We start from the raw sequence: 112,885 nt of genomic DNA on the forward strand, positions 1-112,885 counted from the left end.
GCGCTACGTCGCGGTGTGTGTGGGCGGGCCTCCTGTTCCTGATGGCGCTCGCGGCTGGAGAGCCGTTGGAGGATGCACGCCAGTCCTTCGCCGCGGGCCGCTACGCGGAGGCGGAACAACAGGCACTCCAGGCCGCGGAAGCATCGCCCTCCGGCGCCGCGCTGTACCTCATCGGGCTGTCCCGCTTCCGCACGGGCCGGCCCGAGGAGGCACTGGAGGCCTTGGACGCCGCCGGGCGCGCGCCATATGCCCCCGAACCCGATGCCTGGAACTTCAACCGGGGGGCCTGTCTCTACGCCCTCGGCCACTTCGAGGAAGCGGAGCAGGCCTTCGCCAGCGTTCACCCGGAGGCCCCGCTCGCCCGCGTCGCGTGGATCAACGCGGGCTTCGCGGCCTTCGACGCGGGCGCCCCTGAACGCGCCGCGCGGTGGGCGGAGCGCGCCACGCCCGGGGCCTCCGCGCAGGAGGCCGTGCAGTTGGAGGAACTGCGCGCACTCCTCGTCCCCGTGGGAGCGCTCGGGGATGAGGAGTACCGGCAGGGGCTCGCGGCGTTCGACGCCGGCCGCTTCGACGAGGCCCGTGCGCACTTCCTGCGCGCCGCCGCATTGATGCCCGACGCCGGAAGGGCCCGGCTCATGGCGGGCGCATCGGCATACCGGCTGGGGGCCCTCACGGAGGCCCGCGAGGACCTCGCGTCGTCGCTCGCGCTGACGTTGAGTCCGCTGGACCGGAGCACCGCGCACCAGTACCTCGACCTGCTCTCTCACGGCCTGCGCTCCAGCGGCCCGGGCCTCTGGGTCTCCGCGAGCCTGGGGCCCGGCTTCGACAGCAATGTGCTCCAGGTGGGCGTCGCGGCGCGCGACGTGTCCGGGGCGAGCGCGGACGTCGTGACCGCGAGCGCCTTCGCGGAGGCCAGCGTGGGCATCACCGCGCGCTTCCGGGTGGCGGACAGCGTCCTCGCGGCCCTGTCCTACGGCGGCAGCCAGCGGGCCTACTCCGAATCCTCCGTGCGGGACTACTCGCTCCAGCTCCACCGGGCGACGGCGGCGGTGGAATGGGAGGCCGCGCGCGACGTGCGCGTGGGGCTGCTCGCGGGCGGAGACTTGTTCTTCACGGGCCTGGCGGACTTCCGCGGCCTCCAGGCCTCGGTCGGCGCCAACGCATGGCTGGCGTGGGATGAGAGCGACCGCACCAGCACGCGGTTGGACCTGGGCCTCGTCGGCAAGGACGGACTCGGCGAGGAGTTCGCCTACCTCTCCGGCACGCGCCTGGACGCGACGCTGTCCCAGGAGTGGCGTCTGGGCGGCGCCAACCTCACCGCGTGGTACCGCTACCGGCAGGACCGCATTGGCACGCTGGAGCAGAGCGTCACCAGCGCGGATGAGACCGTCGCATCACAGACGTATGTCATTCCCTTCGCCTTCGCGAGCCACGGCGCAGGCGCCTCCGGCCGGTGGCAACCCCTGCCCTGGCTCACCGCCAGCCTGGAGGCGGAGGTGGAATGGCGCCGCTATCTGGAGGACAGCTCGCTGCGCGTGCGGACGACCGCTGGCGACACCGAGACGTGGAACGCGCGCCGCCGCCACGACACGCGCTTCGTGCTGGCCCCGACGCTGGGCTTCCGGCTGTCGCGACACCTCCGGCTCACCGCGCGCTACGAGCTGCTGGTGAACCGCTCCAACGTCGACATGCGGCTGACGGACGACGACCCCGCCGCGTGCGAGGGCGCGGAGCACCTCTGCCACGCGTATGACTCCACGAATGGCAACTACGAGAAGCACGGGGTGATGCTCCAGCTCGAAGCCGCGTGGTGAGCCGTCAGCCGTCCACGCCTTCCAGGTGAGCAGCACGCCGTTACGGCTCCACGGCGAAAGGTTCGCGGGCCTCCGGGTGTCGGCTTCTCGAAGGAGGCCTCTCCCCGGCGGGTGGGGCCGCCAGGCGCGGCCCTGGCCCCGCGGGTTGCGCGCCCGGTGGCGCCTCGCCACCTTGCCGCACGACCTATCCACGACAGAGGAGGCATGCATGCCCATGTCCAGACTTTCGCTGACCCTGGCCGCGTCCGTCGCGCTGTGCTTCACCGCGGGCTGCTCCAAGAAGGGGATGTACAAATCCGACTCAGGCCAATCGGCCCCCCCATCCGGCCAGTCCACCGCGATGACGTCTCAGGGGAATCCTCGCTGCCCCATGTCAGTGCCGGGGACCCAGGTCAGCACGCAGACGACGTCGGACGGCGTGGCGCTGATCTTCAGCACGACGGATCCCTCCCAGGTGTCGGACCTCCAGTCACGCACCCGGCGGATGCTGGACGCGCAGTCCAAGAGCACGAACGCGGAGACGCCCATGGACCTGGCGAAGGAAGAGGACCTGGGAGACAGCGCGGTGGAGGAACAGGCCGGCCGCGATGAAAGCGGCACGGGCGGCGCTGGCTACAAGGCCAAGGCCGGTGCCCCCACCGTTCCGTCCAAGGCAGAGGCGCAGGACACGCCGGAAGGCATCACCATCATCTACTCCGCCCAGGATCAGATGCAGAAGCGCCAGCTCGTCGACGAGGTCAACGCGACCGCCCACCAGATGAAGAACGGCCACTGCCCGGGCATGTAGCCCCGCGCCCACCGCCGGGACGGCATGAAGGACTCCGTCCCGGTGGGAGTCCTAACGGGTGAACACGACGGTGAGGTTGTTGCTCGGCATCTCCACCACGCGCTCCCGCTGGAGGCCATTGCGCGCGGCCTCGGCGGCCACCGCGCCCAGCTCGCGCACACCCCAGGAGGGGGCGCGGGCCCGGAGCGACTCGTCGAAGGCGATGTTGCTCGGCGCCGTCTGCTGGCCCTCCACGAAATAGGGCCCGTACAGCACCAGCCGTCCGCCCGGGCGCAGCACCCGCGCCGCGCCGCGCATCAGCCCCTGGCAGGCCGTCCACGGCGCGATGTGGATCATGTTCACGCAGAGCATGGCGTCCGCGTGCGCCACGGGCCACGTGTCAGCGCTGGCGTCCAGCACCCGGGCCGGCAGGACATTGGCCAGCCCCTCCCCGGCGCACCACGCATCGATGCTCTCGAGCGCCTCCGGCTCCGCGTCCGTCGGCTGCCAGGTGAGCCCCGGGAAGGCGCGCGCGAAGAAGGCCGCGTGCTGGCCGGTGCCGCTCGCCACCTCCAGCAACGTGCCGGACGCGGGCAGCACTTCCCGGAGGACAGCGAGGAGCGGTTCACGGTTGCGCTCGGTGGCGGGGGCATGGCGCTTCATGCCCCACCGTCTTCCACACCCTCGCCAGCAAGGGAAGGCCGTCCCTCTCCCATGACCACCGCTGAACGCCCCGGCGTCCGCCGCTCCGCTCCCTGGGTTGCGCAGGCGAGGTGAACCGGAACTCGAACGACCGCGACGATGCTCCCAAGGTGTTCCGTGCGCGGACACCGTGATGCGTCTTGGGCTTCAGCGCATTGACCTGCACAGCGGTGCGGGTGCAACCTCTCCACAAGACACAGCGACGCTCTGCCCCCGCGGAGAGCAACCCACGTGATCACGGTGGATGATGCGATTCAACGCGACGCTCCTCTTTGGGTTGCTCCTGGCGTGCGCTGGAGGCGATTGGTACACGAGGCAAGGCGAGAACAGCTTGTTTGGGCGCAGAGGCAACTCGGTCTGGGCGCGTGGGCCATGGCCCGCGATCCAACCCTCGCGCAACCTGGACGACGTCATCGACCAACTGTGCCCCGCACTCATGCTGCTTCCCAGGGCCAACGCTGGCGACTACGGGCAGGAATACTGCGGAGCGCTCTACTCGCTTGGAGATGGCACCTACTACGCGACCTACGGCTCCCCCCTGGGACCCACCGTCCTGGTCGGCCCGAGGAAACGAAAACAATGTCAACCGCCTCGCCATGTGGTGGATGAGCGCGGCCGTCCATCCCCGATCGCCGACTACCACAGCCACCCCTGGACGCCGTCTGAAATGTCCCCCGAGGACACGCAAGCGGACCTCCAACTCTTCATGATCCGCATCCAGCTCGACACGGGCTGCAACATCATGAAGCTGGTGCCGAACATCGACAGTCCCATCCCAGGCGAGGTCTATGTCCGGCGCGACAAGAAGTGGTTCCTCGTTGGCAGCATCCGGAACGAAGACAAGAAGTCCGGGCGAGTCACCGCCGTCAACGACGACTCCTAGCCCCTGGAGCGGAGCTATGTATCGACTGCCCCTGATTCTCTGCCTCCTGCTTCAGGGCTGTGCGCTGTTCCAACGCACCGCACGCCCCGCCCATGCGTCGCCAGAGGAGGCGAGCCAGGTCCAGTTTCCACGGGAACTGCCAGCAGCAGGCCTTCAAGAACTGTCGGGGCCGATGGCCGCGGCCATCGCACTGGCCATGGATGACTTCCGCCCCCTGGGGACCCATCCGCATCGCGACGCGACGCCACTTGAACAATGCCTCTACCGACGCGAGGCCTTCAACGTCGCGGCGGCTCCGGGGCCGAACGGGTGGGTCTTCGTCCGATTCTCGTTCAGCCCCGCCAACTGCGCCGAGCATGAGCGGGAGATCGTCCTCGATATGGGGGCGACCTATGCCGTGGATGTCGCTGGGGCGCGCATCCTCGCCATTCAACCGTGACACCCGCCCCCGGGCCTGTCCCACAAACCCATGGCCCCAGGCAGCGGCCCCGCGCAGACTGCCTTCCGACATGCGCGCTCCGCTCCTCGCCACCGTCCTTTTCGCCGTCCTCGCCTCCATGTCCGCGCGGGCCCAGGCGCCCGTCCGTTCGTATGTGCTGCGCCCTGCGCGGGTCTTCGACGGGACCTCGGCCAAGACGCATACCGGCTGGGCGGTGGTCGTCACCGGCGAGCGCATCGTCGCGGCGGGGCCCGCCCAGGGCTTGAAGACGCCAGAGGGCGCGGAGGTCATCGACCTGCCGGGTACGACGCTGCTTCCCGGCCTCATCGAGGGCCACTCGCACCTCTTCCTGCACCCGTACAACGAGGCCCCCTGGAACGACCAGGTGCTCAAGGAGTCCCTGGCCCTGCGCGTCGCGCGCGCCACCCAACACGCGAAGGCGGCGCTGCTCGCGGGCTTCACCACCACGCGCGACCTGGGCACCGAGGGCGCGGGGGACGCGGACGTGGGCCTCAAGCAGGCCATCGACCAGGGCATCATCCCCGGCCCCCGCATGGTCGTCACCACCCGCGCCCTGGTCGCCACCGGCAGCTACGGCCCCAAGGGCTTCGCCTCGGAGTGGACCGTGCCCCAGGGCGCCGAGGAGGCCGACGGCGTGGACGGCCTCACGCGCGCGGTGCGCGGACAGATGGGGCGCGGCGCGGACTGGATCAAGGTCTACGGTGACTACCGCTGGGGCCCGCACGGCGAGGCGCTCCCCACCTTCTCCCAGGAGGAGATGCGCCTCATCGTGGAGACCGCGCGCAGCGGCGGACGCCCGGTGGCCGTGCACGCCAGCACGCCGGAAAGCATGAAGCGGGCCGTGCTGGCCGGCGCGGAGACCCTCGAACATGGAGACGCCGGCACACCCGAGGTCTGGAAGCTGATGGCCCAGCGGGGCGTGTTCCTGTGCCCCACGCTCGCCGCGGGCGACGCCATGCTCCAGTACCGGGGCTGGAAGCGCGGCGTGGACCCGGAGCCCGAGTCCCTCCAGAAGAAGCGCGCCGGACTCAAGGCCGCGCTGGCGGCTGGCGTGCCCCTGTGCGTGGGCGGGGACTCGGGCGTCTTCCCGCACGGAGAGAACGCACGCGAACTGGAGCTGCTGGTGGCCAGCGGCGTGACGCCCACGCAGGCGCTCCAGGCCGCCACCTCCGGCAACGCCCGCATGCTTCACTGGGAGGACCGCATCGGGCAGGTGAAGGCCGGGATGCTCGCGGACCTCGTCGCCGTGGAAGGCGACCCCACGCAGGACATCTCCGCCATCCGGCAGGTGCGGTGGGTGATGAAGGGCGGCACCCTGTACCCGCGCTGAAAGGAGCCCTGGCCCCTCGGGCTTCAGAGCGGCGTGCTCACGATGCGCACGGAGCGCTCCTCCCGGAAGTGCCGGCGGACAAAGTCCTTGAGCACCCCAGGCGTGAGCCGGGGCGGCGGCTGGAGGAAGCCCAGGTCGGTGCCTCCGTCCTGCCGCGGCTCCGAGGCCTCGGCCGCCAATGCATCCGCCAGCTCCGGCCCCGCGCTCGCCAGCGACGCCAGCCCGCGCCCTCCCCGCGAGGCCAGCAGCTTCTGCTCGGCGTCACCCGGGGGCTGCTTCGCCAGCCCATCGAACGTCTCCTGCATCAGCGAAGGCAGGCGGGAACCGTCGAGGGACCGCGTGTACGCGAACGCCAGGAGCAGGTCGTTGCCGCGCAGGCTCAGGCAGCGCACCACCACGTCGGAGACGATGGGCTCCTTCACGTGCACCGCGAGCATCAACCGCAACTGGAGCAACGCCGCCACCGCCCGGCACGTCCCCCGGGCTTCGCGAGGGAGCGCGTAGCCCAGCGTCACGAACGTGGCGGCGGCCCGCGTCTCCTGCTCCACCGGGAAGAGCGCCGCCTCCAGCGCGGGCGCCACCCGCTCCTCGGGCAACGCCGGAGCCAGGCGGTAGCCCTCGTCGACCAGCCGGCGCGCGTCCTCCACCCCGACCGCCCCCGTGAAGACCAGCGAGATGTTGGAGGTGAGGTACTCCGACGCGTAGAACTTCAGCACGTCCTCGCGCGTGATGCGGCCGCGTGAGTTCTCCGAGCCGATGAGCGCATACGCGGCGGACACGCTGGAGAAGAGCGCCCCTTCAATCTGACTGCCCAGCGCGGAGCCGCGGAAGTGATACGTGCTCTCCGTCCGGATGATGCCCAGCTCGCGCTCCAGCCGCTTGCCGCCCGGGAGCAGGGGACTGGTCACCATGCGCAGGAAGTCCCGGGCCAGCGGCGCGAAGGCCCCCGCCGGCGCGTCCAGCATGTACACGGTGGCCTGCGAGACGGTGTGCGCATTCAGCGTGCCCCCCGCGGCCGCCACGCGCGCTCTCAGCTCTGGACCGGGCAGGTCCTGGCTCCCGTGGAACACCAGGTGCTCGACCAGGTGCGCCAGGCCCTCCTTGCCCGGCGGATCATGCGAGGCCCCGGAGCGGACCACCACGCGCAGCGACGCGGTGTCCGCGCCCGGCCGTGAGGCCATCAGCAGCTCCGTCCCGTCCGCCAGCATCTCGGCCGTGACGTCCGGCGTCCGGGCCGCGTCCGAAGAGGCCAGGGAGGCCACGGCCCGCGGGCGCGGAGCGGCGAGTCCCAGGGAAGGAGCCCCCAGCAGCAGGAGCCCGAGCAGCGCGGGCCTCCAGAAGGATGGGCGACGCATGGCTATCTCCGCCTCATCCGTGCGCCCGCCGTGGAGCGCAGGGGAAGGACGCTGGGGGTGAACAGCAGGTGGATGCGCCGGTCCTCACCCAACCAGCCCCCCACGGTCTGGGCCAGGCTCTCCGGGGTGAGCGCGGCCAGCGCGGCCTCCACTTCCGGCGAATACCAGGCCGGCGCATGCACGCTCGCCGCGAGCGCCTGCGCCACCTCCGCCGGGCTCCGGTCGTCCGCCCGCAGCCGGGCAAGCACCTCCGCCCGGGCGAGCGCGAGCTCCTCCGCGCCCACCCGCCCCTCGCGCACCGCCCGCACCTCCTCCAGCATGAAGGGGCCCAGGTCGAGCGCGGACGGGTCCCTCGCGGGCAGCGTCAGCACCAGTTGATCCAACCAGGGCGTCAGCAGCACCGACGCGTCCTGGGCATAGCCCACGCCCAGGCGGCGGAAGCGCTGCTCCATGCGCTGTCCGAGCAGGACGCCCACCACCCGCGCGGAAGCGGCCTGCCGGGCGTCGTTCAGCTCGATGGGGTAGGCCAGCAGGTTGATGTCGCTCATCGCCGGGAGCTTGAGGGTCACCGGGAGCTGGGGCTGCAAGCGCGTCACCGCCGACGGGCTCCCCCCCTTGAAGCGGGCCACGGTGCGCCGCAGCGCCTCCGGGTCGAAGTCCCCCGCGGCGATGACCACCGCGTTGCGCGGACTCAGCGGGCCCGCCATGTACGCCTGCACGTCGTGGTCCGAGAAGGACTGCACCGCCTGCGCGTTCGAAGGCACGGGCGCCTTGAAGCGCGGCTCCGGGGAGAGCACCTGCGCCAGCACCGACTCCAGGAAGTCATCCGCGACGGTCAGCGAGGGGTCCTGCCCGGTGCGCTCCAGGGCATCCTCCAGCCGGGCCGCGTCCAGCTGGGGTGCCAGCACCAGCGTCAACACGCGCTCGGCGAGCCGACCGAAGTCCTCGCGGGGAGCGCTCAGCGTGAAGCCGCTCTGCCGGAGGCCGGTCGACAACGTCAGCGTCGCGTTCGCGCCGAACAGCTCGCGCACCAGCGCGTCGTAGCGTCCCCGGCGGTTGGCCTCCAGCATCACGTGCTGGCACGCCAGGGTCAGCCCCGGCATGCCGCCCTCATCGAAGCGGCCCACGGAGAAGAGCACCTGGAGCGTGGCGCGCCCCGTCCCCGCGCGCGGCGCGAGCACCAGGCGCGCGTGCTCGGGCGACTCCCGCGAGCGCCGCACCTCGAACGGCGCGGCCGAGGCCACGGTCGCGCTCCACAGGGCCAACAGCATCCCTCCCCATCCCCACGCCTTCACGGTGCCTCCTTGCTCGCCTGCGCGTCGGCCCCCGGCGCCGGCGGTGACGCCGTGCGCTCCAGGCTCACGCGAGGTCCCGCCACCGTCTCCTCCACCCTCAGGCCGTGCAGCCCCGCCCGCTTGACGGTGAGCGCGTAGCGCGCGGCGCCCTCCTGCGTGTCGCGGCGGGGCCAGACGAGCCGCAGCCGCTGCGCCCACCACTCCTGCGGATGGCCTCCGTACAGCGCCTCCTCCACCGGCGTCGCGGAGACGCCCTTCGCCGCCAGGGCCCGCTTCACCATCGCCATGTCCGCCGCGGACTCCCAGCGAGCCTCCCGCTCCTCCGCGGACGTCGCTCCGTCCTCCAGTCTGGTATCTCCCTGGCCGACGGGACGCGAGCCCTCCCCCATCAACGTAGGGCGTCCCGCCATCCACCAGGACAGGTCCAGCCGCTTGCCCTGGGCGTCATGGGTGCTCCACTGCCCGTCCCGCAGGCCGTGCGCGTAGGCGCCCTCCACATGCGCGGTGCCGTTCGCGAAGAAGTGCTTGTAGGGGCCGTGAAGCTGTCCGGCCGCGTACGTCCGCTGTTCCAGCACCCGCCCGTCCGGGGTGAGGTCCTCCGCCACGCCTTCCAGGCGCCCCTTGAGGAAGTGGGCGCGAAACACCACCGCGCCCGTCTCATCGAGGGTGCGCCACTCGCCCTCCGGCACGCCGGCCGCGTATGCGCCCTCCGCGTGCAGCCGTCCCTCCCGGTCCCAGCGCGACCAGGCGCCGTCGCGCCGCCCCTGCGTGAACGCCTCCGCTTGGAGCAGCCGCCCCCGGTCGGTCCGCAGCCAGGAGGTTCCCTCCCGGGTCGCCGCGCCCACCACGCACTGGGACAGGACGTGGCCGCCCGGCATGGGCTCGCGCCGCACGGCCGCCCCCGGAGGACAGGTCTCCAGACCACTCCGCGCCAGCACCAACCCTCCCGCGGCGAGCCCCAACGCCGCGATCCACCCCGGCGCCCCCCAGGAGACGGGGAGGGCCGGCGGACGGGGCGCTCCGACCCGCGACGGAGTCCTCGGCCGGCCATGCCGCCCCCGGCTCAGCACATGGAGGACGCCCTCGCGCATCCACAGCGTCCCGCAGGCCGAGCACGGCACCACCGCGACGCCCTGGAACACCACGGTCGCGCACGCGCCTCCACACGAGGCGCACTTCGCGGGCCGGCCCCCGGGCTCCTCCAACGTCCTGCGCAGCGAGTCCGCGCCCAGCCCGCGCTCGGTGAGGACCTGGGCCTGATCCCTGGCGGAGAGCAGATCACCGCCGCACAGGTCGCAGTGGGCCCCCATCCGGCCCTCCGTCCAGAAGAGGGGCGTCACGACCAGGCACTCCGGGCAGTCGTAGCCCGCTTCCTGCCGCGCCACCTCCACGGCCGGAGCGCTGATGGGCTCCGCCTCCGCCGCGGCCCCCACGCCCTCCCCGCCGGCATCGTGAAGCGTCCACAGCGCGGCCCGCAGGAAGCCCCCCTGCACGCACAGGAGCACCGCGTCCGCGCAGAGCACGGCCAGGCCCCACCGTGGCGCGAGCGTCTGGAACTCCGCGACCAGCAGGAGCGCCACCACGCCCTGGAGCAGCACGACGCCCACCGCCCCTACCTTCAGCGCGCGCACCCGGGCGCCCGGCACCGAGGCCAGGACCCCCGCGAGCCGAGGCAGCCCCACCGGCAGCAGGCCCGCGATCAGCCCTGCCCCCAACGCCTCGCGCCTCGGGGCCGGAACGGCGCCACGCCCCCGGAGCGCGTGCACCAGGACCGCCAGGAACAGGCCCCATGCCCCCCACGGCACCAGCGAGAGCACCAGCCCCCCTGCCCGCGGCGGCGCGCCCCACGACCCAGGCCCCAACACCCATGCCTCCAGGAGCCGTGGCATCCACGCCGGAGAGGCAAGCTGCCCGAGCCGCGCGACCCCGAACACACCCGCCAGCAGCCCCAGGACTCCCGGCCACCAGCGCCCCCACCACGGCCCTGTTCCTCCGTCCACCGGCGGCCCCGTCCAGGCATCACACGCGGCGCACGAGCCCCCTGGCGGGCACGCCGCACCGCAGCGCCCGCAGGCGCCCCCCTCATTGGCTTGTAAAGACATTTCCCCTCTGGATGAGACGGCGCGCACTCTAGTCACACCGCCTTGTCGCAGGAAAAGTCACCTCCATTTCGCAAGCATCTCCGGGGAGGGATTGACCCGCCCGAAGCGCCTTGCCTATAGGTCCGCGCCCAGAGGGGGGACGGGTCCTGGGAACCCGAGCCCTGAAGATTCACTGGACTGTCTTTATTTCAGGGAAAACCCATGTCATTGCTCAGCAGAGGGTGGCCGTGGCTCGTTGGGGGCGCATGTCTTTTGAGCGCGCCCGGGGTCCTCGCCCAGGGGTGGAATGCGCCCCGCCCGTCGCATTGGAAGGCATTGCCCAACACCAGCGTGAAGGTGGGGGACTCCACGAATGAGGCCTCCGCGAGCACCCTCCCGGACAAGAAGGCCTTCTGCCAGGAGGTGAAGGCGGTGGTCCGCACCGCGGGCAAGGGCTTCAGCCCGTTGCGGGGGACCGCCCGGAAAGACAACACAGAGGATGTCTCCATCTGGGAAGCCACGAAGAGCGTCCAGGACTTCCGCTGCGCCGTCTACCACACGCGGGTGCTGGGGGATTACGTGTACTGCGTGCAGGCGCACCAGGACTGCAAGGCCGCGCAGGATGGCTTCTACCTCTTCTCCAGCTACTTGATGTCCACGTGCTACCCGGGGTGGAGCTGGCAGGACTCGCGGCTGAGCACGTGGGACAGCTATGCCCAGCGCCGGATGGTGATGGCCACCAATGACGAGGGATTGCGCATCTCCCTGGAGACGGGCCGCGCGAAGGACTCCTACTCCCGCTGCGAGCTGACGCTCACCTTCGAGTTGCTCTGAAGCCAGGCGTCCGCGAGCCCCGCGAGCAGGAGCACGGGCGCCGCCAGCACCGCGCCGAACCAGGCCAGCGCATAGCCCAGCCCGAAGCCCATGCTCCAGGGGCCGCCCACGACGGTCCCGGACAGCACGCCCACGTACTGGCGCCCTCCGCCCAGGTGCAGCGACAGGAAGACCGCGGCGATGCCCAGCGCGGTGAGGACGAACGGATGACGCATCATCGGCGTGACTCCAGGTGCGGCGCCCCCACGAGGCGCCAGAGGGGCCCTTCGACGAGCGAGTACAGCAGCACCGCGTCCGCGAGCGGATTGCCCGCGGCGAAGCGCAGCCCGGTGTCGTCGCGCACCGGGAAGGCCGCGAAGTGGAGGCTGGTGAGCAGCCCGTCCAGCGCCTGCTGATCCTCGAACGCCGCCGCGCCCACGAGCGCGAGCCCGCTGGACCCCGCGTTCGCGTTCACCCACGGAATCGTGGGCCCGGAGTCGATGTCCTGCACCGCCTCCGCGGACGCGGGCCACTCCGCCGCCCACGCGAACCCCAGCGCCTGTCCCAGGAGCGCGGCGCGCGCACGCTGGTACTGCTCGCGCGCGAAGTCCGCGTCCACCACCTGGAGCATGTGCGCGGCGAGCCAGAGCGTGGAGCCCTCCGGCCCATCCTTCACCTTCCCGTCGAAGGTGAAGCTCGACACGAGCAACCCGCTCCCCGCGTCCGTCAGGTGCTCCCGCGCGGACACCACCCACCGGCGCAGCAGCGCGCCATGGTCCCGCCCGTCCACCCGGTCCGACAGACGCACCGCCGCGAGCGCCACCGTGTTGCAGAACGTCCAGCCCTCGTCGGGATAGCTCTCCCCGGCGAGCACCGGGGCCCGCTCCAGTTGTCCGGTGATGAGGTCCACGCGCTCACGCAGCAAGGGGGCGTAGTCCGCTCGCGGCTCCACCGCCTGACGCGCGGCCAGCATCAACGCCAGCTCCCCATCCACGAAGAGGCTGCGCCCCGCGGCGTCCCGGAAAGGCGCTGCCTTCACGTAGGGCAGGAAGAAGGCCTCGGTCGCCTGGCGCTCGTCCCGCAGCGTCCGGGCGATGAGCACGTCCACGACGGACAGGTGCTCCTCCTTCCGCGCGGGCTCCGACAGCGCGAGGTTCACGAACGAGAGCACGGAGAAGGTGCGCACCATCAGGTCCCACTCCGGGTTGGTGCGGTGGAGCACGTCCCGCTCGGCGCTCGCCTCCTGGAGGGAGAACGCCCGCTGACGTGAAGCCAGCGCCCCGGCGAGGGCCGCCACATCCCGGGGACGGAACAGCCCGTGGAGCGTTGGGAGCCAGACCGCCACGGCCAGCGCCAGCAGCATGAGTTTGCGTCGCATGCCCGGGAGTATCGGCCTCCTGTCGCGCGGGCCCCGGGCCATGAGACTGGACGGTCGCCGCCACGGGATGAACGGTCGCGGCTCCCTGCGACGCGACGCGGGCAGCGAGCGGCGGCACGGAATGCGACAACCGATGTCCCGGACACCGGGGTCCAGGTGTCTCAAGCGCCATGCGGACATCTGTTTGGAAAAGCCTGGGAGTGGGGGCGTGTTTGCTGGGAGGGGGAATCGCCCGGCCCCCTTCCGCGGAGGCATGCTCTGGCCCCACCTGCGTCACGAGCACCATCCGCGCTCCGCTGCCCGCGGGAGCCGCGGTCCCCGCGAACGTGCCAGCCCTGGTGGTGCTACCACCGGTCCTGCAAGCCATCGACCCCATGGGCCTGCGCCTGAGGACGGCGGACGGCGCCAGCGTGGAGGCGAGCCTCCTCGCGGGGCCTCACAGGAGTGGGGTCCTCATCCCCGCCGCCCCGCTCGTTCCCGGGACCGGATACCTGCTGGAGAGCAACACCCCCTGCCGGGACATGCAGCCCTCTCCGGCCATCTCGGTGGCCTTCACCGCCGGACCGGCGGTCGCGCTCCCCACGGCCTCGGGCAGCCTGAGCGCGGGCGCGGAACAGCAGACGTCCTTCGAGGTCTGGGGCGGCGCGCTGTGCTCCGTGGGCGTGGAGGGCAGCGTGCTGCCCCTGCGCTTCACGCCAGCCCCGGAGCTCGTGCCCTTCCTGCCGTGGGTGCACTGGACGCTGGAGGTGGATGGCCAGACGTGGGCCACGGCTCCACATGGCGCGGTGGACGCGGCCGGTGGCGTCATGTCCCCGAACCGGTTCGGGTACCCGCATGACCTGCTGAGTGTCTACGCGGTCTGCCACCTCCAGCCTTCCAATGATCGACCCCAGGACAAAGGCATCCCACCCGGACAGCATGTGGCCACGCTGCGTCCGGTGCTCGAACAGTCCGCCACGCCGCTCCCAGCCCTGGAGATTCCCTTCACGCTGACGTGTCCGAAAGAAACCCCCGACCCCGTCCCCGGCGACAGGGGCTGCTCACAGGTGGGCGGGGGCCTCACCGCGCTCGGGGTCCTCGCCACGCTCGGGCTCTGGCGGCGCTCGCGCCAAAGCCGTCCCTGAGGGATGTCCCAACCCACCGGCCTCCGGTGTCCAATGGGGCATGCACGGACACGCTTGGACCTGGAGCGCGGTGGGGATGTTCCTCCTGGGGATGAGCACGCTCATCCCCACTTCGGCGCACGCCTGTGTCGCCCCCAACTGCATGGTGGGCGTCCGCTTCCCCCTCCCCGAGGACGGCGGCGCGGTGCCCGCGAACGTCCCCGGACTGGTGACGGCGCCACCGCTGCTGGAGAACGTGGATCCCGCCACCGTCCGGCTGCTCCTCCCGGATGGAACACCCGTGCCCGCGACCGTCACGACAGGGGCCTACCAGGCGCAGGTCCTGATCCCAGACGCGCCGCTGGAGCCGGGCACCACGTACCGCCTCGAGGCGAAGGGCGTCTGTCAGTTCCAGCAGACCGAGCTCGAGTCCACGACCTTCACCGCCGGTCCCGCCCTCCCCCTGCCCACCACCCTCGGCACCCTGACGGTGGACGAGCCGAGCCAGGGGATCTTCACCATGTATGGGGACTCGAACTGCGGCAACACGCGGGTGAGTGGCGACTCCACCCTGCTGCGCTTCCAACCATCGCGGGAGCTGGCGCCGTTCCTTCCGTGGATGCATTGGACGGTGGAGGTGGACGGCCAGCCCTGGGCATCCGTGAAGCACAGCGGCGTGACGTCCCTGGGTGAGAACAACGTCGAGTCCTATCTCTACCAATACAACCGGCGGCTGTTCTTCCTCTACACGGTCTGCGGCTACACGAGCTGCGCGGATTCCTACCACCAGCCGCCGACCAATGGCCTCGCGCCCGGACGACACCGGGCCACGCTCCAGGGAACCCTGGAGCACGCGGACCTCACGCTGCCGCCGCTGAGCGTGGACTTCGAGCTGACCTGTCCGCAGAAGATCGCCGGCGCCGGAGTCAGCCTGGGGGGATGCTCGGATGGGGGATACGAGTGGGGTGGGTTGGACGGGGGCGTCGATGGGGGGAGCACCGCGCCCAACGACCCGCCTCCCGAGCCGGAGACTTCCAAGAAGGGCTGCTCCCAGACCGGAGGCGGCCTGACGCTGCTCGGCCTCCTCGCGACGCTCCGGCTCTTGCGCCGCTCGCGCCAAGACCGTCCCTGAGGGATGTCCCAACCCACCGGGCTCCCGTGTCCTAGAGAGCATGCACGGACACGCTTGGACATGGAGCGCGGTGGGGATGTTCCTCTTCGGGATGGGCGCGCTCATCCCTCCTTCGGCGCAGGCTTGTGTCGCCCCCAACTGCAGGGTGGACGTCCGCTTCCCCCTCCCCGAGAAAGGCAAGACGGTGCCCGCGAACATCCCGGGCCTGGTGACCGTGCCTCCGCTGCTGGAGAGCGTGGATCCCACCACCGTCCGGCTGCGCCTCCTGGATGGGCCGGCCGTGCCCTCGACCGTCACGACGGGGGCCCACCAGACGCAGGTCCTGGTCCCGAACGCACCACTGGTTCCGGGCACCTGGTACCGCATCGAGGCGAAGGGCGTCTGCCAGTTCCAGGAGACCCGGACCCAGTCCGCGACCTTCTTCACCGGACCCGCCCTCCCCCTGCCCACGACCGCCGGCACCCTGACGGCCGACCCGCCGACGAATGGGGCCTTCCCCCTGTATGAGGATTCAAGCTGCGGCAGCAGGTGGGTGAGGGGCGATTCCACCACGCTGCGCTTCACACCATCGCCGGAGCTGGTGCCGTTCATGCCGTGGGTGCATTGGACGGTGGAGGTGGACGGCCAGCCGTGGTCCTACGCGAAGCACGGCGGGCTGACCTCCACGGGTGAGGACGACTCCGAGTCGTATCCCTACGAATACAACCGGCGGCTGCTCTTGCTCTACACGGTCTGCGGCTATGCGGGCTGTGGGGCTTCCCACGAACAGCCACCCAACAGTGGCCTCGCGCCCGGATGGCACCGGGCTACGCTCACGGCGACGCTGGAGCAGGCGAGCCTCGCGCTTCCGCCGGTGAGCGTGGACTTCGAGCTGCCCCCCTGTGAGGCGCGGTTCGCGAACATGGGAGCTGGCGTGAGGGGCTGCGCGGATGGTGGGCCCGTGGACCCGCTCCCGCTCCCGCCCCCGCTCCCCGAGTCTGGGGACTCCAAGAAGGGCTGCTCCCAGACCGGGGGTGGCCTGACGGTGCTCGGCCTCCTCGCCACGGTCCGGCTCTGGCGCGGCCGGAGCTCGCGCCGCGCGAACGCCTGAGCGGGAGGAGGAAGCGCTCCAGGGGCAGGGCTCGAACCTGCGTCCAGCCGGACTAGAGCCGACCGCTCTACCACTGAGCTACCCTGGAGCCCCGCCAGCATGGAAGGGCCGGGCCCCGGGCGTCAATCGCGGGCCTTGTCGTCCGCGTGGACGACCCGCACCGAACCCGCCGCGTCGCGCTCGACGCGCACGGCCGGCGCATCTTCAGGCAGGGGCTCCACGTCCTTGCCGGAGAACCACCCCGCCTTGCGCAGCATCGAGGCCAGCTCCGGGTGCGAGACGACGACGCCGTGCACCAGCTCCGGCGTCGGCTTGAAGGGCACGGCGCGGCGGCCGTGCCTCGGAAACGTCCAGTGCTTCGCCTCGGGGTCCACGCCATGCGCGCGGCACACCGCCACCACCTGGGCGCGGGTGCAGGACACCTTGCCGGAGAACACCTCCCACGGCGCCGGGAGCGCGGCCCACACGAGGGTGTCGGGCTCCAGTCCTCCGCCATCCGCGCGGTGCCATGCCGCCACGTCCGCGGCCATGAGGCGCATCACCTTGCCGAAGCACAGCTGCTCGGCGACGTCCGCCATGCCCAGCGCATGCACCAGCGCCAGCCACCCCTGCCGCGACGCGTTCCAGGCGCCCGCGAGCGCGTTCCAGGTGCTGGAGTCATCTCCGCGCGACACCACCATCGTGGCGCGGTTGAACTGGCTGCGCGCCCAGGTCCGCTCCAGCAGCCGCGCCAGCTCCCCGAGCACCGCCGTCCACGTCCCGAAGAGCGCCAGCCGGTCCGCGCCATCCAAATGCCGCACGATGTCCAGGTCCGGCATGACGTGGGCGATGGCGAGCCAGCCCTCCCGGCAGGGCGCGCGGAGGAAGCGCGTGAGCAGCATGCGAGCCACGTCGTCGAACGGCGCGTCCTGCGATTGCGAGGTGAAGACGCTGCGGCGGTTGCAGCGGGCGGAGAAGTAGGCCACGAAGCACGCGGCCTCCCGCGAGGCGGCGAAGTCCGTCCAGCGGATGCGCGTGGCCAGGCTCGACTTCGCGATGCGCATCGCCTCGTACTTGCGCTGCTCCATCGCCAGCCGCTCCACCTTGCGCTCGAAGCGGCAGACGAAGCGGAACAGCTTGTTGTAGCGCCGCCGCGACACCTCCATGCCGGAGGCCTTGCGCTCCTTGCGCGACAGCCGGTCCTCCGAGAAGTCGCTCCGGCCGGGCGTCTTGTGGATCTCCTCCGCCAGCTGGCGCACCAACACGCGCACCTTCTCCACGTCCGCGCACTCCGCCGGACTCAGCGCCCGGGCGGTCTGGAAGAGCTCCACCGCCTTGCGCGCCTGCCGCTCCGGGGCGACGGGGCGGTCGAAGTCCTCGGCCATGGAGGTGAGCTCCTGGAGTCCCCGCCGCAGCGCGCCGCGTGCCGCGCGCTCCAGCACCGCGTGCTCCGCGAGGGAGAGGTCCTTCGCCAGTTGCAACACCAGGTCCGCCACGTCCTCCGGTCGGGGGCGCGCCTGGAGCGAGTCGAACAGGGCCTGGAGCACGGGCGTCGAATCCATGAGACCCACGATGATGCCAGCGGACGCCCTCCCTCGCGAAGGCTATGCCCGCCGCCAGAGGACGTCCCCGTCCGGACTCGCGACGGCATGACCGGCGCTCCCCACGGGCTCCTCCTTCCCGTCGCACAGGAAGTCGATGCTCGCGGCGTCCCGCGCGGGGACCTTCGCGAGGAAGCGCTCCCCCGACGCACCGCGTCCGACGATGACCCCGAACGTCGGCGTGCCCTCCCGCGCGTGGAACACCGTGTAGGTCTCCACGGTGCCAGGCCCGGTGTAGTCCTCCACGAAGGGGGGAATGGGCCCGCGCGCGGCGTCCGCCTCCGCCTGACAGTCGGATGAACAGGGGCGCGCCCCGGCGGGAAGCGGCTCCCGCGTGAGCACCAGGGCGTGGTTGTACGTCGCGAAGCCGCCGTTGCCGAAGAGCAGGCCGTGGCGGCCCTGTTCGCGCAGCCGTTGCACCATGAGGACCACCGCGTGGCTCATGGGGTTGGCGATGGGGGCGCCTCCGAACGTCAAGCCGCCGAACACGGTGGCGGGCTTCTCCAACGGCCAGCCCAGCACGCGGCGCGCCATCTTCGGCACGCAGGGGAAGCAGCTGTAGAGCTCCACGTGGTCCAGCGCCTCGGGGGTCAGCCCGTTCAGCGTCAGCGCGCGGCGCAGGGTGACAGCCATGCTCGGTGAGCGCGCGTAGCCATCTCGCGCGAGGAAGTCCTCGGGCTCATGCGCGGCGGCCCCCCGCCCCACGTACACGAGGCGGCCTTCCGGCACGCCCCGCGCGAGCGCGTTCTCCAGGCTGGTGACGAGGAACCCCGCGCCCTGATTGACCGAGCTGTTCGCCACCATCCGCTTGAGGTACGGAAACGCGATGGGGCGGTTGGCCGCCGAGGGCGTGAGGATGTCCTCGACCGACGCGGGCTCGCGGAGCCACGCGCCTGGGTTGCCAGCCGCGACCTGGGAGAACCGCGCCCAGAGCTCCCCGCTCTCCCGCTGCGCCTCCGCCAGCGACAGCCCGTCCGCGGCGCGGCCGGCGTTCTCATAGAGGGGATAGACGTCGATCGGCGTCAGGAGTCCATAGCGCCGCCGGTAGGCCTCGCGAGCGTGGACGCCAATGGTGCTCGCGGCGTTGTGCGCGGAGGGCGCGTCGCCCGCGGACAGGGCCGCGCGCCGGGCCGCCGTGCGCAGCGCCTCGCCGCCCACGACCGCCGCGACCTGGATGTCTCCGGCGGCGATCCGGTTGGCGGCCTCGTCGAGCAGCCGCACCGGGCTGTCGCCGCTGGCCTCCGCCGTCTGCTCACGCAGGCGCGGACGGGCCCCCAGCCGCTCCGCCAGCGAGAGCGACAGCTCCCCCACCTGCCGGAACGAGAGCTGATCAACGACGGCCAGCGAGTCGACCCGCGTCAGCCAGCCGCCGCCCGCGTCCGCGTCCGCTGCCCGGAGCGCGGCCTCCATCAGGCCTTGCGAGTCCAGCCCCCGCAGCGGGTCCTCGGAACGGTCGTTGACCTGCCCCACGCCCACGATGACGGGAATCCTGCTCGCGTCCTTCATGTCTCGGCTCCTTGTCCGCCCTGCCCTGCTCCCACGGCGGGGCCGCCCGGTCAATGCCGGCGCGGCATGTCAGCGAGGCGGGACGCGGGAGTCCTCTCCACCCAGGGCGCGAATGACAGACGCCCTGGGTGGGGCCAGGGTCAGATCCTGGACCAGGTGGAGGAGGTCCCGCTGAAGTACTCCGTCATCGAGGAGCCATCCGAGGTGACGACGATGCTGACCGGCACCCAGACGACGGAGCCGCCAGAGCAGATGCCACACTCGCCCGAGAAGGTATTGGCGCCCGTCTTGACGAGCCCTCGGAAGCTCTGTGACCCCACGGACCAGCAAGGGAAGCCCGAGGCGACGACCGACATATAGCCGTTGCCGCTCGCATCGATGGTCTGCACCCAGCCCCCATTCCACCAACTCCCAATGACCGAGTCTCCCGGCGTCAACACCGCCTGCTGGGTGCTCGCGATGTCTGGATTTTCAGACTCGACCCCAGGCCCGCCGCAGGCCAGGGCAAGGAAAGAGACCAGGGCAACGACAACGCTCGACGGCTTCATTCTTGAACTCCCCCAATGGGCGACAGCCATTCAGCCCATACCCAAACACATACGCCACCCACCAAGACATCCCAAGCACAACCTTCCTCCGCACCCCAGAGCCACCAAACTCCCCTTCAAGACGCAACTATTGACCCGCCAGACACAGAGGCTTGCCTTGACCGACCTGCCCCCCGCCCGGGCCCCACCGGCCCGTATTACCCGGGTACAATTGACACCCAATTTGATCCGGGTAATATTCCGGACACACTCCTCTCCGGATGCCACCATGCCTTCCCCTTCCGCCACCTGGACCGCCTTCGCCGGACAGCGCCTGATTGCCTCCGGGTCGCCCGCGGAGGTCGTCGCCGCCGCCCGGCGTGCGCTCGATGCGGGCACCACTGAAGCCCTGCTGCTGTTCGACGACGCGACCGGGCGGACGGTGGACTTCCACCTGCGTGGCTCGCTGGAGGACGTGCTCGCGCGTCTGCGCCCCACCCCGGACCCGGCGGCGGATGCCACCGAACCCCGGGGACCCGGACGCCCGAAGCTGGGCGTGGTGGCGCGTGAGGTGACGCTGCTGCCCCGGCACTGGGAGTGGCTGTCCCAACAGCCCGGCGGCGCCTCCGTGGCGCTGCGCAAGCTGGTGGAGGCCGCCCGCGCCAACAGCGGTGACGCCGACCGCGTCCGGCAGGCCCAGGCCGCCACCGACCGCTTCATGACCACGATGGCCGGCAACGCCCCGGGCTACGAAGAGGCCGCCCGCGCGCTCTACGCGAGCGACCGCACCCGCTTCAACAAGTGGACCCGAGCGTGGTCGGATGACATCCGCGACTGCGCCCGCCGGCTCGCGGCCCCTGTCTTCGCGAAGGAGGCCCCTTGAGTACGCCCCTCAACCGCCAGTGGGTGCTGAAGGCCCGTCCCCTCGACGAGGTGTCCGACGCCTGCTTCGAATGGCGCCACGCGCCCGTGCCCACTCCGGGTCCCGGAGAGGCGCTCGTGCGCGTCGTCTGGCTCTCCATCGAGCCCACGCAGCGCACCTGGCTCAATCCGCGCGCGACGTACATCCCACCCGTCGCGCTCGGCGAGGTGATGCGCGGGGTGGGCGTCGGGCAGGTCATCGCCTCTCGTTCGGAGCGGCTGTGCGTGGGCGACTGGGTGACGGGCATGACGGGCTGGCAGGACTACGCCCTGGCGAAGGACGCGGGCCTCTTCGGCTTCAACCCCGTGCCGGACGGCATCGACCCGAAGGCGATGCTGAACCTCTACGGCGCCAGTGGGCTGACGGCGTACTTCGGCATGACGGACGTGGGCCGCGCCGCGCCGGGCGAGACCGTCCTCGTGTCCGGCGCCGCGGGCAGCGTGGGCTCCCTCGCCGGGCAGGTCGCACGGCTCCGCGGCTGCCGCGTCATCGGCATCGCGGGCGGGGCGCACAAGGCCGACTGGGTCACTCGGACCGCCGGGTTCGACGCCTGCATCGACTACAAGTCCGAGGACGTCCGGGCGCGCCTCCAGACGCTGGCCCCCAGGGGCGTGGACGTCTTCTTCGACAACGTGGGCGGGCCGGTGCTGGAGGCGGCGCTGGACCACCTCGCCCGGGGCGCGAGGGTGGTGCTCTGCGGCGCGGTCTCCTCCGGCTACAAGGACCACGACTACGGCGCCACGCCGCGCAACTACATGCAGCTGGGCTTCAAGCGGGCGCGGATGGAGGGCTTCATCTTCCTCGACTACGTGTCTCGCTTTCCGGAGGCCTTCCGCGAGCTGTCCGCCTGGGCCGCCGGGGGAAGGCTCGTCCACGCGGAGTCCATCGCGGAGGGGTTGGAACACGCGCCGTCCGCCCTGCGCGGCCTGTTCGAGGGCAGGAACCTGGGCAAGCAGCTGGTCCGCGTCACCGGCGCCCCCTGAGTTCCTCCACGACCGGCGCCCCTCGAATCACGCCGCTGTGGCTTCGTCTTCCGCAATGGGGGTGTCCACGCCCTCCAGGCCCTCGCGGCGCTGGTCCATTCGCGCCTGCAGGGCCTTGACGATCTGCACGCAGGCGAGCGCGGTGCCCGCGGAACAGAGCGACATGAAGATGGCGAACACCAGGCTGGCGGATGAAGGCACACCCTCGACGGTGCCCATCTTGCGGACCACCCGCTGGTCCACCTGCTCCAGGACCCGGGCCAGGAGGTTCGCCCCCCACCACAGGGAGAGCGGGAGCGACGCGGCGAAGTGGGCGCCCCCCGCCTTCTCCGCGATGTCCTTCATGAGCTGGTAGGGCTTCACCCAGTTGAGCAGGGGAATCAGCCACATCCAGACCGCCATGGCGGGGGTCGTCTCCAGGTCCGCCCCCTGGGCCTTGAGCTGACGGACGACCCGGTGGACCCACATCAAGAAACCGACCTGGGCGGCGAGGGCGAAGAGCAGCGACAGGTACGTCACGCCATCCACGAGGGGCCCCGGGACCCGACCTGACTCCTCCAACGCGATGAAGACCCAGAAGAAGAGGGGGACCTTCAGCAAGGAGACCCCGGCGGCGACCTCCAGCAGGCGGAGGGTCCACCGCGCGCGGGCGCGGGAGTCCGGCACCGCCAGCACCGACAGCCGCACGCAGTCACGGCATTGGCCTCCGTCGTGCTCGCACCAAGAACAGACATACCTTCCGCAGCGCTCACAGGTGCGCACCGCCTCCCGGGCGGGATGGTGTGGGCATCTGGGCTGGGACTCAACTTCCCCCTCGACAGCACTGAGCATGATGAAAGTGATTACGACGCTTCTTCAACCCTGAGTCAACCCAGGCCCGAGCCGCTGCGCTTCTTCCGGGTAGGCAGTGGCTGGATGTACCTCTTCCGCCTGGAACCCGGCACCGCCACACCGGCGAGGTAACTGGCCCGGGCACGTATGTGTATGAGCCGCCCGGCAGCGAGGACAGCTGGCAGGCCGTGGGCGACGAGCCCGTGGTCCTGCTCGTCACCGTGAAGGGCGCCATCGAATCCCTGGACGACCGCGGGCAGGTGCTCCGCGGCGTGACGACCGCGAACCGGCTGGAGACGGACCGCCGCTGGTGCCAGGAGCACGGCTCGGAGCTCCTCGCCACCCTCGAATAGCCCGACGGAAACGAGGTTGTCGTGGCCCTGGGCCCCTGGCACAAGGTACGGATCCGCCCATCGCTCCCAACGAAGGAAGGCTCACCCATGCCCCCCAGGCCCACCCCACCCGCCCAGATCCAGGAGGCCCCCGCGCCCCTGCGTGAGTTCATCGAGGTGCTGCTCACGCTCGACGTGGAGGAACCGTGGGCCGAGCCCACGGAGGTGAAGCAGTCCGGCGCTGCGCCGTGGAGACCGGCCCAGCCCTACACCCTCGTGAAGGGGCCCCTGGAGGTCGAAGGCAACGTCCTCGTGGAGGCGGCCGGACACGACCAGGGCGTCCTCGTCGTCTTCGGCGATGTCACGTGCCGCAACCTCTACGTGGGCGTCGGCTTCTCGTTTGTGTGCACCGGGACGCTGCGCGTGAAGGAGGCGATTGTCGCGACCGCCGCGGACAGCGTCACGTACGTGGCGGGAGCGGTGGAGGCGCGACTGCTCGACTCCGGCTCGGGCGCGTGGCTCACGCTCTTTGGCGATCCGTCCCTGCTGCGCGTGGAGCACCTCACGTACTACGTGATGCACGGGAAAAAGCCCATCAAGTCCCCTCCTCCTCCGGACCTGCGCACGCTCGTCGTCCCGGAGGTGCTGGACCTGGAGGAGTGGGAATCGCTCTCGCCGGAGGAGCAGGCGGATGAGCAGCCCGAGGACCTCATCAAGCTCGACAACCGCGCCGCCAGGAAGCGCCTCGGGAGCGGCGCCAGCCTCTTCCAAGACCCCTGAAACGGCGGAGCCGGCGACGCGGGGCCGGCGGCAGGCGGGCCTGCCGCCCGCCTGCATCATGGGACGACGAGGCCGGGGAGCCGCGATGGATGAACCGGCCCTCCACATCGCGCTGGGTGACTGCTTCGACGGCCATCTTGATTGAAGTCGGAGCCATGGGGCGGCAGGAGCGGGACGCCCGCGTTGGCTGCTCGAATCGCCTCCTTGCCGCCTGTCTCGCGCTTCAGCCGGAGGACCCGTTTCACCGTGGCCCGGCCTCCGCGAAATGGCTCCGCCAATTCCTCGCACGTCTTGCCGCGCACCTCGAGAATGCGTCGACGTAAGCCATCGGAGATCGGTCGGGTCATCCCCCGAGCGGACAGCGAACGGACCTCCAGCAGGAGGAACGGCGGGGGGCTTGCTAGCGAGATGCCCCACTGGGATAACCGACCCGTCCGACTTTGAACGGGAAAAAAATGGAAGCCTCTCCCCGGAAACCCCTCGCCAGTACCTACATCGGCGCTCTTTTTCATCTCTGGGTCTTCCTGGGCTCGTTTCTCCTCTTCCAAGTCGAACTCATCCTCGCAAGGCGGCTGCTTCCCTCGTACGGCAGCAGCGCGGCCATCTGGACGACCTGTCTTGTTTTCTATCAAGCCATCCTGGTGCTCGGATACTTCTACTCGAGCCGGGTGACGCTGGCGGTTCAGCAGGGAAGCTATCGCTGGGCACATCTGCTCTTCGTGTTGATCGCGGTGGTCGTCTTCCCATTCCGACTGCATCACTTCGACCTGCCTCCTGTCGCAGCCATTCTCCTGACGTTGACGCTCTCCCTGGGATGGCCGTTCCTCGCCCTGTCGACAACCAGCGTCGTCGCACAAGGGTGGTTTACAAGAACGGAGCACCCTTCGAGGGCCGACCCGTTCTTTCTCTATGGGACCTCCAACGCAGGGGCACTCCTGGCGTTGCTTTCCTTCCCATTCCTGGTGGAACCCGCACTCGACCTCGAAGAGCAACTCCTGGCCTGGTATGTCGGGTACGGGTGTTTCGTTCTCCTGTCGTGCCTCTGCATCTTGTGTGTTCGCGCTGGAGCGCCCGCCGACAGGACGAAGGAAGCCATCCCCATCGCGGAGCCCGCCCCCCAGGTGCCGCGTGCATCACGAGTCACCTGGATGCTGCTCTCCGCGAGCGCCAACGCCCTGCTGCTTGCGGTCACGAACGTCCTCACCCTGGACGCATCCATCCCGCTGCTGTGGATCCTCCCCCTCTCACTCTACCTGCTGACCCTCATCATCTGCTTTTCCAAGCGCCCTCCCACCCCAACGGGGCTGAACCGTCTGGCGATAGGGAGCCTCGCCATCGCCTTCATCGCGGCCCTCTTCGCGTTGGCACGAGCACAGACATCCCTCCCCTCACTGGTCCTTCACAGCACCGTGCTGTGGGTGGGCTGTCTGCTGATGCATGGAAATCTCGTGTGGTGCCGCCCAAGCGACCCACGCCTCCTGGGCTCATTCTACCTCCACGTTTCGCTCGGCGGACTGGCCGGGACGCTCTTGCTTGCGCTGGTGGTCCCGCTGACGCTGGGCTCCCTGGCGCTTCCCTATCTGGATCACAGCCTGGCCGGCCTTCTTCTCCTGGGAGGGCTGGCTGCGCGCGATGTGATGCGTCAGGCCCAAGGGGTGCCACGCCCGAAGCTCGCACCCTATGTTTCGGGAGGGGCAGCGCTCTTCATCATCGCCATCCTCGTGCTCTCCGGATGGCTGCTCTCCCGCGGGCGAGTCGAGGGTTCCCGAACCTTCTATGGTCACTACACCGTCAAGGACACAGGAACCCTGAGGCTGTTTCAACACGGCAGCACCGTTCATGGCGTGGAGGACCTTCGCCCAGGTGAACGCGGAGAGCCGCTCTCGTACTACCACCGGGGCTCCGCCGTGGGTCGCGTGCTAGCCGTCGGGGGCGTTGGACGCAGTCAGGTCGCCGTGGTGGGGCTTGGCATTGGGAGCCTCGCGGCCTACGGCCGGCGCGGCGAATCCTGGGACTTCTACGAACTCGACCCCGAAGTCGAACGACTCGCCCGCCAGCACTTCAGCTTGCTCAACACCAGTCAGGCACACATCCGCGTGCTCACAGGCGATGCGCGCTTGCGAATCCAGGAAGCCGAAGCGCATCGCTACGACATCATCGTCCTCGATGCCTTCTCCAGCGACTTCGTTCCAACGCATCTGCTGACCCGTGAAGCCCTGGACCTCTATCTCCAGAAGCTGAAGCCGGGTGGACTCCTGCTCTTCCACGTCTCGAGCCGGCTGTTCAACCTCATCCCTGTCCTCACCCGCCTGAGCGCCGAGCTGAGAATCCAGGGGCTCGTCAGTCAAAACGAGACCCTTACCGCCGACGAGCTCGCGACCGGTCGTTCTCCCAGTGTCTGGTTCGCGATGAGCCCTGACAGCACGACCATCGGCATCCTCGAACAAGAGCTTCAATTCCAGGCGGTCAAGGCGTCTCCCGCCATGATGGGTCGGCGGGCCTGGACCGACAACTACGTCAATCTCCTGCACGCACTCGCCCGATAACGTCGAAGGGCAGCCAGACCGACCTCACCAGGTCCCATGGCGGCGGGACCAGGGCCTCAGGGCACGCGGATGCCGTGGCGCAGGAGCGGCGCCCGCACCTGCGTCTCCGCCGTCTCGCGGCTCACCGCGATGTAGTCCTGGGACTCCATCCAGCCCAGGTCCGTCACGTGCTCCAGCAGGAACCCCTCGCGGGTGACGCCGTCCTTCGTGGTGCTGCGAAGCCGCTCCCAGAGCGGCGCCTGGGCGTCCAGCGCCTCGCGCGCCACGCGCCCCAGCCGCTCCTTCTCCGCGGCCCCCAGCTCCGGGGCAATCCACTCCAGGTACAGGAACCCGAGGCGGCCATGCAGGGCCTCTTCCTGGACGAGCGTCGTGAGCACGGCGCGCGTCAGCGGATGCGACGTCGCGCGCAGGCACCCCGACAAGAGCGCGAAGGAGAGCGTCTCCCCCACGCAGCACACCCGCACGAGGAGCTCGCTGGCGCGCTGGAGGAAGGTGAGCGAAGGGTCGAACGCCACGGCGAAGCTCGCCGGGTCATAGGCAAGTCGGGCGCCGCCCCCCAGGGCCATGGCCATCCGCGCGCACAGCTCCACGTGGTGGACCTCCTCCGCGGGGAAGCGCGCCGCCAGGCTCCAGAGGTCCAGCGGGACACGCGCCTCGCCCATCACCTGCACCAGCTGCCCCATCACCGTGGCGCTCCCGAACTCGTTGAGCGCGCGCAGCGTCCACGAGTGCCGGGCCCGCTCCACCAGCAGCGGCGGATAGCGGGAGGGCTCCAGCGACGCCCAGGGATAGCGCTCGGCGACGTTCCCCGAGGCCCGCTCGTGCAGCGCCAGCGCGGGGCCGTCCGTCAAGTCGATTTCAAAGAGTTCGGGAGCCATGGCTCGCGGCCTCTAGGGAATCAGGATGGATCCGCCGTCCGCCCCGGCGTCGGGACCCGCGTCGACGCCCGCATCCAGGTGGTTGCTCCGGTCGCAGCCATCCTGAAAGCCGTCGTCGTAGTTGCAGGGGGCCGGATTCGTGGTCATCAGGGAACCGCACCCGGCGGCCGCGAGGGTCATGCCCACGGCGGAGGCCGTGAGCAGCGCCCGGCCGGCGCGGCGGCGACCCGCCATGGCGGGTTCGGACGGGATGGGAGGAGACGCAGGGTCCGGCTTCCGGGGGAAATCGCTCATGGTGCTCTCGCGGTTCGCCGGCCCGACTGCCCGCCGCGAACCCTATCCCGGATGGCCTGGAGCCACCAGCTGAGCCGCTCCCGCCGTGCGGCCTCCCCGCACCCAAAATGTCAGACACGGATGTTAGGTTTCTCCTCATCCGACGGCCTCGCGATGACAGACATTCGCGGCCGCGGGTGCAACACCTTCTCAACAACCAAGGAGCAAACCTTGAAGCGTCTGGCATGGAAGGCCTTCGCCGCTGCATGGCTGACATGGGCCCTGGCGGGATGTGGCGAGGAGCTGGAGTCGTCCGCGGACCTGGCTGTCGAAGCGCCGGTGGAAGGGGCCGCCGAAGCGGCCCCCGTGAAGGAGAAGGGCCCGCCTCCAGAGGAGCGGCTCCAGGCCCTGGCCGCCGGCTGCACGGGGCTGATCCCGCTCACCAGCAACGTGGCGGTGACCAACATCAGCGCGAACACCGGCGAGTGGTCCTGCACGTACACCCTGAGCGTCAACTCCGCGGCCAGCACGCTCAGCTTCGTCACCACCTCCGGCTCGGGGGACGCGGACCTCTATGTGCGGTACGGCGCGGAGCCGACGACGGGGACGTATGACTGCAAGTCCGACAAGAGCAGCAACGCGGAGAGCTGCGCCATCACCAACGCGCAGGTGGGCACGTACTACGTGAAGCTCTACGGCTACGCGGCCTTCACCGGCCTGAGCCTGACGGCGACCTATACGCCGAGCGGCAGCTCCGGCTGCACCAGCACGACGACGCTGACCAACGGCGTCCCGGCGTCCGGCCTGGGCACGGCGGCGGCGAGCTGGTCCTGCATCTACCTGCTCTATGTCCCCACGGGGGCGACCCGCGTGGACTTCGTCACCAGCGGGGGCACGGGCGACGGCGACCTGTACGTGCGCCGGGGCTCCTCCCCCAACGAGACGACGTATGACTGCAAGTCCTCCGGCTCCACCAACTCGGAGACGTGCACGCTCAACGTGACGGAGTCCGGCGTCTACTACGCGCGGATGTATGGCTATGGCGCGTTCTCCGGCGCGAGCCTCACGGGCACGTACACCCTGTCCGGCGGCTACCCGGGCTGCACCACGACCAGCCCGCTCACCAACAACTCCCCCACGTCCGGCGTGAGCGCGCCGCCCGGCACCTTCTCCTGTGACTACACGCTCAACGTGCCGGCGGGGGCCACCCGCCTCACCGTCGACACCTACGGCGGCTCCGGAGGCACCGCGCACCTCTACGTGAAGCGCGGCAGCGCGCCCACGATGACGGCCTATGACTGCGCCGGCACGCTGGGCGGCACCCACAACAGCCAGACATGCACCCTCAACGCGCCCGCGGCGGGCACCTGGCACGTGAAGCTCTACAACGCGGCCCCCTCCCTGACGCTCTCCGGAGCGTTCCTGCGCGCGACCTATGTGAGCAGTGGGGGTGGCACCGGCGTGCTGGTGAACAACCAGACGGTGTCCGGCCTGTCGGGCCTGAAGGACTCCTACCGCTACTGGACCCTCACCGTCCCGGCCGGGCAGACCGCCCTGGACGTGACGACCCTGGGCGGCACCGGCGACGCGGACCTCTACATCCGCCGGGACGCCGCGCCGGAGGACTTTGTCTACGACTGCCGCTCCATGGCCGCTGGGAACACGGAGTCGTGCCACCTGGGGTACCTGGCGGCCGGCGTCTACCACGTGATGCTCAAGGGCTACACGGACTACAGCGGCGTGCAGTTGAAGGCCTCGTACGCGCCGTGATGTGTGAAGCAGTGCCCGGCCCCGGGGTGATTTCTTCCCTCGGGGCCGGGGTTGGGGGAACACTCCGGCCCCATGAGTGCTCGGCGGTTCGACGTGGTGGTCCTCGGCTCGGGTCCGGGGGGTGAAGGGGCTTCGATGAAGGCGGTGAAGTCCGGCCGCCGGGTGTGCTCCGTGGAACAGAGCCCCCTCGTGGGCGGCGCCTGCACGCACACCGCCACCATCCCCTCCAAGGCGCTGCGCCACGCCATCCAGCGGCTGATGGACGTGCAGCAGGACCACCCGGAGCTGAGGGCGGACCTGGCCCGCCACACCACGCTCAAGGACATGATGCGGGCCGCGACCACGGTGGTGTCCAAGCAGGTGCAGCTGCGCAGCACCTTCTACGAGCGCAACCGCGTGGAGCTGGTGGTGGGCCGGGCGCGCTTCCGGGACGCCCACACCGTGGAGGTCACGGAGCCGCGCGGCTCCGTGGAGCTGCTCTCCGCGGACGCGTTCGTGGTGGCCACCGGCTCACGGCCCTACCACCCGGCGAGCGTGGACTTCCGCCACCCGCGCATCTTCGACTCGGACACCATCCTGCGGCTGCGCGAGTCCCCGCTGTCGATGATCATCTACGGCGCGGGCGTCATCGGCTGCGAGTACGCCTCCATGTTCCGGATGCTCGGCGTGAAGGTGGACCTGGTGAACACGCGGGACCGGCTGCTGTCCTTCCTGGACGACGAAATCTCCGACGCGCTCTCCTACCACCTGCGCGAGCAGGGCGTGCTCATCCGCCACCAGGAGGAGATGACCCAGGTGGAGGCGCACGACGACAGCGTGGTGCTCCACCTGAAGAGCGGCAAGCGGCTGAAGGCGGACGTCTTCCTCTGGGCCAACGGCCGCTCCGGCAACAGCCAGGACCTGGGCCTGGAGGCGCTGGGCATCGCGGTGGACTCGCGCGGGTGCATCCAGGTCAACGACGGCTACCAGACGTCCGTCCCGCACATCTACGCGGTGGGGGACGTGGTGGGCGCGCCCTCCCTGGCCAGCGCCTCCTATGACCAGGGCCGCTTCGCCGCCACGCACATCGTGGAGGGGCGGCTGGAGCACAAGCTGGTCAAGGACATCCCCACGGGCATCTACACCAGCCCGGAGATCAGCAGCCTGGGCCGCACCGAGCGCGAGCTCACCCTGGCGGGCGTCCCCTATGAAGTCGGCCACGCCTTCTTCAAGAGCCTGGCGCGCGCGCAGATCACCGGCCGCACCGTGGGCATGCTGAAGCTGCTCTTCCACCGGGAGACGCGGGAGATCCTCGGCATCCACTGCTTCGGGGACAACGCCTCGGAGATCATCCACATCGGGCAGGCCATCATGGCGCAGGACTGGCCGGGCAACAGCATCGACTACTTCATCAACACCACGTTCAACTACCCCACCATGGCGGAGGCGTACCGCGTGGCGGCGCTCAACGGCCTCAACCGGCTGTTCTGACGGGGCGTGGAGACACGAAGGGCACCGCGGGCCTGCTGGCCCACGGTGCCCCGGGTGTCACTTCAGGCGGCGGCTAGTAGCGGTAGGTGTCCTGCTTGTACGGGCCGCTCTTCTGCACGCCGATGTAGCTGGCCTGCTCCGGGGTGAGCTCCGTGAGCTGCGCGTTGAGCTTCTTCAGCTGGAGCCGGGCGACCTTCTCGTCCAGGTGCTTGGGCAGCACGTACACCTTGCCCACCTGGTACTTGTCGCTGTGCGAGTACAGCTCGATCTGCGCGATGGTCTGGTTCGCGAACGAGCTGGACATCACGTAGCTGGGGTGGCCGGTGCCGCAGCCCAGGTTCACCAGGCGGCCCTTCGCCAGCAGGATGATGCGCTTGTTGTCCGGGAAGATGACGTGGTCGACCTGGGGCTTGATCTCCTCCCACTGGTACTTCTCCAGGGAGGCGACCTCGATCTCATTGTCGAAGTGGCCGATGTTGCAGACGATGGCCTGGTCCTTCATCTTGGCCATGTGCTCGTGGGTGATGACACTCTTGTTACCCGTGGCGGTGACGAAGATGTCCGCCTTGTCCGCCGCGTAGTCCATGGTCACGACGCGGTAGCCCTCCATCGCGGCCTGGAGCGCGCAGATGGGGTCGATCTCCGTCACCCACACCTGGGCGGACAGCGCGCGCAGGGCCTGCGCGGAGCCCTTGCCCACGTCGCCATAGCCCGCAACGACGGCGATCTTCCCGGCCACCATCACGTCCGTGGCGCGCTTGATGCCGTCCACCAGGGACTCGCGGCAGCCGTACAGGTTGTCGAACTTGCTCTTCGTCACGCTGTCGTTGACGTTGATGGCGCGGAACAGGAGCGTGCCCTTGACGGACATCTCCTGGAGGCGGTGCACGCCCGTGGTGGTCTCCTCGGTGACGCCGAGGATCTTCGCGCTCTTGCGCGAGTACCAGGTCGCGTCCTCGGCGAGCTTCGCCTTGATGGAGGCGTACAGCTCACGCTCCTCCTCGCTCTGGGGGTTGGCGATGACGGACAGGTCCTTCTCCGCGCGCTTGCCCAGGTGCATGAGCAGCGTGGCGTCACCACCGTCGTCGAGGATCATGTTCGGACCCTCGTGGTCGCTGCCGGCAGGGCCGAACTCGAAGATGCGGTGGGTGAAGTCCCAGTACTCCTTCAGGGACTCGCCCTTGTGGGCGAACACCGGCGTGCCGGCCTCCACCAGCGCGGCGGCCGCGTGGTCCTGGGTGGAGAAGATGTTGCAGGACGCCCAGCGCACCTGGGCGCCCAGCGCCTGGAGCGTCTCCACCAGCACCGCGGTCTGGATGGTCATGTGCAACGAACCCGTGACGCGAGCGCCCTTGAGCGGCTGCTGCTTCGCGTACTCGTCGCGGATGGCCATGAGCGCCGGCATCTCGCTCTCGGCGATGCGGATCTCCTTGCGGCCCCAGCTGGCGAGCTTGAGGTCGGCGATGGCGTAGTCGTGATTCTGCTTCTGGGTAACCGCGGTCATGGTGTGGCTCCGGATCCAGGGGGCGCGCCGTGCTGGCGAGGAAGAGGACAGGCCCTTCACAGGCAGGCTCACCCTCGCAGGCAACGCGTACAGGTGAGCGCCGTTGGGTCATTCGGCTTCGAGCCTGGGGCCGGGAGGGCCTCGCAACGCTCCTCGAAGTCGCGGGGGAAACTACGGGAAGGCGTCCCGGATTTCAAAGGGAGAGTGGCCCCCCGGGGGGTGGCCAGAGGTCGCACGCGCAGGTGGCCTGGAGGACACCCAGGCGGGCGTGCCCCACGGGGTGGGAGGACCGGCCCCCTCGGCCGCCTGGGCACGCCCCCGGGCCATCGTGACCATCTGGTCTTCCTTCTTTCCCTGGAGTCACGATGTCCCTCCTGTACCGGTCGCTGTGGGCCCTGGCCGCGCTCGCCCTTTTTCCCTCGTCCTGCGTGAAGCGGGCCCCCGCGCCCGTGGAATCCCTCTCAACTACAAACATCCAGGCCGGGCGAAACCCTGTCAGCCCTGACGAATAAACAATCTCCCGCGCGTAAGAGAGACAGTCCGCCCACGCGCGGGGCGGCATTTCCAATGGAGCTGGCATGATGAAGAAGCATGCAACGCTGATGATGTGGGGCCTGGCGGCGCTGGCGGCGGGCTGTGGGGAGGCCCCCCGGGAGGAGGCGCCCCAGGCCGCGGCCTCCGAGCTCCAGGCCGCACCGGCCCAGGGCCTGCCGTCCGTGGAGCAGCTGGCGGCCACGCGGACCGACTCGGCGGTGACGGCGGTGCCGGTGAAGTACGTGGTCGACCCCGGCGCCGCGCCCCAGCTGCGCGCCTCCCCTGGCACGGAGGCCGCGCGGCAGGCGGAGTCCTCCGGCCTCACCACTCCTGGCGGCGCTCGCCGCGAGGCCCGGTAGTCCCACCCGTCATCGCGTCACGACCCGAGGAGGCTCACATGTCGATTCAAAAGTTCGCGGCGGCACTGGCGTTGGCGTTGGGACTGGGGACGGCGGGACCGGCCCATGCCTGGATGCAGTACTGCAATGGAACCAGCGTCACGATCTACACCACGTATGAGTGGTACTCGCCCTCCTGCGCCTCGGAGGATGGCAGCCTCTGGCAGAAGAAGGGCTGGTGGAGCCTGAACCCAGGCGAATGCAAGATTGTCTATGGCTCCTCCCTGCCGAACCGCTACTCGTATTACTACGCGGAGGGCGGCGGGAAGGTCTGGGCCGGCGCGTACTCCACGTGCACGCCGTCCACCGCCTTCGAGTGGTGCGACAACACCTGCAGCACCGCCTCGCGCTCCCTGGGCTACCGGCAGCTCGATACGGGCTCCTCGTCCAACTACACGCTGACGTTCAACCCCTGACGTCGGGCGCGTGAGGGCGGCCGGGCACTCCGGCCGGTGGACGGCAGGCTCCCTTCCGGGGCCTTTCGTCTCCAGGCATGGCCAGCTTCCCCCAGGGAGACACGCCATGCGGGAGACGCCACGCTCCAGGAAGCAGGCCGGCCTCCGGGCCCCCGGGGACCGCTCCGTCTCCTGGCACGCCCTGCCCCCCGAGGCGGTGCTGGCACAGCTGACCAGCACCGCCTCGGGACTGACGGAGGCGGCGGCCCGGGAGCGGCTCGCGCGTCACGGGCCCAACGTGCTGGAGCGCGAGCGCCCCGAGAGCGCGTGGAGGCTCCTGTGGCGGCAGGTGAACAGCCCCCTCATCTGGGTGCTCATCGCCTCCGCGGGGCTGGCCATCCTCCTGGGCAAGGTGACGGACGGGCTGGTGGTGGCCGCCGTGGTGGTGCTCAACACCGTCATCGGCTTCGTGCAGGAGTACCGGGCGGGCCGGGCCATCGCGGCGCTGAACCACATGGTGCCGGAGAGCACCCTGGTGCTGCGCGACGGCCACCCGGTGACCCGGCCCGCGGCGGAGCTGGTCCCCGGGGACGTCGTGCAGCTCGCGTCCGGGGACCGCGTCCCCGCGGACCTGCGCCTGCTGCACTCCCGCAACCTCCAGGTGGAGGAGGCCGCGCTCACCGGCGAGTCCGTCCCCTCCAGCAAGCACGTCGCGGCCGTCGCCGGGGACGCGGAGCTGGGGGACCGGGCGAGCCTGGCCTTCGGGGGCACGCTGGTGACCTCCGGCACGACGACCGCGGTGGTGGTGGCCACGGGGCGCGACACCGAGCTGGGCCGCATCTCCCACCTGATGGAGCAGGCCGCCGACCTGAGCACGCCGCTGACGCGGGAGCTCTCACGGCTGGGCCGCGTCATCACGGCGGGCATCGTCCTCATGTCCGGGGTGCTGCTGGGGGTGGGGATGCTGCGCGGGTATCCGTTCAGCGACGCCGTGCTGGTGGCCATCACCCTGGCGGTGGCCGCGATTCCGGAGGGCCTGCCCGCCATCGTCACCATCGCCCTGGCCATTGGCGTGCAGCGCATGGCGGCCCGGCGCGCCGTCATCCGGAAGCTGCCCGCGGTGGAGACGCTGGGCAGCACCACCGTCATCTGCACGGACAAGACGGGCACCCTCACGCGCAATGAGATGACCGTGCAGGCGCTGTGGACCTGGAAGGGGCACTACGCGCTCACCGGCGTGGGCCACACTCCCCGAGGGCAGGTCCTGCGCCACGGGCGCCCGCTGTCGCCGGTGCCGGAGGACGTGTACGCCCTGCTGCTCGCGGGCGTGCTCTGCAACGAAGCCGACCTCCAGCCCCGGGAGGGGCGCTGGGGGATGACCGGCGACCCCACGGAGGGCGCGCTGCTGTTCGCCGCGAAGAAGGGAGGGCTGGGCGTGACGGACCTGCGCGAGCGCCATCCCCGCCTGGACGCCATCCCCTTCGAGTCCGAACACCAGTTCATGGCCACGCTGAACGCGGGCGGCCCGGAGCACCGCGAGCTGTTCCTCAAGGGCGCCCCGGAGGCCGTGCTCCGCCGCTGCGGTCCCCAGACGGACCGGGACGCCGTGCTGGAGCAGGTCGACCGCATGGCCCGGCAGGGGCTGCGCGTGCTCGCGTTCGCGCGCAAGGACGCGCCCCACAGCGAGGCCCTGGTGCCGCACGACGCGGAGGAGGGCTTCACGCTGCTGGGGCTCCAGGGGATGATCGACCCGCCCCGCGAGGAGGCCGTGGCGTCCGTGGAGGCCTGCCACGCCGCCGGCATCCACGTGAAGATGATGACCGGCGACCACCTGGGCACGGCGGAGGCCATCGGGCTCCAGCTGGGCATCCACTCGCCGGAGCACCCGGGGCTCACGGGCGCGCGCCTGGCCGCCCTGAGCGACGCGGAGCTGGGCCGGGCGGTGCGGGACACGAACGTGTTCGCGCGCCTGGCCCCCGAACACAAGCTGCGGCTGGTGCGCGCGCTCCAGGCCCAGGGAGACGTGGTGGCGATGACGGGCGACGGCGTCAACGACGCGCCCGCGCTCAAGCAGGCCAACATCGGCGTGGCCATGGGCATCACCGGCACGGCGGTGTCCCGCGAGGCGGCGGACCTGGTGCTGACGGACGACAACTTCGCGACCATCGTCGCCGCCGTCGAGGAGGGCCGCCGCGTCTACGACAACCTGGTCAAGTCGCTGGCCTTCGTGCTGCCCACCAACCTGGGGCTCGCCCTCATCCTCATGCTGGGCGTGACCTTCTTCCCCCTCCAGGGAGCGGGCGGCGTGCACGAGCCGCTGCTGGCGATGCGCCCCACGCAGCTGCTGTGGATCAACCTGGTGGCCACCGTCACCCTGGCGCTGCCGCTGGCCTTCGAGGCCCGCGAGCGCCACGTCATGCGCCGCCCGCCGCGCGCGCCCGACACGCCGGTGCTCAGCCACTTCGTGGTGATGCGCACCGGCCTCGTCGCGCTGTTGATGGCGGCGGGCGCCATCGGCCTGTTCCTCTGGGAGCTCCAGCGCCAGGGGGGACGCGCCGCCGCCGCCAACGCGCTCGCGCTGGCCGAGGCCCGCACGATGGCGGTCAACACCGTCGTCAGCTTCCAGATCTTCTACCTGTGGCTGTGCCGCACGCTGACCGGCTCCACCCGGGAGGTGGGCTTCTCCAGCAACCGCGCCGTCTTCGTGGGCATCGCGCTGCTGGTGCTGTTGCAGGCGGCCTTCATGTACGTGCCCTTCCTCCAGCGCATCTTCGGCTCCGCGCCGTTGTCGTGGGGGGCCATCGGCCGGTCGGTGCTGGTGGGCGCCGCGGTCCTGCCCATCGTGGGGCTGGAGAAGTGGCTGCGCTCGCGGCGCCGCCCGGCACCCGCCCCGCGTTCGAGCCGGAGCACCGCGTGAGCAGGGCGCCGCTCGCGTGCCTTTGGCCCCTGCTCCCGCCCGGCGCGTGTCAGGCGAGGTCGGTGGCGGGGGTGACCGGCCCCGCTGGGAGCGTGAAGCCGAACGTGCTCCCTCCGCCGGCACGGCTCTCCGCGTGGACCTGTCCGCCGTGGGCCTCCACCAGCCCCTTCACGATGGCGAGCCCCAGACCCGCGCCCTCCCTCCGCTTCACTCCGGCCTGCCAGAAGCGCTCGAAGAGGTGCGGCAGGTCCGCCGCCGCGATGCCGGGGCCCGTGTCGCTCACCAGGAAGCGGACCTGTCCCGCCTCCGGCTGGACGCGCAGGGTGATGCGCCCACCCTCGGGCGTGAACTTGAGCGCGTTGCCCATCAGGTTGGAGAGGATCTGCAGCACCCGCTCACGGTCCGCGAGCACGGGGGGCAGGCCCCGCGGAACACGGGCCACCAGCTGAAGGGACTTCGCCTCCATCAGCGCGCGGTGCTGCTCCACCGCTTCCTGGATGAGCGGCGCCACCTCCAGCGACTCGCGGTCCACCGTCAGGTTGCCCCCCTCCATCCGCGCCACGTCCAGCAGGTCCTGGATGAGCCGGTTCGCGCGATGGACCGACTTCTCGATGGACTCCAGGGACTTGTGACCGCCAGGGGCGGGCAGGGCCCTGGCGAGCATCCCGGTGCTCAGCGAGATGACGTTGAGGGGCGCGCGCAGGTCGTGGGCCACGATGCGCAGGACCTCGTCGCGCACGCGGGTGGCCTGTTCGGACCGCTGATGCAGGTAGGCATTCTCCAGCGCGAGCGAGCCCCTGCGCGCCAGCTCCTCCGCCAGGGCGAGGTCGCGCGCCCCGTAGCGGCGCCCGGACTCGGAGGTGGCGAGGATGAGGGCCCCCAGGTTCTGCCCCCGGAACCGCAGGGCCACGATGAGCGCGGACGCCGGCGCGAGCCCGCGCAGGAACTCCAGGTGCGCGGCATCCTCCGCGGTCCGCTGGAGCACCTCCCACGAGACCTCCGGCAACAGCACCGGCTGTCCGCTGCGCAGCACGGAGGCGATGAGCCCCCCCTGGCGGAAGGGCGCATGCGGGTACTGCTTCAGCATCTCCCGCAGCCGGGCCGCCGTCTCCGGCATGGCGGCGGCGGTCTCCACCCCTTGCACGTCTCCGTCCTCCCCCAGGAAGTCCACCAGGCACCAGTCCGCCAGCGTCGGCACGGCGAGCGCCGCCACCGTGGCCAGCGTCTTCCGAGGCTCCAGCGACGCCGCCGCGAGCCGGGGGCCCACCTCCGCCAGGAAGCGCCACGCCTGCGCCAGCTCGTTGCGCTCCGTGATGTCCTGGATCTGCGAGATGAAGTGCAGCGCCGCCCCCTGGGCATCGCGAACCACCGAGCCCTTCACCAGGATGGTGATCCTCCGGCCGTCCTTGTGGATGTAGTGCTTCTCCCGCTGGAAGGAGTTGATGTCACCGCTCCGCAGCCGCTCGGCGTTCTCCTGGTCCGCCGGCAGGTCCTCGGGGACGGTGATGTCGCTGACCGACCGGCTGAGCAGCTCATCGCGTGAATAGCCGACGATGCCGCGGAGCGCGGCGTTCGTGTCGAGGAAGCGCCCGTCCACCGAGAGCAGCGCCATGCCGATGGGCGCGTGCTCGAACGCGGTCCGGAAGCGCTCCTCGCTCAGGCGCAGGACGTCCTCCGCCTGCAGCCGCCGCGCATGCAGCCGGGAGAGGGCGTCCGCGTTCCAGACGGACACGGCGATGAAGGCCACCATGACCAGGAGCACGAAGAGCGTGACGCCGAACGCGGTCCCGTACAGCCCCAACCACTCGCCCAGCAGACGGACCCCGCCCACCGCCAGGACCACGAAGAGGGCCGCGGGCAGCAGCCGCCGCGCGGAGTGGCCGCCCAGGTCGTCCCGCAGCAGCACGCCCAGCATGCCGTGCTCCGGATGGACGGAGAGGACGCCCAGCGACAGCAGCAACAGGGCCAGCGCGGTGTGGATGCCCATGGGCACGGAGGGCGGCATCCGCGGGTTCAGGGCGGCCACGTCGAGCGAGTGCTCCTGGTACAGGAACCCGATGAAGACCCGCGACGCGATCAGCGCGACGCCGAAGGCCAGCCAGCGCGCGGGGTACCAGCCCCGGCGCTCGCGGACGTGCAGCAGCCAGAGCGACACCCCCAGGAGCAGCAGGCTCAGCGCGCCCCCCGGGGAGGGGCGTACCCAGGACGACAGGTCGCTCCGCGCGAGGAGCGCCCTCAGCCAGGGCCCGGTGAAGCCGGGCCCCTCCTCGGCGGCGAGGTAGCGGCCCAGGCCTTCCGCCCCCAGCAGCACGGCCGCCGTCGCCAGGCCCCGCCCCACGCCCAGCCTCCAGCCGCGCGCGGCCGGGACGTGCAGCAGCCAGAGGGCGACGCCCGCCGCCATCAGGCCCAGCGCGATGTCGGGCGGCATGACCCGCGCGTCCACCGGGATGAGCCTCTGGATGAGGCTGGGGATCCCCAGCGCCCAGCCCCCCAACACGACCGCCGCCAGCAACGGAGCGAACACGCTCGCCACGGGCACGAGCACCGCGAACGCGCGCGCGAGCCGCCGCGGCGGGTGGCCCGGCGACGGCATGACGCGGGGGAGGCCTGGCGTCGGGGGGCTCATGGCGGGCGCGGCCCCGTCGCGGGCCGCGCCCGGCCGCGGGGACGACGCGGCGGACGGCGGCCCGCCTCTCGGGCGTCCGCCCCCCGCGACACATCCAGGAGAACGGGCAGGCGGCTGGCGGAAACGGGGACTCGCATGACACAGGCACCAGCAGAAACCTGGAGTCCGGTCCAGCGACTGGCAACGCAGCCCGTCCCCCAGGGGCGAAGGCGCACGGGGCGCACGGCTGGGAGGCGGGTGCTGGCGCGCCGAAGGCAGACGGCCCGACGCGCGCCGCGCCTCCTCCATCGCCCCGGGCATGGCGTGCGGACACGGTGACTACCTTCACGGCGTGACCGCGATTCGAGGCGCCCCCATGGCCATCGCCTGCACCACCAATTTCTCGGATGCCGCCCGGCGCACCAGCGACACCGTGGCGCTGCTCTCCCGACGGATGAACGCTCCGCTCTGCCTCATCCACGTGGTGTCCAAGACGCTGATGCGGACCTTCGGCCAGTCCGTCCGCGAGGCCGCCCTGTCCGCGCTCCAGGGAGAGGCGCGGAGGCTGGAGACCCTGGGCGCCGTGGGCGTCGAGACCGTGCTGCTGACGGGGGAGCCCGAGCAGGCCGTGAGCGAGCTGGCGGCGGAGCGGGGCTTCCAGCTGGTGGTGGCCTCGGCCCCGGACGAGCCGACGCCCTTCCGAGGCCTGGGGGGCACGGTGGACCGGATGGCGCAGGAGCTGGACGTCCCCTTCCTGGTGGTCCGCGGAAACGCGGCGCTGGAGGCCTGGGCGCGCGGGGAGCGGGCCCTGCGGGTGATGTTGGGCCTGGACCGCTCGCGGCCCTTCGAGGTCGCGCGCGAGTGGGTGAAGGGCCTGGCGAGGTTCGGCCCGCTGGAGGTGGTGGGCGGGCGCGTCTTCTGGGCCGGCACGGAGGCGGAGCGGCTGGGGCTGGAGCACCCGCACAACTACAAGGACATCTCCCCGGAGCTGCACGACGCGCTGGAGCAGGAGGCCGCCACGCTGTTGGAGCCGCTGCGCGCGGCGTCCACGTCCGTGCGCGTGCGGATGGAGCCGGGCCTGGGACGCGTCGCGGACCACCTGGTCGCGCTGGCCGCCGAGGAGCAGGTGGACCTGCTGGTGGTGGGCACGCACCAACGCAAGGCGCTGGCACGCCTGTGGAGCGTGTCCCAGGCCGCGCGGCGTCTGGCCTCCATGTCGGTGGTGAGCGTGCCGGTGCTCACGGCCGAGCAGGGGCTGGAGGCGGAGCTGCCCCGGGTGCGCTCGGTGCTCGCGAGCACGGACTTCATGGCGGCGGGGGACCGCGCCATCGCCTACGCCTTCGCCATCGCGCCCCCGGGGGGCACGGTGCACCTGCTGCACGTGGAGCCCGCGGACGCGACGCAAGAGGAACTCGAGGCCGCCCGGCGCCAGCTGGAGCTCCGGGTGCCCCGCGAGGCACAGGACGGGGCCCACCAGGTGGAGCTGTCGGTGCTGACCGGGGACGACGTGGCGGGCGTCATCACCCAGGCCGCGGAGCGGCACTGCGTGGACCTGCTGTGCCTGGGGACCCACGGCCGCACCGGCGTGAGCCGGGCGGTGCTGGGCTCGGTGGCGCAGCAGGTGATGGCGCGCAGCGACCGGCCCGCGGTGACGGTGCGCATGCCGCGCGCCTGAGCAAGAGGAGTGGAGCCATGCGAGCGACCGTGTTTCGAGGCATCGACAAGGTGGGCCTGGAGGACGTCGAACGTCCGAAGGCGGGCGTGGGGGAGGCAGTCGTCCGGGTGACGCTCACCACCATCTGCGGCACCGACGTGCACATCGTCCGGGGCGAGTACCCGGTGAAGCCGGGCCTCACCGTGGGCCATGAGATGGTGGGCGTCATCGACGCGCTGGGCGATGGCGTGACGGGCTATCAGGTGGGGCAGCGCGTGCTGGTGGGCGCCATCACCCCCTGCGGCCAGTGCCGGGGCTGCCTCTCCGGGCACGCGTCCCAATGCGGCCACGGCGAGGGCATGGAGGCGGCGGGGGGCTGGCGGCTGGGCAACACGATGAACGGCGTGCAGGCCGAGTACGTCCGCGTGCCCTTCGCGCAGGCCAACCTGGCGCCGATTCCAGATGAGCTGAAGGACGAACAGGTGTTGCTGCTGGCGGACATCGCCTCCACGGGCTTCAGCGGCGCGGAGTCCGGCGGCGTGAAGATTGGCGACGCGGTGGTGGTGTTCGCGCAGGGGCCCATTGGCCTGTGCGCCTCCGTGGGGGCCCGGCTGATGGGGGCCTCGCTGGTGATTGGCGTGGACGGAGACGAGTCGCGGCTGGCCATGGCGCGGAAGCTGGGCGTGGACGTGGCGCTCGACTTCCGCAACCAGGACGTGGTGGCGGAGGTGAAGCGGCTCACCGGGGGCGGCGTGGACGTGGCCATCGAGGCGTTGGGCACGCAGCAGACCTTCGAGAGCGCGCTGCGCTCGCTCAACCCCGGCGGCACGCTCTCCAGCCTGGGGGTGTACTCCGGCAAGCTGCAGCTGCCCTACGATGCCTTCGCGGCCGGGCTGGGCGACCACCGCATCGTCACCACGCTCTGTCCGGGCGGCAAGGAGCGCATGCGCCGCCTGATGGAGGTGGTGCGCACGAAGCGCGTGGACCTCACGCCGCTCTTCACGCACCGCTTCGCGCTCAAGGACATCCGCGAAGCCTATGCGCTGTTCAGCCAGCGCAAGGACGGCGTGCTCAAGGTCGCCATCCGGCCCTGAGCGGCTCCGGGGCCGGCGCCGGCGCGGACGCGTAGCGCGCGAGGCACCCGGGCAGCTTCGCGGCCAGCTCGTCCGGGCCGCCGAGCGTCAGCCCCAGGTCCTTGAGCAGGCCGTCCTCCACGCCGTAGATCCACCCATGCACGGTGAGCGGCTGTCCGCGCTCCCAGGCGTCCTGCACGATGGTGGTGTGGCTGACGTTCTGCACCTGCTCCAGCACGTTGAGTTCGCCCAGCCGGTCGTGCCGTTCGCGGGGGGACAGCCCTTCGCCCAGGAGCCGCTCATGCTTCTGGTGCACGTCCTGGATGTGCCGCAGCCAGTTGTCCGCCAGCCCCACCCGCTTGCGCTCCAGCGCGGCGCGCACGCCCGAGCAGCCGTAGTGGCCGCAGACGATGACGTGCCGGACGCGCAACAGGTCGATGGCGAATTGCAGCACCGACAGCGCGTTCAGGTCGGTGTGCACCACCACGTTGGCGATGTTGCGGTGGACGAACAGGTCGCCCGCCATCAGGTTGACGATTTGATTGGCCGGCACGCGGCTGTCGGAGCAGCCGATCCACAGGTACTCCGGAGACTGATGGCTGGCCATCTTCCGGAAGAAGTCGGCGTCCTTCTCCACCATCGAAGCGGCCCACTGGCGGTTGTTCTCGAACAGCGCGTCCAGCGTCGGGTCAGCGGCGTTCGGGTCGGTCATCCGCGGGACTCTAGCGGGTGCGCACGGGCACCCGCGGGGGCTTTCCGAGCCGCGCCAGAATATGCGCGTGGGTCGGCGTAATCCCCCCGACGGCGGCATTTCCCCGCTGACGCTCCCGAGGATGACTCCCCATGGAACGACCCCCGCTTCGCTTCCCGCGCTTCCTCCCCTTCGTGGCGGCCTCCGTGCTGGCCGCCTGTGGAGGGGGAGCGGACGACCCGGGAGACGGCCCCGGCCCGGACGGAGACCCGGGCGGCCCCTGTGTGCGGACCCTCTCCGAGAAGCTGACCGCCGCGACGACCTGGGCGCCGGGTGAGCAGCAGTGCACCTACGCGGTGACAGGCGTGGTGGAGGTCAGCGGCGCGCTCACCATCGCCCCTGGCACGGTGGTCCGCTTCGGCCCCAACGCGGGTTTGTTGATGACGGCGACAGGCTCCCTCAACGCGGTGGGCACGGAGGCCGCGCCCATCACCTTCACGGGGACGACGGCCACGCCGGGCTTCTGGAAGGGGCTCGCGTTCAAGTCCAACAACCCCGCGAACGTGCTGGAGCACGTGGTCATCTCCTACGCGGGCAGCGAGGACTCCTTCTGCTGTGACTTCTTCTACGGCCCGGGTGGGAGCATCGAGGCGCGGGCGGCCGTGCTGCTGGGCTCGCAGCTCCAGGACTCCATCACCCAGGTGCGCATCACGGATACGACGGTGGAGAAGAGCGGGACGCTGGGCCTCTTCGCCTTCAACAAGGCGCGGCTGCCCGGCTTCTCGCGCAACCTCTTCCGAGGCAACCTGGGCGCGCCCGTCACCGTGAGCCTGTCCATCGCGAGCGCGCTGGACGCCACCAGCATCTACTCCGGGAACAGCGCCACCAACCCCTCGGCCAATGGCGACAACACCGTCCACCTGCTGGCGGCGCCGGAGGCCGACACCGCCACGGCGCAGACGCTGCACAAGCTGGACGTGCCCTATGGCATCTCCACCGGCGTCCCGAACACGACCGTGGAGTACGCGGGCGCGCTCACGGTGGAGCCAGGCGTGCGGCTCCAGTTCGAAGCGGAGTCCGGCCTGCGCATCACGGCGACGGGCTCCCTGGTGGCGCGGGGCACGGCGGCGGCCCCCATCGTGTTCACGGGCAGGACGGAGACGCCGGGGTCCTGGAAGGGCATCTCCATCCGGTCCACGAACGCGAACAACGTCATCGCCTCCGCGCGGGTGAGCCATGGCGGCTCGGATCCATTCTGCTGCGACTCCTTCACGAGCGCGGGCGACATCCGGGCCAACATCTCCCTGGGCGGAGGCAATTCGGGGCGGGGCCGGTTGCAGCTGACGGACTCGCTCGTGTCGCAGGGGGCCGGCTGGGGCGTCTTCGTCTTCAAGGACTCCACCCTCACCCAGAGCGCCAACACCTTTGACGGCAACACCGGCACCGTGGGCTACCAGAATCCCCCCTTCGCGCCCTGAAGCCGCGCCTCCAACACGGCCTTGGGAGCCGCGCGCCGTTCCGGCAGGGACGGCGCGCGGCGGTGGGCGCTACCGGGGCGCGAGCGCGCCCACCAGCCACTTCAATGCTTGCATGAACTTCCCCCTCTGGAAGGCGTTGACGATAGGGTTTTGAACAATGCACGGCCAAGGCGCCCGGACCCACCCGAGCAATCACAGTCGGACGCGCCCGGCGTGCGCATCCTCCCAGTCATGAACGACTCCTCTGACTTCAAGACCGCGGACCTCTGCGATGCCCACGCGGACACCTCGCGGTTCCAGATCGCGGACCCTGGCTTCCTGGACTACGGCGGGCGCAGGAGCTTCAGCGGCCCCATCAGCACGGTGCGGGCGCCCGAGGACAACTCGCGGGTGCGCCAGGCGCTGGAGGAGCCCGGCCTGGGCCGCGTGCTGGTGGTGGACGGCGGGGGCAGCCGGCGGTGCGCGCTGGTGGGCGACGTGCTGGCGGCGCTCGGACAGAAGAACGGCTGGGCGGGCGTGGTGGTGAACGGCTGCATCCGCGACGCGGAGGAGGTGGGCCGCACCGACATCGGCGTGAAGGCCCTGGGCACCCACCCGCTCAGGAGCGGCAAGCGCAACGAGGGTCAGCGCGACGTGGAGGTGCGCTTCGCAGGAGTCACCTTCACCCCGGGCCACCACCTCTACGCGGACGCGGACGGCATCGTCACTTCCGAGCAGCCGCTGCGCTGACCTTCGCCCGCCCTGCCCCACCGGGCCACGCGGAGCGCAGCGTCCCCGCGATGGCGCGCAGCGCTTCGGCCCGGGGGTGTCCGGGACGCCACGCGAGGGCGAGCGTGCGGCCCGGCCCCGGCGGCGCGAAGGGCCGCACCACCAGCTGCCCCTGCCGGTTCTCCATGGGCACCGCCAGCTTGGGCAGCAGCGTGATGCCGCCCGCCGCCATCACCATCTGCGCGAGCGTCGTCAGGCTGGTGGCCCGGAAGTCCACCTCACGCGCGCCCACGCGCGTGCACAGGGCCAGCGTCTGGCTCCGGAAGCAGTGCCCGTCCTCCAGGAGCAGCACCTCCTCCTCGTCCAGGTCGCGCAGCTGCACCTGCTGCTTCTTCTCCAGCGGGTGCCCGGGAGGCGCCGCGACGACGAAGGGGTCCTCCGCGATGACCTCGTGCTCCACCGCGCGCCCCAGCTCCGTGTCCACCGCGAGCAGCGCCGCGTCCAGCCGGCCCTCATCCATGTCGCGCATGAGCAGCGCCGTCTTCTCCTCGCGCAGCCGCAGCCGCAGCTTCGGGTAGCGCTTCACCAGCGCGGGCACCACCTCCGGCAGCACATAGGGCGCCACCGTCGGGATGGCGCCCAGGTGCAGCGGGCCCGCGAAGGGGTCCCCCATCCGCGCCGCCGCCGTGAGGAGGTCCTCCGCCTCCGTGAGCACCCGGCGCGCCCTCGCCACCAGCTCCCGACCCTCTGGCGTGAGCAGCACGCGGCGCGCGTCCCGCTCGAACAGCTTCACCCCGAGCACCGCCTCCAGCTGCTGAATCTGCGCGCTCAGGGCCGGCTGGGAGACGTGGCACCGCTCGGCCGCCCGCCGGAAGCCCAGCGTCTCCGCCACCGCCACCACGTACTCCAACTGCCGCAGGCTGAGGTCGTTGAGCGAGGCCATGGCCCCTCCGTGAACCGATAACCCCTGCCTATCACTTCCATCCAAACGATGTCTTGGCCCGATTGCCGCCCGCTCTCTACCTTTCCCCGTCGAAGTGCCCCGAAAGCCCTCACGCAAAGGAAAGCGGCCATGTCCCAGCGCCCCACCCTCACCACCGAAGCCGGCGCCCCGGTCGCCGACAACCAGCTCTCGCAGACCGCCGGCCCCAGCGGCCCGGTGCTGCTCCAGGACCACCACCTGCTGGAGAAGCTGGCCCGCTTCAACCGCGAGCGCATCCCGGAGCGCGTGGTGCACGCGGTGGGCTCCGGCGCCTACGGCACCTTCGAGGTCACGTCGAAGGACGTGACGCGCTACACGCGCATGAAGGTCTTCAGCGAGGTGGGCAAGCAGACGGAGGTCTTCCTGCGCTTCTCCACCGTGGCGGGCTCCAAGGGTGCGCCGGACACCGCCCGCGACCCGCGCGGCTTCGCGGTGCGCTTCTACACGGAGGACGGCAACTGGGACCTCGTGGGCAACAACACGCCGGTGTTCTTCCTGCGCGACGGCATCAAGTTCCCGGACTTCATCCACTCGCAGAAGTACGACCCGTACACGAACTGCCAGGAGCCGGACAACGTCTGGGACTTCTTCTCCTACTCGCCGGAGGCCACGCACCAGTTCACCTGGCTGTTCGGCGACCGGGGCATCCCCGCGACGCTGCGGCACATGGACGGCTTCGGTTCACACACCTTCCAGTGGGTGAACGCGCGGGGCGAGCGCTCCTGGGTGAAGTTCCACTTCAAGACCGACCAGGGCATCCGCACCCTCACCTCGCCGGAGGCCGAAGCCCTGGGCGGGAAGGATCCGCAGCACCACCAGCGCGACCTGTACCAGGCCATCGAGCGCGGCGAGTTCCCCTCGTGGACGCTCAAGGTGCAGGTGATGCCGGAGGCGGACGCGGCGAACTACCGCTTCAACCCGTTCGACCTCACCAAGGTGTGGCCGCACCAGGACTACCCGCTGATGGAGGTGGGCAGGCTCACCCTGAACCGCAACCCGGAGAACTTCTTCGCGGAGGTGGAGCAGGCGGCGTTGGACCCCGCGCACTTCGTGCCCGGCATCGGCCCGTCGCCGGACCGGATGCTCCAGGCGCGGCTGTTCGCGTACGGCGATGCGCACCGCTACCGGGTGGGCATCAACAGCACGCAGCTGCCCGTGAACGCGCCGCGCGGCGTGAAGGGCGGCGCGCGCAACTACGGCCGTGACGGCGCCATGCGCTTCGACGGCAACGGCGGGCGCGGCCCCAACTACGAGCCGAACAGCTTCCACGGCCCCGCGCAGACGGACGCGTCCCCCGGCCTGGGCTACGCGGTGGACGGCATGACGGGCACCTTCGTGCACGGCAAGCACGCCGAGGACACCGACTTCGTGCAGGCGGGCGCCCTCTACCGGCTGATGGACGAGGCCGCGAAGGCGCGGCTGGTGGAGAACCTCTCCGGCAGCCTCGCCCAGGTGAGCCGCGAGGACATCATCACCCGCGCCATCGCCCACTTCCGCGCCGCCGACGAGGACTACGGCGCGCGCATCGCCACCGCCGTCCAGCAGCTGCGCCGCTCTCGCTAGAGAGAAAGGAACACCGCCCATGCTCCCCCACACCGTCATGAAGACCCTCGATGCCCCTCGTCCCTCGGACGGGGATTCCGACGACGCCGCGGTGGTCGACCTCGCGAGGACCGCGTTCGCGCTGGCCCGCGCGGGCGCGGCCCGGGACCTGGCGGTGATGCTCGACGCCGGGCTGCCCGCGGGCCTGCGCAACGAGCGCGGCGACTCGCTCCTGATGCTGGCCAGCTACCACGGCCACATGGAGGCGACGCACCTCCTGCTGAAGCGCGGGGCCAACCCGGAGCAGACCAACGACGCCGGGCAGACGCCGCTGGCCGGCGCCGCGTTCAAGGGCAGCGCGGCCATCGCCACGGTGCTGCTGGACGCGGGCGCGAAGGTGGACGGCGCGGGCGGAGACGGCCGCACGCCCCTGATGTTCGCGGCCATGTTCGACAAGCTGGACGTGGTGGAGCTGCTGCTCCAGCGCGGCGCCAACCCGGACCTCCGGGACGCGGACCAGCGCACCGCGCTCGCCTACGCCCGGGCGTTCGGGGCGTGGCGAGCGGCGGGCCGGCTGGAGCCGCGGCCTCCAGCCCAGGACTGACGGCCGGGGCGCGGGGCCTCAGGCGTTCGTGTGGCCCCAGGCGTTCTCGGACGGCTTGCCGCGCCCGTCCCCACGCAGGGGCGAGTCCTCCACCAGCGACGTGACGCTCTCCACGATGTGCTCGGCGTCGATGCCGGCGGCGTTCAGCAGCTCCGCGGGCTTGCCGGAGCCCGGCAGCTTCGTCACCGCCAGGCGCACCACCGTGGGCAGCAGCGCGCGCTCGCCCGTGAAGGCCTCCAGCACCGCGTCCGCGAGCCCGCCCTCGGCCCAGTGGTCCTCGACCACGACCAGCCTCCCCTGCGTCTCGCGCGCGGCCTCGCGCAGCGTCTTCGCGTCCACCGGCTTCACCGAATACAGGTCGATGACGCGCACCGGGATGCCCTCCTGCTTCAGCAGCTCATACGCCTTGAGCGCTTCGTGCAGCGTGATGCCGGCGGCCACCACCGTCGCCACGTCCTTGTCGGAGCGCCGCAGCACCTTGCTGCCGCCAAGGGGGAACGCCTCCGTCGCGGGGTAGAGCACCGGCGTCTTCTCACGCGTGCTGCGCAGGTAGGTGATGCCCGGGCGCTCCAGCACCTGCGCCAGCAGCTTCGCGGTCTGGTTCGGGTCGCTCGGGTAGAGCACCGTGCTGCCGCCCACCGCGCGCATCATCGCCAGGTCCTCCAGCGCCATCTGCGACGGCCCGTCCTCGCCAATGGAGACGCCCGCGTGGCTGCCACACAGGTGCACCGTCGCGTTGGAGATGGCCGCCATGCGCACCTGGTCATACGCGCGCGACAGGAAGGCCGCGAAGGTGCTGACGAAGACCTTCTTGCCCAGCACCGCCATGCCCACCGCGCTGGACACCATGTTCTGCTCCGCGATGAACATCTCGAAGTAGCGCTTCGGGTGCGCCTTGTGGAACTCGTCCGAGTACGTGGAGTTGGACACCTCCGCGTCCAGCGCCACCACGTCCGGCCGGGCGTTGCCCAGCGCCAGGAGCGCGTCGCCATACGCCTTGCGCGTGGCCTCCTTCTGGCCGACCTCGTACGTGGGCAGCTTCAGCGGCGCGGCCACGTCCAGGCCGGAGGGCTTCACCGCCTCCGGCTTCTTCACCTGGATGCGGACGTTCCGCTCGCCGCCCAGCTCGCGGATGGCGTCCTTCGCCTTGTCCTCCGGCAGCGGCTTGCCGTGCCAGCCTTCCTTGTTGGCGATGAGCGAGTAGCCGTGGCCCTTCTCCGTCTTGCAGATGAGGCAGGTGGGCTGCCCCTTCTTGCCCTGGGCTTCGGCGAAGGCGCGGTCGATGGCGCCCAGGTCGTGCCCATCCAGCGCGATGGCATGCCACCCGAACGCGCGGGCGCGGGCCACATAGGCCTCCACGTTCCAGCCCAGCTCCGTCGCGCGGCTCTGGCCCAGCCGGTTCACGTCGATGATCGCGCAGAGGTTGTCGAGCTGGTAGTGGCTGGCCTTGTCGAACGCCTCCCACACGGAGCCCTCCGCCGTCTCGCTGTCCCCCATCAGCACGTAGGTGCGGAAGGGCAGCCCGTCCATGCGCGCGGTGAGCGCCATGCCCACGCCGACGGCGAGCCCCTGGCCGAGCGACCCCGTGGCCACGTCCACGTACGGCAGCACGTGGGGGTTCGGGTGCCCCTCCAGCCGGCTGCCGAACTTGCGCAGGGTGAGCAGCTCCCGGTCGTCGATGGCGCCCGCCGCCTTGAAGGCGGAGTAGAGGACCGGGCAGGCATGGCCCTTGGAGAGCACGAAGCGGTCGTTGTTGGGCGCGCGCGGCTGCTGGAAGTCGAAGCGCAGGTACTTCTGGAACAGCACGGCCATGATGTCCGCCGCGGACATGGATGAGCTGGGGTGGCCCGAGCCCGCCGCCGTGGTGCAGCGGATGCTGTCGATGCGCAGCTGCGCCGCGAGGTCCGCCAAGGTGTCCGCCATCGTTTCGCTCCCGGAGTTCAGGGGGACAGGGGTGCCCCCCGGTACTGTGTTGACTGACGCGGCCCGCGAGAAGCGGTCGCCCCCGCTGGCCTCGCGTCCAGGCAGAATCCGCGAGTGCCTGCCTGCCCGGCCGGGCTCGGGGGGCGGCACGTGGTCATCTTGAAGGAACGCCATCCGGGCGCCCTGCGCCCCCGACGGGAGAACCCATGAATCCGCTTCGACAGCTCGCCGAGTTTGGCCAATCCGTCTGGGTGGACAACCTCCAGCGCAGCTACATCACGAAGGGCACGCTGAAGAAGTTCATCGACGAGGACGGCCTCAAGGGGCTCACCTCCAACCCGACCATCTTCCAGAAGGCGGTGTCGGGCAGCGACGACTATCAGGACCTCTTCGACGCGGCGAAGGGCCAGGGTCTGTCCGGCAACGACCTCTACGAGCAGCTGGCGGTGCGCGACGTGCAGGGCGCGGCGGACATCCTGCGCACCGTCTACGACGCGACGAAGGGCCAGGACGGCTTCGCGTCGCTGGAGGTGTCCCCCCGGCTGGCGCTCGACACGAAGGCCACCCTGGAGGAGGCGCGGCGGCTGTGGAAGACGCTCGCGCGGCCCAACGTGATGGTCAAGGTCCCGGGCACGGAGGCCGGCGTTCCGGCCTTCGAGCAGCTCACCTCCGAGGGCATCAACATCAACGTGACGCTGCTCTTCAGCCAGGAGCGCTACCGGCAGATCGCCGAGGCCTACGTGAGCGGCCTGGAGAAGCTGGCCGCGTCCGGAGGGGACGTGAGCCGCGTCGCCAGCGTGGCGTCGTTCTTCGTCAGCCGCATCGACACCCTGGCGGACAAGGAGATCGAAAAGAAGCTGAAGGCCGGCGCCACGCCCGAACAGCAGAAGGCGCTGGAGGGGCTGAGCGGCAAGGTGGCCATCGCCAACGCGAAGCTCGCCTACCGCATCTACAAGGAGATCTTCGGCGGCGCGCGCTGGAAGGCGCTCGCGGCGAAGGGCGCCAGGGTGCAGCGCGTGCTCTGGGCGAGCACCAGCACCAAGAGCCCGAAGCTGAGGGACGTGCTCTACGTGGAGGAGCTCATCGGCCGCGACACGGTGAACACCATGCCGCCCGCGACCATCGACGCGTTCCGCGACCACGGCAAGGTGCGCGCGAGCCTGGAGGAGGACCTCCCGGCCGCGGAGGCCACCCTGCGCCAGTTGGAGGCGGGCGGCATCTCCATGCGGAAGCTCACCGACACGCTGACCACGGATGGCATCCGCCTGTTCGAGGAGTCCTTCGACCAGCTCCTCTCCGCGGTGGGGGAGAAGCTGAAGAAGACCTGAGCCTCCGAAGGAGGGAGGGCCTGAAGACACTCCCCCCTCCTTCCAGTGCTTGTTGGAAGGCACTGCCCTGCCCCCCACCCTTCCGGACACTTGGGCCGGAAGGAGCCGTTCATGGGAGTGAAGAACTGGGGCGCCGTGGCGTGGCTGGCATTGGTGGGCTGCGGTGGCATGCCGGAGGAGGAGCAAGCGCGCCAGGTGGAGGCCCAGGCGTGCCCGTCCGGGGTGGCGTCGCGGGTGAAGGTGGTCATTCCTCCGCTCGCCAGCACCGCCACGCGGCTGCAGGGGCTGACCGACGTCCAGGGGACCCTCTACTTCGCCACCAACGGCCCCTCCTCCGAGGGCTCCATCCTGTGGCGCAGCAACGGCACGGCGGCGGGCACCGTCCCCGTCCGGGGCTTCCCCGTGGGGTACTCCGGCGTGGAGTCACCGGTGGCGGTGGGCAACCGGCTCTTCTTCCAGATGTCCGTGGCCATCACGGGGACGGAGCTGTGGGTCAGCGACGGGACGTCCCTGGGCACGAAGCTCGTCCGGGACATCACGTCAGGGCCGGAGGGCTCCACGTTGCTGAGCGCGACCGCGGTCAATGGCCGGCTGGTCTTCTTCCGGGCGCGCTCCGGCACCGAGGACGCCGAGCTGTGGCGCTCGGACGGGACGGCCGTGGGGACGCAGCGGATCAGCGTCCTCGGCGGCGTCAACGGACTCTATTCCCAGGCGACCCTGCAGGTCGGAGGCGCGCTGCTCTTCTTCCGGAACGAAGACTCGGGCACCCGGCTGTGGCGCACCGACGGCACGCTGGCGGGGACCCAGGCCGTCGCGGGCCTGAGCTCGCGGCGGCTGAACATCGTGCAGGTGGCGCAGGCGGGCAGCCTGGGCCTGTTCATCGTGGAGGACGGGCCCAACTCCCAGGTCTGGAAGACAGATGGCACGGGCGGGGGGACGGTGAAGCTGGAGACGTTCGGCCGGGCCGTCCACATCCTGGGCGTGCTGGGGTCCAAGGTCTACCTCTCGTCCGTGGACCTGGACACGCAGCAGCTGCGCATCCAGAGCCTCCTGCTGGCGGGCGGCGGCAAGGCGTCCGTGGCCACCCTGCCCCGATACAACGCGAACGCCTATCCCTTCGTGCAGCGGAGCACCCTGTCTGCGGGGAGCCTGTACTTCTCCGTCGCCCAGTTCGTTGACGGCCCCGCCCCGGCGGCCGTGGAGCTGTGGGCCACGGACGGCACGTCCGCGGGCACGCGCAAGCTCTTCCAGACGCTGTCCCGGAACGACGAATACGCCTCGCCCGTGTTCGCCACGGGAGAGGGCGTGGTCCTCTTCAGCGGCTCGGCCACGGGCAGCGGCCTGCAACCCTGGTTCACGCGGGGCACCGTGGCGACGACCGGGCGGTTCGCGACCACCGGGCCGGGAACGCCAGCCATCGCGCCAGACGGCTTCACCCGCCTGGGCAGCCGCGTCTACTTCCGCGCGCTGGATGACACCGACCGGGAACAGCTCTGGTCGGTGCCGGCGTCCTTCAGCTGCCCGGCGGGGTTCAACGACGCGCGGGAGTAGCCCTACCCACCGCTGTCCACCGGCATGAAGCCCGTGGACAGCGACGGCCGCGTCCCTACCGGTAGGTGTCCAGGTAGGCGCGGTGGCTGTTGGAGAACTCGAAGTTCGTGAACTGATCCCAGTTAATGGACCAGGTCATCAGCCCCTTGAAGCCCGGGTAGCCGCCGGCCTTGCGCAGCACGTAGGCGCCGCCGAAGGACTGGCCCTTCATCAGGTAGTCCAGCGCCTTCTGCACGTTGGCGGGCGTCGTGTAGCCGCCGCCCGCGGCCTGCGGCGAGGACGGCAGGCCGATGACGACCTGCTCCGGCTGGAGCGCCGGGAAGACCGCGCTCGCGTTGCCGCCCACGGGGAAGCCCTGGAGCAGCATCTCCGCCATGGCCACGTGGAAGTCCGGCGTGGCCTGCGCGTAGGCGCGGCCGTCCAGCGCCGTCACGGTGCCGGTGTTGTAGTGCTGCACGTGCAGGTACGTCAGCCGGTCGCGCAGCGCGTGGATGACGGGGAGGTAGGCGCCCCACGGGCCGCCGTAGGCCGCGAAGCCGCCCTGCACGTAGGCGGTCTCCGGGGCCATGGTGAGCAGGAAGCCCGCGCCGTTGTCGTTGAGCAACTGCCGGGTGCCCGCGATGAGGTTCTGGATGCGCGGCGTGGTGGGGTTGCGGAAGTCGGTGTCCCCGCCGTTGAGCGCCAGCGAGCTGCCCTCCAGGTCCAGGTCCAGGCCGTCAAAGCCATACGTGTTGACGAGCCCCTGCATGCTGGTGACGAAGGCCTGCCTCGCCGCCGCGTCGTCCAGGTGGATGGTGCCATTCGCGCCGCCCAGGGAGATGAGCACCTTGCGGCCCTGCGCCTTGAGCGTGGCGATGTCTGCCTTGAACTCCGCCACGGTGGCGTTGTACGGCGTGAAGCCCATGGTGCCCGACGGCGCGCCCGCCACCGGCTCCGCGAAGGCGACCTGGATGACATTGAACTTGGAGGAGATGTCGCGCAGCCGGATGTTGGTGGAGCCGTTGTCGAAGTTGTGCCAGTAGCCGACCAGCACCTTGCTGCCCGAGGGGGTGGAGTTGCCCGTCGTCACGGCGAGGCTGTTGCTGGCGGCGGAGCGGTTGCCCGCGGCGTCACGCGCCTTCGCGGTGAAGGTGTACGTCGTGTTCGCGGAGAGCCCCGTCACGGTGGCGCTGGTCGTGGTGGAGGTGACCGCCGCCGTGGTGGCGCCATTGACGAAGATTTCGTAGCCGGTGACGCCCACGTTGTCCGTGGACGCGTTGAAGGCCAGGGAGACGCTGGAGGCCGTCACGCCGGTGGAGCGCAGGGAGCCAGGCGCGGTGGGGGCCTGGGTGTCGGGCGCCGGGCGCGGGGGCGTGGTGGTGCTGAACGCCGCGCTCGCCGCGGAGCGGTTGCCCGCGGCATCGCGCGCCTTCACGGTGAAGGTGTACGTCGTGTCGGCGGACAAGCCAGACACGGTGGCGCTGAGCGTGGTGGAGGTGACGGCCGCCGTGGTGGCGCCATTGACGAAGACCTCGTAGCCGGTGACGCCCACGTTGTCGGTGGACGCGCTCCACGTCAGCGACACGCTGTCATACGTCTTGGAGGGGGACGCGAGGCCGGTGGGCGCGGTGGGGGCCTGGGTGTCCGCGGGCGGGTTGCCGGTGCGCTCCAGCCACAGCGCGAGCACATTGGGAGGCTCCCAGCCCACCAGCGAGGTGTGGGACTGCCGGCAGTCGTAGCCCTTGCCGCCATACGACGCGATGTCGCCCACGACATACGCGACGCCTGGGGCCCAGGCGCCCCGGTCCGCCGCGACGGCCAGGGCGGGGAGCAACAACAGGAGCGCGGCGGTGGCCATCCGCGCGGAGCGGGCCGCGCGTGAAGAGAGACGAGGGGGATGCATGGGGTGAAGCCTCCCGGGAAGGGGTGCGAGGCGGGCCGACGCAGCGAGCGCCCACCGCGCACCGGGTGCGGGAGACAGGGAGGACCGGAACCAGGAAAACGGGTCAAACGTCCTGGACGAATCCCTGTTCCCCACCTGCGAGGTGGGCGGCGTCCGGCCTCCCAGGAGCCCCACCGGTCCACTCGATTGCCCAAGGAGATGGAGGGGAAGTGCTAGAGGGGCGGCATGATCGTCCGTCCGCGGCTGCACTGGCTCCGCATGCTGTTCGTCTGGCGCGGCTCGGTGGTGTCCCGCATCCTGATGCGGCTGCTGTTCTTCCTCGGGCTGGCTTGTGGCGTGGTGGCGCTGCGGCCCCTGCCCTTCCACCTGGAAGCCGGCCCCCTGGGAATGCTGGGCGTGGCGCTGGCCATCTTCCTGGGGTTCCGCAACAGCACGGCGTACGACCGCTTCTGGGAGGGCCGCAAGCTGTGGGGGTCGCTGATCATCGTCACGCGCTCCTTTGCCCGACAGGCGTTCACCCTGCCCGTGCCCGCGCTCACCCCGGAGGAGCGTCGCGGCGTCTGCGACCGGCTCCGCGCGCTCGCGGTGACGCTGAACCACCAGCTCCGGGAGACCCGGGTCGACGTGGCCACACTGCCCCCGGGCGTGCGCGAGCAGGTGGTCCGCGCGGAGCACCGGCCAGCCCGGGTGTTGCTGGAGCTGGGCGCATGGCTGTCCGAGCAGCGCCGCCAGGGCCGATTGAGCGACATCCTGGTGGCCTCGCTCGATGAAAACCTGCACCGGATGGCGGAGGTGCTGGGCGGCTGCGAGCGCATCGCCACGACGCCGATTCCCTACGCGTACAGCGTCATGCTGCACCGGACGGTCTACATCTACAGCCTGATGCTGCCCTTCGCGTTGGCCGGCAGCCTGGGCTGGGCCACGCCGCTCGTCTCCACCTTCACTTCCTATACGTTCATCGCGCTCGACATGGTGACGTCGGAGCTGGAGGACCCGTTCGGGACCGAGCCCAACGACTTGCCGCTCGACGCGCTGACGCGCACCATCGAGCGCGCGGTGCTGGAGCTGGCGGGCGAGCCGCTTCCCCCGCCGCTGAAGCCCGACGACCGGTTCGTGCTGTCGTGACACCCGCCGGCCCGCTCCCGGTGGGTCGGTGGCCGGGACGCGGACCCAGGTCCGCCCTCCGGTCCGGCGGCCAGCGGGAGACAGGAAGCGAGTGCAAGGCGCACGTGCGCCTTGCGGCGCGGCGATGGGTGCACTAGCCATCCAGGAACAGAGGCCGACGGCGCCGACCGTTCGGGCCTTTCGAGGATGACTTCATGGCCCAGCGCCGTCCGACCCGACCCTCCGCCTCCCCTGCTCCGTCCAAGTCCCGCGGCGCCGCCAGCAAGGCCGCCACGAAGCCAGGGAAACAGCCCGCCCGAGGCAAGGCCCCCGCCACGGTGAAGAAGCCCGTGGCCGCCAGGCCGAAGTCGCCGGCAAGGGCGCTGAAGACCGCGCCCTCGAAGAAGGTGGCGGTGTCGAAGGGCAAGCCCGCGAAGACCCCTGTCGCGAAGAAGGTCGCGGCGAAGGCGGCTCCCTCGAAGGCAAAGCCCGCCGCGCGAGTTTCGAAGGCGCCCCCGCAGCCCTCGAAGGCATCCGCCGCGAAGGCTTCCACGCGGGCCCCGAAGTCCGCGCAGGGCCCGGAGGCTCCTGAGTCGAAGACGGGTCCCGGTGACAGCGCTTTGAAGCACGGGACGAAGACGCCGAAGGGCGCCTCCAAGCGGAAGAGCGCATCCGAAGTGACCACGCCTCATGAGCCCGCGACCGAGCGGCTGTCGTCGAACAGCGCGGAAGCAGCGGCGGCCGTGTCTCACGTGGAAGTGACCTCGCCCACGAGCACCATCGAGGGAACCCCTCCCGCGGCGGAGGCGGCTCCCGCGGAAGCGACCGAGGCCCCTGCGCGCAAGCTGTCAGGTCGCGCCGCGAAGAAGAAGACCGCGCCGGAGGTCTCCGCATCCGAGGCCGCCGAGAGCATGACTGCTCCGTCCGCTCCCGCTGAGTCCGAAGCGCCGTCCCCTGCCGCCGCGAGCAGCGAGACTCCCTCCACCCCCGCGAAGGCGAAGCGTGCCGGCAAGGGCGCGGCGCGAACCCCCTCCGAAGAGCCCCGTGAGGCAGAGGCCCCTGCTTCACCTGGACCGGCGAAGCCCGCGCGCACCGCCGATCCCCAGTACCTCATCCTCACCGGAGGCTCGCCCTTCCTGCGCGCCATCGGCTCCGTGCGCCGCGCGGACGGCGAGCCCCTGCCGGGCTTCGTCAACCTCACCGTGACCAAGATGTCCGCGCTCATGCTGCCCACCGAGCCGGGCGCGTATGAGTTCCGCTTCCAGGCCAGCAACGGGACCGGCGACTTCAAGCTCGCCCAGCGCAGCGAGACCGGGGCCCCTCGCAACGTGCGCGACTTCGAGATGGCCTCGTCGGGTGGCTTCCAGCTCTACCGCTTCACCATCTCCTGAGCCGGTGGGTCCGCGAGGCGCCCCGGAGGCGTACGCGGTCGACGATGGGCGCCCGACAAGCCGATGCCCATCGTGGAGCGGCTTCCTGGGCGCGGCGTCACCTCACGGCTCGTGAAGCCCCTCCCGCGACCGCGCCCACCCCTCTTGAGACAGCAGCTGCTCCACGCGAGTCCGCACCTCCTCGCGGATCTCGCGCACGCGCTCCACCGGCTTGCCCTTGGGGTCCTCCAGGGGCCAGTCGCCCCGCTTCAGCCCAGGCACGAAGGGGCACGCATCACCGCACCCCATGGTGATGAGCCACTGGGCTCCCTGGGCGAGTTCATCCGTGAGGTGCTGCGGCCTCGCCCCAGAGAGGTCGATGCCCACTTCGGCCATGACGGCCTGGACCTCGGGATGGACACAGGCGCCCGGCTGCGTGCCAGCGGACACGGCTCGCGCCCGCGCTGGGTCGGCCAGGGCGTTGAAGAACGCCGCCGCCATCTGGGAGCGGCCGGCGTTGTGCACACACGCGAAGATGACCTTCTTCATCGGGGCCTCAGCCACAGCGAGAGGTAGACGAGCGAGATGAGGGCGGGCACCTCGATGAGCGGGCCCACCACACCGGCCAGCGCTTCTCCAGAGGACATGCCGAAGACCCCCACGGCGACGGCGATGGCCAGCTCGAAGTTGTTGCCTGCCGCCGTGAAGGAGAGCGACGCGGTCTCCTCGTAGCTGAAGCCCAGCTTTCGCGAGAGGAAGAAGGCACCGGCGAACATGACGACGAAGTAGATCAGCAGCGGGATGCTGATCCGCACCACGTCCAGCGGCAGGCGCGTCAGCTTCTCCCCCTGCATCGCGAACATGAGCACGATGGTGTAGAGCAGGCCCAGCAACGCCGTGGGGCCCAGTCGGGGCAAGAAGCGCTGCTCGTACCAGGCCTCCCCCTTGAGGCGGGTCAGGCCCACGCGTGTCAGCGCGCCCGCCACCAACGGCACGCCCAGGAAGATGAGCACGCTCTTGGCGATGCTCCACATGGACACGTCGAACGCCGCGACATCCGCTCCAAGCCAGCCCGGAATGAGGGTGAGGAAGAGCCAGCCGAGCACCGAATAGAAGAGGATCTGGAAGACGGAGTTGAGCGCCACGAGCACGGCGGCGACCTCGTTGCTGCCGCAGGCCAGCATGTTCCAGATGAGGACCATGGCGATGCAGCGAGCAAGCCCGATGAGCACCAGGCCATTGCGGTAGTGCGGCAGGTCCGGCAGGAAGAGCCACGCCAGCGCGAACATCAGCAGGGGCCCCACCACCCAGTTGAGGAACAGGGACGTGGTGAAGAGCTTCCCTCGCGCGCGCAGACCCCCCAGCTCGCCGTAACGGACCTTCGCGAGCACCGGATACATCATCCACAGGAGGCCCAGCGCGATGGGCAGCGAAACGGTGTCCAGCTTCACCGTGTCCAGTCGACTGCCCAGGTCAGGAAAGAGGCGCCCCAGGCCAATGCCCAGGCCCATGGCGGCGAAGATCCACACCGGCAGGAAACGGTCGATGAGGGAGAGCTTCTTGACGATGCCTTCGGAGGCGATCAGCGAGGACATGGGTGGGAGCAACCCGGGAAACAGGGAGGCGCTACTTGCAGGCGTCAGGGCCGCAGGACTTCAGGACACGCGCCACTTCGCGCTGGAGCGCCGCGCGCGTAGCAAAGGCCGAGACGAGGGCCTGCACCTGGGAAGCGCACAGTGCGTCCGACTGCGGCGCCAACCGGTAGTAGACCCAACTGCCCTCGCGACGCGCCTCGACGAGCCCGGCGGCCTTGAGGACGGAGAGGTGCCGGGAGGTGTTGGACTGAGGAAGGGAGAGCGCGCTCTCCAGATGGCAGACGCACAACTCCGAGTGCGAGAGCAGGGCGACGATGCGCAGGCGCGTCTCGTCGCCAAGGGCCTTGAGGACGCGGGTCAGCGGACCCACATCAAGAGAAGGGCTGGCTGGCATGACGACATGAACATATTCGCATGTCGAAATGTTGGCAACAGGCGAGGGGCACGCCTGCCGGACAGGCGAGCCCCACCGCGCTCAGGACAGAGGGAAGGTGCTGCTCGCCGCGTCCCAGCCCCACCAGAGTCCGATGACGACCGACAGCGCCCCAGCGGCTCCCAGCAGGGCCACCCGCGTCGGCGTGCGCTGGGCCATGCGGCGCAGGGACAGGCCAGCCAGCCCCGTCAGGGCCGCCATTCCCAGGACGGACCCCAGGCCGAACGTAGCGATGTAGAGGAGCTGCGCGTTCAGGGACGGCAGCTCCGCCATCACGAGCGCTGTCAGCGCGCCACTGCCAGCCAGGCCGTGCACGAGGCCCACGACCAGGGGGCGCAGCGCCACGGGCCACCGCGACACGTGGACGTGGTCAGCGGAACCGGCGTGGGTATGCACCTGGGCACCGTGCTGGTGCAGGGTCCTGGGTCCCTGGGAGCCTTCTCGAAAGGCGACGCTCAGCGCGCGGACTCCCAGCCCGACGACCATCACGGCCACGGCCAGCTCCAACGCACTGCCAACGCGCTCTGGCATCTGAGTGCGCAGCGCGGCGAGCACGCCCCCCACGACGAACAGCGCCAGGCTGTGTCCCAAGCCCCAGGCCGCGCCCAACCACAGGCTTTCCCGAACAGGTCGGCTGCGCTCCATGGACAAGGTGGAGACCGCCGCCAGATGGTCGGGCTCCAGCGCATGGCGCATCCCCAACACGACTCCCACCAGACCTGCTCCCAGCAGTGCAAGCATCGCTGCCTCCAGCACGACGCGGCCATGGGGCTCCATCAGGGCGGGCCGTGCGCACCTTCTGGAGACGCCCTACGGTCCCTCGTGAACGGACCGCCATCGGAAGCGTCAGGTGGCTGGAGCCTCTTGCGTAGCGGCAAGCCCCCGGCGCGTCAACGCGGCGTTTCGACACGCGTCTACCTTCCCAGCTTGAGGGTGACCGCCGCCGTGTCCTCCACCGCTCCCTTCAGGGTGAAGCGCAGCTCCCAGACGCCGGGCATGAAGAGGTCCAACTCCGTCACGTCAAAGGTCCCAGGCTCGCGAGCGATGACGCGAGGGACTTCCTCGATCCCATGGCCCATGGAAGGCATCCAGGGCTGGACGGCCAGCACGACGTCGGGCACCGGCTTTCCCGACGCGGCGTCGGTGACCTGAACCCGCAACACCTGGACACCTCTTCGGAGGGGCACGGCCGCGGAGCGGACCTCCACGCGCAGGCGCCCCGAAGCACTGACCGCCGACCCCACGGCGGTCTCCGCGCGCACCACTCCCGCATCGCTCCCGGCATCCGGCACGGCCAGGGGTGCCGCGCCCAGCAAATGCAACCACATCACCAGCGCCTTCATGGCTTCCTCTCCTGGAGGCCCTTCGGCCCCGCCTCCCCTGTAGCGGAAGTGTCCGGGCACGGAGCGCGACACGTTGTCGCGGGAGCGCTGCGACAAGGTGTCGCATCGCATGGGGCCACCGGATGCGACAGGGTGCGCCGCCATGCCCTCCCCCTCCCCACGCTCCGAGCCGCATGCCGGGCGGTCGTGGCTGCTCGCGCTGCTGGGAGTGATGGGATTGACCCTGTTCGCGCTGGCATGCGCGGCGCTCGTGATGGTGCTGGACTTCGCCTGGTCGGGAACGGGCCACGACGACACCGTGGGCGAGGTGCTCGTACCGCCGCCCGTGTATGGCCCGCTGCCCTCCTTCACGCTTCGCGACGACCGGGGACGCGCCCTGGAGACCGGCCAGATCCAGGGCCAGCTCACGCTGCTCCAGTTCGCGTCGGAGCCGGATGCGCGCACCCTCCAATCCCTGCGAAGCATCCAGCAGCAACTGGACGCCGAAGGCGTGTCTGTTCAGGTCGTCATCGCGATGTCTCGCCTCCTGCCCTCGGACGAACCCGGCCCCCTGCCACCGGGCTGGCGACGGGTCTGGGATGGCGCCCGGTTGGAGGCGACAGCGCGCGGGCTGGGCATCCTCGCCCCAACGGATGCTCCGACGACTCCCGCTCCTTCCTCGAGCCCCCTGCTGCTGGTGGATCAACGAGGACAGGTGCGCGGAGCCTACGACCTGCTGCGGGCCCCTCGGACCTCCGAACGGCTCGTGGAGGACGCGCACTGTCTGAACACCTGCGGTCCCTTTTCCGTGCTCACCCACACGCTGAAAGAAACGCCACCGCTCGGGCGAGCGCCGCCTTCGGACAGGCCCTGAACCCCGAGCCCTCACCCACAAGGTTCCAATGAAGTCTTCGTCCATTTCCTTCACGGTGGCGCGCAGGCGGCTGCCCTGGTTCGCGCTCGCGGGCGGCCTGCTGGCCTTCGCGCTGCTGTTCGCCGCGTGGCCCCGGCTCCAGCAAGAACGTGCGCGCATCGCCGCCGAGAAGCTCCCGGTGTATGGACCGCTCCCGCGCTTCGCGCTGACCGACCAGACGGGACGGCCCTTCTCCGACGCCCAGATGCGGGGACACCTCTACGTCGCGGATTTCTTCTTCACCCGCTGCCCTACCGTGTGCCCGCTGTTGACGGAGAAGATGCTGCGGGTACAGCGGACGGCCAGGGAGCGGGGCCTGGCCCTGCACTTCGCTTCGTTCAGCGTGGATCCCCGCCACGACACGCCCGAGCGACTGACCGCGTATGCGCGTGACCATCACCTCGACACGTCCAACTGGACGCTGTTGACGGGCCCACTGGATGAGGTGGAGACGACCGTGCTGAAGGGCTTCCGGGTGATGATGGGTCGCGACGCCGACGCGAGGGACGACGACTTCTTCAGCGTCTTCCATGGAGAGCACTTCGTCCTCGTGGACGCCCAGGGACAGCTTCGCGGGTACTACAAGGTCACCGAAGGCGGACAAGGCCTGGAAAACCTGCTCCGGGACATAGAGCTGCTGGCGCTGGCGGAGGGTCCCATCGGCGCATCCCCCCGCCCGTGAACGTACCCAACCGGGGGCCAACCTCCCGGGTTGGATCTCCGTCTCCAGGCGGGAAGGACGTCACCGCTCCATGTCCACGAAGGAACCGGGTGCTAGCGTCGCGCCGCATGAAGGACTCGCTCGCCCGGCCCCCTCCGTATGAGGAGGAGCTGCGCATCGCGGTGGCCGAGGGACTCGTCTCGGAGGCGGACGCGCCCGCGTTGGAGGAAGAAGCCCGGCGCGTGGGCAAGGGCCCCCTCGCGCTGCTCCACGCGCACGGACGCATCTCCGACGCCACGCTCGCGGCCCTGATGCCACGCGCCGGCGCGGCCCTGGAGGCGTCGACGATGGCGCCGCTCACGCCCGCCGCCTCCCCGTCCCAGGCGGCGCCTCCCTTCCCGCTTCCACGGTGGGACCGCTACCAGGGCCTGCGCTTCCTGGGCCAGGGCGGAATGGGTCAGGTGTTCCTCGCGTATGATCCGCGCCTGCGCCGCGACGTCGCCCTCAAGTTCATGAAGGGCGACGATCCGGACGTCTTGCGGCGGCTGCTCGCCGAGGCCCGCGCCCAGGCCCGCGTGCACCACGAGCGCGTGTGCCCCGTGCATGAGATGGGTGAGGCCCAGGGCCGCGCCTTCATCGCGATGCGATACATCCCCGGGCGGACGCTGGGACAGCTCGCGGAAACACTCACCGTGGCACAGCAAGTCCGGCTGGTCCGCGAGGCCGCCCTGGGCGTCCACGCCGCGCACCTCGCGGGCCTCATCCACCGCGACCTCAAGCCCGGCAACATCCTGGTGGAGCGCACAGCGGACGGGCGCCTCCATCCCTACGTGATGGACTTCGGGCTCGCGCACGACTGGACCGCGCGCGGCGCCACCGCCACCGGCTCCGTGCTGGGCACGCCCCCCTACATGTCCCCGGAGCAGGCCCGGGGCGAGGTGGGCCAGCTGGACCGGCGCACGGATGTCTACAGCCTGGGCGCCACGCTCTACCACCTGCTCACGGGCCAGCCCCCCATCCCCGGCGCCAACGGCCTGGAGGTCCTCAGCCGCATCGCCACCGTGGAGCCCGTGCCTCCGCGCACGCTGCGCCCGGACGTGCCCGCGGACCTGGAAGCCATCGTCCTCAAGTGTCTGGAGAAGGACCGCGCCGCCCGCTACGACTCCGCGCTGGCGCTGGCGGAGGACCTGGACCGCTTCCTCGAGGACCGGCCCGTGCTCGCGCGGCCCGTGAGCCTGGGCTCCCGGCTGCGCAAGAAGGCCCGGCGGAACCGCGTCGCGGTGAGCGTGGCGGCCGTCGCGCTCGTCGCCGTGCTCGGCGCGCTCGTCCAGGTGCAGCTCACCCGCCGGCAGGCCGCACACCGCGAGCTCCTCTCCCGCCGCTTCACGGAGGCCGTGGAGCGCGTGGAGGCGCAGGTCCGCTACACCAGCATGGCCCGCCTGCACGACGTGCGCGCGGAGCGGGCCGAGCTGCGACACCGCCTGGAAGCGCTCGCCGGGGACGTCGCTCTCGGGGGCGAGGAGGCTCGGGGCCCGGGACTGTACGCGCTGGGCCGGGGCACGCTGGCCCTGGGAGACCCGGCGAAGGCCCGCGAGCAGTTGGAGGCGGCGTGGGAGGCGGGCTTCCACGAGCCGCGCCTCGCCTGGTCCCTGGCGCTCGCGCTGGGGCAGCTCTACCGCGACGCGCTCCTGGACGTGGAGAACGTCCAGGACCCCGAACGGCGGAAGTCGCGCCTCGCGGCAACCCAACGGGAGTACCGCGACCCGGCCCTCCTGTGGCTGCGCCGGAGCGAGGGCGCCGAGGTGCCGTCGCCGGACTACGTCGCCGCGCTGCTCGCCTTCCACGAGGACCGCTGGGACGACGCGCTGGCGCGGCTGGATGCCGCGGAGCCCCTGCCGCCCTGGTTCTTCGAAGCGCCCCTGCTGCGCGGCGACATCCTCCAGGCGCGCGCCCACCAGCGATGGAACCAGGGCGACCGCGACGGCGCCCGGGCGGACCTGGACGCCGGACGGCGGGTGCTCGCCTCCGCCGCCGCCACGGGGGAGAGCCTTCCCGAGGTCCAGCTCGCGCTCGCCCGGCTCGAGTACCGCGCCCTGGTGATGGCGCTGTACAGCCAGGGAGATGTGGAGCCGGCCGCCACCCACGGGCTGGAGGCGGTCGCGCGCGCGCTCGCGGCCGACGCGGACAGCGCGGAGGCCCACACCTGGGAGGCCCGCTTCCACAACCGGCGGGCCGAGGACTCCCTGCGCCGGGGCGCGGATCCAGAGGACTCACTCCAGCGGGCCATCGCCGCCGCCCGCCAGGTGCTGGCCACGCGGCCGAGCGATTCGCGGGCTCGCAAGGAGCTGGCGCAGAGCCTGCTGCGCGAGGCCCGGGCGAAGCAGGGCCGGGGCATGCCGCCAGACGCACCGCTCCAGGGTGCCCTGGAGGCGCTCGACGGTATTGATCCGCGCAAGCGGGACCATGAAGTCCCCGCCACGCGCGGCCTCATCTTCCGCGTCTGGGCGGACGCCGACACACAGCGGGGCGCGTCACCCTCGGAGCATCAGGCCCTGGCCATCGCGGCCTACCGTCAGGCGCTCCAACTGGACGCCGCGCTGCCGGATGTGTGGATCAACCTGGGCCAGCTCTACCTGACGCGGGCCTCGGATCCCCGCGCGGCGACGCCGGACGCGGACCTGGACGAGGCGCGGCGCGCGCTGGAGCAGGCGCGGCGCCTCAACCCGACGAACTTCGTGGCGTGGTTCCTGGGCGGCACGCTGCACACCGAGCTGGCCTCCCGCTCGCGGACCCGCGGTGGCGACCCGCGCCCGGACCTGGAGACCGCCGCCACGCTCTTCGAGCGCGGCATCACCATCAACGCGCGCGTGGCCCCGCTGCACAACGGGCTGGGCATCGTCCGGGCGGAGCAGGCCCGCGAGGCCTGGGACCGCGGCGAAGACCCCTTCCCCTTCCTGGACGCGGCCCAGGCCGCCTACGCGAAGGCCGTGGAGGCCGCGCCCCGCCAGGGCTGGGGCCAGAACAACACGGGAGATGTGCACTTCGCCCGCGCGGAGTGGCGCGACGCCCTGGGAGAAGCGCCGGACGCGGAGGTGCGCGCCGCGCAGGCGTCCTACGAGGAGGCCGTGGCGCTGCTGCCCGGACAGGCCACGCCGTGGGCCAACCTCGCGCGCCTGCACCTCCTCCAGGCCACGCGGGCGCTGGCGCGGGGACGTCCCGCGGCGGAGGCCCTGAGCCGGGCGGGAGCGGCGCTCGACGAGGCCTTGCGCCGGAACCCGGAGGAGCCCCTGGCGTGGCGACTCCAGGCGGAGCTGGCCAGCGCGCGGGCCCGCGCCCTGCCCACGGTCCAGGCCGACGCGGCCTTCACGCGGGCCTCGAGCCGCTTCGACGCCGCCATGGAACGGGAGCCCCGGAGCCTGGAGACGCGCCTGGCCTTCGCGCGCATGTGCCTTGCGTGGGCCCAGGCCCGGAAGGCCGCCGGACAGGACGCGGCGCCCGTGCTCGCGCGCGGCCTGGAGGCCGTGGACGCGCTGCTCGCGCTCCACGCCGACTGGGCAGAGGCGCGGTGGCTGCGCGCCAGCTTGCGTCTCACGCGCGAGCCCGACCTGCCCGAGGCACTCCAGGAGCGCGCCGCCGCCATCGCCGCCAACCCGCATCTCGCGGGCCGTGGACCTCCGTCAAAGCCTGCTCCGTAGCGGTCGAGCCGGAACGGCCCTGCATCCGCCAGCGCACCCGAGGGCAACGCGCACTCAGGGCCAAGCAAGCCGGCGGGGTTCAGCGGCGCATGCGAAGGGCGCCGGGGCACCCGCCCTGCCCATCACGGGCAGGGCGGAGAGGCCGTCACTTCTCGCGGGGATAGTTGCCCGTCGTGTAGACGTCCAGGCTGCCGGTCTTCGACTCAATGGTACCACCCGGGGGGCAGCGCTCGGTGTCGACGCACAGCACGTGGGGGCCCGGCTGGGCGCCGACCTCTCCCTTCCATGTGTCACCCTCATTCTGGAGGATGAACAGGCCCGACGTGTCGTTGGTGAAGAGCGTCTCCGGGTCGGTCCACTGCACCTTGACGGGGCCTCTGTCGCATTGAGACTGGAAGATGACGGTGGCCTGCTGGAAGGCGCAGGAGTTCACCGAGCCGGTCTTCAATCCCTCACAGCCCACCTGGATGGTCAGGTTCTCCCGGGCGATGCTGTTGTTGGTCGGACAGACATTGACGCCACCGTTGGCCTCCTCCGGCGCTGGCGTCCCCGCCGTCTTGCAACCTCCCACCGCGAGCAGTCCCGCCACCCACCACCACCCGCGAGCTCCGACGCCGTCCCTGCGCTTGTGCTTCGTCACGACCGTTCCTCCTCCGTCTGGATGATTCAGTCCTCGCGCACGTCCAGGCCCAGTTCCTTGAGTCGCCGCGCGAGCGCCCGCCGAGACACCTCCAGCGTGCGCACCATCGCGTCCAGCCTGCCACCCGTGGCGGCATGCACACGCGCGATCTCCTCCGCGCCCAGCGACCCGGCGGTCCGGATGCCCGGGCTGCGCTCGATGAGATGGTAGATGGACGTGCGGTGGATGCCCAACCGATCCGCCGCCGCCTGGAAGTCCCAGTCCCCTTCGCGCAGCGCCGCCAGCAGCTCCGCCTCCGGAATGTCCGCCGGCCGCCGCCGCCCCACCGGCTCACCCGTCACCGGTGCCGAAGCGGGTGCATCCGGCGCGGGCACGGGCGCGCCCGCGGGCCGCCCCATCGGGGTGCCCGGACTCGCGGACAGCTCCGCGTCCAGCTGCGGATCCGGCCGCAGCCGGGACTGTCCCCGGCTGCCGATGACCAGCTGGCGAACCACGTTGCGCAGCTGCCGCACGTTGCCCGGCCAGCCATGGCGCAGGAGGCGGACCGCGAGCGCCGGAGGCAGCCACGGCTCCGTGGACGGCGGCGGCCAGGGCTCGCCCATCGCCTCCAGCTCCTCCCGCGCGAAGTGGTGCAACAGGACGCCCAGGTCCTCACGCCGTTCACGCAGCGGAGGCACGCGCAGCGAGAAGCCCGCGAGCCGGTGCAGCAGCGGCGCCTTGAAGCGCCCCTCCTGGATCTGCTGCTCCAGGAGCGCGTCCGTCGCGGCGACCAGCCGCACGTCCACCGCCAGGGGCACGCGCTCACCCACGCGGTAGATCTCCCCCGTCTCCAGCACGCGCAGCAGCATCACCTGCACCTCGGGCGGAGCCTCCCCCACCTCGTCGAGGAACAGCGTGCCGCCATGGGCCGCCTGGAAGAAGCCGTCCTGGTCCCGCACGGAGCCGGTGAAGGAACCCCGGCGCGCGCCGAAGAGCTCCGCCGCGGCCAGCTCCCGGGGAATGGCGCCCAGGTTCACGCTCACGAACGGCCGGGCCCGCCGGGGGCCGCACTGGTGGAGCGCGCGGGCGATGAGCTCCTTGCCGGAGCCCGTCTCGCCGCGCACGAGCACCGGAACGTTCAGGTCCGCCACCCGGGAGATCTGCGCGCGCACGCGCTGGAGGCCCACGCTGGCGCCCACCATGCCCAGCGGCTCGCCTCCATCCTCCGGGGGTGAAGCCCCGTGCAGCAGGAGCACCACCCGCCCCGCCACTTCCAGCGGCACGCCCGCGGCGACCTCATCGGCGGAGAACAGCCAGGGGCCGGACAGCACCAGCTCTCCGACGCGCACCCGGCTGCCGTCGCCCGGCTCCACCCGCACGCCGCCCTCCGGCAGGGCCTGGAAGCGCACCGCCTTGCGGCTCACGAACGGATCCTCCAGGGGACGCCCCCCGGACAGGCCCGGACGCTGGAAGAGGGGCTCCGCGCGAGAGAGGGCCAGCGCCCCACCAGGCGCGGCGGGCAACAGCACCCGCTCGCCCACGCGGTCCACCTGGGGATGCACTGCGAGCGTCAGCGCCGGCACGAGCGCGGCGGCGGGCACGCTCCCTTCACGCTCCGGCGCATCAGCCGTGGAGATGTCGACAAAGGGGGGCGGACGCATGACGGGCTCGGACGGTCCGCAGTCTACACCCACCCCCCATGCACCAGACGGTCCTGCCCCTGGGGGCAGGACCGTCCGGGTTCTTCAAGGATTCAATGACGGCCCGTCGAAAGCCGCGTCCCGGGCGAAGGATGCCAGGGTGAGCACGGTGCGTCCGACGATGGCACGCACCGGCCCTGGCAGCTCCTCCAGCAGCAGGGGCACCTCCGGCAGGATGACCCGCCGGTACACCCACCCCCGCCCCCGCGGCTCCAGGTCATAGGCATACAGCCCCCGCTCCCCCATGGCCCGGAAGTCGCGCAGGTAGCGCTCCCGCATGTCCTGCGTGGCGAACACCTCCCGCGCCTCCAGTCCAGGGGCCACCCGGGGTTCGCCCCCGAGCGCGGGAGCGGTCCGGAAGTAGCGCTGGACCTGGCGCAGGTCCTCCCAGGAGACCGCGATGCTCGCCGGGAGGGGCCGGCCCAGGGACGTGAAGTGCGCGAGCCGCCCTTCGCCGTCCACCGCGAACCAGTCCAGGTCCCATGCCTGCTGTGCGTCCTCTGGGATGCGCGTCATCGCAAGGGACCTCGTGGCCTCACTGGCCGCTGTCGAACGTCGCGTTCCGCGGGAATGCGTCCCGGCCGAACAACCGCTCGCAGTTCTCGCAGACCGGCATGTTCCTGCCAGTCCTTGGCCGGAAGGGGTTGGTGAAGCGGATGTCCTCCCACTCGGCGCCCTGCTGCAGCAGCGCGTTGGCCGCCCGCTGTTCCGCGCACGCCCCCAGGAAGTTGTTGCACACCCCGCGTTGTCCCACCCTGCCCCGTCCGAACTGTCCCTCGATCTCCGCGCGCATGCGGGGGTGCATGTTCGCCCCCCGGGGAACGGAGCCGCTGCCCTCCACCGAGATCAGATTCGACCCCGCTCGCGAGTCGTACGCGGCCACGCCCGAAGCGCGCCACTGTTCGTGGTAGTCGTCCCAGAAGACGCTGGCCTCGGTCGTGTCCTGCCATGCCTCGGTCGCGGCGGCGTTCGCCTCGCCCAGCGTGCAGTTGTGGACCCAGGCCTCCAGCCGGCCCACGAAGTACGTGCGCAGCTCGCGGACCTGCAGGTCGTGCACGGGCCGGGGCTCGGCCAGCGCCCGCACGCTCACGACGCGCAGCCAGGTCCCCTTCGCCGAGTACACCGCGTCGTCCGGCCCCAGCCGGCCCACCTCCGTCCAGCCCCGGTCCCGGGCCCAGAACGGGTGGGCGGGCGTGGAGACGATCCGCTCGGAGGCGCCCTCCTCCTCCGACTGGAGCACCACCTCCACCACCGGCACGGCGTCCTTCTCACGCGTCGCCACGAGCGCGCGCAGCGCCATGAACCCGGTGGCGTCGTCCTGGCTGAGCACCGCCACGCCCGCCTGGAGCGTCTCGATGGCGCGCGGCCCGTCCGCCGTGGCCACCCACGTCCCCGCGACGAAGCTGTTGGGGCATGGCGCGCGGTCCGACGTGAGCGAGTCGGCGGCGGACGTGCCCTGCGTGTCCGCCGTCTCCTCCACGCCCGTGCGCAGCACGGTGCCCTCGGCTTCTCCCGCGGCCCGCTGCGATGCCGCGGTGGCCTCGCGCGCGCCCGCGGCCTCCAGCTGCGACGCCTCGCTCTCCGCCAGGCCCACGCCGGACTCCGCGGTCTCACCGAAGCCGCCGGTGAGCATGCCCAGCACCGCGCCCACGCCCTGCTGGATGCCGTACTGCTTCCAGCTGAAGGACTTGCCGCTGGTGGCGCTGTACATGATCCCGTTGATGCCCGCGCCAATGAAGGCCCCGCCCACGGACTCCAGCGCGCCGTCGCTCACGACGTCGATGACGACGCCCACGGCGACCTCCAGCGTGCCCAGCGTCGCGCCCAGCACGCTGTCCCAGACGCTGTGGCCCGTCGGGTCCGTGTACGTGACGGGGTTGTTGATGGCGAAGGCGAAGCGGTTGAGCGAATCGCGCCCGGAGATGCGGCTCGCGGTGCGCGAGTCGGGCGTGAGGAAGCGCCCCAGCGCCGGGTCGTAGTAGCGCGCCCCGAAGTAGAGCAGCCCGGTGGGCTCGTCCGCCTCGCGGCCCTGGAACTTGGGCCGGAAGTCGTCCGGGCCCGTCGTCTTCGGGCGGAAGACGCCGCCGTACGGCAGGTACGCCACCTGCGACGCCTTCTTCCCCGAGGCATCCGTGGTGAGCGCGGTGCTGCCCAGGTGGTCCGCGTGGAAGTACAGCGTCCCCGGCTGGGGATAGCCCGCGCCGGGCGCACCCGACACCGTGCCGGACACCGCCACCGTCACGGCGGCCACCATGCCGTCCGGGCCCATCACCGCGCGCGTGGCCTCCACCGCGCCGCCGGGCAGCTTCGTGACGGTGTACGCCGGATCCGGGTACAGGCTCGTCACGCCGCCGCCGTCCACCTTGCGCAGCCGGTTGCCGTTGGGGCCGTACTGGAGCGAGGAGAGGACGGGGACGCCGCCCTGGGTCACCTGCGTGAGGCGGTTGCGCGCGTCGTAGGTGAAGGCCCAGGTGGAGCCCTGCGCCTGCTTGGACACCACGTTGCCGCTGGCGTCGTAGCCCAGCGAGAACACGGTGGCCGCGCCCTGCGTGCCCTTCAGCGCGCGGTGCGCCTGGTACGTGTACGCGACGCCGTTGTTGTTCGTGAGGTTGCCGGACGCGTCGTAGGCGAACGTCCGCGCGCCATACAGCCCCTGCGCGGAGGCCTGGGACAGCCGGTCGTTCGCGTAGGTGAACAGCTGGCTGAAGTCCACGCCGCCGGCCTTCACGGCGTCGGTGATGCCGGTGACACGCGCCAGGTGGTCCCACTGGATCCCCTGCGCCACCAGCGTCTGCTGGGCGGAGTCCTGGACCTGCTGCGTGTTCAGCTCCCCCTGCGGCGCGTAGGTGTACGAGGCGCGGGCGCCATTGCCATACACCACCTGCTGGGGATTCCCCTGGGCGTTGAAGCCGCTGTAGCTCGCGAACGTCGTCGTGCCGGACGCAAGGGTGGTGAGGTTGCCCTGCGCGTAGGTGCGCTGGAGCACCGTCCCATCCGGATACGTCAGGGTGCGCACGCGCGCGAGCGGGTCATACGCGCGCACGGTGGTGTACGCGGACGGCTCGCCCTGGAGCAGGACGCGGCTCTGGGTGCGGTTGCCGTAGGGGTCGTAGGCGAAGGTGGACTGGAACACCTGCGCGCCGCCCTGCTGGCCGGTCACCTGCGTGAGCTGTCCTCCGCCGAAGGCCGCCGCCGGGTCGTCATAGCCATAGGTGTAGACGGTGCCGTCGGAGCCCGTGGAGGTGAGGATCCGGCCCAGGCCGTCATAGGTGAAGCGCGTCGTCTGCCCCCGCGCGTCCGTCACCTGGGACAGGTAGCCCGTCCTCGCGTCGTAGGCGTACGTGCTGGCCTTCGCGCCCGCGGACGCGCCGGTGTTCTGGTCCGGGTTGTCCGCGGTGAGGCGGCGGTTGAGCGAGTCATACGTCACGGTGTTGGTGACGCCCGACGGGTTGGAGCCCGTCATCGCGTCCGTCACCGACGTCAGCCGCCCCAGCGCGTCGTAGGCGAGCGCCGTGGTGGCATTGCCCTCCTGGGGGACGACGATCTGGAGGGGCTTTCGCTGGCCGCGGTAGTACGCGTACTTGAAGACCTTCTGGGTCTGGTACGGCTCTCCCACCGCGGAGGTGAGCGTGGCGGTGTCCACGCCCGTGTACGCCACCTGGGTGACGGAGGTCTCCGTGCCCTGCGAGCCCGCGGGCCGCGTGTGGCGCGTGAGCCGGCCGTAGACGTCGAAGGCGTTCGTGCTCCACAGCGTGGGCCCGCCCGTGCCCGGCGTGCAGGAGGGCCCGTCGCCCGGGAAGGACTGGAGGACGGACTCCTGGAGGACGCGGTTGTCGCCGTCATACACGCGGCACGACACCCCGTTGCCGTCGGAGGCCGCGCCCTGCGCCACCTCCTTGAAGCTGCGGCCCAGCCCGTCCAGGTGGACGTGGGTCCAGCGCCAGTCCGGCGTGCCGCCGCTCGCGGTCCAGCCCTGGAGCGTGTTCTCCGTGACGAAGACCCCCAGGGCGTCGGTGCTCCACGCCTGGGTCTTGAGCGTGGCGACGGCCGCGGCGCGGAAGGTGGGCGCCGCCAGGCCCGTCACCCCGGGGCTGACGCAGTTCGTGTCCGTGGCCATGCCGCTGGAGGGCACGGGCCCCTGCGTGGCGCGCTCCCGGCCAAAGGCATCCAGGCAGGTGAGCTGGGAAGCGCCCGCGGTCGTCAGGATGGCCACCTGCGTGCCGTGGGCCGCGTCGTAGCCGTAGCGCTCGCTCAGCGCGGTGCCGGCCGCGTTGGCCGGGAACGTCTTCGTGTCCGGGTACGTGTGGAAGGCGGACTCATACGTCGTCGTGATGACGCCGCCCCCGGGCAGCATCTGCCGGGTCCGGTTGCCGAAGCCGTCATACCCATACGCCGTCGTGAGGAAGGCGCCCTGCGTGCTGTCCCAGGTGCCCAGGGACGCCAGGCTCCACCGGCCATCCGTCGTGTACGCCAGGTGTTGCAGCGAGAAGTCCGTGCTCGCGTTGAACGCCGTGAAGCTCGAGCACGCGCTCGTGCGGGAGACCTTGGTGTCGGTGAGGTAGCCCAGGCGCCAGCGCGCCGCGTCGTTCGAGTACTGGCTGCACGTGTAGACGTTGTCGCTGGGGGACGCGTCCACGCCCTTCGCGTTCGTGATGCCCAGGTCGCTCTCCAGCACGGTGTTGCCGTACGCGTCGTACTGGTACTGCGTGACGTGGGAGTCGCCATAGATGCCATAGGCATACGCGTCCGTCTGGACGCGCGTCTTCTGCACCAGCGTGACGCTCTGGCTCGTGGCCGTGGCGCCCTTCGCCGTGCTGACGGCGGAGTAGTCCGTCCGGCTGGAGGACAGCAGCGTGTCCGTCTTGCCCTTGGGGCACAGCGGATCCTTGGACACCGTGGCGTCGCACCGCGTCTGGAGGACGGACGGCGTGCCGGTGTACGGGAAGGCCTGGTTGTACGTGGTGACCAGCACCTGGCCGTCCTGCGCGTCATGCTTCGTCACCTGCTGGAAGCCGAGCCAGCCGCGCCCCTGCCGGTCGATGAGGGCCCGCGCGTACTGGTACGTGTCCGTGTACGCGTACGCGGCGCCGCCGGGCAGCGCGTTGTGCATCACCGTCTTCGCCACCAGCTGCATCACGCCGCCGCCCACCACCTGGAAGGGCATCTGCGCGGGGGCGCTCTGGAAGACGTAGGCCAGCGCGTCGGAGCTGGGATAGGTGGGGGCCGCCGTGCCCGCGTTCGCCGTGTAGACGGACGGGTCGGACATGGGGACGTAGGTGATGTCCACCTGCCCGCCCAGGCCGTCCACCACGCTGCTCACCAGGTCCGGCGTGGGGCCCTGGGCGATGAAGTTCGTGAAGGAGAGGCCCGAGCCGTTCGGCCAGCCCTGCACCAGGTCCACGAGCCCGTCGCCGTCCACGTCCATGGGGTACGTGGTGGCCACGTTCGCGGCGCTCAGCGCCGTCTGGGTGTCCGTGCCTGAGTCAAAGCCCGCGCCGGTGTTGCGGTAGACGAGCAGGTCCAGCGTCCCGCCGTTGTTCCACGCCTGCACCAGGTCCGTGCGGCCGTCGCCATTCACATCCATGGGCCAGAACGCGGAGAGGTCCGTGGCGGAGCGGCCGGTGTTGGTGGAGCCACCGTCCACGAAGTGCCCGTCCCCGGTGGAGACGAAGGCCTGGAGGTTCAGCGTCCCCTGCGACACCCAGCCCTGCACCAGGTCCATCACCCCGTCCGCGTTCACGTCCACGGGCCACACCGCGAGCGCCCCGGCACGGCCGCTCCCGAAGGACGAATCCACGCCGCTCCCGAACGTCTGGCCATTGGAGAGATACGCGGTGAGCTGGGTGGCGCCCGACGCGGACTGCCACGCCTGCACCAGGTCCACCTGCCCGTCCGCGTTCACGTCCATGGGCCACCACCGCGCCCCCGCCTGCCCGCCCAGCGTCGTGCTCGGCCCCGCGGTGAAGCCCTGGCCGTTGCTCAGGAGCGTCTGGAAGCCCATCTGCCCGGACGCGGCCGACGCCAGCACCAGGTCCGTGCGGCCATCGCCATTCACGTCCATGGGGTACGCCTGGGCGTAGCTGCTGCTCGTGCCCGGGGCGCTGGCGTTGGTGGCGGTGAAGCCACAGGACGTCGCGTTGGACAGGTACGTCGTCACCTGGAGCGCGCCGCCCTGGCTCCACAGCTGCACCAGGTCCACGCGACCGTCGCCGTTGACGTCCATGGGCAGCAGCCGCTGCTGGCTTCCCGCCGCGATGGACGTGGGGGTCGCGCACGCGGTGAAGCCCGTGCCCGTGGACAGGTACACGTACGCCTTCATCGACTGGCCATTGGACAGGTAGAGCAGGTCCGCCTTCCCGTCGCCGTTGACGTCCCCGGGCAGCAGCGCCGTGAAGCCCTGGGGCACCTGGAGCTTCGGATCGCTCGGCGTGAAGGCCACGGCGGAGGCCCCCTGGAACTGGAAGGACGTCGCGGGCAGACAGGGCGCCGACGCGCCGGTGCCCGCGCACACGCGGGCGCTCGTCACGCGGCTGCGGCCGGTGGACGGGCCGGTGCCGTAGGTGAGCCGGTAGTCCTTCACCGCGGTGTCATTCACATACGTCGTGACGTTGGACAGGAGCGCGCGCGTGAGGATGGGCGAGCCGCCCACGTAGCGGCTCGACACGTCGCCGCGCGCCACGTACGAGAAGCGCACGGAGCGGTTCGCGGCCACCGCGGGGACCACCGTCGCGTTGGCCGTGTAGTCGATGCGCACCGGGTAGAACTGGCCGTCCGCGGCGCTCGTGCTGGAGATGGGCGCCTGCGAATAGCTGACGTTCAGCGTGTTGCCGTTCAGGTCCTTCACCTGGGTGAGCGCCCAGACGCGCGCTTCGGCACGGCCCACGGCGAGGACGCGGCTGTCGGTGCTCGCGCCGTAGGTCCACTGCTGCCCCTGCGCGGTGGTGACGGTGAAGGAGCAGGGGCCGGAGCCGCACTGCTGCTGCGACGCCTGCACCTGACGCCACGTCTCCAGCTCCGTGCGGTAGACGGAGGCCGGGGCCCCGTAGGCGCCGGTGACGTTGATGAGGCGCTGGCCGTCCAGACAGAAGCGGTCCTGCGCGTCGTAGCCGATGCTGCCGCGCACGCCGTCCACGGCGAAGGTCTGCTTGCAGCGGGAGATGGCGGACAGCCCCTGGAGCTGCCACCCCATCCCCACGGTGCCGTCGCCGGACATGCTGCCGTAGACGAGCGACAGGCTCGGATCCAACCCCTGGATGCCGGACGGCACGTCGATGGCGACGGAGTACTGCGCGTCACCGTTGGCGCCCGGCGTGAACCGGCCCGGGAGCATGCCCACCGGCGCGGCGGCGCCGTCCATTGGGAGCGCGACGGCACTCAGGGTTTGGGGCTCCACGCGCTTGGGAGCCACGGAGGTACATCTCAGGGAGACGAGGACCAGCAGCGCGAGCATCAGCGCGCCCAGTCGTCCCGGGGAGGCGAGGTTCGGTGGGGTGTCTTTGGACATGGAGGCTCCAGCACGCGCGGGGCCACCGCGCGCGTCGGGTCGACAAGGGAGGGAGGCGGGAAAGACACGAGGCCCCGGAGAGCGGGTGCGCTCCAGGGCCTCGGGGCGGGCTTCGGTGTGAGGTGGACTAGGAGTTGGAGACGAGCTGCGAAGGCACCCAGACCGGCCCCACGGGCGGGTTGTAGTTGCCCTGCGCGTAGAACAGCCCGGGCGAGCTGGTGGCGTAGCAGGACACGTCCAGGTCCGCGCCGCTGCCCTCGTCACTCCAGATGAGCGAGCCGATGAGCCCCTGCTTCACGAGGTCGAAACGGATGCAGCGCAGGTTGGGGATGTAGGGCGAGTTGTAGCCCGTCTGCGACACCGCCCCGAGCGCCACGTAGCCCTGGGGCGCGATGGGCATCCAGAGCGAGCCGTCCATGTCCGCGCCGCTGCCCTGGTCGGTCCAGATGAGCGCATAGCCGGTGGGCGCCGCGAGCGCGGGGTTCGTCGGATCATCGTTCTGCACGGACACGGTGAGGACGGAGCCGGAGGGCGGGTTGTAGTTGCCCTGGGCGTAGTCCCCCAGCAGGAACGTGGTGTCACCGGACACGACGCCCCGGTAGAAACAGCCGTCCAGGTCCGCGCCGGAGCCCTTGTCGCTGTACATGAGCTGGAACTGGTTGACGGTGCCAAAGGTGAGGATCGGCGGGCCACTCATGGGGGTGCTCTCTTTCGATGGAGGCGGCGGGAGGTGCGTGGGTCCTCCGGCGCCGCGGGCCGGGGACGCACCCTCCTTGAGCAACCGCGATGCCACCGGCCCTCCCCGTGTGCTTTCCAGCGGTTGGCCCGTCCACGCGGGCCCCCGACCCGGATTCACGCGTGAACGCGCGCCGTCCTCGCGTGAATTCACGCGTCGACGCACGCACGCCCGGGGCGCGTGAAGCCGCGTCCCCCCGCCCTCAGCCGGGCAGCACCCGGGAGAGGAGCGCGAGCCCCGGCGCCTCCAGGGGCACGCGGCCCCGCAGCGCGGAGAACAGCGACCACCCGTGGTCGGACAGGAGCACCACGGCCGCGTCCGCCGCGACGCACAGGCCCATGAAGCCCACGGAGCCGCCCATCGCGGACGAGCGCCACACCACGTCGTGTCCGCGCACCCGGGAGACGTTCCACCCCAGGCCCCGCTGCCACGGCCCGGCCTTCACGCGGGGCGCCTGCATGCGGGACAGGGCCCGCGTGAAGAAGGGCTCCCCCCGCCCGAGGCTCGCTTCGAGGAAGCGCAGCACGTCCCCCACGGTGGCGTGCAGCGCCCCCGCCCCGGGGAGCGCCGGGAAGGTCCAGGGCGGCACGGGCTTGCCTCGCGCGGTGTGGCCGGACAACAGGCGCGGCGCCTGCTCGTCGGTGACGCGCGCCGTGGTGTCCGCGAGGCCCAGGGGCTTGCAGAGCAGGTCCCGCATCGCGTGCCCGTAGTTCAACACCGCGCGCCGGGAGAGCGCGTGGCCGAGCACGCCCATGCCCAGGAAGGACTCGGAGGACGGGTGCGGCGGCGGACGCTGGGGGTGGTAGCCCCGAAGGAACTCGCCGAACAGGCCCGCGGAGTAGTGGCCGAACGGGTCGTCCGGATTCTGGGGGGCCGCGTCCAGGTTGGGGGGCAGGTTGGGCAGGCCCGCGGTGTGCGTCGCCAGCTGCTCCAGGGTGATGGCGCGCGCGACCTCGTCGCTCAGCAACGACGCGGGGATCAACCGCCCCAGGGGCTCGTCGAGCCGCACGTCGCCCCGCTCCACCATCACCGACAGCAGCGCCGCGGTGAAGACCTCCGTGAGCGACCCCAGGGAGAAGATCGCCTCCGTGGACGGAGGGGGCCCCTTGTGGCGAAGGCCTTCGACGTGCGTCGTCCCTTGCCAGCTCATGGCCGCGCACACGGAGGCAGTGGGGTAGCCGCGCAGGTAGCGCCGCAGCTCCGCGTGGAGGAGATCCGAAGGGTTCGGCATGGGCTGGGGCTTTACGGGTCCCCTGCCCCGGGTGGCAAGCCCCCTGGAGGCCGGCGTGTCAGACGTCACCGTGAGGGGGCGTCGGAGACAGGAAGCCCTCCAGCTCCAGACATGCAGCCCGTGGTCGCGTGCTCACGCCTCCACCGTGGCCGTGTCAGGTCCCCTGTGTCCCGGCGTCAGCGAGGGCCCTGCCGTTCCACTCGCAATGACGAAAGGTGCCTGGATGCCCATCCCCCTTGTCGTGGTGGAGTCGTTCCGCGAAACCCGGAGGTCGCGATGAGCCCTTCGCGCGAGGCGACGGCGATCCTCTTCGGGCGCAACCCGCACCAGCCAGACCCCTTCGACGTGGAGGCCGACGCGGCGGAGGCCCTGGGTGTGGACACGTATCAGGCGGACCTCTCCGCCCTGCTGTCCGGGGACGCCGAGCGGGCGCTCAGCGGGGTGCCGGAGCGAGGGCGGCTGCGGCTGCTGTACCGGGGCTGGATGCTCACGGAGGAGGAGTACGGCGCGCTCGACGAAGCGGTGGCGGCGCTGGGGCACCGGCTGATGACGACGCCAGAGCAGTACGCCGCCGCGCACTACCTGCCCCGCTGGTATCCGCGCCTCGCCCGCTACACCGCGCGCTCCGTCTGGACGGAGGGGACGGACGTGGCGGAGGCGTGGCATGCGGCGCGGCGGCTCGGGCCGTCGCCGTGGATCGTGAAGGACCACGTGAAGTCCGCGAAGGAGCGCTGGGCGGAGGCGTGCTTCGTGCCCGCGGACGCCACGCGCGAGGACTTCGAGCGCGTCTGCCTGAACCTGCTCGACGCGCGAGGCGACCGCTTCGAGCGCGGCTTCGTGGTGCGCCGCTTCCTGCCGCTCAAGGTCTACGGGCGCACGCCCGAGGGGCCCGCGCACCTGGAGTTCCGGCTGTTCTTCGGCCGGGGCCGGCTGCTCGCGGCGGAGCCGTACCACGAGTTCGACGTGGAGGTGCCTGACTTCTCCGCCTTCGCGCCGCTGGGCCAGCGCATCGCGTCTCCGTTCTTCACGCTGGACGTCGCGATGCTGGAGGACGGGGGCTGGGCGGTGGTGGAGGTGAATGACGGCGGCGTCTCCGGCCTGCCGCCGGGGCTCGATCCCCGCGACCTCTTGGCCGCGCTGCTCGGCATCCGGTAGCCTGGAAGGCAGGTCCCGCCGCTGGAGGACCGGTGTTAGCGTCCACGGCCATGATGGACACCGCTCCCCGGCGACGGGGTTTGCTCCCGCGCCTCGCCGCCCTCCTGCTGCTCGGACTCGCCGCGTGCGGCGGCTGTCAGCGGACGGATGCCGAGCGCGCCGCGAAGGAGCGCGCGGAGATCGACCAGCGCATGCGCGACTCGGTCGCGCTCGTGCCCTACCGCGCGCTCAAGCTCACCCTGCGCGCGGACGGCGACCCGAAGGCCCCGGAGGAGGTCGCGCTGCTGTGGAGGGCCCTGGCCGAGACGCGCGCCCTGCCGGACAAGCCCCTCACGGACGAGGCGACGCGCGCGGCGGCCCGCACGTACCTGGACCTGGGCATCGCCTTCTACAAGGCGCGCAAGGCGCTCCAGACGCGCGACGAGGACGAATTTCCCCTGCTGTGGTCCCGGTGGGCCCCCACCTCCACGCCCCCCACGGCCTATGACGCGGGCCAGGAGCACGCCCTCTTCGCGGCCCTCTGGCTGCTGCTGGACGCCGCCGAGCGCTCCGACCGCGTCCCCGCCACGGAGCTCGTCTTCTACGAGCTGTCGCGCGCCACGCCCGCGCCCACCTGGCCCCCGTCCATGCGCGTCGCGGTGCGCGCGAACCGGGGGCTCTCCTTCTGCCTCGGCGGCTACCACTACGCCGCCGAGGAGGAGCTGACCGCCTTCCTCACCGAAGCCGAGCAGCTCCCCCCGGACGACTTCCCCGCCCTGCGGGACACCACGCCGGCGCAGTCACGCGAGGCGGCGCTCGCCGCGGGACACTTCCTGCGCGCGTGGAACCGCATGGGCCTGAAGCGTGAACGCGCCGCGGAGGACGACATCGAGCAGGGCCTGCGCTCGCTCCAGGCGCTGGGGGTGGAGAACGAGCTGACGTGGTGGGGCTGGGCCCTCATCCACACCCGGCGCGGACGCTACGAGGACGCCGCGGCGTCGCTCGACCGGCTCGCCGCCAGCCCCTTCCTGCAAGAGACGGAGCAGCGCGAGGTGCACGACAGCGCGGAGGCCTTGCGCAAGCACGGCGACAGCCTGCCGCTGTTCCAGCAGACGCGCGCGGGCCTGCTCCTGGGAAGGGCCCTGCTGGCGCGCGCGGGAGGACTGGAGCACGTGCTCACCGTGGTGCTCGGCCCCGAGCGGGCGAAGCAGCTCTACGCCCCGCTGCGCTGGATGGACCGCGTGCGGCAGGGCACCGCGAAGCTCTCTCCGGAGCAGGTGGCCCAGGGCGCGGGCGAAACGCTCGACCGCGCCCGGGAGGCGGGGAGCCGTGGCTGGAAGGCCCTCCAGCAGCGCCTGGACGACGCGGTCCCGGACAAGGCCACGGCCCAGGACGGCCCCCCATGAGTCGCCCACGCGGTGCCTCGCAGGGCTGAGTAATCCAGGATATCTTTTCTATCAAACTTGTCCTGGAGGAGTCTGTGATGAAGCGTTTCCTGTTCGTGGCGATGGCCGTGCTGGGATTGCAGGCGGTGGCGTGCGGCGGCCCGATGGATGCGGGCGAGCCCGGCGCGGAGCCGCCGGCGGCCGACGTCACGGCGATGTCCGTCTGTTCAACGACGTGCCCCGGGGGCGCGACCCTCTCCTGCACGGGCAACGTGTGCAACGCGGTGCAGGGCCAGTCGGTCACCTGTGACGGCCAGCGCAGCGACTGTCCCACGCTCCAGACGGTGACGTTCTACTGCGAGGCGGGGAACACCACGCTGAGCTGCAGTGGCTACTCCGTCCAGACGCTGCCCCCGCAGGGCAACAAGATCTGCGGCGGCGTTTCGTGCGACGGAGCCTCGACCTGGTGCCCGGCCTTCACCGACGACCGCGAGTGCTTCTGACTCGACCTTCGCCATTCCGGCCTGCCGCCCAAGCCGCCTGTGAGGGCGGCGGGTCCGAGGCATGCGCGGAGAGGATGCGGGAGAAGGTGCGAGCAGGGTCGGACCAGCAGACGCCGCAGAGGATGTCCTGAGCCGGATGGAGGACGTCGACCGGCTGGGTGCGCTGCCCTGTCGTGCACGCGGTGACGGCAGCGCTGGGGTCAAGTCCCGAATCAGACGGTCACCCCAGCTGCCGGTGACTTCGATGTCGCTTCGTTCGATGCGGCGGCGAGGCCGGGATTCTCGAACGGTCTCGCGTAGTGCAGCGACCCGCCCAGGGAGACTGGGGAGGGCCGCACTTCACCTGGCTTGGTGGGCGCCGTAGCGGGCTACCACCTACCGCTGTTGAGCGACGATGAGACCGCGTCGCACATCGACGGCGTAGAGCCCGCCGGCATCCGTGGCGCTGTCGTTCGGGTCGCAGAGTTCGGTATGCGCGTAGATGCCAACCAGGACGATGCCATCCGGCAGCTGCTCCACCGATACCTGGTAGACGTCGCGACGGAAGAGGCACAGCTCGACCGGCGTGGCGTCCTTGGGTGGCTTGCGGTCCAAGGGGAGAAAGTCATCCATCGCGAGTTGGACGGCGGTCGCGATGTCCCCACTGAGGAGCGTTGTCCGGCCCTCCTGAAAGGAGAGGGCCGGGAAGACGAACTTCTGGGCCTCTTCGGGAGGCGCGCGTGGTGGGCGCGTCGAGTGCCGGAATAGGGAGCACCCGCTCAACGCAACGAGCGACAGAACGAGCAGCGACGCACGTCTCATCGGGAGTCCTCCGGCACAGTCTGAATGATGCCGCTATCCTTGTTCATGACGCGCCCGATGAGCACCCAGCGACGCTCCTTTCGCACGTAGACCTCTCCGGGGCGTTCCTGCTCAAGGTATGGGATGTACATCTGCACGGTGCACGAGGTGTCCATCTGCACGCGGAACGAGTACCGCTGGCGAGACTTCCAGCGATCTTGAATGGAAAGCGACGAGTAGCGCCATGGGTGGGTGTGGTAGTCCGCGAGGATCGCCGTCCGCCCCCGCTCATCCACCACTCTTTTCGGCACGCGGCAGTCCTTGAAGTCGCTGTTCACGGCGCTCGGGCGCCGCGTCTCCAGGGCAGCGGGCCAGGACGCATAGTAGCGGCCCTCGTAAGAGTAGATGACGCCACAGTACTCCTGGCCATACTCGCCTTTCGGTGGCGCGGCGGCGGGCAACGCCATGAGCGGGGCGCACAGTTGGTCTATGATGGAATCTGCTTCGACGGAAGGGTCGATGGCGGGCCATGGCCCACGGACCCATGGAGTCTCGCGACCATCGCGGACCTCGATCCCAAAGTACGTCCCGTCGCCATCCCGGAGATACGAGTAGCCGCTGCACGCCGCGAGTAGCATGAGCGCTACCAGCCAGCGTAACGGCGTCAAGCCTTCACTGGCTCTCCAGGGGAAGCGGGGACCGAGTGCGCTGGCGGCACACGAGAGGGGGCGGGAATCCGTCATGGCATATCATGCCATGACGGATAAAAAATGAAGTTAAACCAGACATTTTTATCATGCTCTGGCGGGTGGGCGTCTGCATTCTGCGTGGTGCAACCTATCCCGTTGGTCGAGTGCACATCGAGCACCTCCCGTGCTTGGTGCTCGGCCTCGCGGTACGTGGAGCGCGCCGGCTCCGACCGCGTCCGTGCCCTGAAGATTACTGTCCATCTCCCGCTGCGCCAGCTGCCACGCCTCGTCCGCCTGCCCCAGGCGCTGCGCGAGCGCATCCCTTGTTGTCGTGTCCTTGGCGCAGGGAAGTGCAGGAGTCGTGCAGCCCAGAGCGGCTCTGGTTTCGCCTCCTTGAACAAGGGTCGGCAAGATGAACCGCGCCCCGTCGCGCCTTCTCTCAGAATCGACCCGCCGCCCTCACAGGCGGCTTGAGCAGCAGGCCGGAATGGCGAAAGTCGAGTCAGACTCAGGGCGTCGCCGCCTCGCCCAGCGCCTTCACGGGGTAGTGCCCCGGGGAGGCGCGGAAGCGGCGCTCCAGCTGGCCGGGCGCGAGCACGCCCCGCTCGAATAGCGCGAGCAGGAAGTCCTCGTAGGTGCCAGTCCGGGAGGAGCCGGCGCGCTTCAGCTCCTCGTAGAGCACGAAGGCCAGGACGTGGATGCCGTCATCGTGGTCCGCGAAGAACTCCGCGCCCGTGAGCGGCTGGCCGTCCCGCTTCCGCAGCAATCCCTCTCGCTCGCTGACGAAGACGTCGATGGCCTCCGCGCAGTCCTCCTCCGTCAGTCCGCGCGCCTCGGTGTAGCCGAACGCGGGGTCATGCTCGCGCACGAGCCGCTGGAAGTAGGGGTCCGCCTCCAGCGCCGACAGCCGCTCGTCGAGAACACCCGCGCGCACGAAGGGCGGGTGCAGCAGCTCATGCGCCGCCGTCTTCACCGTGACGTCCATGGGGTAGGTGGCGTCCGTGAGGAAGTTCCATCCCGTCACCCGGATGCCATGCGGCCGGGCGAACATGAGGACGTGCGCGTTCAGCGCGGCCACCTGGAGCTCCCGCCCCAGCACCTGCTCATCCCAGCCCACCACGTCATACGGGGCCAGCTTCGCGGCCAGCCCCGCGATGGCCTGCTCCACCTTCGGCAGGTACTCCGCGCGCCAGATGCGCGCGAACCCGACGCGCTGGAGGAAGGCCAGCAACACACCCAGGTCCTGCCGCACGTCCTCCATCTCCGCGAAGCCGTCCTCCTGGCCATACGTCGTGGCCAGGAAGGCCGCGCGCATCCTCCGCCACGCGGCGTCGTCCTCCACCGTCGCCGTCAGCCCGTCCACCGTGGTGGCCCCCGAGACCGAGAAGACGAGCGACAGGAAGGGGCCCACCATCTTCCCGCCCTGCTTCGCCATCCGCTCGGTGAGGTGCGCGAGCGCCGCCTGCTCCGGAGCGCCCAGCAGCGCGGAGAAGCGCTGGAACTCCGCCGGATAGTGGCGCGTGTAGAAGTCCTCGCCGCGCAGCAGGTTCAGCAGGCACAGGGCGTCATAGGCCTCCGACGGGCGGAGCACCCAGGGGGTGCGCCCCGCGTCCACGCGGTGCACCCCGGGCTCCCAGGGAGGAGGGACGGGCCGTGTGCCCGCGCAGGCGGACAGCATCAGGGCCGCCAACAGCGCCCCGGCACGGCGGAAGAGGATCCACGATTCCGAAGTCATGGTCGCCAGCGTGGACCGGGCCCGCGCTCGCGTCTTGGACGAAACCTACCGCCTGGAACGAGACGCAGGCCCCGCGAGCCGCCGGTACTCCGCCGGGGTCAGGTGCAGCCGGCGCCGAAACTCACGCGTCAGGTGGCTCTGGTCGCAGTAGCCCGCGTCGAGCGCGATGTCGCCGAGCGGCCGCTCCGTCTCGCGCAGCGCCCGGCCCGCCCGCTCCAGCCGCGAGCGCCGCAGGTACTCCGCGGGGCTGCACCGGTACGTCTGGCGGAACGCCCGGCCCAGCCGCAGGGGACTCACCCCCGCTTCCCGCGCCAGCGCCGCGAGCGTGGGCGGCGGCCCCCGGACCGCGTCGAGCCGCTCCTGGACGCGGCCCAGCCACGTCGGCGGGCCCCCTTCCTTGCGCGGCGCGGACGCGCGCACGGCCTCCGCCAGCAGCTCCAGCGACAACCCCTCGATGGCCAGCGCCGCCACGTCGTCCGCACGCCGGAACTCCTGGTAGACGCGCGCCCCCAACGTGGACAGCCGCACCGACGAAAGCTCCATCCGGGGATCCAACCCCGCGACGAGCGGACACCGCACCCGCCAGTACGCCTCCGAGAAGTCGATGTTGAAGGTGCGCGTGCGCACGTCCCGGATGTGCTGCGCGTGCGCGAGCTCGGGCGCCTGGAAGGCGACCGACCGCGGAGTGCACTCCCGGGCGCGCCCCTCCACCACGTCCGTGAAGCCCCCTTCCAGCGTGAGCCGGAAGCCCGCGTGGCGGTGCCGGTGCGGCGGCAACCGGACCCCGGGCGCGTAGGTGCTCTCCGTCAAGACGAGCCCCGGCACCTCCACGCGCTGGAGGGGGGTGCCCAGGTAATGGCCGAAGTCGAGGACAGGTGCGGAGGACACCCCTCCTTCATGCACGGGACCCGGCTCCATTGCATCCCCGGCCTCCGATTCCGTCCGCTCACGGCTGGCCCGTGAGCCAGGAATACGCGTGGGGGTAGCGCCAGCGGATGAAGGCGCGCGCCAGCGGATTCATGCCCCAGTGGATGGGGATGGGGTCCACGACGAAGCCCAGCCCGTCCTCGAACGGCTCCAGCGGCGCCGCGTCGGGCCCGTGCAGTCCCCCCACGAGCGTCCGGGCTTCAAAGCGGCGGCAGACCTGCGCGAACGCGTAGAGGAGGCCGGTGGAGATGTTCAGCGGCAGCGCCCAGCTGGCGTAGTACGCGCTGAACCCGTACGCGACGCCGTCCACCACGTAGCCATCCAGGTAGCCGCCCAGCTTTCCATCCACCAGCCCCGCGAGCACGCACCAGTGGTCCGATACGAAGTAGCGCCGCAGGCTCTTGAGGTACTCGTCCAGCGTGGGAATCTTCTTGGGGCGTGTTCGCGTCAGCGCATCCCGGATGACGCCGTAGCCCTGCTCCAGGAGCAGTGACGGGCCGGTGAGCTGGACGATGCGCACCAGGCGCTGGCACTGGCGCAGCTCGCCGCGCCGGTCGGAATCCAGGTGCTGGACGTCATAGGTGTCCAGGTCGCGCAGCCGCGCCACGGGCACCTGGCCGGTGGCCGCGCTCGCCGTCTCCGGCGTCAGCGCCGCCCGGAAGCCCCAGGACAGCGGGGTGGGGGCCGTGGCCTCGTCGGGCGTCAGCCGCGCCAGCAGGTGCACCGGCTGGAAGAAGCCGGGCAGGCCTGACTGCTCCCAGTAGTGCCCCCGGTGGGAGATGACGCGGACACCCTCCTCGCGACGGCGCTCGGCCAGCTCCCGCTCCGTGAGGCACGTGAAGTGGGCCTCCGTGACCTCACGCAGCTGGGGAAGGGACAGGACCATGGAAACCCCTCGACGAACGGCCGGGAGCGTCAGGAACGGGGGCGCGCCTTGACGCAGCCAGAGGGTATCGGGGCAGGCCTGGCGTCTGTCATTACCCCCGGAGGGAGGCGACGATGTCTTGATTCGGGCGCTCGCCCTCCACTCGGCCCTGGAGGATGGGCCCGGTGTCGCCTCGCTGGGGACCCCTAACGCGTTCCAGACACTTGGCGCGCGGTGGGCTTACGCTCGCATCCGCGACCCCAAAGACTTGCGCCCCATGCAACGGGGCCTCCTCCGGGCCACGGTGTCATGCGTGAGCGCCTGCGCTGGGGGCCCGAGGTACGCCCCCATCCGCGGCCTTCACCCACAGGAGCCGCCTCACATGCGCATCGTCTACCTGCACCAGCACTTCAACACGCCCACCCCGCACGGGGACACACGCTCCTACGAGCTGGCCCGCAGGCTGGTCACCCTGGGCCACGAGGTCCACATGGTGACGTCCGACCCGCGCACGGACGGCGGCGCGGGCCGGGGCTGGCGCGAGTCCAACGAGAGCGGCATCCAGGTGCACTGGCTCCCGGCGCCCTCCAGCGGCGCGATGAGCTACACGGAGCGCGTCCGGACCTCGGGCCACTTCGCGCTCAACGCCACACGCCGCGCGGCGCGGCTGCCGGCGGACGTGTTCTTCGCCACCAGCACGCCGCTCACCATCGCGGTGCCGGGCATCGCCGCCTCGCGGTGGAACAAGCGCCCCATGGTCTTCGAGGTCCGCGACCTCTGGCCCGCCTTCCCCATCGCCGTGGGTGCCCTCAAGAGCCGCTCCGCCATCCTGGCCGCGCAGCTCCTGGAGAAGGCGGCCTACGCGGGCGCGGAGCACATCGTCGCGCTGTCCCCGGGGATGAAGGCCGGCGTGCAGGCGGCGGGCGTGGCTCCAGAGAAGATCACCATCATCCCCACCCTCTGCGACCCGGAGCGCTTCCAGGTGCCGGCGTCCGCGGGCGCGGAGTTCCGCCAGAGGCATGCGTGGCTGGGGAACCGCCCCATGGTGCTGTACGCCGGCACGCTGGGGCTGGTGAACGGCGTGGACTACCTGGTCCGGGTGGCGGCGGAGATGCGCGAATGGGACCCGGAGGTGCGCTTCGTCATCATGGGCCGGGGCCGCGAGGAGGCCTCGCTGCACGCGCTGGCGGAGGCGCTGGGCGTGAAGGACCAGAACCTCTTCTTCCTGCCCGGCGTGCCCAAGGAGCAGGTGCCCGCGCTGCTGAGCGCGGCCTCCCTGGCCATGTCCCTCTTCACTGACGTGACGGGCATGCAGGACACCTCCGCCAACAAGTTCTTCGACGTGCTCGCGGCGGGACGCCCGCTGGCGCTCAACTATGGAGGCTGGCAGGCGGAGCTGATGGACCGGGAGCCCTTCGGCCTGCGCCTGCCGCCCAAGGACATCCCCGCCGCGGCGCGCATGCTGGCGCGCCGGCTGCGCGACCCGAAGTGGCTCGCGGAGGCCGGGGCGCTGGCGAGCAGGCTGGGCCGGGAGCGCTACTCCGCGGACACCGCCGCCCAGCGGCTGGCGGAGGTGCTACAGCGCGCGGCCCGGGCCCGGTCATGACGAACCGCCCGGTGGAGCGCCACGCCACCGGGCCGCGCCCCCTGCCCGTCAACCCGTGGTCCGCAGCGCCTGTTTCCGGGGAGTGGCGCGAACCGCCTCCACCACCCGCTCCAGCTCCCGGGCCGTGAGGCTGGAGCCAGAAGGCAGGCACAGCCCCTGACGGAAGAGCTCCTCCGCCACGCAGCCCCGCCGCCGTTCGAAGTTCGCGAAGACGGGTTGCAGGTGCATGGGCTTCCACACCGGCCGCGCCTCGATGTTCTCCCGCTCGAGCGCGCTCCGCACCGCCTCCCGGTCCGCGCCGAACACCGCCGGGTCGATGGTGATGGCCGTCAGCCAGCGCGTATGCCGGCCCCACGGGGCCTCCGGCATGAACGCGATGCCGGGCAGGTCCTGGAAGGCGTTCGCGTAGAACGCGTGGTTCGCGCGGCGCGCCGCCACCCGGTCCTCCAGCACCTGCAACTGCCCCCGGCCAATCCCAGCCAGCACGTTGCTGAGCCGGTAGTTGTAGCCAATCTCCGAGTGCTGGCAGTGCGTCGCCGTGTCCCGGGCCTGCGTGGCCAGCTTGAGCGCGTGCCGGGCCAGCTCCCCGTCCGGCGACACCAGCATCCCGCCCCCGGACGTGGTGAGGATCTTATCGCCGTTGAACGAATAGATGCCCACCCGCCCCACGGTGCCCGGCACGCGGCCCTTGTACGTGCTGCCCAGGGCCTCCGCCGCGTCCTCCACCATGGGCACGCCGTAGCGGTCGCACGCGGCCAGGAGCGGATCCAGGTCCGCGCTCTGGCCGTAGAGGTGCACCACCACCACGGCGCGCGGCAGCCGGCCCACTCGGGCGCGCATCGCCAGCTCCTCCTCCAGCAGCACCGGGTCCATGTTCCAGGACGTGCGCTCGCTGTCGATGAAGACGGGCGAAGCCCCCAGGTAGCGGATGGGGTTCACCGTCGCGGCGAAGGTGAGCGTGCTCACCAGCACGTCATCTCCGGGCCCCACGCCCAGCAACTGGAGCGCCAGGTGGAGCGCGGCCGTGCCGGAGCTCAGCGCGACCGCGTGAGGCGTGCCCACGCACCGGGCGAACTCATCCTGGAAGGCGTCCACGTGCGGCCCCAAGGGGGCGATCCAATTGTTCTCGAACGCTTCGTCGACATAGCCGCGCTCGAGCGTGCCCATGTGGGGTGAGGACAGGTGGATGCGGGAGGACATGCGACTGGCTCCAATCGGGGGGCCGGGGGCATGGCCCCGGTGAAGGCATGGAGCGTTCGCACACTCCCCTCCCCCGCGCGCTCGGGCCGGAGGAGGGGGGTTCTGTCCGCATTGTGGAACTGGGGCATGTCCGCAAAAAGCCACACGCGTCGCGCTCCTCCAGGGGGCCCATCCTTCCGGATGAGGGTGGAGGAATGGGGCCCTCGGGAGAGGTCATGGAGCGACAGCGCAGGTCGTCCCGTGTCGGAGCGCCGCGGGGTGTGTTTCGCGCGTTGCTCACCGTGGCCTGTGTGCTGGGCGGGCCCCGTGTCGAGGGCCAGGAGCGTGTGCCGCTCCCTCCACCGTTCTGGCTCCCCGCCTTCACCGCGCCCATGCATCCGTCGGCCAGCGGCGCTCGCGCCGCCGAGCTCGCCGGGCCCAGCTTCCGCGCCCAGACGGTGCGGATGTTCGTGCGTCCGACGCTGGCGGGCCCTCGCCTGAGGCTCGTGTTGAGCAACCAGTACGGGACGCAGCCCCTGCGGCTGGAGGCGGTCCGGGTGGCCCTGCGAGTCAGCGGCATCACCATCGACCCCGCGACGGTCCGGGAGGTTCGCTTCGCGGGTGCGGCCTCCGTCAGCATCCCTCCAGGCCGGACGGCCGTCAGTGAAGCCGTCGAGCTCGCGGTCGATGGCCAGCGGGATGTGGCCGTCTCGCTCTATTTCCTGGAGCGCTCGGGCGCGGTGACGTGGCACCTCCAGGGCGCCAACAGCACCTATGTCTCCGCGAGCGGCGACCACACGGCGGCGCGGACCTTCGAGTCCGCGCTCACGACGCGCAGTCTCTATTTCCTCACCGCGCTGCACGTGGACGCGGCGCACGACGCATCCCTGGTCGCGACGTTCGGTGACTCCATCACCGACGGCGCGGGCTCCACGGTGGACACGGGGCGCTCGTGGCCGGCCCGCCTGGCCCAGCGGCTGGCGGCGCGGGGTGGCAAGCCCGTGGGCGTGCTCAACGCGGGGCTGTCAGGGAACCGGCTGTTGAAGGACGACTATGGGCCCAAGGGGTCGCAGCGCTTCGAGCGAGACGTGCTGGCCCAGCGGGGCGTCAAGGCCGTCATCCTCCTGGAGGGCATCAACGACATCGGTCGGTCGGGGCCCGCTTCCGGAGCAGTGACCGCCGCGCAAATCATCCAGGGTTACGAACAGCTCATCCAGCGTGCGCGGGCCAAGGGCCTGAAGGTGTATGGCGGAACCCTGACGCCCATGCAGGGCCACCCCTACTTCACGCCGGAGCACGAGGCCCTGCGCGAGGCCGTGAACCAGTGGATCCGTGGCGCTGGCGGGTTCGATGCGGTGATTGACTTCGAGGCGGCGGTGAGAGACCCGGCCAACCCCGACGCGATCCGCAAGGAGCTGACCGTGGAGGGACTGCATCCCAATGACGCGGGCGCCGAGCGCATGGCCAACGCCATCGACCTCCGCCTGTGGGAGTAAACGTCCGCCACGGCACTCGACGCCATCGCGCTTCGCCCCCGTCACGTGACTCCAGCCTGTCTGGCCGCGTCCTTCACGTGGACGGACCCGCGCGGGTCCCCGTCCACGGGGCACCGCCAATCAGCGCGAGCGCAATGGCGACACCCCGCGGACCTCCCCCGGCGGCAGCGGACCGATGTGCTTCATCCACTGGCTGAACTCCTTCTCATGGGGGAAGACATTGAAATAGACATCGCCGACGGTGCCCGTGGTGGGCGTGGCCCGCAGCCAGAGATGCAACGAGCCATCCTCCCCCAGGCGCGCGAGCCCGATGGCATCCGGGGCGGGTGTCCCAGGGGATGCCGGCACGGGAGGCCCGCCGCCCTCCTCCGGCGTCCGCTGGAGCGCGGCAAGCACCTCGCGAGCCGAGTCCCGCCACAGCGCGCCGGTCCCGGAGAGGCCCTGTCGTGCGTCGAGCCGCCGGGCGATTTCGGGGAGGAGTTGGGGACGCAGCCGCTCGATGGCCGCGGCGCTCCAGCCCGTGGAGCGCCGGCTCCGGTTCAGACACCCGAGGAGCCGCTCCAGGTCGGCCTCGGACAGGAACGCGTCCGACCGCGCGAGCCAGGTCTCGTAGAAGGCGGGGAGGAACCACTCCTGCTCATGCCTCACGACCGCGACGGACCGGTTCCAATCCCAGGACGGGGCCAGCCCCAGCTCCTCCGGGTTCCAGGTGCGGAAGCCGGTGCGCCCGTCAACGAACTTCAGGAACTCGCGCCAGCGCGCCTCCGGGCTGGCCAGGGACTCGATGCGCGTCCGGCATCGGCGCAGGTCCTCGGGCGTGGCGGCGGGGTCCGTCACCACCAGGTCGCAGGACTTCTCCACCGCGCCGCGCTCGACCTCCGCGCGCAGCCCCCTGCGCTCCTTCCGGCGCCGGGACTCGAAGGCGCGGCCGGCCAGCGCCTCGCCCCCAAGGAGCGCCAGGAAGACCGCCGCCGCGCACGGCAGCCCCACCGCCAGGGGCAGGCCCAGGCCCAGGGGCACCTCGCCCCACGGCCGCGAGGAGAAGAAGCGCCGCCAGATGACCCACAGGGTGAGGAGCAGCGGGACGATGGCGATGACGGCCGAGAGCGCGTTCATCGCCCGATGCGCGAGGGTGATGCCACGGCGGTAGGCCTCGCCGCTGAAGGCCAGCGCCACGAACGTGGCCCCCATCAGGGCCACGGCCAGCACCAGCTCCACCCCCAGACCCACCACCGCCAGGAACGTGCCCATTGGAAGGCTCCCTCGACACCGGCGGGGAGCCGGGGCCCCACCGTAGCGCAAGCCGCTTCACCCGGCGGTGGACGGGCGCCGCCCATGCGCCTTGCTCCCCCGGGGCCTTGCCCGTCACGCTTGAGCCCATGACGACAGAATTCATCCTGCTCCGGCACGGGGAGACGGAGTGGAACGCCCAGGACCGTTTGCAGGGACACATGAACAGCTCCCTGAGCCGCGAAGGGCTGCGGCAGGCGGACGCCCTGGCCGAGCGCCTCGCCACCCTCCCCTTCCAGGCGCTCTACAGCAGCGACCTGGATCGCGCGGTGGAGACGGCGGCCCGCATCGCGGCGAGTACGGGTCACGCCCTCCAGCCGGATGCACGCCTGCGCGAGCGTGCGCTGGGCATCCTCGAAGGGCTGACGCGCATGGAGGCCCGACAGCGATACCCAGACGTCTTCGCCGCGTACACGGAGGGCGGCGCCGACTACGTCGTCCCCAAGGGCGAGAGCGCGTCCCAGCGACTGCGGCTGGCGCTCCAGTGTCTGGGGGAGCTGGGGGCACGGCACCCGGAGGCCCGCGTCGTGGTGGTCACCCATGGAGGGCTGCTCAGCGGACTGCTCCGCCATTGCCTGGGCATCCCGCCGTCCACGCCACGCGCCTTCTCCGTCCTCAACGCCGGCTGGAACCAGTTCGACCTGCACGAAGGCGGCTTCCGGATGGTGACCTGGGGGGACGTCAGCCACCTGCGCGGCCTCAGCCTGGATGACACGTGACCCGCGGCCACGGGACAACAGGCCGCGTGCCACCGAGCGTCGGCCCCTGGACAGCCCGCGGTGCCATCCAGCGATGGGTGGACAACACCATCACAGGAGCTATCCAGTTGCGTTAATTGCCAGGGCGGGGGCGCTTAGCAAGACGTGCAGGGCCCATCCAGAGTCGTTCGGTCTCCCGTTTCATCACTTCACCGAGGCCAACATGTTTTCAGGACAGGTCGTGCGCCGTTGGACCGCCGCCAGCGCGGTTTCGCTGCTGATCATCGGGTGTGGTCCCCAGGCCACCGAGGAGCAGCCGCCCCAGCCGGGGGCTCCCGCCGCCACGTCGCAGGAAATCGTCGGTGGCGCCAACACCACCATCGCGCAGAACCCGTGGCAGGTGTCGCTGCAGAGCAGCGGCGGCAGCCACTTCTGCGGCGGCACCATCATCAACGAGAGCTGGATCCTCACCGCGCAGCACTGCGTGAACTCCGGGGGCAGCATCTCCAAGCCGGGCCGCGTGGTGGCCGGCATCACCAAGCGCAGCGGCAGCAGCGCCGGGCAGATCCGCACGGTGTCGCAGGTGTTCGTCTACCCGGGCTATGTCGACGCCAACGTGGGCAAGGACGCGGCGCTGCTGAAGCTGTCCTCGCCGCTGGACCTGAGCGGCGCGAACGCGAAGGCCATCCCGCGGGTCACCGAGGAGGACGAGGCGGCGGGCGTGACCAACGCGGGCGTCATCGCGCGCGTCACGGGCTGGGGCACGCTGAGCAGCGGCTCCTCCTCCCTGCCGGACACGCTCCAGACGGTGAACGTGGCCCTCATCACCAACGCCTCCGCGCAGTCCAGCTACCCCAGCGAGACCATCGGCGCGGACCAGCTGGGCGCGGCGTCGCCGGGCAAGGACTCCTGCCAGGGTGACAGCGGGGGGCCCCTCACCGTCCTCAAGGGCGGCACCCAGGTGCTCGCGGGCATCGTGAGCTGGGGCTACGGCTGCGCCGACGCGCGCTACCCGGGCATGTACGGCCGCGTGTCGTCCTTCGAGAACTGGATCACCAACACCCTCAACGGCGCGTCCCACGGCACGACGGTGCTCGACCTGGGCGGCCTGTCGGGCGCCACCGGCTCCTTCACGCACTACGCCATCAACGTCCCCTCGGGCACCACCGCGCTGACGGTGTTCCAGTCGGGCGGCACGGGCGACGCGGACCTGTACGTGCGCCAGGGCGCGCAGCCCACCACGTCCCTGTACAACTGCCGCCCGTACGCCAGCGGCAACGAGGAGACCTGCACCTTCAACACCCCCACCGCCGGCACCTGGTACGTGTCCGTGCGCGGCTACAGCGCGTTCACGGGCGTCTCCTTGAAGGCCACCGTGCAGTAGCCCTCCGCCTGGCGCGGGTGTGCGCCGCGAAGCCCTCTTCGTCCCGCGCGGAGGAAGGGGGCTTTCGTGTTTCGTCCCTCTCTCGCGTCCTGGGTGCTAGACCTACCGGATGGCCCGGAACGTCCCCAGAGCCTCCCGCTGCCCCCACTGCAACGCACCCTTCACGCCGCAGGTCTCGCGGACGCACTACACCTGCGGCTACTGCGGCCATGCGTTCGACCTGGAAGGGCCGCCTTCGATTCCGCCCGCCCCGCCAGCGCCCGCCTCCGCGCCGACGAACCCGCAGGTCGCGATGATCATCGCGGGGTCCGTGGGGGTGCTCCTGCTGGGGGTGATCGTCGCGGTGTTCGCATGGCGCGGCGACCCTCCAGAGGAGGTCCCCCCCTCCAGGCCCCAGCCCGTCTCCAGCCCGCCCCCGGCCGTTGTCCCCCCGCCCCCCTTCGTTCCCAGTCCTCCTCCGCCGCCCCGCCCGGAGCGCCTCCAGTGGGCGGAGCGGGATGCGCCGGTGTTCGTGGACCTCAACGGGGATGGGACCGACGAGATCATCGGGCACGTGAGCCGCTACAACTCCGGCTCGACGGACCTGGTGGCCGCCTTCGACGGGAAGACGTTCGAGAAGCTCTGGGAGACGCTGCCCTCGGAGGGGCCGGATGCCTCCAGCACGACGAAGGTCATCGCCCAGGGCGGGCGGCTGGTGATGAGCGAGCAGCGCGCGGTGAACCTGCTGGAGCTCGAAACGGGCAAGCGGCTGGGGCGCGTGGCGCTGTCGGACTCGCCGCGCCGGCTCTGCATCCCGCCAGGAGACACGGAGTCCGTCTGGGTGGAGGTGGTGGACCGCAAGCACCTGCTCTTCAACACCCGCACGGCCACCGCACGGCCCGCGCCCCGGGCCCCGCCCGGCTGCGCGACGCCGCCCCTGAGCCCCCAGACCTGCAACATGCTCCGCCCCGCGGAACACCCCACGCCCTGCATCCGCTCCAGCTACCCGCCCTCCGACATCCGCGGCTTCTCCACGCAGTACCTCTACCGGGCGAACGGCTACACCCTGGCGCTGGGCTCGCGGTGGCCGGGGACGCAGGTGCCCCTGGTGGCGGTGTACGAGCCTGGGAACCGGAAGCCCCTGTGGCACGGCGTCGTCGCGGACGGGGATCCGCTCCTGCTGAGGGACACGCCCCCGAAGACCGCCGACATCACCCGTGACGCGGTGTACATCCTCTACGAGATGGAGCAGGGAGGCGCGCGGCTCATCCGGCGCGACCTGCGCACCGGCGCCATCGCCTGGGACGTGGCGGTGCCCCGCACCAACATGGGCACGTCCCCGTCCGTCATCTGGATCCAGGGCGAACGCATCTACGTGCCGCACTGGCAATCGCTGGAGGTGTTCGACGCGGCGACGGGCAACCTCGTCGGCACGCTCGGACCAGAGTGACGCGGAGGAAGCGTCCCGCGCCTCAGTAGACGGCGAGCAGGTGGATCTTCACGCGGGGGTTGCCGAGGTATTCCTCCAACCGCCAGCGGGTCCACATCCCGTCCTCATGGATGCCCACGCCGCCATCCGTGGGGGCGTCCGCGCTGGCGAGCGCATCGCGCAGCTGCGACACCGCCCAGGTGTCGAACTTCGGATCCCCGGAGCCTTCCAGCACCTTGAGGTCCACCAGGCGGCCATCGCGCGCCTGCCGCACCTCCACGATGGCGGCGAGCGCGAGCACGGGGGCCGTGACATCCATCATGGCCATGTTCGCCGCGCGCCCGGACTCCGCGGCGGCGCGCATCCGGTCAAAGCCTTCCATCCGGAAGTCGCGCTCCTTCGTGGAGTCGGGACTGCCCGTGCGGCCGAACCGCTCCATCGCCTCCAATTGTTCGCGCCGCAGCCGCCCGAGCACCACGCGGGCATCGGGCGGGGGCGGGTCCACCAGCCGCTCCGCGAAGCCCTGGCGCAGCTTCGCGAAGTAGGGAGGCATCGCGCCCCCAGAGGCCCGCGCCGCCGCCGCCGCGTCCTTGGCCCACCCGTCCACCCGCCGCTGCACGTGCTCCGCCTCCAGGGCGGCCAACGCCTTCGGGTCGGGCTGCGAGCCGGGGTCGTTGCGGATCGTCCGTCCCGTCGACGGCGGTCCTCCCTTCAGCAGCCCGCCGCCCATCAGCCCCCGAGGATTCAGGTCGAGCTTGGGGCCCGCGCTCGGGACATCCCCGCCCCGCGGCGTGGAGGCCGCGGCCAGCGCGTCGGAGCGTTGCGCTGACGGCGTGCTCTCCGCCAGCGCATCGGGCGCCATCGGCTCTGGCGCGGGCCTGGAGGGCGCTTCATGAGGGGCGGGCTGCGCGATGGGCGCTGTCGGTGCACGCGGGGCCGACCTGGGCGGCTTCGGAACGGGCCGGGCGGGAGGCGGCGTGGACACGGGCGGCGAATCCCGGGTCACGATCTCCATCTCGATGGCCCGCGGCGCGGACGGCCTCCGCACGCGTCCGGCGGAGCTCCGCGACAGCGCCAGGAAGAGCGCCGCGTGCAGGAGCCCTGACACCAGGACCAGGAGGAACAGCTGTGAGCGCCGGGACACGGCAGACAGCTTGCTCCGTCCCGGAGAGCGGGAGAAGAGGCTCGGAGCGTGGGCGTCATCCCGCCACGCCCCCCTGCCTCCCCGCCGCCAGCGCTCGTCAGGGGGGCGCCAGTGTCCGGCCCCCCGGGATGAGCCTGCTCGTCCGCCCGATGCGCTGGAGCACCTTGTCGTGCGCCAGCCTGCCCACCCGGTGGAAGGACCCGAGCGCGCCGCGGCCCGGCGCGTGGACTACGGGCCGCCCGGAGGCACGGTGCAGATCCAGGTGTTGTTGGACATGCAGTAGCAGCCCCCCGTGGGCTGACCATCCAGACAGCACTGCCTCTCGGTGCCCGCGAACGGACAGTCCGTGCCTTCGATGAACGTGCACGTGTTCGCGCGCGAGCAGGTCAGCGGCGGAGGCGTCGTCGGGCAGTACTGGTAGGAGCCATTGCACTGCACATAGGAGCCGTCCACGGAAGAGCAGGACGTCCCCGAACACGACAGCGTCGTCCCCGACCCACAGGAGATCGAACACGTGGCCAGGGCGCTGGAGACCTCCCCCAGCTCCTCCGACACGTCACCAGTGGCCGGTCCACCACAGGCCACCAGGGCCGTGACGGCCAGGGCCGTAAGTACTCCCAGGACATGCTTCATGACGGGCTTCCCTTCGTGTGGGTGATGGCGCGTGGCGGGGGCCACTCGCCGCCAGGAATTGAACCACGCCAATTCCACGAATGTCACGAAAGGCAGTCTGTTCTGTCAAAATGAGCTTCGATAGGATTGGCGTGGCTTTCATCAAAGCCAACCTCCCCCCGCGCGCCGGCACCATGAAAGGCGGGCGCATGGCGTACGCTGGTCGCTCCCGGGAGGATCACCATGTGCCGGAGCATCAAGACCCTGTTCAACTTCGAGCCGCCCGCCTCCGACGCGGAGGTGCGGGCGGCGGCCCTCCAGTTCGTGCGGAAGCTGAGCGGCACCAGCGCGCCCTCCAAGGCGAACGAGGAGGCGTTCCACCGCGCCGTCGAGGACATCACGGAGGTCGCGCGCCGGCTGATGGACTCCCTGGTCACCACCGCCCCGCCGAGAAACCGCGACATGGAAGCGATGAAGGCGAAGCTGCGGTCGGCGAAGCGCTTCGCGGTCCGCTGACGGCCTCTTCCTCCTGGAGTCACCGATGCGGCGAATCGTGATGTTCAACCAGCTGTCGGCGGACGGCGCCTTCGCGGCCCCGGACGGAAGCCTGGATTGGGTCGTGGCGGACGCGGAGCTTGAACGGGAGTCCGTCGAGTCCTTGCCGAGCTTCGACACGATGCTCTTCGGACGCCGGACCTACGAGATGTTCGAGTCGTTCTGGCCGAACGCCGTCGACGCCGCCAGCACCTCGCCGGACCCGCACGTCGAGGGACGCAGGAGCGAAGGGGTCCGCGCCATGGGCGTGTGGATCAACGCGTCAGCGAAACTGGTGTTCTCCACGACGCGCAAGGCCGTCACCTGGAACAACTCCCGCCTCCTGCCCTCCTTCGACCCGAGAGAGGTGGAGGCGCTGAAGCGGCAGCCGGGAAGGGACCTGATGCTCTTCGGCAGCGCTTCGCTCGTGTCACAGCTGTCGGAGCACGGGCTGATTGACGAATACCAATTCGCCATCAGCCCGCGGCTCTTGGGCAGCGGCCGTCCGCTGCTCGGGAGCGTGCCCCTGCGCCTCCCGCTGAAGCTGCTGGAGGCCAAGGCGTACCCGTCTGGCCTTGTCATGCTCCGCTACGCGAAGGCGGACTCCGCCTCCCACGAGTGAACGTTGAAGTCCTGCTCACGCCAGGGGCCTCAGCGCGAGCCCGCCACATCCATCGCCTGATCGAAGGCGAGCCTGCGGGCCGCCTCGCCCCACCGGGATTCAATGGGTTTTGACGGTCTCGCGGGGATCCGCTATACCCCGTCTCGATAATGCATATCAATTTCATTTAACATCCCGCCTCTTCTTGGACTGGCCTTTCCCGTGAGCCCCTCTCCCCAGCGTTTCCCGCTCCTCCTCGCGGCCCTGATTGGCGTCGCGGCCATCGGCCTCGCCGTCTACGTCCTGCGCCCCTCGGAGGCCCCTGCTCCGGCGGGAGCGGCACCGGAGGCGGCGGCGTCCCCCGGCGCTGGAGCGGGCCGCCCCATCACGCACGCGCAGGGCAGCACCGTGGTGGCCGCGAACCTGAAGGAGGTCGTGGTCTTCGACCTCGCCGCGCTGGACACGCTGGACGCGCTGGGGGTGGAGGTGCAGGGGGTGGCCGGCGAGTACTTCCCCGGCCAGCTGGCGAAGTACGCGGACGCGAAGAAGTACCCGCGCTTCGGGACCCTGTTCGAGCCCGACTACGAGGCCATCCACGCGGCCCGGCCGGACCTGGTCATCACCGGCGGCCGCTCCAGCGCCCGGTACGCGAAGCTCTCCGCCATCGCGCCCACCATCGACCAGCTGACGGACGACGCGCACTACCTGGACACGGTGGTGGGCAACACGGAGCGGCTGGCGTCCGTCTTCGGCAAGGAGGAGCGGGCCCGCGCGCTGATTGAATCGCTGCGCCAGGCCATCTCCGACCTGAAGCAGACCACCGCCGCTCGGGGACGGGGGCTCATCGTCCTGACGTCTGGCGGCCGGATGAGCGCTTATGGCCCGGGCTCGCGCTTCGGGGTGCTGCACGAGGACTTCGGCATCCCGCCCGCGGCCCCGTCGCTCAAGGCGTCGCTTCACGGCGAGGCCATTGGCTCGGAGTTCATCCTGGAGACGAACCCGGACTGGCTCTTCGTCATCGACCGGGACGCGGCCATTGGCGAGGGCGGCGGCGCGCAGCGGCTGCTGGACAACGAGCTGGTGCGCCAGACGTCTGCGTGGAAGCAGGGGCAGGTCGTGTACCTGGACCCCGCCAACACCTATCTCATCGGCGGCGGCATCCAGTCCGTGCGGCGCCTGCTGGAGCAGATCTCCGATGTCTACGCGAAGCCCCGACAGCCCACCGCACCTTGAGGCGGAGGGCTTCGCGAGGAGCGAGCCCGCCCCGTCCCCCGCGGTCCGCTCGCGAGCCCCGGGTGCGACAGCGGGAGGCGCCCTGCCGCTGCTCGCCGTTGCGGGGCTCGCGGTGCTGGTGCTCGCGGGCGTGAGCCTGCTGATTGGCGTGAGCCACGTGTCCTGGGACGCGCTCCTGGCGCCGCAAGAGAACCACCGCGCCGTGCAGGTGCTGGTCATCAGCCGCGTCCCGCGCACCCTGGCGCTGGTGCTCGCGGGCATGTCGCTGGCGGTGGCGGGCCTCATCATGCAGATGCTCGCGCGCAACCGCTTCGTGGAGCCCTTCACCGCGGGCACGGCGGAGTCCGCGAGCCTGGGCCTGCTGGCCGTCACGATCTTCGCGCCCGGCCTGCCCATCCTCGCCCGGACGGCGGTCGCCGCCGGCTTCTCCATGGCGGGCACCGCGCTGTTCCTGCTCATCCTGCGGCGGATCCCGCTCCGCTCGGCGCTGGTCGTGCCCATCGTCGGGCTGGTGTTGGGGGCCATCTTCGACGCGACGACGACGTTCTTCGCCTACCGCTTCTCGCTGCTCCAGTCGCTGATGTCCTGGACCACGGGTGACTTCTCCAGCGTGCTGCGCGGCCGGTACGAGCTGCTCTGGGGCGCCTTCGTCCTCACGGTCGTCGCGTACGTCGTCGCGGACCGCTTCACGGTCGCCGGCATGGGCGAGGCCTTCACCACCAACCTGGGCCTGAGCCACCCGCGCATCGTCGCGCTGGGGCTGGCCATCGTCGCGATGGTCACCGCCGTGGTGGTGGCGACCGTGGGCATGATTCCCTTCATCGGGCTCATCGTGCCGAACCTCGTCAGCCTCATCGTGGGGGACAACGCGCGCCGCTCCATCCCGTGGGTGGCGGTGATGGGCGCGGGCTTCGTCCTCGTGTGCGACATCGCCGGGCGCGTGGTGCGCCAGCCCTATGAGATTCCCGTGGGCACGGTGGCGGGCGTGGTGGGCAGCCTGTTGTTCCTCCACCTGCTGCTCCGGAGGGACGCCCGTGTGGGCTAGCGCGCTCCGAGCGGAAGGCCACGAGCGGCGGCTGCTCCTCCTGGGAGGACTTGCCGTCCTGTGCGTCGTCGTGTTCATGACCGTGGACGCGGGAGGGCGGTGGGACTTCGTGCTGCCGTTCCGCGGGCGCAAGGTCGCGACGGTGCTGCTGGTGGGCTACGCCATCGCCGTCTCCACGGTGCTGTTCCAGACCGTGACGGAGAACCGCGTCCTCACGCCCGCCATCATGGGCTTCGACACGCTCTATGTGTTGCTCCAGACGTGCCTGCTCTTCTTCCTGGGCTCACGCACGGTGGCCACCCTGGACATCCGCCTGCTGTTCGCGGTGGAGGTCGCGGTGATGGTGCTCTTCTCCGGCGTGCTGCACCGGTGGCTCTTCTGGGGCGGCAGGCGGAGCATCCACCTGTTGCTGCTCACGGGCGTGGTGATGGGCGTGCTCTTCCGCAGCCTGTCCACCTTCCTCCAGCGGGTCATCGCCCCGGCCGAGTTCGCCTTCCTGGAGGACCGCTTCTTCGCCAGCTTCAACAACCCGGACCCCGACCTGCTCCTCGTGTCCGCGGTGATGACGGTGGGCGTGTCGCTGTTGGGCCTGCGCCTGCTGCGCACCTGCGACGTCCTGAGCCTGGGCCGCGACCTGGCCATCAACCTGGGCGTGGACCACCGCCGGGCGGTGTCGCTGCTGCTGGTGGTGGTGGCCGTGCTGGTGTCTGTGTCCACGGCGCTCGTGGGGCCCGTGACCTTCTTCGGCCTGCTGGTGGCGAACCTGGCGCACGGGCTGGTGCGCTCGCACCGGCACATCCACGTGCTGCCCGCCGCCATCTTCCTCGCGGTGGTGGGCCTGCTGGGGGGCCAGTTCGTGCTGGAGCGCATCTTCTCCTTTGGCGCCAACCTGCGCGTCATCATCGAGTTCCTGGGCGGGCTGATGTTCATCGCCCTGCTCATGCGAGGCGCGCTGCGATGATCGAAGCCCGGAATGTCTCCCGCCGCTACGGCGACACCCTGGTGGTGGACGACGTCACGCTGCGCATCCCCGAAAGCGGCGTCACCTCCATCATCGGCCCCAACGGCGCCGGCAAGTCCACGCTGCTGTCGATGATCAGCCGCCTGTTGCCCCTGTCCTCCGGCACCGTGCTCGTGGACGACCTGGACGTGGCCCGGACGCCCGGCGACGCGCTGGCGCGCAAGCTGGCCATCCTGCGCCAGGACAACCCCATCACCGCGCGGCTCACGGTGCGCGACCTGGTGACGTTCGGCCGCTACCCACACTCCAAGGGGCGCCCCACGGTGGAGGACCGCGCCTTCGTGGAGGGGGCGCTCCACCACCTGGGCCTGGAGTCCATCGCCCACCGCTTCCTGGACGAGCTGTCCGGCGGCCAGCGCCAGCGCGCCTTCGTGGCGATGGTGCTGTGCCAGGACACGCACTACGTCCTCCTGGATGAGCCGCTCAACAGCCTGGACATGAAGCACGCGGTGTCCATGATGAAGGAGCTGCGGCGCGCGGCGGACACGCTGGGCAAGAGCGTCGTGCTGGTGCTGCACGACCTCAACTACGCCTCCTGCTACTCCGACCACGTCATCGCGATGCGCGACGGCAAGGTCGCCTTCCAGGGGGCCCCCGACGAGCTGATGCGCTCGGACGTGCTGCGGCGCATCTACGACCTGGACATCGACATCCACCGGCTCGACGGGAAGCTCATCGCCGTCCACTACCGCTGAGGCCCCCTGGCGGCGAGCGGCCTCCGCACCCGCGTGGGGCGCGGAGCCGCTTCTCACCTGGGGGACAGGACGCGCTCAGCTCCGCGTGAACACCAGGGGCTCCGGCTCCCCTTCCCAGAACAGCTCCGCGGCCTTGCCGGTGAGCCGCACTCGCAGGTGGTCATTCCCCTCCACCGCGAACAGCCCCTCCGCCGTCAACGGCACCAGCCGGGCCTCCGGACGCTTCCCGCGCACGAGCCAGAGCGCGCCCTCGCGCAAGGTGGCCACGACCTCCCCGAAGCGGCCCGCCAGCGACTTCATGCGGGCCGGGCTCACGGACACCGGCTGGAGCCGAGCCTCCAGCCCCGTCCGCGCCCAGGTGTACGCGGCGAGCTGCTGGGGCGCGACCCCAGGGGCCGCCATCAACCGCTTCAGGGCCCGGAGCTGGGCCACCTCCAGCGCCTGCGCGGGAGGGACCTCCACGTCCGGGGCGATGCCCACGCCCTCCCAGTTGGTCTGGCTGACGGCGTGGACGGGGTAGCCCTCCGGCACGCTGAGCATGAAGCACGGCGCGACGGGCACGAAGCCGTTGTTGTTCGCGGCGCCCGCGGTCCTGGCGCCGATCAGCTCGCCCAGCTTGAACTGCTGCACGTCATAGGCGAAGTCCTCGCCCGCGGACGCCACGCCACGGTCAATCAAGACATACAGCGGCTTGCCCATCAGCCGCCCCGCCGGGACATGCGCCAGCGTGCGGGACTGCGCGGGCGGCGCGTCAGCCCGGTGGAAGGTCATCAGCAGGGTGTCCTCGTCCAGGAAGTGGCTGACCAGGTACTGCACCGCCGCGGCGTGGCCGCCGCCGTTGCCCCGCAGGTCGATGATGTACGCGTCCCCGCCCTTCAAGAACCGGAGGGCGTCGTCGTAGGCCACGCCCGTCTCGTCCCGCGTCCAATGGAAGCCGGAGATGCGCAGGAGGCGGACGTTCCCAGGCAGGACGCGCAGCTCGGTCAGACCGTAGTGCTCACGCAGGCCCCACTCTCGCATGAACGCGTCGTCATCCCGGCTCCCCGCCGGGGCGGCCTTCGCGGCGGCGTACCTCGCGGGCTCGTTCAGGAGGTACAGGTGCAGGTCCTTGCTGGCGTCCTTCAGGTCCAGGGTGATGCGCTCCGCCAGCAGGGCGGGCGAGTCCACGTCATAGCGCCCCGCCTTGCGTGACTGGCCCAGCCGCCCCAGGACCGCCGCGCGCTTCTCCGGGAAGGCATAGGCCGTCCGCACCGCCTCCTCGACCCCCGCCAGGGCCGCGTCGCGCTCCTCGGCGGTGAGCCGGGCACGGGCGGGGCCTTCGACGCGCACGGCGGGCGCCGGCGGTTGTGCCAGGGCCGGAGCGGCGCCCGACGACAGCAACATCAACACAGCGGCGAAACAGCGGTCAGACATCCTCATCCAGGTCTCCTGATACGTCCGAGTCATCCCCATGCAAGGTGTCGCCAATGCGGGCCCGTAGGCCGCGCCGGTCGAGGGCCTGCTCCAGGCCCGCCAGGTCCGCGAGCAGCGTCGGCGCCCCTTCCGCGAGCACCTGGGTGGCCGCCGCTTGGATGGCGGCCCACAGCGGCGCCAACCTCCGCGCCGTCTCCCGCCCCCGGGCGGTGAGCTTCAATCGCTGACGCCGGCCGTCCTGCGGGTCCGCCTCGCTGGCGATCAACTTCTCGCGCTCCAGCGCCGTGCGCACCTGGCTCACGGCCGCGTGCGTGATGCCCAGCCGCTGCGCCAGCTCCCCCACCGTCAGGGGTCCTGCGTCCCGCAGCGACGTGAAGACCCCGTACCACCTCGGCTCGAACCGCTCGCCCGAGGCCTCGTAGGCGGCGTGGACATCCCGGTCCAGCCGCTCCACCAGCCGCCGCAGCCGAGACCCAAAGGCCCCAGCCCCCTGTCTGACCACGTCATCCATGAATCCGTAAGTACTTACCTATTCTGCCATTGTCAATGAAGGGGCCCGACACACGCCAGGACGGAAATCCGTGACACGCGTGTCACGCCTGAGCACCCCGGACGGTGTGTCAGGCCCTCTCCCTCCTCTGTGACTGTGTGTGGCACCTGACTTGCTCTGCCAGCGCTCCACCATGAGTCGATCCGGTCCGTCCCCCTCCTTCGAAGCGTCTCCTCCGGTCTTGCGCCCCAGGTTCTGGGCGGCACGCCTGCTGTTGTTCGTGGCCTGCGTCAGCGTGGTGGCCACCTCCGAGCCCGTCTCCGAGGACGTCCTGTCCGAGGAGTACGTGGGCGCCCCGCTGAGCATCACGACCGAGGCACCCAAGGTGGTGCGCCGCCTCATCGTCCGGGCCTCCGCGCCGAAGCCTCCCTCCAAGGAGGTGGAGGCGGAGATGACGGCGCGGGTCACGGCGCGGTGGCGTCCCTCTGATCCCAGCCAGACAGCGAGCCCCTGGCTCCGGGTGTCCCTGGTCGACACAGCGAACAACTACGCCATTGGAAGCAAGCTCGGCGTGCTGACGGAAGGAGCGCCCGTGACGGTGGAGGTGGAGCCATCCACGAACCTCTCCACGTACTGCGAGCTGGACCAGGGCTGTGAATGGAGCGCGGACCTCACCCTCGAGGTGCAGCCCAACGCCGCCCCCGGGACGGTCGAGCTGGAGTGGACGGCGCAGGCCCGGGCGCGGGTGGTGGGCACCTCCAGCACCCCCAAGGGCTTCACCGTGAACGTCTCCGAGCCCTGAACCTGGAGCTGAAAACCCCATGCGAATCCCCATCCCCTCCTGTGTCCGGCACCTGCTGCCAGCTGCCCTCCTGCTGCTGACCCCCGCCTGCTTGAGCATGAATAGCTCGGCGGAGAAGGACTCCGAGACCGAATCCCTCACCCTGACCCCAGCCGAGTCTCACGCCGAAGCGCGGCTGCACGTGGTGGCCGCCCCCCGGGCGGGCAAGCGCGCGAAGCTCTCCTACATCAACCTCAACTTCGACATGGAGCAGTCCTGGCGGCCACAGGAGACAGACGTCCCGGCGGTCCAGCCCTGGTACCGCGTCAGGCTGGTGGATGAGCGCGACGGGCACGTCGCGGCCGAAGACATCCTCGCATTGACGGAGCCGAACAAGACGTACCTCGTGGGCCTGCGCCCCGAGTTGGGCTTGGAGGACAAGGAGATCGAGCGGTTCGAGGCCACCTACCGGCTCGAGTTCGACCGGCAGGGGCCGCCCTCCGAAGGTCCCATCCAGATTGGATGGAAGGCCCATCTGAATGCGCTGGCCGATGAAGACGATGTGAAGGACATCGAGCTCACGCTGGCGACACCCTGACGGCCGCCGGTAGGACGTTGGATGTGATGGCTCCCCCTGCCGAATGGGGGAGCCGTCACCGCGCGCGCTTGCGCCGGGGGGAAGGCGGGGGCTTCGCGAGCAGCTCCGCCTGGGCGGCGATGGTCCGCGCCAGGAAGTCCACCACCGCGCGCACCCGCGCGTTGTGGGCCAGGTCCTCGTGAAACACCAGCCATACGGTCCGCTCCAGCTCTGGCAGCGCATCCCGGAGAGGAACCAGCTCGGGGTGCAGGTGGCCGAAGTACGCCGGCAGCAGCGCCACCCCCAGCCCTTCGCGAGCAGCCTGGAGCAGCCCCAGGATGGAGGTGAGCCGCACCGGGACGGTGGCCTTCGCCGCGTGCATGTCCAGCCACTTCGACTCCGGCCAGCGCCTCGAGTCCTGCGCATAGCCGATGACGGCATGCCCCTGGAGCCCCGCGTCCAAGCGCACCGGCCCCCGGCGCTCCAGGTACGCCCGGGACGCGAAGGGCACGACGCCAATGGCAGCCACCTTCCGGGCTCGCAGGGAGGCTTCCCGCGGCCGCACCAGCCGGATCGCGACATCCGCGTCGCGCCGCACGAGCGACAGGGACTCGTAGCCGGAGAGCAGGTGCAACTCGATTTCGGGATGCTGCTCCTGGAAGGCCGCCAGCCACGGCATCACGTTGTGCACCAGGAAGGAGTCCGTGGCCGTGACGGTCACGGGGCCGGAGGGGCGCAGGTCCTCCCCGCTGGCCAGCCGCTCCACGCGCAGCGCCTCCGCCTCCACCGCCTCCGCGGCCGGCAGGATGCGCAGCGCCACCGCCGTGGGCCGGAAGCCCGTGGGCGTGCGGTCGAAGAGCCGCGCCCCCAGCTCCTGCTCCAGCACGGCCAGCCGCCGCCCCACGGTGGTCTGGTCCACCTTCAGCAGACGCGCCGCCGCGGAGAGGTTCCCGCCCCTCGCGATGGCCAGGAAGTGCCGCAGGTCGCTCCACTCGGGCATGGTCTGTATTCTCGCAGAAGCACCCTGCGGAAACGGGCATTTTCGCAGACCCTCCTCCGTCGCCATCCTCCCCGGCGTTTCCTTCCACCGAGGAGTTCGCGCCCGTGAAGCCCCTTCCCAAGCTCGTCGCCGCCGTCGCAGTCGTCTCCGCGTTCACCTTCGCCGCCGCCAAGGGCCGCGAGGCGGCCACGTTCCAGCAGACCGCCTATGACAAGCTCGCCTGGACGGAGCTGATGCCCGGCGGCCCCTCCGTGCACGTCCTGTGGGGCGACATGAAGAAGGGCCCATACGCCCTCCTGATGAAGTTCCCCGCTGGGTTCGACTCGGGGCCGCACACCCACTCCGCCGGCTACCACGGCGTGCTGGTGAAGGGCCGGATGACGAACACCAGCGAAGGTGCCACCGGGGCCGGCCCCGTCGAGGCCGGCAGCACCTGGGACCAGCCTGGAAAGGTCGTGCACCGCAACCAGTGCGCGGCGGACGCCGAGTGCGTGATGCTCATCGCCCAGGACAAGCCATTCGACTTCGCCCCAGCTCCGGCGAAGTAGCCCGAGCGAGGGTGCGTCAGACCTGGATGGGCACCACGAGGCTGGCGGAGTAGCCATCCGTGGTGTTCCCCGTCACGGTCGCCAGCTGCCTGGACACGCCGTCGCTGAAGACGTTGTCGCTGGAGAGGGAGATCTGGCTGAGGTTTCGGACGCTCTGCGAGTAGCCCGAGGTGGCGAACACCTGATTGCAGACGTCCTCCGGCAGGGCCAGCTGGGACGTGGCGACCTTGTTCCGGGAGGAGTTGACCGAATCCAGGGAGGGATAGATCTCGAAGTGGATGTGCGGCCAGCGGCCGCTGTAGCAGGCAGGGAAGATGCTGGTGAAGGACACCTTGCCCTCTTCGTCCGTCTGCTGCACGCCGCGCAGGTAGTTCTCCTGGGTGACGCCGGACGAATACATCGAGTACAGGCCCGCGCGGTCGCAGTGCCACAGGTAGATGGCGTAACCCCGCAGCGGGGTGCAGCTGTCGTTGCTGGCGACCAGGGTGAGGGTGACGGTGAGCGGGACGCCCTGCGCCACGCCGGTCGCGCCCGCGATGCTGGAGCGGATGTCGCCGCGGACGATGCCCGACAGCACCAGGGCGTTGGCCCCGTTGGAGCCGTCGCCGGGATAGGGGCCGGCCGTCTCCTCGGGGATCCTCGAGCATCCCGAGGCATCACCGCCGCCGGTCTCCGAGCCACCGCAGCCGATGAGGGGGATGAGGCTGCTGAACGCCATCCAGCGCAGCAGCTCCCGCCGGTCCGTGCGCGTCGCCAGGATGCGCAGGTCCTCCTGGAGTCCGTGGTGGTGATTCCGTTCGTCGTCGCGCATCTGTGTGCACCCCCTGTGAACGTCCCTGACGCTAGGGGAAAGGTCTTAAGCGAGTCCTAAGCCGCCCCAGGTGACGCCTTTTTGCAATCCCGAGGGAGGGGTCCTGACGTACCTGTCGGGCTCCTCGATGAGGGAGCAAGCGGATGGCGAAGGCCGCAAGGAAGAGGCTGGCGTGGGGGCTGTGCGCCGTGGTCTTGCACGGCTGTGCGGGGGCCCAAGCCACGGTGCCCCATGAACCCCGGAGCGAGACACCCATGACGAAGCGTGCGAGTGGCCCTTTCGACGTCAAGCTGACCCCGATGGCGCCGGAGGAAGGAACGGTGGAGGCGGCCCTGGGCCGGATGACGCTGGACAAGCGCTATCACGGAGGGCTGGAGGCCACGAGCCAGGGGCAGATGCTGGCGGTGCGGTCCCCGGTGGAGGGTTCCGCGGGATATGTCGCGATGGAGCGCGTCAGCGGGACCCTGGACGGACGGAGCGGCACCTTCGCGCTCCAGCACTCCGGGACGATGACGCGCGGGGCACCCCAGCTGGTCATCACCGTGGTACCGGACTCCGCCACCGGTGAGCTGGTGGGGCTCGCCGGGACGATGACCATCGACATCGCTCCGGGAGGCCAGCACTCCTACGCCTTCCAGTACACGCTCGCCGGGACGCCGTGAGCCTGGCGCCCGGGAGCGCGTATCACCAGCGCGCTCAGGGCGCGCAGTAGCGGACCGCCTGGAGCGTGAATGACTGCGGGCTCTGGGTGGACGTCATCACGAGCGCGCCCATCCAGTTCTCCGGCAGCTCCTCCAGCCGTACCCACTGCGAATAGCGGTGCAGCGACAGCGGCGCGGGCCCGGGTGTCCAATCCATCGGGCTGCCACCATGCCCCAGCCCCCAGAACCGGCCCCACCAGTCGAACATGGAGTCGCCTCCTTCAGGAGCCCTGAACTCGGAGAGCCACCCCACCTGGAGCCTGCGGGACGTCGTCGCGACACCGAACCAGGGCACCTCGCCCGGAGTGGTCACAGCCAGGGTCTGTGTGGTCACTTCACCGAAGAGGTTCCCCAGGACCCTGATGGCTTGGGTGCCGCCCTGTTGGCTGCGGAGCACCATGACAGGGGACTCCAGAGGGCCTCCTGCTCCCGCACCCAACTCCACGAGCTCAGCGTCTGGATAGGCGTCCGACGAGAAGGTCCGCGGCTCGCCGACTGGATTCAGATCGGCATCGAAGCGCTGGAGCCGCAACACCCCCTGCTGCGGGCTGTCCACTCGCTCGAGGACCAGCACCAGGAAGCCCCCATCACGCAGCCCCATCACGGCCTGGGTGATGAGAATGGTTCCGTTGTCGAGCGCCTGCATCAGGACCCGTGGTGCGACCATCACCTGCCCGTCCAGGTCCGTGAGCGTCCCCGACATCACTCGTCCGCCGTGCCCGACACCGGTCACATTCCGCCAGGTCGCCAGCACTCGCGTCCCGTCCGCCGACACAGCCGCCCTCGTGACCCTGTCCCATACGGGCTGATCGAAGAGGAGCATGCCCTCCGCGGGCTCGCCCTCCCGCGCCACGGGACGCCCCTGCTCATCGAGATCAGCCATTGCATCCTTGCTTCCATCATCCCAGCATTGACGGACCGGACATCCGTCTCGCTGCGGAACATGCTGAGTTCAACTCATATTATCGCGCTCCCCCAAACGACTGACATCACCATCAAGGCGACAGGCAATTCAACCTGCCTCACCGGGGCACCCGAACCCACGACAGCGCCTGGAGCGCCGCGAACCAGGCCCCCGCGACCAGCGCGTGGCGCAGGTGGTTCGCCCGGGCCCACCGCATCGCGGTCTCCACCGCGCTCGCCGAGTCGGACGCCTGCATCAGCCGCACCATCGTAGGGATGAAGTACGAGAAGGTGAGCAGCCGATCCACGAGCGCGACCAGGGCCGCCGCCAGCCACCATGAGCGCAGCGGGCCCGTGGCGTGCGCGGCGAAGAAGAGGCTCGCCAGGGTGAGCAGCGTCAGGGGTCCCGTGCTGACGAAACCCCAGAAGCGCCGCCCCACGTCGTCCGCGCGCGCCGCCTCCGAGGACCAGCGCGCGCCAGGGGTGTCCAGCCACCGGGGGAGCACGATGCGGTGCTCATAGAGACCCGCGCCAAACGCGATGCCCAGGTTGACCACGAAGAGCCACAGGAGGACTTCCGCCACCGACAGCTTCAGGTTCATCATGGCCACAGGATGCGTCCCGGGGGCGTGAGCGTCTTTCGTGCCCTTGTGCTGTCTTTCAAGTTCCTGCGGTGTTCCTCCATGAATTCCCGCCACGCCCTCCTTCAACAGATTGGCGCCGACGTCGTCCGCTTCCAGGAAGCCTCCGCCGAGTTCGATGCGGCCGTCGGCGAGGTGCTCGCGCTCGGGCACGCGGAGCTGGCGTGCCTGGCGCAGCTTCACTTCGGAGGCCCCGTGCCGCTGAGCGCGGTCGCTCGGGGCGCCGACGTGGCGCGGCTGGAGCTCGCTGGGTACGTCCAGCGGGAAGGCACCGGCAGCCGCGGGCGGCTCGCGCTCACCGGACATGCCCGTGAATGGATTGAAACCCTCTGGGGCCCCCTCCAAGCGGATGGACTCCAGCTGATGGCACCCCTCCCAGAGGCGGACCTGAAGGTCATCGCCAGCTTCCTGACCGCGGCGCGAGCGGTCCAGGACCTTCACGCCGCACGCCTCGCGAAGCTGCTCCAGGCGCCTGGGGGCTCGCGAGCGGCGCGCAGGCGAGGCGGGCTCTCCGCCGCGGCGCTCCACCGCGTGAAGCTCTTCGTTGAAGCGCACCTCGCACGGCGGATCCGCGTGGGGGAGCTGGCTCAGCGCTCGGGCCTGAGCGTCTTCTACTTCACCCGGGCCTTCCGGCAGTCCACGGGGATGACGCCACACGCCTACGTGCAGCAGCGGCGGGTGGAGCGGGCGCGCGAGCTGTTGGGCCAGTCGACCCGGTCCCTGGGAGACATCGCGCTCGAGGTCGGCTTCAGCTCGCAGAGCCACTTCACCACCGTCTTCCGCCGGCTCACCGGGCTGACGCCCGCCCGCCTCCGGCGCGCGGGGCGTTGAGGGCCGGGCGCGCGAAGATCCGGCCCGGCGGGCGTAGAAGCGGGTGACCGGCGTTTTCACCGGGATTTCCGGCGGCTGAGTCCCCTCCTCCCAGGTTCCTCCACCATGCCCCGACCCAAGAGCCCTCTCGTCTGGATCCTCCTCGCCGTCGGAGGCGCCTGCGCCCTGTGCTGTACCGGCACGTTGGGGCTCATGGTGCTCGGCCTCCTGGGCGGCGATGCCACTCCGGGGGCCGTGGCCACCAGCCCCATGAACCGGGCGCGTGCCGGAACCCGGGGCGAGCCCGGCGGCTTCGCGTTCGACGCCCCACCGGGATGGAAGAAGCTGGAGGACGGGCGGTTCATCCTCGAATGGGTCGACCGCGGCGACACGCTCGGGGTGGAGGCGCTCCGGCTTCCGAGCGTGCCCGGACTCGACGACGGCGAAGGCAAGCTCGCACGGCTGTGGCGGGAGCGCATTGGCGCGGACTGGAACGACGTGAAGCCCAACCCGCTGGCGATGCGGCGCTTCGTGACCAACGGGGCGCGCGCCTACTTCACCGCGGCGGAGGTGCGCTCCAAGACAAACAACCGCTCCTTCCGCGTGAGCCTCTATCTGGTGGAGGCGGACGACCGCCTGGAGCCGCTGGTCTTCATCCAGAGCTTCATGACGCCCGGTGGGATCGCCGAGTCCCTGTCGGCCTCCTTCTCCTGGAACGCGTCCTACCCCAGGGTGGAGGAGGCGCTGAAGGGCGTGCGCGGGAGCCCTGTCGGCCTGCCGCTGGTGGATGACGCGGAGGTGGTGGGAGACTTCCTCTACGGCAGCAGCACCTCCACCCAGTGGGTCAATGCCTATACCGGTAGCGCCACCATGACGGCGGTCTCCTACAGCGCCGAATACAGCTTCGGCGCGAACCACGCGTTCCAATACAAATACGCGGGCGCGTCGGGCCAGGTGGGCGCGATGAGGTTCGGCTCCGAGGACGACCAGGGCACCTGGAGCGTGAAGCACGACGTGCTGACCGTCGCGGGAGCGAAGCGGACACGCCGGTTCCTGCTCGTCGGAGCCGCGCGAACGCCAGAGGGCAGGCGCACCCTCTATCTCATGCCTGAGCACCCGGGCTGGTCCCTCTCCCCCGGCGGCATCGCCCAGCACGCCGAGCTGTACGTGGCCAAGGATTAGACACGAAGGGCCCGCCTCCGGTGGGGGCGGGCCGTGATGCACCGAACGGAATACGCATCGACCCGGCTTCCTGGGCAATGACGAGCGTGATTCCAGGCGGAGTCCCCTCCAAGAGCGGGCGACACCTCACGCCCGGTGCGCTCCGCATTCTGGATGCCTTCCGCACGACCAGCCCCATGAGTTGCGTCCGTAACACCTGTCGGAGGACGCCGGGGTGTCGCGTGGGCGTTGGATTCAGCGCGAGCCCCTGGCCCACCACTCGCCAGGAGGACAAATGAAGTCGGTCGTAGCGCATGAAGGGTTTGAGCCTTGTCGTCGTCGATCCCTGCTCCAGGCCTTGCTGATTCCTTCGGCGGCCCTGGCGGTTCTCCTGACGGCGGAGACAGGGTGGGCGGCCTGCAACGATGGGGTCAAGGCGTCCTGCACTGTCATCGGTGATGATTGCCCGGGAGAGAAGGTCTGCGACGGTGGGATCTGGAGCGAGTGCACGCCCACGCTCTGCCACCCACCGCCGGCCCTGACGCCCGTGCTGCGCTCGGAGGGACTGGGAACGGGGAACGAGCTCTACTCATCCACCACGGGCCCCACGAGCACACGCTCCTTCGTCCATGCACGAACCTTCACGGTCATCGCGACAGCGAACGCGGGCCCGGCCGTGAACATGCTGCGGCTGTCAGGAAACGTTGACGTCGTGTGCGAACTGGGAGGAACGGAGTCCACCTTCCGCACGCCCTTCTTCCAGGACGTGGTCGCGAGCGGGACCACCGCCGGACTGACGCTCTCCCGGACCTTCAATACGTCCGCCGCGGTGTGTCCCACCACCGCGGCATACCGCCGCACCGCGGTCCGCTATGAGATGGCCGCCACGATGTACGCAGCGGATGGACGGGTTGTGTCCACGTGGCCCGCCAAGGCGGAATACCTGCGGCTCCTCAAGTTCATGAGCTGGAACATCCATCACGGCGTGGGCACGGACTCCGTGCTGAACCTGCAGCGAATCTCCAACACCCTGCTGGCATCCGGCGCCCACTTCGCGGGCTTCCAGGACGTGGATCGCCACTGGTCAGGGCGCAGTGACTGCCAGGACCAGCCCGAACTGCTGAGGCAGCAGACGGGGATGAGTGTGCTCTACAGCCCCAGCCTCGACGAGGGCGCCAATCTCTTCCAGTGTGGCCTGGGAAGCCACCGGCAGTATGGCAATGCGTTGCTCAGCCGGTTCCCCATCACCTCGAACTCCATCGGGTTCCTGTACCATCCGGATGGGTTCGAGCGGCGCAGCGTCCAGGCGGCGGTGGTCACCATCGGCGGGACGCCGCTGACCCTCTTCTCGTCCCACCTCCAGCACGGCTCGACTGAGAACGACAAGCTCGTCCGCTACTTCCAGGCGCTGGAGCTGGAGGACTTCATCGGCAACTTTGGCGGCCAGCCCAAGTTCCTGATGGCGGACCTCAATGCCGAAGAGAGCACCTGGGAACTTCAGCCGATTCGCGATGCCCTCCAGGACTCCTGGTTCGCGGCGGGCAATGCCTCGCGGAGTCGAATCGACTATGTCTTTTCGTCGCCCCTCCCCGTGAGCCGGGCCTTCTTCGTGGACACCCTCGCGTCCGACCACCACGCCTACGTGAGCTGGATCAGCCTGGAGCCCACGAGCGTGCCCTGACCCGGAGCCCGCGGGGGGGAGGTGACGAAGATGCTCCGGGGGACCGGGGTGGGCTAGCATCCGCCGGCCATGAAGGGCCTCCCTCCCGCGTCCCCCCGCCTCGCCCTCCCGGGGCGTGCGCCGTCCATCCCTCCTGGGAGCGCGCACGCCGC

Annotated in this window: 97 protein-coding genes and 1 riboswitch; of the genes, 53 read left to right on the plus strand and 44 right to left on the minus strand. The window is 70.8% G+C overall.

What is annotated here, in order from left to right:
- Window positions 1-41 precede the first annotated feature (41 nt).
- Both FOF48_RS25005 and FOF48_RS25010 read left to right on the plus strand, forming a co-directional pair.
- Window positions 42-1,814, plus strand: coding sequence for a tetratricopeptide repeat protein (locus tag FOF48_RS25005; RefSeq protein ID WP_186002059.1), 1,773 nt, complete (start codon window positions 42-44; stop codon window positions 1,812-1,814).
- Window positions 1,815-2,028: 214 nt separating this feature from the next.
- A complete protein-coding gene (locus FOF48_RS25010; RefSeq protein ID WP_143905323.1) occupies window positions 2,029-2,601 on the plus strand; it encodes a hypothetical protein in 573 nt (190 codons plus the stop codon).
- Between the two features lie 51 nt (window positions 2,602-2,652).
- Here the strand turns inward: FOF48_RS25010 and FOF48_RS25015 are convergent, their stop codons facing one another.
- Entirely contained in the window at window positions 2,653-3,243 is a 591-nt protein-coding gene (locus tag FOF48_RS25015; protein ID WP_143905325.1) for a DUF938 domain-containing protein, read from the minus strand.
- A gap of 706 nt (window positions 3,244-3,949) precedes the next feature.
- Here FOF48_RS25015 and FOF48_RS37250 point away from each other — a divergent pair.
- The 3 genes from FOF48_RS37250 (at window position 3,950) to FOF48_RS25030 (ending at window position 5,955) form a co-directional block, all read left to right on the plus strand.
- Window positions 3,950-4,165 (plus strand): hypothetical protein, encoded by a 216-nt coding sequence (locus FOF48_RS37250; RefSeq protein ID WP_235685845.1) that lies wholly within the window; start codon window positions 3,950-3,952, stop codon window positions 4,163-4,165.
- Window positions 4,166-4,181: 16 nt separating this feature from the next.
- Window positions 4,182-4,604 (plus strand): hypothetical protein, encoded by a 423-nt coding sequence (locus FOF48_RS25025; protein WP_143905329.1) that lies wholly within the window; start codon window positions 4,182-4,184, stop codon window positions 4,602-4,604.
- A 70-nt stretch (window positions 4,605-4,674) separates the two neighbouring features.
- Window positions 4,675-5,955 carry an amidohydrolase family protein gene (locus FOF48_RS25030; RefSeq protein ID WP_143905331.1) on the plus strand — a complete coding sequence of 427 codons (1,281 nt, stop codon included), beginning with the start codon at window positions 4,675-4,677 and terminating at the stop codon, window positions 5,953-5,955.
- 23 nt (window positions 5,956-5,978) lie between these two features.
- Here the strand turns inward: FOF48_RS25030 and FOF48_RS25035 are convergent, their stop codons facing one another.
- The 3 genes from FOF48_RS25035 to FOF48_RS25045 are packed head-to-tail and all read right to left on the minus strand — an operon-like array spanning window position 5,979 to window position 10,605.
- Complete coding sequence (locus FOF48_RS25035) at window positions 5,979-7,310, minus strand: pitrilysin family protein (RefSeq protein ID WP_143905333.1); 1,332 nt, start codon at window positions 7,308-7,310, stop codon at window positions 5,979-5,981.
- Between the two features lie 2 nt (window positions 7,311-7,312).
- Window positions 7,313-8,581: a pitrilysin family protein gene (locus tag FOF48_RS25040; RefSeq protein ID WP_143905335.1), complete on the minus strand. Its 1,269-nt coding sequence runs from the start codon at window positions 8,579-8,581 to the stop codon at window positions 7,313-7,315.
- 20 nt (window positions 8,582-8,601) lie between these two features.
- Entirely contained in the window at window positions 8,602-10,605 is a 2,004-nt protein-coding gene (locus FOF48_RS25045) for a hypothetical protein (RefSeq protein WP_143905337.1), read from the minus strand.
- A 417-nt stretch (window positions 10,606-11,022) separates the two neighbouring features.
- Between FOF48_RS25045 and FOF48_RS25050 the strand changes: the two genes are divergently transcribed.
- A complete protein-coding gene (locus FOF48_RS25050; RefSeq protein ID WP_143905340.1) occupies window positions 11,023-11,520 on the plus strand; it encodes a hypothetical protein in 498 nt (165 codons plus the stop codon).
- Here FOF48_RS25050 and FOF48_RS25055 read toward each other — a convergent pair.
- Together FOF48_RS25055 and FOF48_RS25060 are read right to left on the minus strand one after the other, a co-directional pair.
- The gene (locus FOF48_RS25055) at window positions 11,478-11,738 is read right to left on the minus strand and encodes a hypothetical protein (RefSeq protein WP_143905342.1); all 261 of its coding nucleotides are present in this window, start codon (window positions 11,736-11,738) and stop codon (window positions 11,478-11,480) included. The two genes, FOF48_RS25050 and FOF48_RS25055, sit on opposite strands and share 43 nt — an antisense overlap.
- Entirely contained in the window at window positions 11,735-12,877 is a 1,143-nt protein-coding gene (locus FOF48_RS25060) for a hypothetical protein (RefSeq protein WP_143905344.1), read from the minus strand. The genes FOF48_RS25055 and FOF48_RS25060 overlap by 4 nt, the downstream gene beginning before the upstream one ends.
- Window positions 12,878-13,089: 212 nt before the next feature.
- Here FOF48_RS25060 and FOF48_RS25065 point away from each other — a divergent pair, with 212 nt between their 5' ends.
- From FOF48_RS25065 to FOF48_RS25075, 3 genes are all read left to right on the plus strand, one after another.
- Window positions 13,090-14,001, plus strand: coding sequence for a hypothetical protein (locus FOF48_RS25065; RefSeq protein WP_143905346.1), 912 nt, complete (start codon window positions 13,090-13,092; stop codon window positions 13,999-14,001).
- 40 nt (window positions 14,002-14,041) lie between these two features.
- Window positions 14,042-15,112, plus strand: a complete 1,071-nt coding sequence (locus FOF48_RS25070) for an Ig-like domain-containing protein (protein ID WP_143905348.1) — start codon at window positions 14,042-14,044, stop codon at window positions 15,110-15,112.
- A 76-nt stretch (window positions 15,113-15,188) separates the two neighbouring features.
- Window positions 15,189-16,202: a hypothetical protein gene (locus FOF48_RS25075; RefSeq protein ID WP_235685846.1), complete on the plus strand. Its 1,014-nt coding sequence runs from the start codon at window positions 15,189-15,191 to the stop codon at window positions 16,200-16,202.
- Window positions 16,203-16,324: 122 nt separating this feature from the next.
- Here the strand turns inward: FOF48_RS25075 and FOF48_RS25080 are convergent, their stop codons facing one another.
- The 3 genes from FOF48_RS25080 to FOF48_RS25090 all read right to left on the minus strand — a co-directional run bounded on the left by FOF48_RS25080 (window position 16,325) and on the right by FOF48_RS25090 (window position 19,677).
- On the minus strand, window positions 16,325-17,743 hold the full coding sequence (locus FOF48_RS25080) for a hypothetical protein (protein ID WP_186002060.1): 1,419 nt from the start codon (window positions 17,741-17,743) through the stop codon (window positions 16,325-16,327).
- Window positions 17,744-17,785: 42 nt separating this feature from the next.
- The gene (locus tag FOF48_RS25085; RefSeq protein ID WP_143905353.1) at window positions 17,786-19,288 is read right to left on the minus strand and encodes an acetyl-CoA acetyltransferase; all 1,503 of its coding nucleotides are present in this window, start codon (window positions 19,286-19,288) and stop codon (window positions 17,786-17,788) included.
- A gap of 140 nt (window positions 19,289-19,428) precedes the next feature.
- Window positions 19,429-19,677, minus strand: coding sequence for a hypothetical protein (locus tag FOF48_RS25090; RefSeq protein WP_143905354.1), 249 nt, complete (start codon window positions 19,675-19,677; stop codon window positions 19,429-19,431).
- 427 nt (window positions 19,678-20,104) lie between these two features.
- On the opposite strand from FOF48_RS25090, the gene FOF48_RS25095 reads away from it, so the two are divergent.
- Window positions 20,105-20,698, plus strand: a complete 594-nt coding sequence (locus FOF48_RS25095) for a DUF2239 family protein (protein ID WP_143905356.1) — start codon at window positions 20,105-20,107, stop codon at window positions 20,696-20,698.
- A complete protein-coding gene (locus FOF48_RS25100; protein ID WP_143905359.1) occupies window positions 20,695-21,720 on the plus strand; it encodes an NADP-dependent oxidoreductase in 1,026 nt (341 codons plus the stop codon). The genes FOF48_RS25095 and FOF48_RS25100 overlap by 4 nt, the downstream gene beginning before the upstream one ends.
- A 27-nt stretch (window positions 21,721-21,747) precedes the next feature.
- On the opposite strand, the gene FOF48_RS25105 is transcribed toward FOF48_RS25100, so the two are convergent.
- Window positions 21,748-22,407, minus strand: a complete 660-nt coding sequence (locus FOF48_RS25105; RefSeq protein ID WP_161666031.1) for a DUF4328 domain-containing protein — start codon at window positions 22,405-22,407, stop codon at window positions 21,748-21,750.
- Window positions 22,408-22,700: 293 nt separating this feature from the next.
- Between FOF48_RS25105 and FOF48_RS37255 the strand changes: the two genes are divergently transcribed.
- From FOF48_RS37255 to FOF48_RS25120, 3 genes are all read left to right on the plus strand, one after another.
- Entirely contained in the window at window positions 22,701-22,904 is a 204-nt protein-coding gene (locus FOF48_RS37255; RefSeq protein WP_235685847.1) for a hypothetical protein, read from the plus strand.
- A gap of 87 nt (window positions 22,905-22,991) precedes the next feature.
- Window positions 22,992-23,663 carry a hypothetical protein gene (locus tag FOF48_RS25115; protein WP_143905363.1) on the plus strand — a complete coding sequence of 224 codons (672 nt, stop codon included), beginning with the start codon at window positions 22,992-22,994 and terminating at the stop codon, window positions 23,661-23,663.
- A gap of 455 nt (window positions 23,664-24,118) precedes the next feature.
- On the plus strand, window positions 24,119-26,209 hold the full coding sequence (locus FOF48_RS25120) for a spermidine synthase (RefSeq protein ID WP_143905365.1): 2,091 nt from the start codon (window positions 24,119-24,121) through the stop codon (window positions 26,207-26,209).
- A gap of 56 nt (window positions 26,210-26,265) precedes the next feature.
- Here FOF48_RS25120 and FOF48_RS25125 read toward each other — a convergent pair whose 3' ends face one another.
- Complete coding sequence (locus FOF48_RS25125) at window positions 26,266-27,087, minus strand: diiron oxygenase (RefSeq protein WP_143905367.1); 822 nt, start codon at window positions 27,085-27,087, stop codon at window positions 26,266-26,268.
- 12 nt (window positions 27,088-27,099) lie between these two features.
- Window positions 27,100-27,321 carry a hypothetical protein gene (locus tag FOF48_RS25130; RefSeq protein ID WP_255442627.1) on the minus strand — a complete coding sequence of 74 codons (222 nt, stop codon included), beginning with the start codon at window positions 27,319-27,321 and terminating at the stop codon, window positions 27,100-27,102.
- 270 nt (window positions 27,322-27,591) lie between these two features.
- On the opposite strand from FOF48_RS25130, the gene FOF48_RS25135 reads away from it, so the two are divergent.
- Both FOF48_RS25135 and sthA read left to right on the plus strand, forming a co-directional pair.
- Window positions 27,592-29,130, plus strand: coding sequence for a PPC domain-containing protein (locus tag FOF48_RS25135; protein ID WP_186002061.1), 1,539 nt, complete (start codon window positions 27,592-27,594; stop codon window positions 29,128-29,130).
- A gap of 72 nt (window positions 29,131-29,202) precedes the next feature.
- The gene (gene sthA, locus FOF48_RS25140) at window positions 29,203-30,600 is read left to right on the plus strand and encodes a Si-specific NAD(P)(+) transhydrogenase (RefSeq protein ID WP_143905372.1); all 1,398 of its coding nucleotides are present in this window, start codon (window positions 29,203-29,205) and stop codon (window positions 30,598-30,600) included.
- A 73-nt stretch (window positions 30,601-30,673) separates the two neighbouring features.
- On the opposite strand, the gene ahcY is transcribed toward sthA, so the two are convergent.
- Window positions 30,674-32,104 carry an adenosylhomocysteinase gene (ahcY, locus tag FOF48_RS25145; protein WP_143905374.1) on the minus strand — a complete coding sequence of 477 codons (1,431 nt, stop codon included), beginning with the start codon at window positions 32,102-32,104 and terminating at the stop codon, window positions 30,674-30,676.
- An 88-nt stretch (window positions 32,105-32,192) separates the two neighbouring features.
- Window positions 32,193-32,265, minus strand: a riboswitch (S-adenosyl-L-homocysteine riboswitch).
- 420 nt (window positions 32,266-32,685) lie between these two features.
- Between ahcY and FOF48_RS25150 the strand changes: the two genes are divergently transcribed.
- The 3 genes from FOF48_RS25150 to FOF48_RS25160 all read left to right on the plus strand — a co-directional run bounded on the left by FOF48_RS25150 (window position 32,686) and on the right by FOF48_RS25160 (window position 36,348).
- The gene (locus FOF48_RS25150) at window positions 32,686-32,997 is read left to right on the plus strand and encodes a hypothetical protein (RefSeq protein ID WP_143905376.1); all 312 of its coding nucleotides are present in this window, start codon (window positions 32,686-32,688) and stop codon (window positions 32,995-32,997) included.
- 38 nt (window positions 32,998-33,035) lie between these two features.
- Window positions 33,036-33,452: a DUF1036 domain-containing protein gene (locus FOF48_RS25155; RefSeq protein WP_201756379.1), complete on the plus strand. Its 417-nt coding sequence runs from the start codon at window positions 33,036-33,038 to the stop codon at window positions 33,450-33,452.
- Window positions 33,453-33,558: 106 nt separating this feature from the next.
- Entirely contained in the window at window positions 33,559-36,348 is a 2,790-nt protein-coding gene (locus tag FOF48_RS25160) for an HAD-IC family P-type ATPase (RefSeq protein ID WP_143905378.1), read from the plus strand.
- Window positions 36,349-36,397: 49 nt separating this feature from the next.
- Here the strand turns inward: FOF48_RS25160 and FOF48_RS25165 are convergent, their stop codons facing one another.
- Complete coding sequence (locus FOF48_RS25165) at window positions 36,398-38,974, minus strand: sensor histidine kinase (protein ID WP_255442629.1); 2,577 nt, start codon at window positions 38,972-38,974, stop codon at window positions 36,398-36,400.
- A gap of 355 nt (window positions 38,975-39,329) precedes the next feature.
- On the opposite strand from FOF48_RS25165, the gene FOF48_RS25170 reads away from it, so the two are divergent.
- Window positions 39,330-40,628: a universal stress protein gene (locus FOF48_RS25170; RefSeq protein ID WP_143905380.1), complete on the plus strand. Its 1,299-nt coding sequence runs from the start codon at window positions 39,330-39,332 to the stop codon at window positions 40,626-40,628.
- Between the two features lie 17 nt (window positions 40,629-40,645).
- Window positions 40,646-41,701 carry an alcohol dehydrogenase catalytic domain-containing protein gene (locus FOF48_RS25175; RefSeq protein ID WP_143905382.1) on the plus strand — a complete coding sequence of 352 codons (1,056 nt, stop codon included), beginning with the start codon at window positions 40,646-40,648 and terminating at the stop codon, window positions 41,699-41,701.
- Here FOF48_RS25175 and can read toward each other — a convergent pair.
- Window positions 41,679-42,392 (minus strand): carbonate dehydratase, encoded by a 714-nt coding sequence (gene can / locus FOF48_RS25180; protein ID WP_143905384.1) that lies wholly within the window; start codon window positions 42,390-42,392, stop codon window positions 41,679-41,681. The genes FOF48_RS25175 and can overlap by 23 nt on opposite strands.
- 131 nt (window positions 42,393-42,523) lie before the next feature.
- On the opposite strand from can, the gene FOF48_RS25185 reads away from it, so the two are divergent.
- On the plus strand, window positions 42,524-43,849 hold the full coding sequence (locus tag FOF48_RS25185) for a hypothetical protein (protein WP_143905386.1): 1,326 nt from the start codon (window positions 42,524-42,526) through the stop codon (window positions 43,847-43,849).
- A 231-nt stretch (window positions 43,850-44,080) separates the two neighbouring features.
- The gene (gene rraA / locus FOF48_RS25190; protein WP_143905388.1) at window positions 44,081-44,578 is read left to right on the plus strand and encodes a ribonuclease E activity regulator RraA; all 498 of its coding nucleotides are present in this window, start codon (window positions 44,081-44,083) and stop codon (window positions 44,576-44,578) included.
- On the opposite strand, the gene FOF48_RS25195 is transcribed toward rraA, so the two are convergent.
- Window positions 44,553-45,500, minus strand: a complete 948-nt coding sequence (locus FOF48_RS25195; protein ID WP_143905390.1) for a LysR substrate-binding domain-containing protein — start codon at window positions 45,498-45,500, stop codon at window positions 44,553-44,555. The two genes, rraA and FOF48_RS25195, sit on opposite strands and share 26 nt — an antisense overlap.
- 129 nt (window positions 45,501-45,629) lie before the next feature.
- Between FOF48_RS25195 and FOF48_RS25200 the strand changes: the two genes are divergently transcribed.
- Entirely contained in the window at window positions 45,630-47,102 is a 1,473-nt protein-coding gene (locus FOF48_RS25200; protein WP_143905392.1) for a catalase, read from the plus strand.
- 19 nt (window positions 47,103-47,121) lie between these two features.
- A complete protein-coding gene (locus tag FOF48_RS25205; protein ID WP_255442631.1) occupies window positions 47,122-47,685 on the plus strand; it encodes an ankyrin repeat domain-containing protein in 564 nt (187 codons plus the stop codon).
- A gap of 18 nt (window positions 47,686-47,703) precedes the next feature.
- Here FOF48_RS25205 and FOF48_RS25210 read toward each other — a convergent pair whose 3' ends face one another.
- Window positions 47,704-49,608, minus strand: coding sequence for a transketolase (locus FOF48_RS25210; RefSeq protein ID WP_143905394.1), 1,905 nt, complete (start codon window positions 49,606-49,608; stop codon window positions 47,704-47,706).
- A 206-nt stretch (window positions 49,609-49,814) separates the two neighbouring features.
- Here FOF48_RS25210 and tal point away from each other — a divergent pair, with 206 nt between their 5' ends.
- Window positions 49,815-50,936, plus strand: coding sequence for a transaldolase (gene tal, locus FOF48_RS25215; protein ID WP_143905396.1), 1,122 nt, complete (start codon window positions 49,815-49,817; stop codon window positions 50,934-50,936).
- Window positions 50,937-51,047: 111 nt separating this feature from the next.
- Window positions 51,048-52,487, plus strand: a complete 1,440-nt coding sequence (locus FOF48_RS25220) for a hypothetical protein (RefSeq protein WP_143905398.1) — start codon at window positions 51,048-51,050, stop codon at window positions 52,485-52,487.
- A 55-nt stretch (window positions 52,488-52,542) separates the two neighbouring features.
- Here FOF48_RS25220 and FOF48_RS25225 read toward each other — a convergent pair whose 3' ends face one another.
- On the minus strand, window positions 52,543-54,369 hold the full coding sequence (locus FOF48_RS25225) for a glycosyl hydrolase family 18 protein (RefSeq protein ID WP_143905400.1): 1,827 nt from the start codon (window positions 54,367-54,369) through the stop codon (window positions 52,543-52,545).
- Between the two features lie 225 nt (window positions 54,370-54,594).
- Here FOF48_RS25225 and FOF48_RS25230 point away from each other — a divergent pair, with 225 nt between their 5' ends.
- Window positions 54,595-55,494, plus strand: coding sequence for a bestrophin family protein (locus tag FOF48_RS25230; RefSeq protein WP_143905402.1), 900 nt, complete (start codon window positions 54,595-54,597; stop codon window positions 55,492-55,494).
- A gap of 194 nt (window positions 55,495-55,688) precedes the next feature.
- Window positions 55,689-56,864, plus strand: coding sequence for a hypothetical protein (locus tag FOF48_RS25235; protein ID WP_143905404.1), 1,176 nt, complete (start codon window positions 55,689-55,691; stop codon window positions 56,862-56,864).
- 102 nt (window positions 56,865-56,966) lie between these two features.
- Here FOF48_RS25235 and FOF48_RS25240 read toward each other — a convergent pair whose 3' ends face one another.
- The 5 genes from FOF48_RS25240 to FOF48_RS25260 form a co-directional block, all read right to left on the minus strand.
- The gene (locus FOF48_RS25240; RefSeq protein WP_143905406.1) at window positions 56,967-57,392 is read right to left on the minus strand and encodes an arsenate reductase ArsC; all 426 of its coding nucleotides are present in this window, start codon (window positions 57,390-57,392) and stop codon (window positions 56,967-56,969) included.
- Complete coding sequence (gene arsB, locus FOF48_RS25245; RefSeq protein ID WP_143905408.1) at window positions 57,389-58,438, minus strand: ACR3 family arsenite efflux transporter; 1,050 nt, start codon at window positions 58,436-58,438, stop codon at window positions 57,389-57,391. The genes FOF48_RS25240 and arsB overlap by 4 nt, the downstream gene beginning before the upstream one ends.
- Before the next feature lie 31 nt (window positions 58,439-58,469).
- Window positions 58,470-58,832 (minus strand): helix-turn-helix transcriptional regulator, encoded by a 363-nt coding sequence (locus FOF48_RS25250; RefSeq protein WP_143905410.1) that lies wholly within the window; start codon window positions 58,830-58,832, stop codon window positions 58,470-58,472.
- A gap of 81 nt (window positions 58,833-58,913) precedes the next feature.
- Window positions 58,914-59,612: an urease accessory protein gene (locus FOF48_RS25255; RefSeq protein WP_161666050.1), complete on the minus strand. Its 699-nt coding sequence runs from the start codon at window positions 59,610-59,612 to the stop codon at window positions 58,914-58,916.
- Between the two features lie 173 nt (window positions 59,613-59,785).
- Window positions 59,786-60,214: a FixH family protein gene (locus FOF48_RS25260; RefSeq protein WP_143905414.1), complete on the minus strand. Its 429-nt coding sequence runs from the start codon at window positions 60,212-60,214 to the stop codon at window positions 59,786-59,788.
- A gap of 142 nt (window positions 60,215-60,356) precedes the next feature.
- On the opposite strand from FOF48_RS25260, the gene FOF48_RS25265 reads away from it, so the two are divergent.
- From FOF48_RS25265 to FOF48_RS25275, 3 genes are all read left to right on the plus strand, one after another.
- On the plus strand, window positions 60,357-61,067 hold the full coding sequence (locus FOF48_RS25265) for a hypothetical protein (protein ID WP_143905416.1): 711 nt from the start codon (window positions 60,357-60,359) through the stop codon (window positions 61,065-61,067).
- Window positions 61,068-61,095: 28 nt separating this feature from the next.
- Window positions 61,096-61,788 (plus strand): SCO family protein, encoded by a 693-nt coding sequence (locus FOF48_RS25270; RefSeq protein ID WP_143905418.1) that lies wholly within the window; start codon window positions 61,096-61,098, stop codon window positions 61,786-61,788.
- Between the two features lie 107 nt (window positions 61,789-61,895).
- Window positions 61,896-65,462: a serine/threonine-protein kinase gene (locus tag FOF48_RS25275; protein ID WP_143905420.1), complete on the plus strand. Its 3,567-nt coding sequence runs from the start codon at window positions 61,896-61,898 to the stop codon at window positions 65,460-65,462.
- 145 nt (window positions 65,463-65,607) lie between these two features.
- Here FOF48_RS25275 and FOF48_RS25280 read toward each other — a convergent pair whose 3' ends face one another.
- The 6 genes from FOF48_RS25280 to FOF48_RS25305 form a co-directional block, all read right to left on the minus strand.
- On the minus strand, window positions 65,608-66,102 hold the full coding sequence (locus FOF48_RS25280; RefSeq protein WP_143905422.1) for a hypothetical protein: 495 nt from the start codon (window positions 66,100-66,102) through the stop codon (window positions 65,608-65,610).
- Window positions 66,103-66,128: 26 nt separating this feature from the next.
- Window positions 66,129-67,742, minus strand: coding sequence for a sigma 54-interacting transcriptional regulator (locus FOF48_RS25285; RefSeq protein WP_143905423.1), 1,614 nt, complete (start codon window positions 67,740-67,742; stop codon window positions 66,129-66,131).
- Window positions 67,743-67,826: 84 nt separating this feature from the next.
- Window positions 67,827-68,297, minus strand: a complete 471-nt coding sequence (locus FOF48_RS25290) for a hypothetical protein (protein ID WP_143905425.1) — start codon at window positions 68,295-68,297, stop codon at window positions 67,827-67,829.
- A 19-nt stretch (window positions 68,298-68,316) separates the two neighbouring features.
- Window positions 68,317-75,285, minus strand: coding sequence for an FG-GAP-like repeat-containing protein (locus tag FOF48_RS25295; protein ID WP_143905427.1), 6,969 nt, complete (start codon window positions 75,283-75,285; stop codon window positions 68,317-68,319).
- Window positions 75,286-75,412: 127 nt separating this feature from the next.
- The gene (locus FOF48_RS25300) at window positions 75,413-75,982 is read right to left on the minus strand and encodes a Vps62-related protein (protein ID WP_143905430.1); all 570 of its coding nucleotides are present in this window, start codon (window positions 75,980-75,982) and stop codon (window positions 75,413-75,415) included.
- A gap of 241 nt (window positions 75,983-76,223) precedes the next feature.
- Window positions 76,224-77,252: a serine hydrolase gene (locus FOF48_RS25305; RefSeq protein WP_143905432.1), complete on the minus strand. Its 1,029-nt coding sequence runs from the start codon at window positions 77,250-77,252 to the stop codon at window positions 76,224-76,226.
- Between the two features lie 276 nt (window positions 77,253-77,528).
- Between FOF48_RS25305 and FOF48_RS25310 the strand changes: the two genes are divergently transcribed.
- The 3 genes from FOF48_RS25310 to FOF48_RS25320 all read left to right on the plus strand — a co-directional run bounded on the left by FOF48_RS25310 (window position 77,529) and on the right by FOF48_RS25320 (window position 80,274).
- Window positions 77,529-78,407, plus strand: coding sequence for an ATP-grasp domain-containing protein (locus FOF48_RS25310; protein WP_143905434.1), 879 nt, complete (start codon window positions 77,529-77,531; stop codon window positions 78,405-78,407).
- Window positions 78,408-78,457: 50 nt separating this feature from the next.
- Window positions 78,458-79,792, plus strand: a complete 1,335-nt coding sequence (locus FOF48_RS25315) for a hypothetical protein (protein WP_143905436.1) — start codon at window positions 78,458-78,460, stop codon at window positions 79,790-79,792.
- 77 nt (window positions 79,793-79,869) lie between these two features.
- Window positions 79,870-80,274 (plus strand): hypothetical protein, encoded by a 405-nt coding sequence (locus FOF48_RS25320; protein ID WP_143905438.1) that lies wholly within the window; start codon window positions 79,870-79,872, stop codon window positions 80,272-80,274.
- Window positions 80,275-80,649: 375 nt separating this feature from the next.
- Here FOF48_RS25320 and FOF48_RS25325 read toward each other — a convergent pair whose 3' ends face one another.
- The 5 genes from FOF48_RS25325 to FOF48_RS25345 all read right to left on the minus strand — a co-directional run bounded on the left by FOF48_RS25325 (window position 80,650) and on the right by FOF48_RS25345 (window position 85,291).
- Window positions 80,650-81,075: a hypothetical protein gene (locus tag FOF48_RS25325; protein WP_143905440.1), complete on the minus strand. Its 426-nt coding sequence runs from the start codon at window positions 81,073-81,075 to the stop codon at window positions 80,650-80,652.
- Window positions 81,072-81,521, minus strand: coding sequence for a hypothetical protein (locus tag FOF48_RS25330; protein ID WP_255442639.1), 450 nt, complete (start codon window positions 81,519-81,521; stop codon window positions 81,072-81,074). Before FOF48_RS25330 ends, FOF48_RS25325 begins: the two co-directional genes overlap by 4 nt.
- A 730-nt stretch (window positions 81,522-82,251) precedes the next feature.
- Window positions 82,252-83,478 carry a hypothetical protein gene (locus FOF48_RS25335; protein WP_143905442.1) on the minus strand — a complete coding sequence of 409 codons (1,227 nt, stop codon included), beginning with the start codon at window positions 83,476-83,478 and terminating at the stop codon, window positions 82,252-82,254.
- 45 nt (window positions 83,479-83,523) lie between these two features.
- On the minus strand, window positions 83,524-84,366 hold the full coding sequence (locus tag FOF48_RS25340; RefSeq protein ID WP_255442640.1) for an AraC family transcriptional regulator: 843 nt from the start codon (window positions 84,364-84,366) through the stop codon (window positions 83,524-83,526).
- 58 nt (window positions 84,367-84,424) lie between these two features.
- Complete coding sequence (locus tag FOF48_RS25345; RefSeq protein WP_143905446.1) at window positions 84,425-85,291, minus strand: hypothetical protein; 867 nt, start codon at window positions 85,289-85,291, stop codon at window positions 84,425-84,427.
- Window positions 85,292-85,652: 361 nt separating this feature from the next.
- Between FOF48_RS25345 and FOF48_RS25350 the strand changes: the two genes are divergently transcribed.
- On the plus strand, window positions 85,653-86,876 hold the full coding sequence (locus FOF48_RS25350) for a glycosyltransferase family 4 protein (RefSeq protein WP_143905448.1): 1,224 nt from the start codon (window positions 85,653-85,655) through the stop codon (window positions 86,874-86,876).
- Between the two features lie 48 nt (window positions 86,877-86,924).
- Here FOF48_RS25350 and FOF48_RS25355 read toward each other — a convergent pair whose 3' ends face one another.
- Complete coding sequence (locus FOF48_RS25355; RefSeq protein ID WP_143905450.1) at window positions 86,925-88,076, minus strand: DegT/DnrJ/EryC1/StrS aminotransferase family protein; 1,152 nt, start codon at window positions 88,074-88,076, stop codon at window positions 86,925-86,927.
- A 260-nt stretch (window positions 88,077-88,336) separates the two neighbouring features.
- Between FOF48_RS25355 and FOF48_RS25360 the strand changes: the two genes are divergently transcribed.
- Entirely contained in the window at window positions 88,337-89,551 is a 1,215-nt protein-coding gene (locus tag FOF48_RS25360) for an SGNH/GDSL hydrolase family protein (RefSeq protein ID WP_186002062.1), read from the plus strand.
- A 120-nt stretch (window positions 89,552-89,671) separates the two neighbouring features.
- Here FOF48_RS25360 and FOF48_RS25365 read toward each other — a convergent pair whose 3' ends face one another.
- On the minus strand, window positions 89,672-90,802 hold the full coding sequence (locus FOF48_RS25365) for a hypothetical protein (protein ID WP_143905454.1): 1,131 nt from the start codon (window positions 90,800-90,802) through the stop codon (window positions 89,672-89,674).
- Window positions 90,803-90,930: 128 nt separating this feature from the next.
- Here FOF48_RS25365 and FOF48_RS25370 point away from each other — a divergent pair, with 128 nt between their 5' ends.
- The 3 genes from FOF48_RS25370 to FOF48_RS25380 all read left to right on the plus strand — a co-directional run bounded on the left by FOF48_RS25370 (window position 90,931) and on the right by FOF48_RS25380 (window position 94,352).
- Window positions 90,931-91,560, plus strand: a complete 630-nt coding sequence (locus tag FOF48_RS25370; RefSeq protein WP_143905456.1) for a histidine phosphatase family protein — start codon at window positions 90,931-90,933, stop codon at window positions 91,558-91,560.
- 220 nt (window positions 91,561-91,780) lie between these two features.
- Window positions 91,781-92,923: a trypsin-like serine protease gene (locus tag FOF48_RS25375; protein ID WP_255442642.1), complete on the plus strand. Its 1,143-nt coding sequence runs from the start codon at window positions 91,781-91,783 to the stop codon at window positions 92,921-92,923.
- Between the two features lie 109 nt (window positions 92,924-93,032).
- A complete protein-coding gene (locus FOF48_RS25380; protein WP_143905460.1) occupies window positions 93,033-94,352 on the plus strand; it encodes a hypothetical protein in 1,320 nt (439 codons plus the stop codon).
- Between the two features lie 22 nt (window positions 94,353-94,374).
- Here FOF48_RS25380 and FOF48_RS25385 read toward each other — a convergent pair whose 3' ends face one another.
- Together FOF48_RS25385 and FOF48_RS25390 are read right to left on the minus strand one after the other, a co-directional pair.
- The gene (locus FOF48_RS25385; protein ID WP_143905462.1) at window positions 94,375-95,475 is read right to left on the minus strand and encodes a ferrichrome ABC transporter substrate-binding protein; all 1,101 of its coding nucleotides are present in this window, start codon (window positions 95,473-95,475) and stop codon (window positions 94,375-94,377) included.
- Between the two features lie 228 nt (window positions 95,476-95,703).
- Window positions 95,704-96,108, minus strand: a complete 405-nt coding sequence (locus FOF48_RS25390) for a hypothetical protein (RefSeq protein WP_143905465.1) — start codon at window positions 96,106-96,108, stop codon at window positions 95,704-95,706.
- Window positions 96,109-96,330: 222 nt separating this feature from the next.
- Between FOF48_RS25390 and FOF48_RS25395 the strand changes: the two genes are divergently transcribed.
- The 6 genes from FOF48_RS25395 (at window position 96,331) to FOF48_RS25420 (ending at window position 101,216) form a co-directional block, all read left to right on the plus strand.
- Window positions 96,331-96,603, plus strand: a complete 273-nt coding sequence (locus FOF48_RS25395; protein WP_143905467.1) for a DUF2277 domain-containing protein — start codon at window positions 96,331-96,333, stop codon at window positions 96,601-96,603.
- 25 nt (window positions 96,604-96,628) lie between these two features.
- Complete coding sequence (locus tag FOF48_RS25400) at window positions 96,629-97,243, plus strand: dihydrofolate reductase family protein (RefSeq protein WP_143905469.1); 615 nt, start codon at window positions 96,629-96,631, stop codon at window positions 97,241-97,243.
- Window positions 97,244-97,444: 201 nt separating this feature from the next.
- Complete coding sequence (locus FOF48_RS25405) at window positions 97,445-98,455, plus strand: siderophore ABC transporter substrate-binding protein (RefSeq protein WP_143905471.1); 1,011 nt, start codon at window positions 97,445-97,447, stop codon at window positions 98,453-98,455.
- A complete protein-coding gene (locus FOF48_RS25410; RefSeq protein ID WP_255442644.1) occupies window positions 98,418-99,500 on the plus strand; it encodes an ABC transporter permease in 1,083 nt (360 codons plus the stop codon). Before FOF48_RS25405 ends, FOF48_RS25410 begins: the two co-directional genes overlap by 38 nt.
- Window positions 99,490-100,461 carry an iron chelate uptake ABC transporter family permease subunit gene (locus FOF48_RS25415; RefSeq protein ID WP_255442645.1) on the plus strand — a complete coding sequence of 324 codons (972 nt, stop codon included), beginning with the start codon at window positions 99,490-99,492 and terminating at the stop codon, window positions 100,459-100,461. Before FOF48_RS25410 ends, FOF48_RS25415 begins: the two co-directional genes overlap by 11 nt.
- The gene (locus FOF48_RS25420) at window positions 100,458-101,216 is read left to right on the plus strand and encodes an ABC transporter ATP-binding protein (RefSeq protein WP_143905475.1); all 759 of its coding nucleotides are present in this window, start codon (window positions 100,458-100,460) and stop codon (window positions 101,214-101,216) included. Before FOF48_RS25415 ends, FOF48_RS25420 begins: the two co-directional genes overlap by 4 nt.
- Before the next feature lie 75 nt (window positions 101,217-101,291).
- On the opposite strand, the gene FOF48_RS25425 is transcribed toward FOF48_RS25420, so the two are convergent.
- Window positions 101,292-102,629 carry a S41 family peptidase gene (locus FOF48_RS25425; protein ID WP_143905477.1) on the minus strand — a complete coding sequence of 446 codons (1,338 nt, stop codon included), beginning with the start codon at window positions 102,627-102,629 and terminating at the stop codon, window positions 101,292-101,294.
- Window positions 102,622-103,140: a MarR family winged helix-turn-helix transcriptional regulator gene (locus FOF48_RS25430; protein ID WP_143905479.1), complete on the minus strand. Its 519-nt coding sequence runs from the start codon at window positions 103,138-103,140 to the stop codon at window positions 102,622-102,624. The genes FOF48_RS25425 and FOF48_RS25430 overlap by 8 nt, the downstream gene beginning before the upstream one ends.
- 220 nt (window positions 103,141-103,360) lie before the next feature.
- Between FOF48_RS25430 and FOF48_RS25435 the strand changes: the two genes are divergently transcribed.
- A complete protein-coding gene (locus FOF48_RS25435; protein ID WP_143905481.1) occupies window positions 103,361-103,921 on the plus strand; it encodes a hypothetical protein in 561 nt (186 codons plus the stop codon).
- Between the two features lie 19 nt (window positions 103,922-103,940).
- Complete coding sequence (locus FOF48_RS25440; protein ID WP_143905483.1) at window positions 103,941-104,498, plus strand: hypothetical protein; 558 nt, start codon at window positions 103,941-103,943, stop codon at window positions 104,496-104,498.
- A gap of 55 nt (window positions 104,499-104,553) precedes the next feature.
- On the opposite strand, the gene FOF48_RS25445 is transcribed toward FOF48_RS25440, so the two are convergent.
- Window positions 104,554-105,477 (minus strand): LysR family transcriptional regulator, encoded by a 924-nt coding sequence (locus FOF48_RS25445; RefSeq protein ID WP_186002063.1) that lies wholly within the window; start codon window positions 105,475-105,477, stop codon window positions 104,554-104,556.
- A gap of 104 nt (window positions 105,478-105,581) precedes the next feature.
- Between FOF48_RS25445 and FOF48_RS25450 the strand changes: the two genes are divergently transcribed.
- Window positions 105,582-106,025, plus strand: coding sequence for a DUF4437 domain-containing protein (locus tag FOF48_RS25450; protein WP_143905487.1), 444 nt, complete (start codon window positions 105,582-105,584; stop codon window positions 106,023-106,025).
- Window positions 106,026-106,041: 16 nt separating this feature from the next.
- On the opposite strand, the gene FOF48_RS25455 is transcribed toward FOF48_RS25450, so the two are convergent.
- Window positions 106,042-106,836 (minus strand): intradiol ring-cleavage dioxygenase, encoded by a 795-nt coding sequence (locus FOF48_RS25455; protein WP_143905489.1) that lies wholly within the window; start codon window positions 106,834-106,836, stop codon window positions 106,042-106,044.
- 254 nt (window positions 106,837-107,090) lie between these two features.
- Between FOF48_RS25455 and FOF48_RS25460 the strand changes: the two genes are divergently transcribed.
- On the plus strand, window positions 107,091-107,498 hold the full coding sequence (locus FOF48_RS25460; RefSeq protein WP_143905491.1) for a DUF3224 domain-containing protein: 408 nt from the start codon (window positions 107,091-107,093) through the stop codon (window positions 107,496-107,498).
- Window positions 107,499-107,532: 34 nt separating this feature from the next.
- On the opposite strand, the gene FOF48_RS25465 is transcribed toward FOF48_RS25460, so the two are convergent.
- Together FOF48_RS25465 and FOF48_RS25470 are read right to left on the minus strand one after the other, a co-directional pair.
- Window positions 107,533-108,240 carry a hypothetical protein gene (locus FOF48_RS25465; RefSeq protein WP_143905493.1) on the minus strand — a complete coding sequence of 236 codons (708 nt, stop codon included), beginning with the start codon at window positions 108,238-108,240 and terminating at the stop codon, window positions 107,533-107,535.
- A gap of 319 nt (window positions 108,241-108,559) precedes the next feature.
- Window positions 108,560-109,045 carry a DUF1772 domain-containing protein gene (locus FOF48_RS25470; RefSeq protein ID WP_143905495.1) on the minus strand — a complete coding sequence of 162 codons (486 nt, stop codon included), beginning with the start codon at window positions 109,043-109,045 and terminating at the stop codon, window positions 108,560-108,562.
- Between the two features lie 78 nt (window positions 109,046-109,123).
- Between FOF48_RS25470 and FOF48_RS25475 the strand changes: the two genes are divergently transcribed.
- The 3 genes from FOF48_RS25475 to FOF48_RS25485 all read left to right on the plus strand — a co-directional run bounded on the left by FOF48_RS25475 (window position 109,124) and on the right by FOF48_RS25485 (window position 112,733).
- A complete protein-coding gene (locus FOF48_RS25475; RefSeq protein WP_143905497.1) occupies window positions 109,124-109,912 on the plus strand; it encodes an AraC family transcriptional regulator in 789 nt (262 codons plus the stop codon).
- Window positions 109,913-110,017: 105 nt separating this feature from the next.
- Complete coding sequence (locus FOF48_RS25480) at window positions 110,018-111,073, plus strand: hypothetical protein (RefSeq protein ID WP_143905499.1); 1,056 nt, start codon at window positions 110,018-110,020, stop codon at window positions 111,071-111,073.
- A gap of 691 nt (window positions 111,074-111,764) precedes the next feature.
- Window positions 111,765-112,733: an endonuclease/exonuclease/phosphatase family protein gene (locus FOF48_RS25485; protein WP_161666081.1), complete on the plus strand. Its 969-nt coding sequence runs from the start codon at window positions 111,765-111,767 to the stop codon at window positions 112,731-112,733.
- Window positions 112,734-112,885: the final 152 nt, after the last annotated feature.

Source organism: Corallococcus sp. Z5C101001, from assembly GCF_007352635.1.
GTDB classification, from domain to species: Bacteria; Myxococcota; Myxococcia; order Myxococcales; family Myxococcaceae; genus Corallococcus; species Corallococcus silvisoli.

What these genes read in the sequence shown, in the direction of transcription:
- FOF48_RS25070 (WP_143905348.1), top strand. Translation starts at nt 14,042, where the DNA reads ATGCACGGACACGCTTGGACCTGGAGCGCGGTGGGGATGTTCCTCCTG.
- FOF48_RS25125 (WP_143905367.1), bottom strand. Translation starts at nt 27,087, where the DNA reads ATGGCTCCCGAACTCTTTGAAATCGACTTGACGGACGGCCCCGCGCTG.
- FOF48_RS25440 (WP_143905483.1), top strand. Translation starts at nt 103,941, where the DNA reads ATGCGAATCCCCATCCCCTCCTGTGTCCGGCACCTGCTGCCAGCTGCC.
- FOF48_RS25420 (WP_143905475.1), top strand. Translation starts at nt 100,458, where the DNA reads ATGATCGAAGCCCGGAATGTCTCCCGCCGCTACGGCGACACCCTGGTG.
- FOF48_RS25425 (WP_143905477.1), bottom strand. Translation starts at nt 102,629, where the DNA reads ATGTCTGACCGCTGTTTCGCCGCTGTGTTGATGTTGCTGTCGTCGGGC.
- FOF48_RS25300 (WP_143905430.1), bottom strand. Translation starts at nt 75,982, where the DNA reads ATGAGTGGCCCGCCGATCCTCACCTTTGGCACCGTCAACCAGTTCCAG.
- tal (WP_143905396.1), top strand. Translation starts at nt 49,815, where the DNA reads ATGAATCCGCTTCGACAGCTCGCCGAGTTTGGCCAATCCGTCTGGGTG.
- FOF48_RS25060 (WP_143905344.1), bottom strand. Translation starts at nt 12,877, where the DNA reads ATGCGACGCAAACTCATGCTGCTGGCGCTGGCCGTGGCGGTCTGGCTC.
- FOF48_RS25370 (WP_143905456.1), top strand. Translation starts at nt 90,931, where the DNA reads ATGACGACAGAATTCATCCTGCTCCGGCACGGGGAGACGGAGTGGAAC.
- FOF48_RS25055 (WP_143905342.1), bottom strand. Translation starts at nt 11,738, where the DNA reads ATGATGCGTCATCCGTTCGTCCTCACCGCGCTGGGCATCGCCGCGGTC.
- FOF48_RS25290 (WP_143905425.1), bottom strand. Translation starts at nt 68,297, where the DNA reads ATGACGCGCATCCCAGAGGACGCACAGCAGGCATGGGACCTGGACTGG.
- FOF48_RS25025 (WP_143905329.1), top strand. Translation starts at nt 4,182, where the DNA reads ATGTATCGACTGCCCCTGATTCTCTGCCTCCTGCTTCAGGGCTGTGCG.
- FOF48_RS25400 (WP_143905469.1), top strand. Translation starts at nt 96,629, where the DNA reads ATGCGGCGAATCGTGATGTTCAACCAGCTGTCGGCGGACGGCGCCTTC.
- FOF48_RS25335 (WP_143905442.1), bottom strand. Translation starts at nt 83,478, where the DNA reads ATGACTTCGGAATCGTGGATCCTCTTCCGCCGTGCCGGGGCGCTGTTG.
- FOF48_RS25465 (WP_143905493.1), bottom strand. Translation starts at nt 108,240, where the DNA reads ATGTCGGGGACGCTCACGGACCTGGACGGGCAGGTGATGGTCGCACCA.
- FOF48_RS25225 (WP_143905400.1), bottom strand. Translation starts at nt 54,369, where the DNA reads ATGCATCCCCCTCGTCTCTCTTCACGCGCGGCCCGCTCCGCGCGGATG.
- FOF48_RS25275 (WP_143905420.1), top strand. Translation starts at nt 61,896, where the DNA reads ATGAAGGACTCGCTCGCCCGGCCCCCTCCGTATGAGGAGGAGCTGCGC.
- arsB (WP_143905408.1), bottom strand. Translation starts at nt 58,438, where the DNA reads ATGTCCTCGCTGATCGCCTCCGAAGGCATCGTCAAGAAGCTCTCCCTC.
- can (WP_143905384.1), bottom strand. Translation starts at nt 42,392, where the DNA reads ATGACCGACCCGAACGCCGCTGACCCGACGCTGGACGCGCTGTTCGAG.
- FOF48_RS25250 (WP_143905410.1), bottom strand. Translation starts at nt 58,832, where the DNA reads ATGCCAGCCAGCCCTTCTCTTGATGTGGGTCCGCTGACCCGCGTCCTC.
- FOF48_RS25030 (WP_143905331.1), top strand. Translation starts at nt 4,675, where the DNA reads ATGCGCGCTCCGCTCCTCGCCACCGTCCTTTTCGCCGTCCTCGCCTCC.
- FOF48_RS25355 (WP_143905450.1), bottom strand. Translation starts at nt 88,076, where the DNA reads ATGTCCTCCCGCATCCACCTGTCCTCACCCCACATGGGCACGCTCGAG.
- FOF48_RS25015 (WP_143905325.1), bottom strand. Translation starts at nt 3,243, where the DNA reads ATGAAGCGCCATGCCCCCGCCACCGAGCGCAACCGTGAACCGCTCCTC.
- FOF48_RS25200 (WP_143905392.1), top strand. Translation starts at nt 45,630, where the DNA reads ATGTCCCAGCGCCCCACCCTCACCACCGAAGCCGGCGCCCCGGTCGCC.
- FOF48_RS25380 (WP_143905460.1), top strand. Translation starts at nt 93,033, where the DNA reads ATGGCCCGGAACGTCCCCAGAGCCTCCCGCTGCCCCCACTGCAACGCA.
- FOF48_RS25195 (WP_143905390.1), bottom strand. Translation starts at nt 45,500, where the DNA reads ATGGCCTCGCTCAACGACCTCAGCCTGCGGCAGTTGGAGTACGTGGTG.
- FOF48_RS25085 (WP_143905353.1), bottom strand. Translation starts at nt 19,288, where the DNA reads ATGAAGGACGCGAGCAGGATTCCCGTCATCGTGGGCGTGGGGCAGGTC.
- FOF48_RS25210 (WP_143905394.1), bottom strand. Translation starts at nt 49,608, where the DNA reads ATGGCGGACACCTTGGCGGACCTCGCGGCGCAGCTGCGCATCGACAGC.
- FOF48_RS25095 (WP_143905356.1), top strand. Translation starts at nt 20,105, where the DNA reads ATGCCTTCCCCTTCCGCCACCTGGACCGCCTTCGCCGGACAGCGCCTG.
- FOF48_RS25115 (WP_143905363.1), top strand. Translation starts at nt 22,992, where the DNA reads ATGCCCCCCAGGCCCACCCCACCCGCCCAGATCCAGGAGGCCCCCGCG.
- FOF48_RS25040 (WP_143905335.1), bottom strand. Translation starts at nt 8,581, where the DNA reads ATGCTGTTGGCCCTGTGGAGCGCGACCGTGGCCTCGGCCGCGCCGTTC.
- rraA (WP_143905388.1), top strand. Translation starts at nt 44,081, where the DNA reads ATGAACGACTCCTCTGACTTCAAGACCGCGGACCTCTGCGATGCCCAC.
- FOF48_RS25080 (WP_186002060.1), bottom strand. Translation starts at nt 17,743, where the DNA reads ATGGATTCGACGCCCGTGCTCCAGGCCCTGTTCGACTCGCTCCAGGCG.
- FOF48_RS25255 (WP_161666050.1), bottom strand. Translation starts at nt 59,612, where the DNA reads ATGCTTGCACTGCTGGGAGCAGGTCTGGTGGGAGTCGTGTTGGGGATG.
- FOF48_RS25130 (WP_255442627.1), bottom strand. Translation starts at nt 27,321, where the DNA reads ATGGCGGGTCGCCGCCGCGCCGGCCGGGCGCTGCTCACGGCCTCCGCC.
- sthA (WP_143905372.1), top strand. Translation starts at nt 29,203, where the DNA reads ATGAGTGCTCGGCGGTTCGACGTGGTGGTCCTCGGCTCGGGTCCGGGG.
- FOF48_RS25305 (WP_143905432.1), bottom strand. Translation starts at nt 77,252, where the DNA reads ATGCCGAACCCTTCGGATCTCCTCCACGCGGAGCTGCGGCGCTACCTG.
- FOF48_RS25075 (WP_235685846.1), top strand. Translation starts at nt 15,189, where the DNA reads ATGTTCCTCTTCGGGATGGGCGCGCTCATCCCTCCTTCGGCGCAGGCT.
- FOF48_RS25155 (WP_201756379.1), top strand. Translation starts at nt 33,036, where the DNA reads ATGTCGATTCAAAAGTTCGCGGCGGCACTGGCGTTGGCGTTGGGACTG.
- FOF48_RS25220 (WP_143905398.1), top strand. Translation starts at nt 51,048, where the DNA reads ATGGGAGTGAAGAACTGGGGCGCCGTGGCGTGGCTGGCATTGGTGGGC.
- FOF48_RS25120 (WP_143905365.1), top strand. Translation starts at nt 24,119, where the DNA reads ATGGAAGCCTCTCCCCGGAAACCCCTCGCCAGTACCTACATCGGCGCT.
- FOF48_RS25470 (WP_143905495.1), bottom strand. Translation starts at nt 109,045, where the DNA reads ATGATGAACCTGAAGCTGTCGGTGGCGGAAGTCCTCCTGTGGCTCTTC.
- FOF48_RS25185 (WP_143905386.1), top strand. Translation starts at nt 42,524, where the DNA reads ATGGAACGACCCCCGCTTCGCTTCCCGCGCTTCCTCCCCTTCGTGGCG.
- FOF48_RS25480 (WP_143905499.1), top strand. Translation starts at nt 110,018, where the DNA reads ATGCCCCGACCCAAGAGCCCTCTCGTCTGGATCCTCCTCGCCGTCGGA.
- FOF48_RS25315 (WP_143905436.1), top strand. Translation starts at nt 78,458, where the DNA reads ATGATGGACACCGCTCCCCGGCGACGGGGTTTGCTCCCGCGCCTCGCC.
- FOF48_RS25160 (WP_143905378.1), top strand. Translation starts at nt 33,559, where the DNA reads ATGCGGGAGACGCCACGCTCCAGGAAGCAGGCCGGCCTCCGGGCCCCC.
- FOF48_RS25150 (WP_143905376.1), top strand. Translation starts at nt 32,686, where the DNA reads ATGAAGAAGCATGCAACGCTGATGATGTGGGGCCTGGCGGCGCTGGCG.
- FOF48_RS25395 (WP_143905467.1), top strand. Translation starts at nt 96,331, where the DNA reads ATGTGCCGGAGCATCAAGACCCTGTTCAACTTCGAGCCGCCCGCCTCC.
- FOF48_RS25430 (WP_143905479.1), bottom strand. Translation starts at nt 103,140, where the DNA reads ATGGATGACGTGGTCAGACAGGGGGCTGGGGCCTTTGGGTCTCGGCTG.
- FOF48_RS25035 (WP_143905333.1), bottom strand. Translation starts at nt 7,310, where the DNA reads ATGCGTCGCCCATCCTTCTGGAGGCCCGCGCTGCTCGGGCTCCTGCTG.
- FOF48_RS25265 (WP_143905416.1), top strand. Translation starts at nt 60,357, where the DNA reads ATGCCCTCCCCCTCCCCACGCTCCGAGCCGCATGCCGGGCGGTCGTGG.
- ahcY (WP_143905374.1), bottom strand. Translation starts at nt 32,104, where the DNA reads ATGACCGCGGTTACCCAGAAGCAGAATCACGACTACGCCATCGCCGAC.
- FOF48_RS25325 (WP_143905440.1), bottom strand. Translation starts at nt 81,075, where the DNA reads ATGAGACGTGCGTCGCTGCTCGTTCTGTCGCTCGTTGCGTTGAGCGGG.
- FOF48_RS25165 (WP_255442629.1), bottom strand. Translation starts at nt 38,974, where the DNA reads ATGAGCCCCCCGACGCCAGGCCTCCCCCGCGTCATGCCGTCGCCGGGC.
- FOF48_RS25460 (WP_143905491.1), top strand. Translation starts at nt 107,091, where the DNA reads ATGACGAAGCGTGCGAGTGGCCCTTTCGACGTCAAGCTGACCCCGATG.
- FOF48_RS25455 (WP_143905489.1), bottom strand. Translation starts at nt 106,836, where the DNA reads ATGCGCGACGACGAACGGAATCACCACCACGGACTCCAGGAGGACCTG.
- FOF48_RS25365 (WP_143905454.1), bottom strand. Translation starts at nt 90,802, where the DNA reads ATGGGCACGTTCCTGGCGGTGGTGGGTCTGGGGGTGGAGCTGGTGCTG.
- FOF48_RS25235 (WP_143905404.1), top strand. Translation starts at nt 55,689, where the DNA reads ATGGCCCAGCGCCGTCCGACCCGACCCTCCGCCTCCCCTGCTCCGTCC.
- FOF48_RS25285 (WP_143905423.1), bottom strand. Translation starts at nt 67,742, where the DNA reads ATGCGTCCGCCCCCCTTTGTCGACATCTCCACGGCTGATGCGCCGGAG.
- FOF48_RS25170 (WP_143905380.1), top strand. Translation starts at nt 39,330, where the DNA reads ATGGCCATCGCCTGCACCACCAATTTCTCGGATGCCGCCCGGCGCACC.
- FOF48_RS25330 (WP_255442639.1), bottom strand. Translation starts at nt 81,521, where the DNA reads ATGGCGTTGCCCGCCGCCGCGCCACCGAAAGGCGAGTATGGCCAGGAG.
- FOF48_RS25295 (WP_143905427.1), bottom strand. Translation starts at nt 75,285, where the DNA reads ATGTCCAAAGACACCCCACCGAACCTCGCCTCCCCGGGACGACTGGGC.
- FOF48_RS25205 (WP_255442631.1), top strand. Translation starts at nt 47,122, where the DNA reads ATGCTCCCCCACACCGTCATGAAGACCCTCGATGCCCCTCGTCCCTCG.
- FOF48_RS25320 (WP_143905438.1), top strand. Translation starts at nt 79,870, where the DNA reads ATGAAGCGTTTCCTGTTCGTGGCGATGGCCGTGCTGGGATTGCAGGCG.
- FOF48_RS25175 (WP_143905382.1), top strand. Translation starts at nt 40,646, where the DNA reads ATGCGAGCGACCGTGTTTCGAGGCATCGACAAGGTGGGCCTGGAGGAC.
- FOF48_RS25240 (WP_143905406.1), bottom strand. Translation starts at nt 57,392, where the DNA reads ATGAAGAAGGTCATCTTCGCGTGTGTGCACAACGCCGGCCGCTCCCAG.
- FOF48_RS25475 (WP_143905497.1), top strand. Translation starts at nt 109,124, where the DNA reads ATGAATTCCCGCCACGCCCTCCTTCAACAGATTGGCGCCGACGTCGTC.
- FOF48_RS25390 (WP_143905465.1), bottom strand. Translation starts at nt 96,108, where the DNA reads ATGAAGCATGTCCTGGGAGTACTTACGGCCCTGGCCGTCACGGCCCTG.
- FOF48_RS25005 (WP_186002059.1), top strand. Translation starts at nt 42, where the DNA reads ATGGCGCTCGCGGCTGGAGAGCCGTTGGAGGATGCACGCCAGTCCTTC.
- FOF48_RS25310 (WP_143905434.1), top strand. Translation starts at nt 77,529, where the DNA reads ATGAGCCCTTCGCGCGAGGCGACGGCGATCCTCTTCGGGCGCAACCCG.
- FOF48_RS37250 (WP_235685845.1), top strand. Translation starts at nt 3,950, where the DNA reads ATGTCCCCCGAGGACACGCAAGCGGACCTCCAACTCTTCATGATCCGC.
- FOF48_RS25270 (WP_143905418.1), top strand. Translation starts at nt 61,096, where the DNA reads ATGAAGTCTTCGTCCATTTCCTTCACGGTGGCGCGCAGGCGGCTGCCC.
- FOF48_RS25260 (WP_143905414.1), bottom strand. Translation starts at nt 60,214, where the DNA reads ATGAAGGCGCTGGTGATGTGGTTGCATTTGCTGGGCGCGGCACCCCTG.
- FOF48_RS25410 (WP_255442644.1), top strand. Translation starts at nt 98,418, where the DNA reads ATGTCTACGCGAAGCCCCGACAGCCCACCGCACCTTGAGGCGGAGGGC.
- FOF48_RS25230 (WP_143905402.1), top strand. Translation starts at nt 54,595, where the DNA reads ATGATCGTCCGTCCGCGGCTGCACTGGCTCCGCATGCTGTTCGTCTGG.
- FOF48_RS25350 (WP_143905448.1), top strand. Translation starts at nt 85,653, where the DNA reads ATGCGCATCGTCTACCTGCACCAGCACTTCAACACGCCCACCCCGCAC.
- FOF48_RS25010 (WP_143905323.1), top strand. Translation starts at nt 2,029, where the DNA reads ATGTCCAGACTTTCGCTGACCCTGGCCGCGTCCGTCGCGCTGTGCTTC.
- FOF48_RS25445 (WP_186002063.1), bottom strand. Translation starts at nt 105,477, where the DNA reads ATGCCCGAGTGGAGCGACCTGCGGCACTTCCTGGCCATCGCGAGGGGC.
- FOF48_RS25345 (WP_143905446.1), bottom strand. Translation starts at nt 85,291, where the DNA reads ATGGTCCTGTCCCTTCCCCAGCTGCGTGAGGTCACGGAGGCCCACTTC.